Annotated in this window: 116 protein-coding genes, 7 pseudogenes and 1 other annotated feature (1 of these 124 cut by a window edge); of the genes and pseudogenes, 62 read left to right on the top strand and 61 right to left on the bottom strand. The window is 52.2% G+C overall.

Translation table 11 applies throughout. From position 1 onward, the window contains the following. The 8 genes from ACT9TW_RS18295 to ACT9TW_RS18260 all read left to right on the top strand — a co-directional run. On the top strand, positions 1–1,144 hold the 3' portion of the coding sequence (locus tag ACT9TW_RS18295) for a phage tail sheath protein (RefSeq protein WP_446493294.1). The gene continues 50 nt to the left of window position 1, outside the view; the window shows 1,144 of its 1,194 coding nt (coding positions 51–1,194); the start codon falls outside the window, past its left edge; its stop codon occupies positions 1,142–1,144. Between the two features lie 12 nt (positions 1,145–1,156). Next, complete coding sequence (locus ACT9TW_RS18290) at positions 1,157–1,675, top strand: phage major tail tube protein (protein WP_166715563.1); 519 nt, start codon at positions 1,157–1,159, stop codon at positions 1,673–1,675. A gap of 55 nt (positions 1,676–1,730) precedes the next feature. Beyond that, positions 1,731–2,051 carry a phage tail assembly protein gene (locus tag ACT9TW_RS18285; protein WP_446493293.1) on the top strand — a complete coding sequence of 107 codons (321 nt, stop codon included), beginning with the start codon at positions 1,731–1,733 and terminating at the stop codon, positions 2,049–2,051. A gap of 32 nt (positions 2,052–2,083) precedes the next feature. Continuing rightward, positions 2,084–2,206, top strand: a complete 123-nt coding sequence (locus ACT9TW_RS18280; protein WP_006175769.1) for a GpE family phage tail protein — start codon at positions 2,084–2,086, stop codon at positions 2,204–2,206. Continuing rightward, positions 2,196–4,646 (top strand): phage tail tape measure protein, encoded by a 2,451-nt coding sequence (locus tag ACT9TW_RS18275; protein WP_446493292.1) that lies wholly within the window; start codon positions 2,196–2,198, stop codon positions 4,644–4,646. The genes ACT9TW_RS18280 and ACT9TW_RS18275 overlap by 11 nt, the downstream gene beginning before the upstream one ends. Positions 4,647–4,656: 10 nt before the next feature. Next, positions 4,657–5,121 carry a phage tail protein gene (locus tag ACT9TW_RS18270; RefSeq protein ID WP_446493291.1) on the top strand — a complete coding sequence of 155 codons (465 nt, stop codon included), beginning with the start codon at positions 4,657–4,659 and terminating at the stop codon, positions 5,119–5,121. Further along, positions 5,118–6,287 (top strand): phage late control D family protein, encoded by a 1,170-nt coding sequence (locus tag ACT9TW_RS18265; protein ID WP_446493290.1) that lies wholly within the window; start codon positions 5,118–5,120, stop codon positions 6,285–6,287. The genes ACT9TW_RS18270 and ACT9TW_RS18265 overlap by 4 nt, the downstream gene beginning before the upstream one ends. Before the next feature lie 76 nt (positions 6,288–6,363). After that, positions 6,364–6,585, top strand: a complete 222-nt coding sequence (locus tag ACT9TW_RS18260; protein WP_023323577.1) for a DNA-binding transcriptional regulator — start codon at positions 6,364–6,366, stop codon at positions 6,583–6,585. Between the two features lie 153 nt (positions 6,586–6,738). On the opposite strand, the pseudogene ACT9TW_RS18255 reads toward ACT9TW_RS18260, so the two are convergent. The 4 genes and pseudogenes from ACT9TW_RS18255 to ACT9TW_RS18240 all read right to left on the bottom strand — a co-directional run. After that, a pseudogene (locus ACT9TW_RS18255) lies at positions 6,739–6,872 on the bottom strand (IS3 family transposase); the annotation flags it as partial. Between the two features lie 138 nt (positions 6,873–7,010). Next, positions 7,011–7,589, bottom strand: coding sequence for a 2OG-Fe(II) oxygenase family protein (locus ACT9TW_RS18250; protein ID WP_446493289.1), 579 nt, complete (start codon positions 7,587–7,589; stop codon positions 7,011–7,013). Then, a complete protein-coding gene (locus ACT9TW_RS18245; RefSeq protein ID WP_063434837.1) occupies positions 7,576–7,806 on the bottom strand; it encodes a hypothetical protein in 231 nt (76 codons plus the stop codon). Before ACT9TW_RS18245 ends, ACT9TW_RS18250 begins: the two co-directional genes overlap by 14 nt. 983 nt (positions 7,807–8,789) lie before the next feature. Further along, positions 8,790–9,086: a YciI family protein gene (locus ACT9TW_RS18240; RefSeq protein ID WP_166715541.1), complete on the bottom strand. Its 297-nt coding sequence runs from the start codon at positions 9,084–9,086 to the stop codon at positions 8,790–8,792. 221 nt (positions 9,087–9,307) lie between these two features. On the opposite strand from ACT9TW_RS18240, the gene tonB reads away from it, so the two are divergent. Next, positions 9,308–10,030 (top strand): TonB system transport protein TonB, encoded by a 723-nt coding sequence (tonB, locus tag ACT9TW_RS18235; protein ID WP_446493288.1) that lies wholly within the window; start codon positions 9,308–9,310, stop codon positions 10,028–10,030. Positions 10,031–10,069: 39 nt separating this feature from the next. On the opposite strand, the gene yciA is transcribed toward tonB, so the two are convergent. From yciA to ACT9TW_RS18215, 4 genes and pseudogenes are all read right to left on the bottom strand, one after another. Further along, positions 10,070–10,465: an acyl-CoA thioester hydrolase YciA gene (gene yciA, locus ACT9TW_RS18230; protein ID WP_446493287.1), complete on the bottom strand. Its 396-nt coding sequence runs from the start codon at positions 10,463–10,465 to the stop codon at positions 10,070–10,072. 105 nt (positions 10,466–10,570) lie between these two features. Then, positions 10,571–11,110, bottom strand: coding sequence for a septation protein A (locus ACT9TW_RS18225; RefSeq protein ID WP_446493286.1), 540 nt, complete (start codon positions 11,108–11,110; stop codon positions 10,571–10,573). A gap of 57 nt (positions 11,111–11,167) precedes the next feature. Next, complete coding sequence (locus ACT9TW_RS18220; RefSeq protein WP_014070522.1) at positions 11,168–11,911, bottom strand: YciC family protein; 744 nt, start codon at positions 11,909–11,911, stop codon at positions 11,168–11,170. A 25-nt stretch (positions 11,912–11,936) separates the two neighbouring features. Next, a pseudogene (locus tag ACT9TW_RS18215) lies at positions 11,937–12,077 on the bottom strand (YkgJ family cysteine cluster protein); the annotation flags it as partial. A 289-nt stretch (positions 12,078–12,366) separates the two neighbouring features. On the opposite strand from ACT9TW_RS18215, the gene ompW reads away from it, so the two are divergent. After that, positions 12,367–13,002 (top strand): outer membrane protein OmpW, encoded by a 636-nt coding sequence (gene ompW, locus ACT9TW_RS18210; RefSeq protein ID WP_182061329.1) that lies wholly within the window; start codon positions 12,367–12,369, stop codon positions 13,000–13,002. A 54-nt stretch (positions 13,003–13,056) separates the two neighbouring features. Here the strand turns inward: ompW and uspF are convergent, their stop codons facing one another. From uspF to ACT9TW_RS18190, 4 genes are all read right to left on the bottom strand, one after another. Then, positions 13,057–13,491: a universal stress protein UspF gene (gene uspF, locus ACT9TW_RS18205; protein WP_446493285.1), complete on the bottom strand. Its 435-nt coding sequence runs from the start codon at positions 13,489–13,491 to the stop codon at positions 13,057–13,059. 147 nt (positions 13,492–13,638) lie between these two features. Then, positions 13,639–13,872, bottom strand: a complete 234-nt coding sequence (yedF, locus tag ACT9TW_RS18200) for a sulfurtransferase-like selenium metabolism protein YedF (protein ID WP_166715534.1) — start codon at positions 13,870–13,872, stop codon at positions 13,639–13,641. Further along, positions 13,869–15,080, bottom strand: a complete 1,212-nt coding sequence (yedE, locus tag ACT9TW_RS18195; RefSeq protein ID WP_446493284.1) for a selenium metabolism membrane protein YedE/FdhT — start codon at positions 15,078–15,080, stop codon at positions 13,869–13,871. The genes yedF and yedE overlap by 4 nt, the downstream gene beginning before the upstream one ends. Before the next feature lie 468 nt (positions 15,081–15,548). Next, complete coding sequence (locus ACT9TW_RS18190; RefSeq protein WP_446493283.1) at positions 15,549–15,788, bottom strand: DinI-like family protein; 240 nt, start codon at positions 15,786–15,788, stop codon at positions 15,549–15,551. A gap of 174 nt (positions 15,789–15,962) precedes the next feature. Between ACT9TW_RS18190 and ACT9TW_RS18185 the strand changes: the two are divergent. Together ACT9TW_RS18185 and ACT9TW_RS18180 are read left to right on the top strand one after the other, a co-directional pair. After that, a pseudogene (locus ACT9TW_RS18185) lies at positions 15,963–16,878 on the top strand (IS3 family transposase); the annotation flags it as partial. A gap of 233 nt (positions 16,879–17,111) precedes the next feature. Further along, positions 17,112–19,016 (top strand): methyl-accepting chemotaxis protein, encoded by a 1,905-nt coding sequence (locus ACT9TW_RS18180; protein WP_446493282.1) that lies wholly within the window; start codon positions 17,112–17,114, stop codon positions 19,014–19,016. Between the two features lie 208 nt (positions 19,017–19,224). On the opposite strand, the gene ACT9TW_RS18175 is transcribed toward ACT9TW_RS18180, so the two are convergent. Then, positions 19,225–19,560 carry a colicin E1 family microcin immunity protein gene (locus tag ACT9TW_RS18175; RefSeq protein ID WP_446493281.1) on the bottom strand — a complete coding sequence of 112 codons (336 nt, stop codon included), beginning with the start codon at positions 19,558–19,560 and terminating at the stop codon, positions 19,225–19,227. A 221-nt stretch (positions 19,561–19,781) separates the two neighbouring features. Here ACT9TW_RS18175 and ACT9TW_RS18170 point away from each other — a divergent pair, with 221 nt between their 5' ends. Further along, entirely contained in the window at positions 19,782–20,120 is a 339-nt protein-coding gene (locus ACT9TW_RS18170) for an SMR family transporter (protein ID WP_446493280.1), read from the top strand. 40 nt (positions 20,121–20,160) lie between these two features. Here the strand turns inward: ACT9TW_RS18170 and trpA are convergent, their stop codons facing one another. The 6 genes from trpA to trpL form a co-directional block, all read right to left on the bottom strand. Next, positions 20,161–20,970, bottom strand: a complete 810-nt coding sequence (trpA, locus tag ACT9TW_RS18165) for a tryptophan synthase subunit alpha (protein ID WP_182061318.1) — start codon at positions 20,968–20,970, stop codon at positions 20,161–20,163. Beyond that, positions 20,970–22,163: a tryptophan synthase subunit beta gene (gene trpB, locus ACT9TW_RS18160; protein WP_182061317.1), complete on the bottom strand. Its 1,194-nt coding sequence runs from the start codon at positions 22,161–22,163 to the stop codon at positions 20,970–20,972. The genes trpA and trpB overlap by 1 nt, the downstream gene beginning before the upstream one ends. Positions 22,164–22,173: 10 nt before the next feature. Then, positions 22,174–23,532 carry a bifunctional indole-3-glycerol-phosphate synthase TrpC/phosphoribosylanthranilate isomerase TrpF gene (trpCF, locus tag ACT9TW_RS18155; RefSeq protein ID WP_315685921.1) on the bottom strand — a complete coding sequence of 453 codons (1,359 nt, stop codon included), beginning with the start codon at positions 23,530–23,532 and terminating at the stop codon, positions 22,174–22,176. 3 nt (positions 23,533–23,535) lie between these two features. Then, positions 23,536–25,131 (bottom strand): bifunctional anthranilate synthase glutamate amidotransferase component TrpG/anthranilate phosphoribosyltransferase TrpD, encoded by a 1,596-nt coding sequence (trpD, locus tag ACT9TW_RS18150; RefSeq protein WP_182061315.1) that lies wholly within the window; start codon positions 25,129–25,131, stop codon positions 23,536–23,538. Next, positions 25,131–26,693 carry an anthranilate synthase component 1 gene (locus ACT9TW_RS18145; RefSeq protein ID WP_446493279.1) on the bottom strand — a complete coding sequence of 521 codons (1,563 nt, stop codon included), beginning with the start codon at positions 26,691–26,693 and terminating at the stop codon, positions 25,131–25,133. The genes trpD and ACT9TW_RS18145 overlap by 1 nt, the downstream gene beginning before the upstream one ends. A gap of 25 nt (positions 26,694–26,718) precedes the next feature. Next, positions 26,719–26,813: a sequence feature (Trp leader region), on the bottom strand. Then, positions 26,790–26,834, bottom strand: coding sequence for a trp operon leader peptide (gene trpL, locus ACT9TW_RS18140; RefSeq protein ID WP_106993556.1), 45 nt, complete (start codon positions 26,832–26,834; stop codon positions 26,790–26,792). It overlaps the preceding feature by 24 nt. A gap of 139 nt (positions 26,835–26,973) precedes the next feature. Between trpL and rnm the strand changes: the two genes are divergently transcribed. The 3 genes from rnm (at position 26,974) to rluB (ending at position 29,444) form a co-directional block, all read left to right on the top strand. Beyond that, the gene (gene rnm / locus ACT9TW_RS18135; protein WP_182061313.1) at positions 26,974–27,855 is read left to right on the top strand and encodes an RNase RNM; all 882 of its coding nucleotides are present in this window, start codon (positions 26,974–26,976) and stop codon (positions 27,853–27,855) included. Continuing rightward, the gene (locus ACT9TW_RS18130) at positions 27,852–28,472 is read left to right on the top strand and encodes an L-threonylcarbamoyladenylate synthase (RefSeq protein WP_182061312.1); all 621 of its coding nucleotides are present in this window, start codon (positions 27,852–27,854) and stop codon (positions 28,470–28,472) included. The genes rnm and ACT9TW_RS18130 overlap by 4 nt, the downstream gene beginning before the upstream one ends. A 96-nt stretch (positions 28,473–28,568) precedes the next feature. Continuing rightward, complete coding sequence (gene rluB, locus ACT9TW_RS18125; protein WP_446493278.1) at positions 28,569–29,444, top strand: 23S rRNA pseudouridine(2605) synthase RluB; 876 nt, start codon at positions 28,569–28,571, stop codon at positions 29,442–29,444. Between the two features lie 36 nt (positions 29,445–29,480). Here the strand turns inward: rluB and cobO are convergent, their stop codons facing one another. Next, entirely contained in the window at positions 29,481–30,071 is a 591-nt protein-coding gene (gene cobO, locus ACT9TW_RS18120) for a cob(I)yrinic acid a,c-diamide adenosyltransferase (RefSeq protein ID WP_166715519.1), read from the bottom strand. Continuing rightward, positions 30,068–30,829, bottom strand: coding sequence for a YciK family oxidoreductase (locus ACT9TW_RS18115; protein ID WP_446493277.1), 762 nt, complete (start codon positions 30,827–30,829; stop codon positions 30,068–30,070). The genes cobO and ACT9TW_RS18115 overlap by 4 nt, the downstream gene beginning before the upstream one ends. Before the next feature lie 251 nt (positions 30,830–31,080). Between ACT9TW_RS18115 and sohB the strand changes: the two genes are divergently transcribed. Then, positions 31,081–32,127: a protease SohB gene (gene sohB / locus ACT9TW_RS18110; protein WP_446493276.1), complete on the top strand. Its 1,047-nt coding sequence runs from the start codon at positions 31,081–31,083 to the stop codon at positions 32,125–32,127. Between the two features lie 34 nt (positions 32,128–32,161). On the opposite strand, the gene ACT9TW_RS18105 is transcribed toward sohB, so the two are convergent. After that, complete coding sequence (locus tag ACT9TW_RS18105; protein ID WP_014070502.1) at positions 32,162–32,413, bottom strand: YciN family protein; 252 nt, start codon at positions 32,411–32,413, stop codon at positions 32,162–32,164. A gap of 399 nt (positions 32,414–32,812) precedes the next feature. Between ACT9TW_RS18105 and topA the strand changes: the two genes are divergently transcribed. The 6 genes from topA to acnA all read left to right on the top strand — a co-directional run bounded on the left by topA (position 32,813) and on the right by acnA (position 40,302). After that, on the top strand, positions 32,813–35,410 hold the full coding sequence (gene topA, locus ACT9TW_RS18100; protein ID WP_446493275.1) for a type I DNA topoisomerase: 2,598 nt from the start codon (positions 32,813–32,815) through the stop codon (positions 35,408–35,410). Between the two features lie 187 nt (positions 35,411–35,597). Beyond that, the gene (gene cysB / locus ACT9TW_RS18095) at positions 35,598–36,572 is read left to right on the top strand and encodes an HTH-type transcriptional regulator CysB (protein ID WP_006175683.1); all 975 of its coding nucleotides are present in this window, start codon (positions 35,598–35,600) and stop codon (positions 36,570–36,572) included. 338 nt (positions 36,573–36,910) lie between these two features. Then, a complete protein-coding gene (locus ACT9TW_RS18090) occupies positions 36,911–37,051 on the top strand; it encodes a YmiA family putative membrane protein (protein ID WP_220458422.1) in 141 nt (46 codons plus the stop codon). A gap of 2 nt (positions 37,052–37,053) precedes the next feature. Continuing rightward, positions 37,054–37,224, top strand: a complete 171-nt coding sequence (locus ACT9TW_RS18085) for a hypothetical protein (RefSeq protein ID WP_446493274.1) — start codon at positions 37,054–37,056, stop codon at positions 37,222–37,224. A gap of 138 nt (positions 37,225–37,362) precedes the next feature. Then, positions 37,363–37,461, top strand: a complete 99-nt coding sequence (gene ymiC / locus ACT9TW_RS18080; protein WP_436352714.1) for a small membrane protein YmiC — start codon at positions 37,363–37,365, stop codon at positions 37,459–37,461. A gap of 165 nt (positions 37,462–37,626) precedes the next feature. Continuing rightward, positions 37,627–40,302 carry an aconitate hydratase AcnA gene (gene acnA, locus ACT9TW_RS18075; protein ID WP_446493273.1) on the top strand — a complete coding sequence of 892 codons (2,676 nt, stop codon included), beginning with the start codon at positions 37,627–37,629 and terminating at the stop codon, positions 40,300–40,302. Positions 40,303–40,345: 43 nt separating this feature from the next. Here acnA and ribA read toward each other — a convergent pair whose 3' ends face one another. Continuing rightward, on the bottom strand, positions 40,346–40,936 hold the full coding sequence (gene ribA / locus ACT9TW_RS18070) for a GTP cyclohydrolase II (RefSeq protein WP_182061306.1): 591 nt from the start codon (positions 40,934–40,936) through the stop codon (positions 40,346–40,348). 197 nt (positions 40,937–41,133) lie between these two features. Here ribA and pgpB point away from each other — a divergent pair, with 197 nt between their 5' ends. The 5 genes from pgpB (at position 41,134) to yciH (ending at position 44,784) form a co-directional block, all read left to right on the top strand. Then, positions 41,134–41,901: a phosphatidylglycerophosphatase B gene (gene pgpB, locus ACT9TW_RS18065; protein ID WP_446493272.1), complete on the top strand. Its 768-nt coding sequence runs from the start codon at positions 41,134–41,136 to the stop codon at positions 41,899–41,901. Positions 41,902–42,049: 148 nt separating this feature from the next. Then, the gene (locus ACT9TW_RS18060; protein WP_014070495.1) at positions 42,050–42,358 is read left to right on the top strand and encodes a LapA family protein; all 309 of its coding nucleotides are present in this window, start codon (positions 42,050–42,052) and stop codon (positions 42,356–42,358) included. Between the two features lie 6 nt (positions 42,359–42,364). Continuing rightward, positions 42,365–43,534 (top strand): lipopolysaccharide assembly protein LapB, encoded by a 1,170-nt coding sequence (gene lapB / locus ACT9TW_RS18055; RefSeq protein WP_182061304.1) that lies wholly within the window; start codon positions 42,365–42,367, stop codon positions 43,532–43,534. A 186-nt stretch (positions 43,535–43,720) separates the two neighbouring features. Then, the gene (pyrF, locus tag ACT9TW_RS18050; RefSeq protein ID WP_446493271.1) at positions 43,721–44,458 is read left to right on the top strand and encodes an orotidine-5'-phosphate decarboxylase; all 738 of its coding nucleotides are present in this window, start codon (positions 43,721–43,723) and stop codon (positions 44,456–44,458) included. Beyond that, positions 44,458–44,784 (top strand): stress response translation initiation inhibitor YciH, encoded by a 327-nt coding sequence (gene yciH, locus ACT9TW_RS18045; protein WP_182061302.1) that lies wholly within the window; start codon positions 44,458–44,460, stop codon positions 44,782–44,784. The genes pyrF and yciH overlap by 1 nt, the downstream gene beginning before the upstream one ends. A 105-nt stretch (positions 44,785–44,889) precedes the next feature. Here yciH and osmB read toward each other — a convergent pair whose 3' ends face one another. The 3 genes from osmB to ACT9TW_RS18030 all read right to left on the bottom strand — a co-directional run bounded on the left by osmB (position 44,890) and on the right by ACT9TW_RS18030 (position 46,351). Next, entirely contained in the window at positions 44,890–45,108 is a 219-nt protein-coding gene (osmB, locus tag ACT9TW_RS18040; protein WP_014070491.1) for an osmotically-inducible lipoprotein OsmB, read from the bottom strand. Between the two features lie 263 nt (positions 45,109–45,371). Next, the gene (gene yciT, locus ACT9TW_RS18035) at positions 45,372–46,124 is read right to left on the bottom strand and encodes a DNA-binding transcriptional regulator YciT (protein ID WP_315685913.1); all 753 of its coding nucleotides are present in this window, start codon (positions 46,122–46,124) and stop codon (positions 45,372–45,374) included. Between the two features lie 44 nt (positions 46,125–46,168). Beyond that, the gene (locus tag ACT9TW_RS18030; RefSeq protein WP_014070489.1) at positions 46,169–46,351 is read right to left on the bottom strand and encodes a YciZ family protein; all 183 of its coding nucleotides are present in this window, start codon (positions 46,349–46,351) and stop codon (positions 46,169–46,171) included. Between the two features lie 193 nt (positions 46,352–46,544). Between ACT9TW_RS18030 and ACT9TW_RS18025 the strand changes: the two genes are divergently transcribed. After that, complete coding sequence (locus ACT9TW_RS18025; RefSeq protein WP_446493270.1) at positions 46,545–47,414, top strand: crotonase/enoyl-CoA hydratase family protein; 870 nt, start codon at positions 46,545–46,547, stop codon at positions 47,412–47,414. On the opposite strand, the gene pdeR is transcribed toward ACT9TW_RS18025, so the two are convergent. The 10 genes from pdeR to pspF all read right to left on the bottom strand — a co-directional run bounded on the left by pdeR (position 47,411) and on the right by pspF (position 60,169). Then, positions 47,411–49,402: a cyclic di-GMP phosphodiesterase gene (gene pdeR / locus ACT9TW_RS18020; protein ID WP_446493269.1), complete on the bottom strand. Its 1,992-nt coding sequence runs from the start codon at positions 49,400–49,402 to the stop codon at positions 47,411–47,413. The two genes, ACT9TW_RS18025 and pdeR, sit on opposite strands and share 4 nt — an antisense overlap. A 325-nt stretch (positions 49,403–49,727) precedes the next feature. Then, the gene (locus tag ACT9TW_RS18015; RefSeq protein ID WP_446493268.1) at positions 49,728–51,662 is read right to left on the bottom strand and encodes an exoribonuclease II; all 1,935 of its coding nucleotides are present in this window, start codon (positions 51,660–51,662) and stop codon (positions 49,728–49,730) included. Positions 51,663–51,750: 88 nt separating this feature from the next. After that, entirely contained in the window at positions 51,751–52,755 is a 1,005-nt protein-coding gene (locus ACT9TW_RS18010) for a CMD domain-containing protein (RefSeq protein WP_446493267.1), read from the bottom strand. A gap of 155 nt (positions 52,756–52,910) precedes the next feature. After that, positions 52,911–53,699 carry an enoyl-ACP reductase FabI gene (gene fabI / locus ACT9TW_RS18005; protein ID WP_014070484.1) on the bottom strand — a complete coding sequence of 263 codons (789 nt, stop codon included), beginning with the start codon at positions 53,697–53,699 and terminating at the stop codon, positions 52,911–52,913. A gap of 124 nt (positions 53,700–53,823) precedes the next feature. Then, positions 53,824–54,630, bottom strand: coding sequence for a putrescine export ABC transporter ATP-binding protein SapF (gene sapF / locus ACT9TW_RS18000; protein WP_182061295.1), 807 nt, complete (start codon positions 54,628–54,630; stop codon positions 53,824–53,826). Between the two features lies 1 nt (position 54,631). Continuing rightward, positions 54,632–55,624, bottom strand: coding sequence for a putrescine export ABC transporter ATP-binding protein SapD (gene sapD / locus ACT9TW_RS17995; protein WP_182061294.1), 993 nt, complete (start codon positions 55,622–55,624; stop codon positions 54,632–54,634). After that, the gene (gene sapC / locus ACT9TW_RS17990; protein ID WP_182061293.1) at positions 55,624–56,514 is read right to left on the bottom strand and encodes a putrescine export ABC transporter permease SapC; all 891 of its coding nucleotides are present in this window, start codon (positions 56,512–56,514) and stop codon (positions 55,624–55,626) included. The genes sapD and sapC overlap by 1 nt, the downstream gene beginning before the upstream one ends. Beyond that, positions 56,501–57,466: a putrescine export ABC transporter permease SapB gene (sapB, locus tag ACT9TW_RS17985; RefSeq protein WP_182061292.1), complete on the bottom strand. Its 966-nt coding sequence runs from the start codon at positions 57,464–57,466 to the stop codon at positions 56,501–56,503. Before sapB ends, sapC begins: the two co-directional genes overlap by 14 nt. Further along, complete coding sequence (gene sapA, locus ACT9TW_RS17980) at positions 57,463–59,103, bottom strand: ABC transporter substrate-binding protein SapA (RefSeq protein ID WP_182061291.1); 1,641 nt, start codon at positions 59,101–59,103, stop codon at positions 57,463–57,465. Before sapA ends, sapB begins: the two co-directional genes overlap by 4 nt. 88 nt (positions 59,104–59,191) lie before the next feature. After that, entirely contained in the window at positions 59,192–60,169 is a 978-nt protein-coding gene (gene pspF / locus ACT9TW_RS17975; protein WP_446493266.1) for a phage shock protein operon transcriptional activator, read from the bottom strand. Positions 60,170–60,335: 166 nt separating this feature from the next. Between pspF and pspA the strand changes: the two genes are divergently transcribed. The 7 genes from pspA (at position 60,336) to tyrR (ending at position 66,091) form a co-directional block, all read left to right on the top strand. Beyond that, positions 60,336–61,004, top strand: coding sequence for a phage shock protein PspA (pspA, locus tag ACT9TW_RS17970; protein WP_182061289.1), 669 nt, complete (start codon positions 60,336–60,338; stop codon positions 61,002–61,004). A gap of 54 nt (positions 61,005–61,058) precedes the next feature. Beyond that, on the top strand, positions 61,059–61,283 hold the full coding sequence (gene pspB, locus ACT9TW_RS17965; RefSeq protein WP_014070476.1) for an envelope stress response membrane protein PspB: 225 nt from the start codon (positions 61,059–61,061) through the stop codon (positions 61,281–61,283). Continuing rightward, the gene (pspC, locus tag ACT9TW_RS17960) at positions 61,283–61,642 is read left to right on the top strand and encodes an envelope stress response membrane protein PspC (protein ID WP_166715505.1); all 360 of its coding nucleotides are present in this window, start codon (positions 61,283–61,285) and stop codon (positions 61,640–61,642) included. The genes pspB and pspC overlap by 1 nt, the downstream gene beginning before the upstream one ends. A gap of 12 nt (positions 61,643–61,654) precedes the next feature. Continuing rightward, positions 61,655–61,873: a phage shock protein PspD gene (gene pspD, locus ACT9TW_RS17955; RefSeq protein WP_014070474.1), complete on the top strand. Its 219-nt coding sequence runs from the start codon at positions 61,655–61,657 to the stop codon at positions 61,871–61,873. A 115-nt stretch (positions 61,874–61,988) separates the two neighbouring features. After that, the gene (locus ACT9TW_RS17950) at positions 61,989–63,386 is read left to right on the top strand and encodes a YcjX family protein (protein ID WP_446493265.1); all 1,398 of its coding nucleotides are present in this window, start codon (positions 61,989–61,991) and stop codon (positions 63,384–63,386) included. After that, positions 63,383–64,429, top strand: a complete 1,047-nt coding sequence (locus ACT9TW_RS17945) for a TIGR01620 family protein (protein WP_446493264.1) — start codon at positions 63,383–63,385, stop codon at positions 64,427–64,429. Before ACT9TW_RS17950 ends, ACT9TW_RS17945 begins: the two co-directional genes overlap by 4 nt. A gap of 120 nt (positions 64,430–64,549) precedes the next feature. After that, on the top strand, positions 64,550–66,091 hold the full coding sequence (gene tyrR / locus ACT9TW_RS17940) for a transcriptional regulator TyrR (protein ID WP_446493263.1): 1,542 nt from the start codon (positions 64,550–64,552) through the stop codon (positions 66,089–66,091). Between the two features lie 71 nt (positions 66,092–66,162). Here tyrR and ACT9TW_RS17935 read toward each other — a convergent pair whose 3' ends face one another. Then, a complete protein-coding gene (locus ACT9TW_RS17935; RefSeq protein WP_446493262.1) occupies positions 66,163–67,371 on the bottom strand; it encodes an aldose 1-epimerase family protein in 1,209 nt (402 codons plus the stop codon). Positions 67,372–67,646: 275 nt separating this feature from the next. After that, positions 67,647–68,153 carry a thiol peroxidase gene (gene tpx / locus ACT9TW_RS17930; RefSeq protein ID WP_182061284.1) on the bottom strand — a complete coding sequence of 169 codons (507 nt, stop codon included), beginning with the start codon at positions 68,151–68,153 and terminating at the stop codon, positions 67,647–67,649. A gap of 108 nt (positions 68,154–68,261) precedes the next feature. On the opposite strand from tpx, the gene ycjG reads away from it, so the two are divergent. Then, the gene (gene ycjG / locus ACT9TW_RS17925; RefSeq protein WP_182061283.1) at positions 68,262–69,227 is read left to right on the top strand and encodes an L-Ala-D/L-Glu epimerase; all 966 of its coding nucleotides are present in this window, start codon (positions 68,262–68,264) and stop codon (positions 69,225–69,227) included. On the opposite strand, the gene mpaA is transcribed toward ycjG, so the two are convergent. Beyond that, complete coding sequence (mpaA, locus tag ACT9TW_RS17920; protein WP_182061282.1) at positions 69,218–69,931, bottom strand: murein tripeptide amidase MpaA; 714 nt, start codon at positions 69,929–69,931, stop codon at positions 69,218–69,220. The genes ycjG and mpaA overlap by 10 nt on opposite strands. A 181-nt stretch (positions 69,932–70,112) precedes the next feature. Between mpaA and ACT9TW_RS17915 the strand changes: the two genes are divergently transcribed. Further along, on the top strand, positions 70,113–71,729 hold the full coding sequence (locus ACT9TW_RS17915) for a peptide ABC transporter substrate-binding protein (RefSeq protein ID WP_446493261.1): 1,617 nt from the start codon (positions 70,113–70,115) through the stop codon (positions 71,727–71,729). A 206-nt stretch (positions 71,730–71,935) separates the two neighbouring features. Here the strand turns inward: ACT9TW_RS17915 and ACT9TW_RS17910 are convergent, their stop codons facing one another. The 3 genes from ACT9TW_RS17910 to ACT9TW_RS17900 all read right to left on the bottom strand — a co-directional run bounded on the left by ACT9TW_RS17910 (position 71,936) and on the right by ACT9TW_RS17900 (position 75,606). Beyond that, positions 71,936–72,076: an Ecr family regulatory small membrane protein gene (locus tag ACT9TW_RS17910; RefSeq protein WP_166715499.1), complete on the bottom strand. Its 141-nt coding sequence runs from the start codon at positions 72,074–72,076 to the stop codon at positions 71,936–71,938. Positions 72,077–72,151: 75 nt separating this feature from the next. Next, the gene (locus ACT9TW_RS17905; RefSeq protein ID WP_446493260.1) at positions 72,152–73,384 is read right to left on the bottom strand and encodes a diguanylate cyclase domain-containing protein; all 1,233 of its coding nucleotides are present in this window, start codon (positions 73,382–73,384) and stop codon (positions 72,152–72,154) included. A gap of 92 nt (positions 73,385–73,476) precedes the next feature. Continuing rightward, a complete protein-coding gene (locus ACT9TW_RS17900; protein WP_446493259.1) occupies positions 73,477–75,606 on the bottom strand; it encodes a putative bifunctional diguanylate cyclase/phosphodiesterase in 2,130 nt (709 codons plus the stop codon). Between the two features lie 613 nt (positions 75,607–76,219). On the opposite strand from ACT9TW_RS17900, the gene ACT9TW_RS17895 reads away from it, so the two are divergent. Beyond that, on the top strand, positions 76,220–77,215 hold the full coding sequence (locus ACT9TW_RS17895; protein WP_446493258.1) for a methyl-accepting chemotaxis protein: 996 nt from the start codon (positions 76,220–76,222) through the stop codon (positions 77,213–77,215). A 33-nt stretch (positions 77,216–77,248) separates the two neighbouring features. Here the strand turns inward: ACT9TW_RS17895 and ACT9TW_RS17890 are convergent, their stop codons facing one another. Continuing rightward, complete coding sequence (locus ACT9TW_RS17890) at positions 77,249–78,376, bottom strand: GGDEF domain-containing protein (RefSeq protein ID WP_446493257.1); 1,128 nt, start codon at positions 78,374–78,376, stop codon at positions 77,249–77,251. 197 nt (positions 78,377–78,573) lie between these two features. Between ACT9TW_RS17890 and zntB the strand changes: the two genes are divergently transcribed. The 3 genes from zntB to dbpA all read left to right on the top strand — a co-directional run bounded on the left by zntB (position 78,574) and on the right by dbpA (position 81,415). Beyond that, positions 78,574–79,557 (top strand): zinc transporter ZntB, encoded by a 984-nt coding sequence (gene zntB / locus ACT9TW_RS17885; RefSeq protein ID WP_182061276.1) that lies wholly within the window; start codon positions 78,574–78,576, stop codon positions 79,555–79,557. A gap of 274 nt (positions 79,558–79,831) precedes the next feature. Beyond that, a complete protein-coding gene (ynaL, locus tag ACT9TW_RS17880; protein ID WP_435581009.1) occupies positions 79,832–80,014 on the top strand; it encodes a proline-rich small protein YnaL in 183 nt (60 codons plus the stop codon). A gap of 27 nt (positions 80,015–80,041) precedes the next feature. Beyond that, the gene (dbpA, locus tag ACT9TW_RS17875; protein ID WP_446493256.1) at positions 80,042–81,415 is read left to right on the top strand and encodes an ATP-dependent RNA helicase DbpA; all 1,374 of its coding nucleotides are present in this window, start codon (positions 80,042–80,044) and stop codon (positions 81,413–81,415) included. A 46-nt stretch (positions 81,416–81,461) separates the two neighbouring features. Here dbpA and ttcA read toward each other — a convergent pair whose 3' ends face one another. From ttcA to ACT9TW_RS17830, 9 genes and pseudogenes are all read right to left on the bottom strand, one after another. Then, positions 81,462–82,397: a tRNA 2-thiocytidine(32) synthetase TtcA gene (ttcA, locus tag ACT9TW_RS17870; RefSeq protein ID WP_446493255.1), complete on the bottom strand. Its 936-nt coding sequence runs from the start codon at positions 82,395–82,397 to the stop codon at positions 81,462–81,464. 6 nt (positions 82,398–82,403) lie between these two features. Continuing rightward, a pseudogene (locus ACT9TW_RS17865) lies at positions 82,404–82,646 on the bottom strand (tyrosine-type recombinase/integrase); the annotation flags it as partial. A gap of 77 nt (positions 82,647–82,723) precedes the next feature. Continuing rightward, positions 82,724–84,337, bottom strand: a complete 1,614-nt coding sequence (locus tag ACT9TW_RS17860; RefSeq protein WP_446493254.1) for a mechanosensitive ion channel family protein — start codon at positions 84,335–84,337, stop codon at positions 82,724–82,726. Between the two features lie 198 nt (positions 84,338–84,535). Next, positions 84,536–84,661 carry a hypothetical protein gene (locus ACT9TW_RS17855; protein WP_259349660.1) on the bottom strand — a complete coding sequence of 42 codons (126 nt, stop codon included), beginning with the start codon at positions 84,659–84,661 and terminating at the stop codon, positions 84,536–84,538. A 34-nt stretch (positions 84,662–84,695) separates the two neighbouring features. Beyond that, entirely contained in the window at positions 84,696–84,908 is a 213-nt protein-coding gene (locus tag ACT9TW_RS17850; protein WP_446493253.1) for a KTSC domain-containing protein, read from the bottom strand. A 205-nt stretch (positions 84,909–85,113) separates the two neighbouring features. After that, positions 85,114–86,223, bottom strand: a complete 1,110-nt coding sequence (gene ompC / locus ACT9TW_RS17845; RefSeq protein WP_182061271.1) for a porin OmpC — start codon at positions 86,221–86,223, stop codon at positions 85,114–85,116. A gap of 410 nt (positions 86,224–86,633) precedes the next feature. Continuing rightward, positions 86,634–87,997, bottom strand: a protein-coding gene (locus ACT9TW_RS17840; protein ID WP_446493252.1) for an IS3 family transposase whose coding sequence is annotated in 2 segments (ribosomal slippage) — positions 86,634–87,520 and positions 87,520–87,997 — 1,365 coding nt in all. Because the reading frame shifts where the segments join, the coding sequence is not laid out codon by codon here. 69 nt (positions 87,998–88,066) lie between these two features. Continuing rightward, a pseudogene (gene nifJ / locus ACT9TW_RS17835) lies at positions 88,067–91,590 on the bottom strand (pyruvate:ferredoxin (flavodoxin) oxidoreductase). A 101-nt stretch (positions 91,591–91,691) separates the two neighbouring features. Continuing rightward, positions 91,692–91,961, bottom strand: a pseudogene (locus ACT9TW_RS17830) (site-specific integrase); the annotation flags it as partial. Positions 91,962–91,986: 25 nt separating this feature from the next. On the opposite strand from ACT9TW_RS17830, the gene ACT9TW_RS17825 reads away from it, so the two are divergent. The 3 genes and pseudogenes from ACT9TW_RS17825 to ACT9TW_RS17815 form a co-directional block, all read left to right on the top strand. After that, on the top strand, positions 91,987–92,112 hold the full coding sequence (locus ACT9TW_RS17825) for a hypothetical protein (protein WP_446493251.1): 126 nt from the start codon (positions 91,987–91,989) through the stop codon (positions 92,110–92,112). 132 nt (positions 92,113–92,244) lie between these two features. Beyond that, a complete protein-coding gene (locus ACT9TW_RS17820) occupies positions 92,245–92,586 on the top strand; it encodes a hypothetical protein (RefSeq protein WP_446493250.1) in 342 nt (113 codons plus the stop codon). A gap of 104 nt (positions 92,587–92,690) precedes the next feature. Further along, a pseudogene (locus ACT9TW_RS17815) lies at positions 92,691–92,819 on the top strand (type VI secretion system tube protein Hcp); the annotation flags it as partial. Positions 92,820–92,826: 7 nt separating this feature from the next. On the opposite strand, the gene ACT9TW_RS17810 reads toward ACT9TW_RS17815, so the two are convergent. Further along, positions 92,827–94,001, bottom strand: a protein-coding gene (locus ACT9TW_RS17810) for an IS3 family transposase (protein ID WP_446492749.1) whose coding sequence is annotated in 2 segments (ribosomal slippage) — positions 92,827–93,743 and positions 93,743–94,001 — 1,176 coding nt in all. Because the reading frame shifts where the segments join, the coding sequence is not laid out codon by codon here. Between the two features lies 1 nt (position 94,002). On the opposite strand from ACT9TW_RS17810, the gene ACT9TW_RS17805 reads away from it, so the two are divergent. The 6 genes from ACT9TW_RS17805 (at position 94,003) to ACT9TW_RS17780 (ending at position 96,439) form a co-directional block, all read left to right on the top strand. After that, positions 94,003–94,434, top strand: a complete 432-nt coding sequence (locus ACT9TW_RS17805; protein ID WP_446493249.1) for an Hcp family type VI secretion system effector — start codon at positions 94,003–94,005, stop codon at positions 94,432–94,434. Beyond that, on the top strand, positions 94,431–94,907 hold the full coding sequence (locus ACT9TW_RS17800) for a DUF2778 domain-containing protein (RefSeq protein ID WP_446493248.1): 477 nt from the start codon (positions 94,431–94,433) through the stop codon (positions 94,905–94,907). Before ACT9TW_RS17805 ends, ACT9TW_RS17800 begins: the two co-directional genes overlap by 4 nt. Further along, on the top strand, positions 94,908–95,300 hold the full coding sequence (locus ACT9TW_RS17795) for a hypothetical protein (RefSeq protein WP_446493247.1): 393 nt from the start codon (positions 94,908–94,910) through the stop codon (positions 95,298–95,300). It abuts the gene before it with no gap. 121 nt (positions 95,301–95,421) lie between these two features. After that, a complete protein-coding gene (locus ACT9TW_RS17790; protein ID WP_446493246.1) occupies positions 95,422–95,913 on the top strand; it encodes an Hcp family type VI secretion system effector in 492 nt (163 codons plus the stop codon). Beyond that, positions 95,910–96,188 carry a hypothetical protein gene (locus ACT9TW_RS17785; protein ID WP_446493245.1) on the top strand — a complete coding sequence of 93 codons (279 nt, stop codon included), beginning with the start codon at positions 95,910–95,912 and terminating at the stop codon, positions 96,186–96,188. The genes ACT9TW_RS17790 and ACT9TW_RS17785 overlap by 4 nt, the downstream gene beginning before the upstream one ends. Next, positions 96,185–96,439: a hypothetical protein gene (locus ACT9TW_RS17780; RefSeq protein WP_446493244.1), complete on the top strand. Its 255-nt coding sequence runs from the start codon at positions 96,185–96,187 to the stop codon at positions 96,437–96,439. Before ACT9TW_RS17785 ends, ACT9TW_RS17780 begins: the two co-directional genes overlap by 4 nt. A gap of 235 nt (positions 96,440–96,674) precedes the next feature. Here ACT9TW_RS17780 and ACT9TW_RS17775 read toward each other — a convergent pair whose 3' ends face one another. Next, on the bottom strand, positions 96,675–96,980 hold the full coding sequence (locus tag ACT9TW_RS17775) for a hypothetical protein (RefSeq protein WP_446493243.1): 306 nt from the start codon (positions 96,978–96,980) through the stop codon (positions 96,675–96,677). 373 nt (positions 96,981–97,353) lie between these two features. On the opposite strand from ACT9TW_RS17775, the gene ACT9TW_RS17770 reads away from it, so the two are divergent. Continuing rightward, positions 97,354–97,620 (top strand): putative hemolysin, encoded by a 267-nt coding sequence (locus tag ACT9TW_RS17770; RefSeq protein WP_446493242.1) that lies wholly within the window; start codon positions 97,354–97,356, stop codon positions 97,618–97,620. On the opposite strand, the gene hslJ is transcribed toward ACT9TW_RS17770, so the two are convergent. From hslJ to ACT9TW_RS17750, 4 genes are all read right to left on the bottom strand, one after another. After that, a complete protein-coding gene (hslJ, locus tag ACT9TW_RS17765) occupies positions 97,621–98,061 on the bottom strand; it encodes a heat shock protein HslJ (protein ID WP_446493241.1) in 441 nt (146 codons plus the stop codon). A 125-nt stretch (positions 98,062–98,186) separates the two neighbouring features. Next, entirely contained in the window at positions 98,187–98,315 is a 129-nt protein-coding gene (locus ACT9TW_RS17760) for a DUF2474 domain-containing protein (RefSeq protein WP_217186634.1), read from the bottom strand. Beyond that, positions 98,315–99,325 (bottom strand): cytochrome d ubiquinol oxidase subunit II, encoded by a 1,011-nt coding sequence (gene cydB, locus ACT9TW_RS17755; protein WP_446493240.1) that lies wholly within the window; start codon positions 99,323–99,325, stop codon positions 98,315–98,317. Before cydB ends, ACT9TW_RS17760 begins: the two co-directional genes overlap by 1 nt. After that, positions 99,325–100,722 carry a cytochrome ubiquinol oxidase subunit I gene (locus tag ACT9TW_RS17750; RefSeq protein WP_446493239.1) on the bottom strand — a complete coding sequence of 466 codons (1,398 nt, stop codon included), beginning with the start codon at positions 100,720–100,722 and terminating at the stop codon, positions 99,325–99,327. Before ACT9TW_RS17750 ends, cydB begins: the two co-directional genes overlap by 1 nt. Before the next feature lie 433 nt (positions 100,723–101,155). On the opposite strand from ACT9TW_RS17750, the gene ymcF reads away from it, so the two are divergent. The 8 genes from ymcF (at position 101,156) to ACT9TW_RS17710 (ending at position 109,592) form a co-directional block, all read left to right on the top strand. Next, positions 101,156–101,344 (top strand): cold shock small protein YmcF, encoded by a 189-nt coding sequence (gene ymcF, locus ACT9TW_RS17745; protein WP_182061264.1) that lies wholly within the window; start codon positions 101,156–101,158, stop codon positions 101,342–101,344. A gap of 83 nt (positions 101,345–101,427) precedes the next feature. Beyond that, positions 101,428–102,837, top strand: a complete 1,410-nt coding sequence (locus ACT9TW_RS17740; RefSeq protein ID WP_446493238.1) for an aminotransferase-like domain-containing protein — start codon at positions 101,428–101,430, stop codon at positions 102,835–102,837. Positions 102,838–103,140: 303 nt separating this feature from the next. After that, positions 103,141–104,286: a putative ABC transporter substrate-binding protein YdcS gene (gene ydcS, locus ACT9TW_RS17735; protein ID WP_446493237.1), complete on the top strand. Its 1,146-nt coding sequence runs from the start codon at positions 103,141–103,143 to the stop codon at positions 104,284–104,286. A gap of 17 nt (positions 104,287–104,303) precedes the next feature. Further along, complete coding sequence (locus ACT9TW_RS17730; protein WP_446493236.1) at positions 104,304–105,317, top strand: ABC transporter ATP-binding protein; 1,014 nt, start codon at positions 104,304–104,306, stop codon at positions 105,315–105,317. A 1-nt stretch (position 105,318) separates the two neighbouring features. Then, a complete protein-coding gene (locus ACT9TW_RS17725; protein WP_259829507.1) occupies positions 105,319–106,263 on the top strand; it encodes an ABC transporter permease in 945 nt (314 codons plus the stop codon). After that, the gene (locus ACT9TW_RS17720; RefSeq protein ID WP_182061259.1) at positions 106,253–107,059 is read left to right on the top strand and encodes an ABC transporter permease; all 807 of its coding nucleotides are present in this window, start codon (positions 106,253–106,255) and stop codon (positions 107,057–107,059) included. The genes ACT9TW_RS17725 and ACT9TW_RS17720 overlap by 11 nt, the downstream gene beginning before the upstream one ends. Before the next feature lie 24 nt (positions 107,060–107,083). Further along, on the top strand, positions 107,084–108,508 hold the full coding sequence (gene patD / locus ACT9TW_RS17715) for an aminobutyraldehyde dehydrogenase (RefSeq protein ID WP_182061258.1): 1,425 nt from the start codon (positions 107,084–107,086) through the stop codon (positions 108,506–108,508). A 103-nt stretch (positions 108,509–108,611) separates the two neighbouring features. Continuing rightward, on the top strand, positions 108,612–109,592 hold the full coding sequence (locus tag ACT9TW_RS17710) for an acyltransferase (RefSeq protein ID WP_446493235.1): 981 nt from the start codon (positions 108,612–108,614) through the stop codon (positions 109,590–109,592). Positions 109,593–109,633: 41 nt separating this feature from the next. Here ACT9TW_RS17710 and ACT9TW_RS17705 read toward each other — a convergent pair whose 3' ends face one another. The 3 genes from ACT9TW_RS17705 to ACT9TW_RS17695 are packed head-to-tail and all read right to left on the bottom strand — an operon-like array spanning position 109,634 to position 110,528. Beyond that, the gene (locus ACT9TW_RS17705; protein WP_368541945.1) at positions 109,634–109,816 is read right to left on the bottom strand and encodes a DUF1869 domain-containing protein; all 183 of its coding nucleotides are present in this window, start codon (positions 109,814–109,816) and stop codon (positions 109,634–109,636) included. Positions 109,817–109,820: 4 nt separating this feature from the next. After that, positions 109,821–110,174, bottom strand: a complete 354-nt coding sequence (locus tag ACT9TW_RS17700) for a DUF1971 domain-containing protein (protein ID WP_446493234.1) — start codon at positions 110,172–110,174, stop codon at positions 109,821–109,823. Between the two features lie 27 nt (positions 110,175–110,201). Further along, positions 110,202–110,528: a DUF1971 domain-containing protein gene (locus tag ACT9TW_RS17695; RefSeq protein ID WP_446493233.1), complete on the bottom strand. Its 327-nt coding sequence runs from the start codon at positions 110,526–110,528 to the stop codon at positions 110,202–110,204. A gap of 245 nt (positions 110,529–110,773) precedes the next feature. Here ACT9TW_RS17695 and ACT9TW_RS17690 point away from each other — a divergent pair, with 245 nt between their 5' ends. Then, on the top strand, positions 110,774–110,947 hold the full coding sequence (locus tag ACT9TW_RS17690; RefSeq protein ID WP_014070436.1) for a GhoT/OrtT family toxin: 174 nt from the start codon (positions 110,774–110,776) through the stop codon (positions 110,945–110,947). Between the two features lie 86 nt (positions 110,948–111,033). After that, entirely contained in the window at positions 111,034–111,792 is a 759-nt protein-coding gene (locus ACT9TW_RS17685) for an alpha/beta fold hydrolase (RefSeq protein ID WP_446493232.1), read from the top strand. Positions 111,793–111,810 lie beyond the last annotated feature (18 nt).

Here is a 111,810-nt window from a genome sequence, read left to right as displayed (position 1 = left end):
GCGCACCATTTCCACTGTCTCGACGGCCATCATCGGCATGGTCTGCACGGCCAGCGATGCTGACGAAAAGACATTCCCGCTTAATGAGCCGGTTCTGATTACCAGTGTACAAACTGCGATCGGGAAAGCTGGTACAAAAGGCACGCTGGCAAAATCCCTTCAGGCCATCGCTGACCAGTGCAAACCGGTCATTGTGGCGGTGCGCGTTCCCGAAGGTGTCGAAGACCCGGAAGACCCGGAGGCGGCGCAAAAACAAACCATTTCCAACATCATCGGCACGACCGACGAAAACGGCAAATATACCGGGCTGAAAGCGCTGCTGACCGCGAAAACCGTCACCGGCGTTAAGCCGCGCATTCTCGGTGTGCCGGGGCTGGATTCTCAGGAAGTGGCGACCGCGCTCGCGTCGACCTGCCAGAGCCTGCGCGCATTTGGCTATGTCAGCGCGTGGGGCTGCAAGACCATTTCAGAAGCGATGGCCTATCGCGAGAATTTCAGTCAGCGCGAGCTGATGGTCATTCACCCTGATTTTCTGGCGTGGGACACCACGGCGAATGAAACCGATATTGCATGGGCAACCGCCCGCGCGCTCGGCCTGCGCGCCAAAATCGACCAGACAATCGGCTGGCACAAAACGCTGTCCAACGTCGGCGTGAATGGCGTCACCGGTGTCAGTGCCTCAGTCTCATGGGATTTGCAGGAACAGGCCACCGACGCCAACCTGCTCAATCAGGCCGGTGTGACAACACTTATCCGCAACGACGGCTTTAAATTCTGGGGCAACCGCACCTGCTCAGACGATCCGTTATTCGTGTTTGAGAACTACACCCGCACGGCACAGGTGCTGGCCGACACGATGGCGGAAGCGCACGCGTGGGCGATGGATAAACCTGTCACCGCAACGCTTATCCGCGACATTGTCGCCGGTATCAATGCCAAATTCCGCGAGCTGAAAAACAACGGCTATATCGTTGACGGCACGTGCTGGTACGACCCGGAGTCAAACAGCGTGGAAACGCTCAAAGTGGGGAAACTGTATATCGATTACGACTACACCCCCGTCCCGCCGCTGGAAAATCTGACCCTGCGCCAGCGCATCACTGATACCTATCTGGCGAACCTGTCAGAGTCGGTTAACAGCTAAGGAGCCCGGAGCATGGCACTACCACGCAAACTGAAATACCTGAATATGTTTAACGACGGCCTGAGCTATATGGGCGTTGTTGAATCCGTCACCCTGCCAAAGCTGACCCGTAAGCTCGAAAAATACCGGGGCGGCGGGATGCCGGGCTCGGTGTCCATTGACCTCGGTCTCGATGACGATGCGCTGTCGCTGGAATGGACGCTCGGCGGTCTGCCTGATGTCGAGCTGTGGGCGCAGTATGCATCCCCGGGCGCGGATAGTGTGCCGCTGCGTTTCACCGGCTCTTATCAGCGCGATGACACCGGCGCGATTTCCGCCGTTGAGGTGGTCATGCGTGGCCGTCACAAAGAGTACGACGGCGGCGAAAATAAACAGGGGGAAAGCGGCTCGACCAAAATGTCGACCGAGTGCGCTTACTACCAACTCACAATTGACGGCAAAGAAGTCATCGAGATTGACGTCATCAACATGGTGCTGAAAGTCGACGGCGTCGACCGTCTGGCAGAACACCGTAAGGCCATCGGCCTGTAACCCCTTAACCGGTCAGCCAGGCTGGCCGGTCATCTGACTTTAAGAGAGCAATATCATGAAAAAAAACACCGAAACCGCCATCACAGAAACCACTACCGAAACCAAAACACCTAACGTTGTGATCCTCGATAATCCCCTCATGCGAGGTGAGCAGAAAATTGAAAAGGTGACCGTTTCAAAACCCAATGCGGGAACCCTGCGTGGGGTGTCGCTGGCATCGCTAGCAACCTCTGATGTTGATGCGCTGATTAAAGTGCTGCCGCGCATGACTTACCCGGCACTCACTGAGCCTGAAATCGCCCGTCTTGATGCATCCGACCTGATGCAGTTCGCTGCTGAGGTGATTGGTTTTTTGTCACCATCTTCGGCTCGCTGAAATTTCCCGACAATCTGTCGGTCGATGACCTGATGGCGGATATCGCAGTGATTTTTCACTGGCCGCCATCAGAGCTGTATTCCCTGAGCGTGACCGAGCTCATCACATGGCGCGATAAGGCGCTACAGCGAAGCGGAAACCACCATGAGCAATAACGTCAGACTTGAGGTGCTGCTTAACGCAGTAGACCGGGCAAGCCGACCGCTTAAAGCTATCCAGACCGCCAGCAAATCCCTTGCTGGCGACATCCGCACTTCACAAACCAGCCTGCGCGACCTCAATGCGCAGGCGTCCCGAATTGACGGATTCAGGAAAGCGAGCGCACAGCTTGCCGTCACCGGTCAGTCGCTTACCAAAGCGAAACAGGAGGCCGCTGCGCTGGCCGTCCAGTTTAAGAGCACGGAAAACCCCACGAATGCGCAGGCGCGCGCAATGGAGGCGGCAAAGAAATCCGCTGCTGACCTGCAGCTCAAATATAACGGGCTCAGGCAGTCGGTACAGCGCCAGCGCACCGAGCTCGCGCAGGCCGGGATAAACACGCGCACGCTGTCGGCGGATGAGCGCCGTCTGAAATCCAGTATCAGCGAGACGACCGCGCAGCTTAACCGGCAACGTGATGCGCTGGCGCGCGTCGGTCAGCAACAGGCCAGACTCAGCGCGGTTAAAAGTCGCTATGAATCTGGGCAACAGCTCGCCGCCGGTGCGCGTAATGCCGGGATGGTGGGCGTCGGGGTGGCGACTGCCAGGCTGTATGGCGCATCGCGTTTTATTGCACCGGGTATCGGTTTTGATAAACAGATGTCAGGCACACAGGCGATCCTCGGTCTCGATAAGGGCGATGACAAGCTCGCGGCCATTCGTCAGCAGGCGCGCGATATCGGTGCGACAACGGCCTTTTCGCCGGGTGATGTGGCGCGCACGCAGACCACGCTCGCACGCTCAGGCTATAACGCCGATGACGTGCTGGCCGCGACCGGGTCAACCGTAAACCTGAGCCTCGCGGCTGACGTGGATATCGCCGAAGCCGCCGACATTATCACCAATATGCAGTCGGCCTTTAACCTGCCGACCACGGAGATTGAGCGCGTCGCGGATGTGATGACAAAAGGTTTTACGTCATCCAATACCGGCCTTGTCGAGCTGGGCGAGGCGATGAAGTATGTCGCGCCTATCGCGGAGGCCGCAGGGGCGAGCATTGAAGACACGACCGCCATGCTCGGCATTCTGGCTGATAACGGGATAAAGGGCTCGATGGCTGGTACGGGGGCTAGTGCCATTTTCAACCGCCTGCAGGCACCGATGGGTAAAGCCGTGGACGCCATTGCAGAGCTGGGCGTGAAAACCCGCGACAGCAAAGGGAACATGCTGCCGGTCGAAAAAATCCTCAAAGATATTAATAAGTCCTTCGTGAAAAATAAGCTCGGAACGGCTGAGCAGGGCGAATATCTGAAAGTGATTTTCGGCGAGGAAGCCATGAAGGGGGCGATTAAGCTGGTCGCCGCAGCCGGTGATGGCTCGCTCGATAATAAGCGCCAGCAAATACGTGACTCGAAAGGCACGACTGAGCTTATCGCGAAAATCCAGACCGATAACCTCGACGGCGACCTGAAAAACCTGCAGTCAGCGTGGGAAGATTTGCAGATTGAGGTATTCGATAAAGAAAACTCAGCGCTGCGCCGCCTGACGGTTTCCGCGACCGATATGCTCGGGAAGGTTGCCGCCTGGGCGAAAGCGAACCCTGAACTGACGCAAACGCTGTTTACTGTGACCGCCGGTGCACTGGCGCTGGTCGGCGTGCTGGGCGGGATTGGTCTGATTGCATGGCCGGTCATCGCCGGGATTAACGGGATTATTGCTGCAGCCGGTGTGCTGGGTGTCGTTTTCAGTACCGCAGGGACTGCGATTGTCGCCGCCGTAGGGGCTATCAGTTTGCCGGTGGTGGCCGTGGTCGCTGCCGTGGTGGCCGGTGCGCTCCTGATACGTCAATACTGGGAGCCACTGAGCGCATATTTCTCGGGGGTCGCTGAGGGGCTTAAGGCTGTAATCGGGCCGTTAAGTGAAATGTTTTCGCCACTTATCCCGGTATTCGACGCCGTGTCGGGCAAGCTGAAAGACGTCTGGCAGTGGTTTACTAACCTGATTGCGCCGGTTAAGGCAACGCAGGAATCCCTCGACGGTTTCAAAAATGCCGGTGTGGAGTTTGGTCGAGACCTCGCTAATGCGCTGATGGCTCCCGTCAAACTCTTTAACTTTCTCGGTGGAAAGGTTGACTGGCTGCTGGAAAAGCTCGGGGTTATCAAAAAAGAGTCGGGCGACATCGACCAGACTGCAGCGAAATCCGGTGCTGCAGCCGGTGCGCAAAACGAGTCTTATATCCCGGCAACGTCAGCATATGGAGGTTATCAGGCTTATCAGCCAGTAACTGCGCCTGCTGGCCGGTCTTATGTTGACCAGAGTAAAAGCGAGTATCACATCACCCTGCAGGGTGGCGTTGCGCCGGGTAGCGACCTTGAGCGACAGCTAAATGACGCCGTCGAGAAATTCGACCGAAAAGAAAGGGCGCGCCAGCGTTCAAGTATGCGCCATGACGGATGAGGGCTAAAGCATGTTAATGGTGTTGGGTTTATTTGTTTTTGAGCGACGCACGCTGCCGCATCAGTCGATGCAGTATTCGAAGGATTACCGCTGGGCATCAAACGACCGCGTCGGCAAACCCCCGGCTTATCAGTATCTCGGGGAGGGCGAAACCTCGCGCACGCTGTCGGGTGTGCTTTACCCTGAAATCACCGGCGGTCGCCTGTCGCTGACGGCTATCGAACTGATGGCCGACGAGGGCAGGGCGTGGCCGATGATTGACGGAACGGGCATGATCCACGGCATGTATGTCATCGATAAAGTGACCCACACGCACAGCGAATTATTCAGCGACGGCGCGGCCAGAAAAATCGAGTTTAGCCTGTCGCTAAAGCGGGTCGATGATTCACTCGCAGCTATCTACGGCGACCTGAAAACGCAGGCCGACAATCTGGTGACGTCTGCCGGTAACTGGCTGGGAGGGCTGGCAGGATGATAACCGGAATGAAAGTACAGGCCGGGGCGCTCATTGCCCCGGCGTTTATGCTCACGTTAGATGGCGATGATATCACGCAGAATTTCAGCGACCGGCTTATCGGTCTGACGATGACGGACAATCGCGGATTCGAGGCTGACCAGCTCGACATCGAGCTCGATGATGCCGACGGGCTGGTCGAGCTGCCGCCACGCGGTGCAAAGCTGACGTTGTGGTTAGGCTGGCAGGGCTCAGCCTTGCTGAATAAGGGGAGTTTCACTGTCGATGAAATCGAGCACCGGGGCGCACCTGATACGCTGACCATCCGGGGGCGCAGTGCTGATTTTCGCGGGACGCTGAACTCACGCCGGGAGCAGTCATGGCATGACACCACACTCGGGGTCATTGTGGAGACCATCGCGGCACGCAACAAACTGACGGCCAGTGTGGCCGACACGCTGAAAGCGATCCCCGTCCCTCACATCGACCAGACGCAGGAATCCGACGCGGTGTTTCTGTCCCGTCTGGCCGACCGCAATGGTGCAACGGTCTCGGTAAAAGCGGGAAAACTGCTATTCATCAAAGCAGGTAGCGCGATGACGGCCAGTGGGAAACCTATCCCGCAAATGACTGTCGAAAGAGGCGACGGCGACCGGCATCAGTTTGCCATCGCCGACCGGGAGGCATACACCGGAGTTACGGCTAAATGGCTGCACACCAAAGACCCGAAACCGCAAAAGCAAAAAGTGAAGCTACAGCGTAAACCGAAGGTGCAGCACCTGCGCGCACTGGAGCACCCGAAAGCGGCCAAAACCACGACCAAGGCCAAAGCCAAAAAAGAGCAGGAAGCCCGCGAGGGCGAATACATGGCCGGTGAGTCAGATAACGTGCTGGAGCTCACGACCATCTACGCAACAAAGGCGCAGGCCATGCGCGCCGCTCAGGCGAAGTGGGACAAGCTGCAGCGCGGTGTCGCGGAGTTTTCAATTTCGCTGGCGTTTGGCCGTGCTGATTTATTTCCCGAAACGCCGGTTACGGTGAAAGGCTTTAAGCGCGTCATAGACGAGCAGGCATGGATTATCAGCCGGGTGGTGCATAGTCTTAACGGGAACGGCTACACGACAGGCTTAGAGCTTGAGGTTAAGGTTTCGGATGTGGAGTACGAGAGCGAGGAATTAAATCAATAAAATTGACTTAAGTGTTTGTTATGTAAGGTGTTAATGGTTAAAATTAATGCATCTGAAATTTAAAGAGGTGCTCGCTATGTTTCACTGCCCAAAATGCCATTACGCCGCCCACGCTCGCACAAGTCGCTATTTTTCTGACACGACCAAAGAGCGCTATCATCAGTGCACAAACATCAATTGCAGTTGCACGTTTGTCACCACTGAGACTGTCGAGCGCTTTATCGTTTCGCCTGGTGAAGTAGTACCAGCGCCGCCGCACCCGACACAATCAGGACAACAACAAATTCACTGGATGTGACCAAAAGAAAGCCCCTCAAATGCGGAGCTTTCTTATCGTTTAAATTTGTGAAGGTCGGCAAAGTGCCAGAAGCAGTCGTTGCTAACTATGACCAATATTCATCAATGGGCGCAGGTCAACGGTGCTAAGCGAGGTTCTGTTTTTCAAATTGTTCCGGGCTGAGTACAGGCTGAGTTCACGGCTGCGGCGGCTACGCCAATGCGTTCAGCAAGCTTCAAGGCTTCCTGACGGAACTCGGGCGTGTGCTGTTTGCGGGGCTTGTTGCCGGTTATGGCTGATTTGGTCATGAGTCACCTCTGGTTGAGAGTCTACTCACTTAGTCCCGTGTCAACTATTCGTAGGTAGGATCAGTTAACCGACTAAAATCATTCAAAATAATGTTGGCAGACGGTTGCCTAGGACATTAGGCGTTACCAGCGCCAGATTCAAAAGATTGGTTTTGGACCACACATAAACGATAGGAATACGTATTTTTCTCCTTCAATTACTGGCTCTCCTGAATGGAGGTAATCTGAGGGGAAAGCAATGCACTCACCTGTTGTTGGTTTGTGCCGAACATCCAGTAACGGAAACTCTAAGCAACCTCCTTCATACTCATCATTCAAATACAATGCGAGGCTTATGCAACGTTGCGGATGGCTTCTTCCCCAATCGGTATGTTTTTTAAAAAAACCTCCCGGGCTATATCGTACGAGTTGTGTGTCTTCAAGAGTTAATGGTGGTAGTGACCACTTTGTCCTAAGTACTTGAGAGAATAAGTCATTGGCAATCAGTTCAAACTTTGCACATAGGCTAGGAAGTTGCTGGTGCGATTTCACCAAACCATTTCGCGAAAACGTATCCAATATTTCCTTCTTTCCCTTTACATCATCAAATTCAGATACCGTTGCCTTCATCCACTGGTCAGCCTGCTGGTTTGCAGAAAAGATAATATCTGCACACTCTTTTGGAGAGTACATGTTCGCTGACACGATACCAGGGGCTATTTCCTTAAGCCACTCCACAAGGAGTTCCTACTGGAAGTACTACTTCATGCAATGTGCCGATTTCACCGCTCGTAGTTAGCTGTAAGTCTCGCAAAGCTTCAGTGGAGATATTAATATTATTTTCTCGTAAGATCGTTGAGATTGCTGCCAACAGCTCCAACTGAGCTCGCGGATTTGCCCGCAGCTGCGCACGGATTGAAGCTACTTCCTCGATAAGTACTTTATTATTACTCATTCTGATTCTCCTTTGGGTTGCGTCTAGTCGAAGCAGCCCTGACAGTGCCACCATTTATTTCATTTGTGTCCCTGAGAGTGAGCGAACACAATCATCTATTTGGCAGCGATTAGATAGAAAGCATCACCATATTGAAAATGTAGACTTCTGCATGGTGCTTTTCCACTGGGAAAAGCAAACTAATACCAACTTCCGCTCTTCGCTCAAAACTGCCTTTCAGGAAAGCTTAACGCGAGATTTTACCTGGCCCCAAGAGCGCTACTTTACAAAATGAAGTAAAACAAAGCCTTCATCTTTTGTTAACATCTGTTTTCCTGCGGTTATCAATCATCCTGACATACATCTCCCTAAATTCCTTATTCTGCTTGATTACCATTTCCTTGGGCAAGGATGCACGCTCATTATTCCATTCATTAACGATGTCCTCGCACTCCTTATAAGCATCATTAACAATATTCTCAGCAGGAATCGTAGTGTTGATATAGGGAATAGTATGTTTGTTCAAGCATCTAGAGATGGGAGGCCCATAATCATGGTCTTCGGCATGGAGGGGAAGAGCGAAAAGCAATGTAAACAGTGTTATAAATCTCATTTTCAGTTTTTCCTTGTAGAGACAATGTGGCCAGAAACTCCTGTCCTCTACGATAATATCGATTTTATGATGAATAGTTAGTCGCTGAAGAAAGTTATTATGCATATTCTATGACGGCATTACACAATGCCAGCCAAGTGAAAGCCATCCTATCTCAAAATCAGCTTGCGAAAGTTACAATGTCCGCACCTCGCTCATAGCTGACGGTCAACAGCATTCTAGTTGCTTTCTTAAGTTGTTCTTGCATATCTGTGGCAGTCAAAAGAAAAGCCCCGCATTTGCAGGGCTTCTTCTATCGATGTGGTCAATATGTGGACATGACCTGAAACAAATCCTTTTATTTCATTGTGTTAATGTGTTTTTAAAGGCTCCATCCGGAGCCTTTAGTGCATCAGAACACTTTCTTGAACGGACGCACGGTGACTTTTGCGTAAACGCCAGCCGCCACATACGGGTCAGCGTCAGCCCAGGCTTTGGCCGCCTCCAGGGATTCGAACTCTGCAATAACGGTTGAACCGGTAAAACCTGCCGCGCCAGGATCGTTGCTGTCTACCGCGGGCATTGGGCCTGCGGTTAACAAACGGCCTTCATCGTGTAACAGCTGTAAACGCGCCAGATGGGCAGGGCGCACAGAAAGGCGTTTTTCCAGGGAATCAGCTACATCTTCTGCATAAATCACATAAAGCACGGCGGAGCTCCTTAACCAGTAAAAGTGGCAATTACGTTATGTGAAAGCACAATTGACTGCAATGTAAAGATAACGACAATGTTACAACCCTGATCTGAATGCGCCTTTTTTGGCCTCTTATGCGCTTAAATCGCGTGAAGATAAAGTGTCTTATTGAATATGATTGCTATTTGCATTTAAAATCAACGTCTGGTTTTTTAACTCTGATGATTATGACTTCGATGACCCTAGATTTACCTCGCCGCTTTCCCTGGCCGACGTTGCTTTCCGTCGTTATTCACGGTGCTGTTGTGGCGGGTCTGCTCTACACCTCGGTTCATCAGGTTATTGAAATGCCAGCGCCCGCGCAGCCTATTTCTGTGACCATGGTAACGCCAGCGGAGCTTGAGCCGCCGCAGGCTGTCACACCACCGCCACAACCGGTTGCTGAGCCGGAACCCGAGCCTGAGGTTGTCCCGGAGCCGCCAAAAGAAGCGCCGGTGGTGATCCACAAGCCTGAGCCAAAACCTAAGCCCAAACCGAAGCCAAAACCGGTGAAAAAGGTTGAAGAGCGTCCAAAACGTGAAGAGCGCCCTGTTGAGACGCGTACCACTCAGCCGGTTGAAAACGCTGCGCCTGCGCGCGCAATGGCCAACAATACGCCAGCGGTGGCAAAACCGACACCAGCCGCGCCAGCAGGCCCGCGCGCATTGAGCCGCAACCAGCCACAGTATCCCCAGCGTGCTCTGGCTCTGCGTATTGAAGGGCGTGTTCGCGTGAAATTTGACGTTACGCCAGATGGCCGCCTTGATAACATCGAAATCCTATCTGCGCAGCCTTCTAACATGTTCGAACGCGATGTGAAAGACGCCATGCGTAAGTGGCGTTACGAAGCAGGCAAGCCCGGCAGTGGATTGGTTGTGAATATCGTGTTCCGCATGAATGGCGGGGCACAAATGGAATAAAAAAAAGCCTCCAGATTGGAGGCTTTTTTTTGTCTGGCATTAAATTGCAGGTAGCTGGCGGGGTTTGCCCTGGCTATCGACTGCCACATAAATAAACAGCGCTTCGGTAGCTTTATAACGCTGACCGATAGGCTCGGAAGAGACTTTTTTCACCCACACTTCAATGTTGATCGAAATTGAGCTGTTACCGCGTTTCACGCAGCGCGCATAACAGCAGACGACATCACCCACGGCAACCGGGCGAAGGAACGTCATGCCATCTACCCGAACGGTCACCACGCGTCCGTGTGCAATCTCTTTCGCAAGGATCGCGCCGCCCATATCCATTTGCGCCATCAACCATCCACCAAAAATATCGCCATTGGCGTTGGTGTCCGCAGGCATTGCCAGTGTGCGTAATACCAATTCGCCCTGAGGGGCGTCATTTGTTGTCATTGTTTTAACTCGTAACTGAAGACTTCAGGCGGGATGCTACTATGATTTTCGGCTGGTGAGAATAGACCAGAACGCCCGTAGGGCGAGCGTTCTGGTAAAAAACTGTCAGTGCTTATCGTCCTGAGGAATGTGGCGGTAAATATAAACGCCGCTTAAGAGCGTAAAAATAAGCGTCAGGGCGGTCAAGCCGAAGACTTTGAAGTTGACCCAAATATTCTGCGGCAGCCAGAAGGCGATGTAGATATTGGCCAGGCCACAAAGAATGAAGAACACCGCCCAGGCGATATTCAGTCGCGACCACACTTCCTGCGGGAGCGTCAACTCTTTACCCAACATACGCTGGATTAAAGGCTTTTTCATGACCCACTGGCTGATCAGCAGTGCACCAGCAAACAGGGCATAAATGACCGTAACCTTCCATTTAATAAACTCATCGTTATGGAAGAACAGGGTTAACCCGCCAAACACGGCGACCAGAACGAACGTGATCAACGCCATTTTCTCAACTTTGCGATATCGCACCCAGCTGTAGATAAGCACGATAGCGGTCGCAACGATCAGCGCCGTGGTGGCGGCATAAATGTCGTAGAGCTTATAAAACGCGAAAAATACGACAAGGGGTAAAAAATCAAGAAACTGCTTCATTCTGTGATTCCATCTTCTTCGTTGAGCCGGGTACAGCGACATACCCGGCCATCAGGATTACTGACGAATTAACATATACAGGCGGAACAAGTAAACCAGCAATACCGCTGAAATCAGATTGCTCAGCGTATTGGCCACTACCGCGCCAACGTTTGGCGTGAGTACGGCAAAGTTTGGTGCAAACAGCAGCAAAAGCGTTTTGGCCAGCAACCAGCCGATTACCGCTGGAGCAACCAGGCGCATATTAGACCATGCCAGTTTTATGCTGCTGCGCATAGCGACGAATATTCCCATTTTATCCTGCACAACCATCACGGGTGCGAAGGAAAGAACAATCGCCAGAAGAACGCCAGGTACAACGACCAGCATAATGCCAATCTGAACCAGCATCGTGGTTAAAAAGATAAGGATGAACAGCTTCGGTAAAACCGGTGCGCTGGCACCGATAGCACGTAAGGCGCTAACACGCTGTCCCGCAGACACCAATTGGATCATCAGCAGAACCCCGCCTGCCAGAACGGCGTTGCCAATCAGGCCGGAGAAGGTTGATGCAGCAGATGCCCGCAGCAGGATTTGCTGCTGTTCGGGAGTCATGTTTTGCACCAGTTCAAATAGGCCCACGCTGCCTGCAAGATTGTCGCCCTGACTCAGGCTGGCAATCTGGTCATCACTGGGTGAAAACGCATGGCCAAGCACCACCGTGATAAACGCACATAGCAACGCTATCAGTAAAAAGGTAATGAACTGATTGCGGAAAAAATTCCCCGTGTCACGGTAGACAGACTTCGCCGTGATAGACATGCACTCTCCTTGAGTATTGCAGGTGTTAATTAGCCGGCAATTGTACACCGGATAAGACTGCGGTGGCAGCATCAAGCCTTGTATGGAAAAGCATATCTTTGTAAAGCGGAGGTAATCCGTAGCGTACCTTAGCCGGATTACAGGACTCTTTGCCCCCCGAAATTGAACATCCCCAGCCGGATGTCGGCACACCTGCAATCAGGAACGCATCAAATCAAATTGTCAGACAGCTAAATTATCCAGCCGCTGGAAAGAGGGCAAGAGGATTGTTTGGTCGCTGAGAAATGGCAAAAATTGACTTAGAGACGCGTTACTCCTTTCTGATTAGTTATGAAAAATTAACTCAGATCAATGAATGTTAACTTACTGGTTTTTATGTGATCTGTGTTAGATCACTTATTACTCATTTGTGAGTATATTCTGCCCCGAAATAAAACCACAACGATGGAGCGGATATGAAAAAATTAGCGGTGGCAGCCCTTATCTTAAGCAGTATCTCTGGCGGCGCGTACGCGCATGAAGCAGGCGAATTCTTTATTCGCGCAGGTTCGGCAACGGTTCGACCAACGGAAGGTTCCGATAATGTGTTGGGTAAACTTGGTGGCTTTAACGTCAGTAACAACACCCAGTTGGGCCTGACGTTTACCTATATGGCAACCGAAAATATCGGGGTGGAACTGTTAGCCGCAACACCATTCCGTCATCACGTTGGTACCGGGCCTACTGGTAATATCGCGACGGTTAACCTGTTGCCGCCAACCTTAATGGCGCAATGGTATTTTGGTGATGCCAGCAGCAAGGCGCGTCCTTATATTGGTGCGGGCGTAAACTACACAACGTTCTTTAATGAGAAGTTTAACGATACCGGTAAAGATGCGGGCCTTTCAGATCTCAGCCTGAAAGATTCCTGGGGTGTGGCGGGACAGGTCGGGCTGGATTACCTGATTAATCGCGACTGGCTGATTAATATGTCCGTCTGGTATATGGATATCGACACGGATGTGCGCTTTAAAGCAGGTGGCGAACAACAGAGCGTTAGCACCCGTCTGGATCCGTGGGTATTTATGTTCTCGGCGGGTTATCGTTTCTGAGTATCACAACCACCTGCCTGGCAGGTGGTTGATTTACGCTTTGTAGCACACACCTCATCGAACAACCAGCACTGAACAGGTGGCATGACGAACAACAACCGCCGCATTTGACCCTAAAAGGTAGGTCGAAATATCAGGTCGATGAGAGGCAATAATAATCAAATCGGCACTGATGGAATCCGCCAGCTTCAGTATCTGATCTTTAGGTGAGCCTGAAATGGCATGGGTATGCACTTTGTCTGCGGGCAAGTTGAACTGTTTAACCACCTCATCCAGCTTAGCAAGCGCTTGTTGCTGTATCTCCGCCAGTTTCGGCGTTTCAATCGAATAAGCCAGCCCCAGTGACGAGTAATAAGGCATAGACGGAATAACCGTCAGAAAATGCACACTTGCGTTGCCGATTGCTGCGTTCGCCTGAACATAGGGGATCACCTGATCGGTCAGGCGATTTTCGGAAATATCGAGAGGAACCAAAATGGAATGAAACATGCCGCACCTCCTGTTTGTTTTTTGTCCGCTTTAAGTCTAGCCCGCCGAAACATCGCCGGTGAGATTAGCGTGCAAAATGGGAGCCAGGGCATTTTTCAGGTGTTTTCAGGCAAAATTCAGTGCGCCCCGGAACGGGACGCGAAGGGATTATTTCTGAATCAAATATCGAATGGTAGGTCCATCCTGTTGAATATCCAGCACTGTATAGCCGTGGTTTCTGGCATCCAGAGGAATGTTGTTTATGGATTGCGGACAATCGCTCACCACTTCCAGAATTTCCCCTTTCTTAAGCTGAGGCAGGGCTTCAAGCGTTGCGACAGCCGGGTAAGGGCAAGGCTCGCCGACCATATCCAGGCGATAGTCAGGTACAATCTCTTTCATGCGATATTCTCCTGGGGGTGCGTCTTATTGGCCGTGCGGCGAAAAAAACGTTTTTCCTGGGCGACAACCAGCAGAAATGCAATCAGCAGTAGGGCGTAGGTCACAAGTAAACCGCCCAGCGGACCAAAGGTGTTCAGCAGGTTAACCTTGTCCCAGTTGGTTGCCAGAACCGGGGATAAATCATCCCAGAAGTACGCCAGCACCGTAGAGCCAATCACATTGCCCAGTCCAACCCACCAGTAATGCACCTGGCCTTCTACCGCACGATACATCCAGCCCGTTTCACATCCACCGGCCAGCACAATTCCGAAACCAAACAGTAAACCGCCGATCACCGCATTGGGACCAGCCCACATGATTTTCGGTTCAACGCCGAGCTGCACGTAACTGAAAATACCGATAGCGCTGACCGCCATCCCGGCAATAATGGCTTTTGCCATCATTGTACGGCCGGTTATCCACATATCGCGAAATGCTGAAGTGAAGCAGATCTGCGCACGTTCTATCAGTAAGCCAAACCCAACGCCGAACAGCATTGCCAGGCCCAGTTTCGGCTGGTTAAGGGCGGTGCATAATGCCCAGGCCAGCATGGCGAAAAAGACCAGCATCCCGAGTCGAAATCGACGGCGCGCCTGAGCGGGTTTTTGAGTCAGTGGCGAGGCGGCGCTGACTTTGGTCATTTTCACTGGAATGCGGAAGAAGGGCAGTAGCGTAAAGCGCGCGCCAAAGTAAGAGCCAATGGCCGTTGCCACGGCAAAGAACCAGGCATGAAGTGAAAACTGAGGAATACCGGTAAAGAAGGCTGCCAGGTTGCAGCCCATCGCCAGGCGGGCGCCAAAGCCTGCGATAATACCGCCCGCGACGGCCTGCATAATGCGGATCCGGCTTTTTGGCATTCGTAGCTTCACGTTGTTTGCCCACAGCGCGGCAGCAAAACAGCCCCCAAACATGCCGATAATCATCATCCCGTCGATACGGGTCAGGGGCGTACCGTCCAGATGAATCAGTTTAAAATAGCCCCACTCTTCGGTATGCACGCCCGCAAGCTGTAATAATTGCCCACCCCAACGGGTAAACTCACCCGTTACCGCCCAGAAGGTGCCGGTGATCCCGAAATAGTAGGTAGAAAGAATGCCCGCGGCGATAACCGCCGGAACCGGAGACCAGAACTTAACCAGGTAAGTCTGTTTGAAATGATGCCATGTCATGACTATGCCTCTGAACTCAGAAGGTGTATGTGGATTTAACGGGCTGGAATATAGAGCTTTTGCTCTTTCTCAAAAACCTCTCCAGACCTTTTATCCAAAATACCTGCCTTTTTAATGACCTCAATCATCAAAAATTCATGCTCTGATACGAAAGCGACATTCAAAAATTAAATGGCAAGCCTGGTACACTCTTTCCCTCGCTCAAGACGCTCTGATAATGAATGCTGTTCGTGAAACTATGCAGGTAACCGTCTTTGATATCTGAGGATTTCATTTTTGCAATATTATTTCGGCGCTGGCCGGTAGGCTGATTGCCAACGGATTGGACAGAAAACAGAGGACACTCATTTACGATGTTGCCGTTTTGCACTTTATACAAGAAATTTCCGGCGGGCGGAAAGTAACAGTTTACAGGCAGGCATATTATCAATTGACTGCCTGCTGGTATTGAAGACCATCAAGTGAAGACTAAGCTTCAAGCCACATATCAGCTTCTTCAAACATCTCCTGCACGACCCTGCTTATCTGTTCCTTTTCATGCTTGCTCGCATCAGTGTTGATCGCTGGCAGCGTCATCATTGGTTTAACGCGAACTTCTGCATCCGGGAAAACGCGGCAAATCCTCTTTGTTAACTCATCCAGAATGATGTTTTTTGCATCTGGCAGGCCTTCGAAATTGCGTTTGTCGTAAACGAGTTCTACGAACATAACCTTTCCTTAGAATGTGAAATAGTCTTGGCTTGATCTGTGGCCCTAAAAATACTACTGTGCATGCATACAGTCAATAAGTGATTGAGGATACAACTCATGCCACGTCCATACGAGATAAGGGCTGCATTCGTTGAGGCCATACAACTAAATCCAAAGGCTATCGCTGTCTCATACGGCGGGATTTCCCCATCTGAACTGAAGCACATGCGACAGCTTGAGGAAGAGAATCTCAGGCTGAAGAAGCTGGTTGCCGATCTGAGCCTCGACAAGGCCATGCTGCAGGATGTGCTGGCAAAAAAGAACTGACGCTGGCGCGACTGCGCGAATGGGTCCGGGATCTGCAGGCACGCTACGGAGCCAGCGAAAGACAAATATGCTTTATCCTGCGGGTCAGCAACAGCTCGTTCAGGTATCTTTCTGTGGCGTAAGACGACAGTGCGCTACGCCTGCGTATCAGGAGATCAGCGAAACCCGGGTCCACCATGGCTACCGCAGAGTTCACGTCATGCTCAGGTGTGAAGGCTGGCGGGATAACCATAAACGTATCTATCGACTCTACAGCGAGCAGGGTCTGTCCCTGCGTCTCAAACGTCCACGTCGTAACAAATCGGCACAGCGCCGACAACCCAAGCCTCAGGGGTTGTATCCGAATCATATCTGGGGCATGGACTTTGTCTCCGACGCATTATTTGACGGGCGTCGGTTACGCCTGCTGACGGTAATTGATCTCTACACGCGTGAATGTCTGGGGATCTGCGTGGGCCAGAATCTGCGCTCAACGGAAGTTGCGGAGATGCTGAACAGTATTGCGTTCAGACGTCCTTTACCACAGTTGCTGAAAACCGATAACGGCTCTGAATTTGCAGGAAAAATGCTGGACAAGTGGGTGTATGAACGAGGGATCCGTATAGACTTCTCACGCCCGGGAACCCCAACGGACAATGCGACGGTGGAGTCGTTCAACGGCAGGCTGCGGCAGGGATGCCTGAATGAAAACTGGTTCATGTCGCTGGAAGATGCCCGGTGCAAAATCGAGGCCTGGCGCATAAACTATAACCAGAGACGCCCCCATTCTGCACTGGGCTGGTCTTAAAGGAATGTGGCCTGCCTACATAATTATCATTTGTTCGACAGTGCCTTTATTATTGCTGATAATTCAAACGGTTAGCCAGAATTGAATAATCAGAATCAATCTATGATTGAAAATCACTCTAATAATCTACGTTCTCGAATTAAGAAACCACTCACTAATAGGTATAAAGTTTTTATGGATATTTGCCGATAGCTCTTTTAGTAGATATACATAAGGAAAATAATTGCATGTTATGGATTTGCCGTATTTCAATGAAAGTGAAGTTGTTTATAGCATTAATGCCGCTTCTGTTGGCTATGTTCTGGCTTGCAGGTTCAGGTATGATCAGTCGCATCAATATTGAACAGCAGATGAATACCATTGGTGAACTCACCATACTGGCACGCAGCGCTGGCGACGTTGTCCATCAACTCCAGCGAGAGCGTGGAATGAGTGCTGGCTTTATTGGTTCCCGCGGGCAAAGTTTTCGTGAAGAGTTAGCAGCACAGCAGAAATTAACCGATGATGCGCTGTATAAGTTAAATCAGACGCTCGCCTCTACGAATAAAGATTTACTCAAAAATGAAATTTTCGCGACGCTGAATGTTTTCAAGGACAATATTCAGCATCTTAAATCAACCCGTAATTCAATTAACAAATTAAATATTGATTCCCCGCAATCCAGCAAATTCTATACTCAGACTATTTCTGGAATGCTGAACTTTGTTGGTGGAATGATCCATTTGAGCACATCTGGATCGATGGCTAATGAACTTGCAGCATATTATAGTCTTCTGAATTTAAAGGAACAGGCGGGAGTGGAGAGAGCCCTGCTGTCTAATATCTTCTCCACCAATAGCTTTGGCGACGGTCAGTTTCGCATGTTCAGTGACGTAGTGGGCAAGCAGGACGCATGGTTAACTGCGGCGCGGCGCTTTAGCAGCCCGTCGCAGGCTTCAGAGTTAGACAACGCGCTGAAGTCAGTTGATGCCGTTCGTGCACTTGAACTGCGGGAAGTGGCTTTTGATAAAGCAGACCGGGGAGGATTTAGTGTCAACCCTGGGGACTGGTTTAAAGCTCAGACCCAGCGTATTGAGATACTACGCACATTAGAGAATCACGCAGCGGACGCTCTGCAGAGCCATGCTGAATCCCTGGCACACGACGCCCGCGTTGACTGGCAATCCTTTATTGCAATAAGCCTGATTGCAATGCTTATTGCAATCATGTTTGCGGTGACGGTGGCGCGCAGCATCCAGCAGCAACTGACCGGGACGTTAAAATCCATCGCCGAAATGGATGGCGACCTGACCCGTCGTCTGGAAGTGCCGGGCAGTGATGAACTGTCTGCATTGAACTTCGCGTATAATCAGTCGATTGAGAACATCCAACGCATCGTGCAGGAAATCAAATCTGGTGCAGTGATACTCCGAGGCGCGAGTAGCGATATTGCCGCCGGGAACCAGGATCTTGCTCAACGTACGGATGAACAGGCTGCTTCGATTGTTGAAACGGCTGCCAGCATGGAGCAGATTTCAAGTAATATCACTCAGACTGCTGGTAACGCACGTGAAGCTGAGCGCCTGACGCAGGAGATGGAACGGGATGTTCAGGAAGCAAATCGTGTCTCAAACGAGGCCAGTCAGAGTATGGTTGCGATTCGCTCCTCAAGCGAGCAGATTGCTCAGATCGTGACGTCGATTGACGAGATTGCATTTCAGACGAACCTTCTGGCGCTGAATGCCGCCGTCGAAGCAGCACGTGCAGGTGAACTGGGCAAGGGTTTTGCGGTGGTAGCGATGGAAGTGCGTAATTTATCACAGCGCTGCGCCAGAGAGGCTAATCTAATCCGCGAGCTGGTCAATCAGAATATGGATAAGATCGGTGAAGGTGTTACATGGGTAACTGCTTCAGCAACTGCTCTCAAAGCCGCGGCGGATAATACCGGGCGTATGAGGCAATACGTCGGTGATATCGCGCATGCTGCTATGGAACAATCACTGGGGGTCTCTCAGGTACACCAGGCACTTAACCAGTTAGAGCAGGTCACCCAGCAAAATGCAGCCCTGGTGTCCCAGGCTGCCGCCGCAAGTCAGATGCTGGATGGTCAATCGGAAGTCATGTCCAGACTGGTTGACCGATTTATTGCCTGACAGTGATTTTACTGTGGTGGACTAACCCAACCCCGGTAGACGATCCTGCCCTATAGTTTGAGCATAGGAGGAGCGTATGGGCACACCACGATTTACTGGAAGCCAGAAGTGACCACATGTTTCGACTGCAAAACGGCATTGATGAGAAGTTGCCGGGCAACGTAATGAATTACATTACTAGCGGCCAATAAAAACCACAAAGGCCACGTCATGTGGCCTTTTTTGATACGGCAAGGTACAGCAGATAGATTACGCCTACTGGTATGGCCACGACGAAAATCAGCATGAAGTAGACTGCGTACAACCCGCTCTTCATCGGCGTTTCAGTATAGAAACCTGTAGTCCACTGTTCGCGTGTTGAATATTTCAGGACAATCCGTTCAATCGCTTTTTTTGCAAAGGGGAAAATCAACCCACTTAGCAAACCCAGTCCCATCAATGTCCTCATTGTGGTTGTTTGAGGTTCATCATGCCAGACAAAGGCGATAATCCCGAATACGACCAAACCCAAACATAAGTTACCCAGATAGTATTTAAGTGTCATGCTTACCTTATAAATCTAAACAGCCCTGTCGAAGTTTCGTCTGTTTTTCGCCTTCCTGCTTCTCACAATTACAGCTTGAATGCAAAAGTGACCCTGACCCAAAATCCTGCTCCATTCAGAAACAGAATTCCGGCATGATTAATACTCCCCCAAAGACTTCTCTGAACCGTCATAAAAGCGCTTTACAATGTCGGGTTTGCTGGCTTTTTACTGAGGACTCTATGAACCAACAGGCTGTTCTTTTTCTGGCGATTGCCATTGTGATGGAAGTCATTGCCACCACGGCGCTCAAGCTCTCTGACAGCTTTACGCGTCTGTTACCGAGCGTGGTGGCCATTCTGGGGTACTGTATTGCTTTCTGGTGCCTGACTATCCCGATGAAAAGCATTCCTACGGGGATTATATATGCTATCTGGTCCGGGGTGGGTATCGTCATGATCGGCGCGGTTGGCTGGCTGTTTTTGGGGCAAAAACTGGATTTCCCGGCCATGCTGGGGATGTTGATGATTATCGATGGGGTGGTGGTCATTAATCTCTTTTCGAAAAGCGTGGTCCACTAAGGGATACCCGTCTGGCAGTGGGCCAGACGGGTGACACCGATTACGCTTTACGTGTAGCGGCTTTCATCGCAATCACGAAGGCTTTCAGCTCGGCCAGCATCTGCTCTGGCTTATCAACGTTCTTCTCGATGATTTTCACAATTGCGGAGCCTGAAATAGCCCCGGCAGCCTGGGCGTCAATCGCCGCAGTCACCTGCTCTGGTGAGGAGATACCAAAGCCTTGCAGCGGAGGCGCTGCATTGTATTGCGCCAGTTTTTCCACCAGATGATGCAGCGGCAGCGCCGCCTTGTTCTCGGCTCCGGTTACGCCTGCACGGGAAAGCAGATAAGTGTAACCACGGCCATAAGAGGCAATCTGGCGCAGCAGTTCGTCATCGGCGTTTGGCGGGCAGATGAAAATCGGCGCAACGTTATGACGCATTGCTGCCTGGCGGAACGGGGCAGATTCTTCAATCGGCACATCCGCAACCAGCACGGAATCAACACCCACGCGGGCGCATTCGGCATAGAACTCATCAATACCACGGTTAAACACCAGGTTGGCATACATCAGCAGGCCAATCGGGATTGTCGGGTGTTTCTGACGAATAGCAGCCAGCATCTCAAAGCACTGAGTTGGCGTTACGCCCGCAGCAAAGGCGCGCAGGGTCGCATTCTGAATGGTTGGGCCATCTGCCAGCGGGTCTGAGAACGGGATCCCCAGTTCCAGCGCATCGGCACCGGCTTCCACCAGGGTGTCGATGATTTTCAGCGACTGTTCCGGGCCAGGATCGCCAAGGGTAACGAAGGGAACGAACGCGCCTTCCTTGCGGGCTTTCAGTTGTGCAAATGCGTTATCGTAGCGTTCCATCAGATTTCCCCTCGTGCTTTCAGAATATCGTGAACGGTGAAGATATCTTTGTCACCGCGACCGGAAAGGTTAACCACCAACAGCTGCTCTTTTTCCGGGTTTTCTTTCATCATTTTCAGCGCGTGTGCCAGCGCATGAGAGGACTCCAGCGCCGGGATGATCCCTTCGTGGCGACACAATGTTTTAAATGCTTCCAGCGCTTCGTCATCGGTGATTGAGACATAATCCGCACGACCGATGCTGTTCAGATACGCGTGCTGCGGCCCAACGGACGGGAAATCAAGGCCCGCTGAGATAGAGTAAGACTCTTCAATCTGGCCCTCATCCGTTTGCATCATCGGGGACTTCATACCGAAGTAGATCCCAACGCGGCCATGCTTGAGCGGCGCACCGTGTTCACCGGTCTCGATACCATGACCGGCAGGTTCAACGCCAATCAGCCCTACGCTGGTGTCATCGATGAAATCTGCAAACATCCCAATGGCGTTAGAACCGCCGCCCACGCAGGCGATCACCGCATCAGGCAGGCGCCCCTCTTTGTCGAGGATCTGAGCTTTGGTCTCTTCGCCAATCATGCGCTGGAATTCACGTACGATAGTCGGGAACGGATGCGGACCCGCCGCGGTACCCAGCATATAGTGCGCGGTGTCATAGCTGCCAGACCAGTCGCGCAGCGCTTCGTTACAGGCATCTTTCAGCGTGGCCGAGCCGCTGTGTACAGGGATCACTTCAGCACCCATCAGACGCATACGGAACACGTTCGGCGACTGACGTTCAACGTCTTTCGCACCCATGTAAATACGGCATTTCAGGCCGAGCAGGGCGCTGGCAAGTGCCGACGCCACACCGTGTTGACCCGCACCGGTTTCAGCGATGATTTCGGTTTTGCCCATGCGTTTGGCGAGCAGCGCCTGACCCAACACCTGGTTGGTTTTGTGCGCGCCGCCGTGCAGTAAATCTTCACGCTTAAGGTACAGCGTGGTTTTTGTGCCTTCGGTCAGGTTACGGCACTTGGTCAGTGCCGTCGGGCGGCCTGCGTAGTTTTTCAGCAGGTCGGTAAATTCAGCCTGAAATGCCGGATCCTTTTGCGCACTGACGAACGCGTCTTCCAGCTGGCGCAGCGCAGGCATCAGAATTTGCGGTACATACATACCACCGAACTCACCAAAATAAGGGTTTAGTAATGTCGTCATCTTCTCTTCCTTAATATGCACGCAGAGTTTTAAACACCGAGGCCAGCTTGCTGGCATCTTTGATACCCGGTTGGGACTCTACGCCTGAATTGAAATCGAGGCCGGCACAGCCGGTTTTCGCCGCTTCTACACAGTTATCCGGGCTCAGCCCGCCTGCCAGCAGCACGTTGTCCAGTACTTCACCATTCAGCAATGACCAGTCAAAACGCTGGCCTGTACCGCCCTGGCCGTTGTCGAGTACGTATTTATCAACATGATTAAGATTACGCGCTGGCAGAGTGTCGCCTACGCTCTGGGCTTTCCAGATTTGCACCTGTGGCGCAAGAACTTCCCGCAGGGCATCGATATACGCCTGGTCTTCGCTACCGTGCAGCTGGACTGCGCTCAGCGATAAGGTTTCGGCTTTAGCGGCTACATCAGCAATATTCGCGTTGCGGAAAACGCCCACGTAGCTGAGTGGCGCCGCCGCGATAATCGCACGAGCCTGCTCGACGGTGACGGCCCGAGGGGAGGTTTCGACGAAGATTAGCCCGCCGTAAATCGCTCCGGCTTCGCAGGCTGCCTGCGCATCCTGTTCACGGGTCAATCCACAAACTTTGTTTTCCCCAAGCAGTACCCGGCGCACGGCGGCGTTGAGATCGTCATACGCCATCATGGCGGAGCCAATCAGGAAGCCGTTGGCAAAATGGCTCAGTTCGCGCACCTGCGCATAACTATTGATACCGGATTCGCTGATAACTGTCACACCAGAACCGAGGCGCGGCGCAAGCTGGCGCGTGCGGTTGAGGTCAATGGACAGGTCACGCAGGTCGCGGTTGTTAATGCCAACCACTTTGGCTTCCAGCGCAATGGCGCGTTCCAGCTCTTCTTCGTTGCTCACTTCGGTCAGCACGCCCATGTTCAGGCTGTGTGCCACGGCAGAGAGCTGGCGATACTGTTCGTCATCAAGCACGGAGAGCATCAGCAGGCAGGCATCGGCCTGATAAAACCGCGCCAGCCAGATTTGGTACGGGTCGATAATAAAGTCTTTGCACAGGATCGGCTGCGGCGCGATGCCGCTGACAATCGGCAGAAAATCAAAACTGCCCTGGAAATATTTCTCATCCGTCAGCACGGAGATGGCTGACGCATGATGTTTGTAGACGCCTGCAATGCGTGCAGGATCAAAATCATCACGGATAACGCCTTTTGACGGAGAAGCTTTTTTGCACTCCAGGATAAACGCGGTGCGCGCACCCTGAAGGGCATCGTAAAAACGACGGCTGCTTGGTACGACATCATTCTGAAAACTGGCAAGCGGCTGCTGCTGTTTGCGTGCTTCTACCCAAATGGCTTTATCGGCAACAATTTTCGCTAAAACGGTCTGCATTCTTTACCCTCTCGCCGCAAGTGCGGTAACGCGATCGTATGCTGCACCAGAGCGCAGTACGTCCAGAACTTTTTGTGCGTTGACCTTCAGGTCTTCCTCACCGTGTAAACGCATCAGCATGGCAACGTTGGCGGCAACGGCAGCCTCATGAGCGGACTCACCTTTACCTTGTAGTAAGCGCGTCAGAATGTCACGGTTTTCTTCCGGTGTGCCGCCTGCCAGCGCTTCCTGACGATAGGGCACTAATCCAAAGTCTTCAGCTTCAAGCTGGTAGCTCTGGATTTCTCCCTCGCGCAGCTCTGCAACCAGCGTTGGTGCATGAAGAGACACTTCGTCCATGCCGCCGCTGTGTACGACTGCGGCACGCTGATAACCCAACATACGCAAGGTTTCGGCAATCGGCAGTACCAGTTCCGGGCTGTAAACGCCAATCAGCGCCAGGGGCGGATGCGCCGGGTTGATCAGTGGACCCAGCACGTTAAACAGGGTGCGGGTTTTCAACTGCTGGCGAACTGGCATCGCATGGCGGAAACCAGTGTGGTATTTCGGGGCAAACAGGAAACAGACACCCAAATCATCCAGCGCTTCACGGGAGCGTTCGGCTTTCATGTCCAGGTTGATGCCAAAGGCCGCCAGTAAATCAGACGACCCCGAGCGGCTGGATACGCTGCGGTTACCGTGTTTCGCTACTTTCATTCCACAGGCTGCCGCCACAAATGCACTGGCCGTGGAGATATTAATGCTGTTGCTGCCGTCACCGCCGGTGCCGACGATATCGGCAAACGGATAATCCGGGCGCGGGAACGGTGCGGCGTTTTCCAGCAGTGCGGTTGCTGCACCGGCGATCTCCTGTGGGCTTTCGCCGCGGACTTTCATGCTGACAAGCGCGGCCGCCAGCTGTTCAGGCTTCAGCTCACCGCGAACCACAGCGGAGAAGAGCTGGTGGCTTTCCTGCTGGCTCAGCGTCTGCGCCTGGTACAGTTTTTCCAGAATCGGCTGGAGCGTATTGGTTTGCTCCAGTTTCTGTAACGCCCAGTCGAGGGTCTGCTCCAGCAAACGCGCACCGTTGGAGGTCAGGATTGATTCAGGGTGGAACTGCAAACCGCAGACGCGATCGGCATCGTGGCGCACCGCCATCACCATGCCTTCAAAAGAGGCGTTAATCGTCAGCCCTGCCGGGATATTGCTGCCAACCAGCGAGTGATAACGCGCAACCGGCAGCGGGTTTGGCAACCCGGCAAACATCGCCTGGCCGTCATGTTCAATGCTGGAAGCTTTACCGTGCAGAATTTCACCGGCCTGGCCGACGTAGCCGCCGTAAGCCTCAACAATCGCCTGATGACCAAGACAGATGCCGATGATAGGCAGCTTGCCGCGCATCCGGGTCAGCAGCTCTGGCATACAGCCCGCTTCGCTTGGTGCGCCAGGCCCAGGGGAGAGCATCAGCACCGGGTTTTGCATGGTGCCCAGACGCTCAATCAGGGTCTGCGCCGGAACATGGTTACGGTAAATAACGACGTTGTGGCCATTCGCACGCAGCTGATCTGCCAGGTTGTAAGTAAAGGAGTCGATATTATCGAGCAGCAGAATGTCAGCCATCAGAAAATCTCCTGTGCATGGTGTGCGGTAGCGATGGCGCGCAATACCGCGCGAGCTTTACTGCGAGTTTCGTCAGCTTCAGACTGCGGAACAGAATCCAGAACGATACCTGCGCCTGCCTGGACGGTGGCAATGCCATCTTCCACATACGCAGAGCGGATAACGATGCAGGTATCGAGATCACCGTGAGCGGTGAAGTAACCCACCGCACCGCCGTAGCTACCTCGACGACGGCCTTCGGCTTCGGCGATAAGCTGCATAGCCCGAACTTTTGGCGCACCGCTCAGGGTGCCCATGTTCATGCAGGCGCGGTAGGCGTGAAGCACGTCCAGGTCGCAGCGCAGTTCACCGACCACGCGGGACACCAGGTGCATCACAAATGAATAACGGTCAACTTTGGTCAGGTCTGCGACGTAGCGGCTGCCTGGGGTACAAATTCGCGCCAGGTCGTTACGCGCCAGGTCAACCAGCATCAGGTGTTCGGACAGCTCTTTATGGTCGGTACGCATTTCCAGCTCAATACGGCTGTCGAGATCGCGGTCAAGCGAGCCATCGGCACGGCGGCCACGTGGGCGCGTCCCGGCAATCGGGTAGATCTCAATCTGGCGGCTGGTGGCATCGTACTTCAGGGAGCTTTCCGGGGAGGCACCAAACAGGGTGAAATCATTGTCCTGCATAAAGAACATGTACGGGCTCGGGTTGCTCTTTTTCAGTACATCGTAGGCTGCCAGCGGCGACGGGCAAGGCAGCGAGAAACGACGGGACGGAACAACCTGGAAAATTTCACCGACACGAATCGCTTTTTGCATCTGGCGAACGACGGCACCGTACTGATCGTCAGTCTGATTAACATCGCATTGCATTTTTTCCACGCGCTGAACTGGCAGCACGGGTGGCTCTTCGGTCAATTGCTGCTGGAGTTGCGCGATGCGGTGATCAAGGCGTTTCTTTTCAGATGCTGACGGCGTGAACAGGCTTGCCTGGATGCGGGTGTATTTTTTCTGATGGTCGATCACCAGCAATGTTTCGGCAAGATAGAAGCAGTAGTCCGGACAGCGATTGCCTTGTTCGGTTTCCGGTAAATCTTCAAAACCCGCGACCAGGTCATACGCAAACAGCCCGCCAAAGAACATGGCTTCACGTTCATCTTCAGGTACTGAAACCAGATTTTGCAGCAGACGGAAGGCATCGAAAACGGACAGAGAGCACAGGCGGGCGTCTTCATCCAGCAGCTGACTGACCGGTGGGAAATGCAGCACACGCATCTCCGGGTGATGTTCATTTTCGATGCCGGCAGGCAGCGCGGCATCCAGCAGCGGCAGCAGGGATGCACCGTTGTCAGATAAGGCTTTAATCGTGACGGTGTCACCTAATGCGGTAATACGCAGCGCGCTGTCGACCAGCAACAGGCTCTTGAGGTCGTCTTTGCTGTCGATATCCGCTGATTCCAGCAGCAGGGTGGCCGGACGCGCACCGCACACCTGATGAAACAGCGCGGTAGGGTTATGGCGATAGGCCGCCTCGCAGGTCAGCAATTCGAGGTGTGGTTTGGCTGTTTGCATGATGTTCTTCTCATTTATTCTGTTCAAAAAAAAGCCCGCTTTAGCGCGGGCCTGGTATCTGTTTGCATTTCGCAGACGAGTGACACTGCCCGATAATCAGGAAGTGCGCCACCAACCATGCAGAGTGAAATGTGCTGTCATTTTCAGATACCTTTCTCGTGTGAACTTGCGTACTAGTTAACTAGTTCGATGGCGTATTGTCAACCCTTGATTTCAGAATTTCGCGGCAAGCCGTTATCATAGGTCTCTAAGATGTTATTAACCTGTGATGGGAAGTGCTTTGAGCGACAACACCTACGCCGTAATTTACGATTTACACAGCCACACTCAGGCTTCTGATGGCCTGCTGACGCCCGAAGATCTCGTCCACCGTGCCGTTGAAATGCGCGTTGGCACGCTGGCGATAACCGATCACGACACAACAGACGCCATTCCTGCGGCGCGGGCCGAAATTGCCCGCAGCGGTTTACCGCTAAACCTGGTCGCAGGGGTGGAGATCTCAACTCTCTGGGAAAACCATGAGATTCATATCGTTGGCCTGAACATCGATACAGAACATCCTGCAATGTGCGCATTTTTGCAAGAACAAAAAACGCGCCGTAACCTGCGCGCAGAGATGATTGGCGAGCGCCTGGAAAAGGCGCATATCCCGGGGGCGCTGGAAGGGGCTCAGAAGCTGGCGAACGGCGGTGCCGTTACGCGCGGTCATTTTGCCCGTTTTCTGGTTGAGGCCGGTAAAGCCACCACCATGGCCGACGTGTTTAAAAGATACCTGGCGCGCGGGAAAACCGGTTACGTTCCGCCACAGTGGTGTACAATAGAACAAGCTATTGATGTGATTCATCATTCTGGTGGCAAGGCAGTGCTGGCCCATCCTGGTCGGTATAATCTTTCTGCTAAATGGCTGAAAAGACTGTTGGCTCACTTCGCCGAGCGCGGAGGAGACGCGATGGAAGTCGCACAATGCCAGCAGGCTCCTAATGAGCGTTCGCAGCTTGCGACCTATGCGCGCCAGTTTGGGCTTCTTGCGTCACAGGGCTCTGATTTCCATCAGCCTTGTGCATGGATAGAGCTGGGTCGCAAGCTCTGGCTACCCGCAGGCGTAGAGCCTGTCTGGCAGCTCTGGGAACAGCCAAAGCAACTTGAAGAGAGGGAAGTATGAGTCAGTTTTTCTATATTCATCCAGATAACCCGCAACCTCGTCTGATTAATCAGGCTGTGGAGATTGTCCGCAAGGGGGGCGTTATCGTTTACCCGACCGATTCTGGTTACGCGCTTGGCTGCAAAATTGAAGACAAAGGGGCGATGGAGCGTATCTGTCGCATTCGCCAGCTGCCAGACGGCCATAACTTTACGCTGATGTGCCGCGATCTCTCTGAGCTGTCGACCTATGCTTATGTTGATAACGTGGCGTTTCGTCTGATCAAAAACAACACGCCGGGTAACTACACTTTTATCCTTAAAGGGACAAAAGAGGTTCCGCGCCGTCTGTTGCAGGAAAAACGAAAAACCATCGGGATGCGCGTTCCTTCTAATCCGATTGCGCAGTCGTTGCTGGAGACGCTCGGCGAGCCGATGCTGTCAACGTCACTCATGCTGCCTGGCAGCGAATTTACCGAGTCCGACCCGGATGAAATCAAGGATCGGCTGGAGAAGGTGGTTGACCTGGTGATTCACGGCGGATACCTCGGACAGCAGCCGACTACTGTTGTTGATCTGACTGACGATGCGCCGGAAGTGATTCGCGAAGGCGTGGGTGATGTTAAACCTTTCTTGTAAAGGTGTAAGCAGCTATACTACGCGGCCATCAAAACGGGGCGCAGCCGTGTTTTGACCTGATTCGACGCCTGTGAAGGCGACACCTGAGGAAGCTCAATGAGCGAGAAGTTACAGAAAGTGCTGGCGCGCGCCGGCCACGGTTCACGCCGTGAAATCGAAGCCATTATTGAAGCCGGTCGCGTGAGTGTGGACGGTAAAGTCTCCACGCTGGGCGACCGCGTAGAAATCGTATCGGGACTGAAGATCCGTATTGACGGTCATCTTATCTCGGTAAAAGAGTCCGCTGAACAGATCTGCCGCGTGCTGGCCTATTACAAGCCAGAAGGCGAGCTGTGTACCCGCAATGACCCGGAAGGTCGCCCGACAGTATTCGACCGCCTGCCTAAACTGCGCGGCGCTCGCTGGATTGCCGTGGGTCGTCTGGACGTGAACACCTGCGGTCTGCTGCTGTTTACCACTGACGGTGAACTGGCAAACCGCCTTATGCACCCAAGCCGTGAAGTTGAACGTGAATATGCGGTGCGTGTTTTTGGCCAGGTTGATGAGAACAAACTGCGCGACCTGTCGCGTGGCGTGCAACTGGAAGACGGCCCGGCGGCGTTCAAGACCATCAAATTTACCGGTGGTGAAGGGATTAACCAGTGGTACAACGTCACCCTGACTGAAGGCCGTAACCGCGAGGTTCGTCGTCTGTGGGAAGCGGTAGGTGTGCAGGTGAGCCGCCTGATCCGCGTACGTTATGGCGACATCCTGCTGCCAAAAGGTCTGCCGCGTGGTGGTTATACTGAGCTGGATTTAACCCAGACTAACTACCTGCGTGAACTGGTCGGCCTGACGCCGGAAACCACCTCTAAAGTGGCGGTTGAAAAAGATCGTCGTCGCATGAAGGCGAACCAGATCCGCCGTGCGGTAAAACGTCACAGCCAGGTGAGCAATAATCGCCGTTCTGGCAGCCGTAATAACAACGGTTAACATCTAAAGCCCGGTCTTATCAACCGGGCTTTTTTCTTAGTAATCAATCCCGATCTGGGCTTTGATACCTGCATCGAAAGCGTGTTTTACCGGGCGTAATTCGCTGACGGTATCGGCTATTTCCAGAATGTCCCGGTGGCAACCGCGCCCCGTTATAATCACCGTCTGGTGCGCAGGGCGAGCCTGTAATGCAGCCAGTACGGCATCCAGTGGCAGGTAGTCGTAGGCCACCATATAGGTGATTTCATCCAGCAACACCATGTTCAGCGTGGGGTCTGCCAGCATTCTTTTCGCGTGTTCCCAGACGGCCAGACACGCGGCTGTATCTGTTTCACGGTTTTGCGTGTCCCAGGTAAACCCGGTCGCCATAACCTGAAATTCGACGCCGTGCGGCTCCAGCAGGTTACGCTCTCCGTTAGGCCATTCACCTTTAATAAACTGAATAACACCCACTTTCTGACCATGGCCCACTGCACGGGTTGCTGTACCAAACGCGGCGGTGGTTTTACCTTTCCCGTTGCCCGTGAAGACAATAATAATCCCGCGCTCGTCCTGGGCTGCGGCGACACGTGCATCGACCTGTTCTTTCAGACGTTGCTGGCGTTGCTGATGGCGTTCTTCACTCATTGCGAAATCCCCGGTTTACGGCCTGGCTGTGCGTCAAACGTCATACCTGTTTTACGGCGGCTGTCATCGCCCATGAGCCAAAGATAGAGCGGCATAATTTCTGCCGGTGTTTTCAGTTTTTGCGGATCTTCACCCGGGAATGCGCTTGCGCGCATTTTGGTGCGTGTTCCGCCCGGGTTAATGCAATTTACGCGCAGATGGCGGCTCTGATACTCCTCGGCCAGCACCTGCATCATGCCTTCTGTGGCGAATTTTGATACCGCGTACGCTCCCCAGTTTGCGCGTCCCTGACGGCCAACGCTTGAAGATGTGAACACCAGCGATCCTGAATCAGACTTGAGTAATAAAGGAAGCAATGCCTGTGTCAGGAAAAATGTCCCGTTGACGTTAACCTGCATCACCTGCTGCCAGATCTCAGGTTCTTGTTCATCCATAGGACGAACGTCCCCGAGAAGCCCGGCGTTGTGTAACACACCGTCGAGGCGTGAGTGGTGTGTTGCTATCCGCTGTGCAAGCTCCTGGCACGAATCAGGCGTGCAGGTCAGTAAATCGAGCGTATACCAGGGGGCTGGCGCGCCGCCTTCGTCTTCTATTTCTTGCGCCACGCCGCGCAGTTTGTCTTCGTTTCGACCCACCAGGATGACATGTGCCCCGTAACGGGAGTAAGTCAGCGCAGCTTCACGACCAATCCCGTCGCTGGCACCGGTGACAAGAATGATGCGGTTTTGTAGTAAATCTTTTTGTGGTTGATAGTGCACGGTGACTCCTCTGGGCGCTGCACGTAGATCGCGCCTGCTTTTTATCACTTTTCGGCTTTATGCCCGAAATAGCATGAGAATTCAATCAGTCTACAGGACGCTTCTCTGTGAAATTAACAATTTGCAAATATTTCATCCAGTAACGGGGATTCCTGAAGGCGGCTCGCACAGGTATTGTCACGAGCAAGACGCCTGACAACGGCTGTTGTACACTGGCGGGGAAGAATCGTGGTTAAATCAAGGTGGAACACGTGGAATTACTTTCTGAATATGGGTTGTTTTTAGCCAAAATCGCGACGGTGGTGATTGCCATTGCGGTAATCGCGGTCTTGCTCGTTAACCTGACCCAGCGTAAACGTCAACGCGGCGAATTGCGGATCACCCGTTTAAGCGAACAGTATAAGGAGATGCAAGAAGATATGTCTCTGGCGTTGCTGGATAGCCATCAGCAAAAACAGTGGGCAAAAGTGCAAAAGAAAAAGCACAAGCAGGAAGCTAAAGCGGCAAAAGCGAAAGCAAAATCACATCTCCCGCAGGATGATGTTAAACCACGTGTCTATGTTCTCGATTTTAAAGGCAGTATGGATGCACATGAAGTGTCTTCCTTACGCGAAGAGGTAACGGCAGTACTTGCTGTTGCGAAGCCAAAAGACCAGGTGGTATTGCGTCTTGAAAGCCCGGGTGGCGTTGTGCATGGCTACGGCCTGGCGGCGTCTCAGCTCCAGCGTCTGCGGGATAAACAGATTCCGTTAACTGTTGCCGTGGATAAAGTGGCTGCGAGCGGTGGCTACATGATGGCATGTGTGGCCGACAAAATTGTTGCTGCGCCGTTTTCAATCATTGGCTCCATTGGCGTTGTGGCGCAAATTCCGAATTTTAACCGCTTCCTGAAAAACAAAGAGATCGACATTGAGCTGCATACCGCCGGACAGTACAAACGCACGCTAACGCTGCTGGGTGAAAATACCGAAGAGGGGCGTCAGAAGTTTCGTGAAGACCTTAATGAAACTCATCATCTTTTTAAAGACTTTGTGCAGCGTATGCGCCCAACCCTGGATATTGATCAGGTTGCAACCGGGGAGCACTGGTACGGTACGCAGGCTCAGGAAAAAGGGCTGGTGGATGATGTCGGCACCAGCGACGATCTGTTGTTAGGGCTGATGGAAGGGCGTGAGCTGGTCGGCGTGCGCTTCGCGCAGCGTAAACGCCTGCTCGACCGGTTTACCAACAGCGCAGCGGAGAGCGCAGACCGCCTGCTGTTACGCTGGTTACAACGCGGGCAAAAGCCGCTGCTGTAAACGAAAACGCGAGGCATCTGCCTCGCGTTTTGCGTTAATCGACCAGGTGATACTTCTCGGAAAGCGTATGCGCCAGGTATTTAAACATGTTAAACACCGCGGTGCTTTTCGGGGTGGGTAACCCTTGCTCATCAAGGAAATATTCGCCGCTAAACACCAGTACGCCATTTCGTTGCTCTACGCCGGTCGCTTCGATGCCAGCGAGGGTGTCTTCATGGTTGCGAATCAGCTTGTTCGCTTCAATAAGCAGAGATGCTCGGTCAATTGGTTGGGTTGTATTCTGCATAATCCACTCCTTAAACAGTGACAATAGTCTACGCCGGAGGGGCTTTGGGGGCAAATTTTCCCTGTTATCTGAGGGGGTAAGCACGGTTGCGGTGGCTGGCGGGAATCGCTATTACATGCTAATAAAGTTGCGTAACGAATTTTATCAGGTACAGTGTGCGCTTTCGTCATTCTGGCAACAGAATTGCTTGACATTCGAGCGGGAATTCGTCACGAATTAACGTCTATCTGAGAAAAATACCCGATAACTCAATCACCTGGACGTCATCTTTCTGACGCAGGGTAAGACAAAGGGGTTGATATCCCCTGACGCAGTCTCAATATCAAGAGCTCGTCGTCAGCGGAAGGGAAATCAACGTGCGGCGTATTCCTGGAAGAATTAAATTAGGTAAAGGTGAATATGGGTAAAGCTCTCGTCATCGTTGAGTCCCCGGCAAAAGCCAAAACGATCAATAAGTATCTGGGTAATGACTACGTGGTTAAATCCAGCGTTGGTCACATCCGCGATTTGCCGACCAGTGGCTCAGCCAGCAAAAAGAGCGCAGACTCTACCTCCACCAAAGGGGCTAAAAAGCCTAAAAAGGATGAACGTAGCGCGCTTGTCAACCGCATGGGTGTTAACCCGTGGCACAACTGGGATGCACAATATGAAGTGCTGCCAGGGAAAGAAAAGGTCGTCAATGAGCTGAAGCAGCTTGCTGAAAAAGCCGACCACATCTATCTCGCAACCGACCTTGACCGCGAAGGGGAAGCCATTGCATGGCACCTGCGGGAAGTCATCGGTGGCGACGAAAAACGCTACAGCCGTGTAGTGTTTAACGAAATTACGAAAAATGCGATTCGCCAGGCGTTTGAAAAACCAGGTGAGCTGAATATCGACCGCGTAAATGCTCAGCAAGCACGCCGCTTTATGGACCGTGTTGTGGGCTATATGGTTTCTCCGCTTCTGTGGAAAAAGATTGCCCGTGGTCTGTCAGCAGGGCGCGTTCAGTCCGTTGCAGTGCGTCTGGTTGTTGAACGCGAGCGCGAAATCAAAGCGTTTGTACCAGAAGAGTTCTGGGAAGTTGACGCCAACGTCACCACACCAGGCGGTGACGCGCTGCCGTTGCAGGTAAGCCATCACAACGACAAACCGTTCCGCCCTGAAAATCGCGAGCAGACAATGGCTGCCGTCGCGTTGCTGGAAAAAGCACGCTATCAGGTTCTGGAGCGCGAAGATAAACCGACCAGCAGTAAGCCTGGTGCTCCTTTTATTACGTCTACATTGCAACAGGCGGCGAGCACGCGTCTGGGCTATGGCGTGAAGAAAACCATGATGATGGCGCAGCGCTTGTATGAAGCGGGCTACATCACCTATATGCGTACTGACTCTACCAACCTGAGCCAGGATGCAGTCAACATGGTGCGTGGTTATATCAGCGACAACTTCGGCAAAAAATATCTGCCGGAAGGTCAAAATCATTACGCCAGCAAGGAAAACTCCCAGGAAGCGCACGAAGCGATTCGTCCTTCTGACGTGTCCGTACTGGCTGAATCGCTGAAAGATATGGAAGCCGATGCGCAGAAGCTGTATCAGCTGATCTGGCGTCAGTTTGTGGCGTGCCAGATGACGCCAGCCCAGTACGACTCCACCACTCTGACTGTGGGTGCAGGTGATTTCCGCCTGAAAGCGCGTGGGCGTATCCTGCGCTTTGACGGCTGGACGAAAGTGATGCCTGCGCTACGTAAAGGCGATGAAGACAGAACCTTGCCTGCGGTGAACAAGGGCGATGAACTGTCTCTGGTCGACCTGGTACCGGCGCAACACTTCACCAAACCGCCTGCGCGTTTCAGTGAAGCGTCACTGGTTAAAGAGCTGGAAAAACGTGGCATTGGCCGTCCATCAACGTATGCGTCAATTATTTCGACAATCCAGGATCGTGGTTACGTCCGCGTTGAAAGCCGTCGTTTCTATGCAGAAAAGATGGGTGAGATTGTTACTGACCGCCTGGAAGCTAACTTCCGCGAGCTGATGAACTACGATTTCACCGCGCAGATGGAAGACAGCCTTGACCAGGTTGCCAGCCATCAGGCTGAGTGGAAAAAGGTACTCGACAGCTTCTTTAGCGACTTTACCCATCAACTGGATAAAGCCGAGAAAGATCCGGAAGAAGGTGGGATGCTGCCGAATCAGATGGTGCTGACCAGTATCGACTGCCCAACCTGCGGTCGTAAAATGGGTATCCGTACTGCCACGACCGGCGTCTTCCTGGGCTGTTCGGGCTACGCGCTTTCACCGAAAGAGCGTTGCAAAACCACCATTAACCTGGTGCCAGAGAACGAAGTGCTCAACATTCTTGAAGGCGACGATGCTGAAACAAACGCCTTGCGTGCGAAGCGTCGTTGTAAGAAATGTGGCACCGCGATGGATAGCTACCTGATCGATCCAAAACGCAAACTGCACGTCTGCGGTAATAACCCAACCTGTGATGGGTATGAGATCGAAGAGGGCGAGTTCCGCATTAAGGGCTACGACGGCCCAATCGTTGAGTGTGAAAAATGTGGCTCCGAAATGCACCTGAAAATGGGACGTTTTGGTAAATACATGGCCTGTACCAACGACGAGTGTAAGAACACCCGTAAGATCCTGCGTAACGGTGAAGTTGCACCGCCGAAGGAAGATCCGGTTCCGCTGCCGGAGTTGCCGTGTGAGAAATCAGACGCCTACTTCGTGCTGCGCGACGGTGCTGCCGGGGTCTTCCTGGCCGCCAATACCTTCCCGAAATCGCGTGAAACCCGTGCGCCGCTGGTGGAAGAGTTGTATCGCTTCCGCGATCGTCTGCCGGAGAAACTGCGTTATCTGGCCGAAGCACCACAGCAGGATCCAGAAGGTAATAAGACAGTTGTGCGTTTTAGCCGTAAAACCAAACAGCAGTATGTTGCCGCCGAGAAAGAGGGTAAAGCGACCGGCTGGTCAGCCTTCTTTGTTGACGGTAAATGGGCTGAAGGCAAAAAATAATCTGCACTTACCGTAACTTACCTGTAAAAGGGCCGGTCTTCCGGCCCTTTTTTATTACGTCATTATTATTTTTTGTTCCGTACTATACAGTCAGGCTATAAATGATATAGTGGTTATAGTTAACCCGTTTCTTATTATCAAATCGTCTTAAACGATTGACCGCGTGCGCTAAATCGGATGGTCCGGCATGAAACTACAGCAGCTTCGCTATATCGTTGAGGTGGTAAATCACAACCTTAACGTCTCTTCTACCGCTGAAGGTCTATATACCTCTCAACCCGGCATCAGTAAGCAAGTTCGAATGCTGGAGGATGAACTCGGTATTCAGATTTTTGCCCGTAGCGGTAAACACCTCACTCAGGTTACGCCGGCGGGGCAGGAGATAATCCGTATCGCCCGGGAAGTGCTTTCTAAAGTCGATGCGATTAAATCGGTGGCAGGAGAGCACACCTGGCCAGACAAAGGCTCGTTGTATATTGCCACCACCCATACTCAGGCGCGTTATGCCCTGCCAGGGGTGATTAAGGGCTTTATCGAGCGTTACCCGCGCGTATCGTTGCATATGCATCAGGGCTCACCGACGCAAATCGCTGAAGCGGTATCCAAGGGCAACGCCGATTTCGCCATTGCCACAGAAGCGCTGCATCTGTACGACGATCTGGTGATGCTGCCGTGCTATCACTGGAATCGCTCGATTGTGGTTACGCCCGACCACCCGCTGGCCGGTAAGGGCTCGGTAACTATTGAAGAGCTGGCGCAATATCCGCTGGTGACCTATACCTTCGGGTTCACCGGCCGTTCTGAGCTGGACACCGCATTTAACCGTGCTGGTTTAACGCCGCGGATTGTCTTTACTGCAACAGACGCAGACGTGATTAAAACCTATGTCCGGCTGGGGCTTGGGGTAGGGGTCATTGCCAGCATGGCGGTTGATCCGGTATCCGACCCGGATTTAGTCCGTCTTGATGCGCATGATATTTTCAGCCATAGCACAACCAAAATTGGTTTCCGCCGCAGCACCTTCCTGCGCAGCTATATGTATGATTTTATTCAGCGCTTTGCGCCGCATTTAACGCGCGATGTCGTAGATACCGCCGTAGCTCTGCGTTCCAATGAAGACATCGAAGAGATGTTTAAAGACATTAAGCTCCCTGCCAAATAATCACTCCCGGTATCTTTCCATTACGGAAAGATACCGATATATCCGCTTAAACCTAAATCAGAATTATCATCATCTGCACTTCGCTGACATATAATGTCATAACCCATTTTATTTATAAGGCTTTACTGTCGCGAATTTGCGACAAAAGTAGAAAGTAAATTCCGACTGCGCAAATAATTCTTTTCAATTATTTATTTCTGGTCAAAAGATTGAATATTTAACCTGTGCCTCAGCGTAAATTCACTGGATTTTCAGCTAAAGTTTCTTTAGGATTTATCTCAACTGATAATTACTTGTACCAATTGTTTGGTATCAAAATGATAAGCGATGTCGATTGTATGAGGTTAGCAATGCCGTCAGGAAGTGAAGAACCGCAAAGGGACCCTGCGCTTAAACGCAAAGCCTGGCTGACGGTCTTTGTTGTCTCTGCCCTGTTTTGGGTGGTGGTTGCTCTCCTGGCCTGGAAATATTGGGGTTAACTATGACTGCGACGGTACGTACAGAATCGGTCAAACAGATGTGTCAGCATCGTGACAGTAGCCACAAAGCGCGTAAAGAGCCGGCTACCAGTGTTCCAGTCTCATGGAAACTCACACCGCAGCAGAAGGCCTTTATTGATGTCTTCGCTGAAGACGAACCTAAAAAACAATAATTTAGTTTTGAGCGTTATTACGCGAATAGTCTGAAGAATGTCTCTGCGCTTTTGTACTCTTTTATAAATACACATCAGCAATATTGAACTGAGAAACTGACTCAGGATCGCTAATTAATAAAGTCTGGTGTTGCTATGATGAATAACGTGACAACTCTCAAATACTGGTCGTGGATAGGTGTTTTTTCGCTGTCGATTCTCTTCTGGTGTCAGCTTGTCTGGCTGACCTTCTTCTAATTGATAAAACCTCGCTACGGCGGGGTTTTTTGTTTTATACCCGCCGTCTTCGCCCGCAAGAATTTATCAATTTGGGTTGTTATCAAAACGTTACATCCACCATGTGTTATCTTTAATTACAGCCCTGGAGTTAATCAGGGTATCCCTGTAATTATGGAGGAGCTTATGTCGTTAACCCTACGCGAAGCCAGTAAGGACACGTTACAGGCAGAAAACAAAACCTGGCATTACTACAGTTTGCCGCTGGCTGCCAAAAGCCTTGGGGACATTTCGCGGTTACCCAAGTCGCTGAAAGTTTTACTGGAAAACCTCTTACGCTGGCAGGATGGCGATTCTGTCACTGCTGATGACATTCATGCGCTGGCCGGATGGTTAAAACATGCCCACGCTGATCGGGAAATTGCCTATCGCCCCGCGAGGGTACTGATGCAGGACTTCACGGGTGTACCTGCCGTTGTTGATTTAGCCGCCATGCGGGAAGCCGTAAAACGTCTCGGTGGTGACACAGCGAAAGTAAACCCGCTATCCCCGGTTGATCTGGTTATTGACCACTCCGTCACCGTCGACCGCTTTGGTGACGAAGACGCGTTCGATGAGAACGTGCGTCTGGAGATGGAGCGCAATCACGAACGCTATGTCTTTCTGAAGTGGGGACAACAGGCGTTCAGCCGCTTCAGCGTCGTGCCACCCGGCACCGGTATTTGCCACCAGGTTAACCTCGAATATCTGGGTAAAGCCGTCTGGAGCGAATTACAGGGTAAAGAGTGGGTCGCTTATCCTGACACGCTGGTGGGCACTGATTCCCATACCACTATGATCAATGGCCTTGGCGTGCTGGGCTGGGGCGTGGGGGGGATTGAAGCTGAAGCCGCGATGCTCGGGCAGCCGGTTTCAATGCTAATACCCGACGTAGTGGGTTTTAAACTCAACGGCAAGCTCCCTGAGGGTATTACTGCCACAGACCTGGTGCTGACCGTCACTCAGATGCTGCGCCAGCATGGTGTGGTCGGCAAATTTGTTGAGTTCTACGGTGACGGCCTTGATTCACTGCCGCTTGCCGACCGTGCCACTATTGCCAATATGTCGCCAGAGTATGGTGCAACCTGCGGCTTTTTCCCGGTTGATAATGTCACGCTGGAATATTTACGCCTGAGTGGGCGCACAGAAGAGCAGGTGGCGCTTGTAGAGGCTTACACTAAAGCGCAGGGGATGTGGCGCAACCCGGGCGATGAGCCGGTCTTTACCAGCACGCTGGAGCTTGATATGGGCTCCGTAGAGGCAAGCCTGGCAGGGCCAAAACGTCCGCAGGATAGGGTGGCGCTACAAAACGTACCAAAAGCGTTTGCGGCCAGTAACGAGCTGGAGCTTAACGCAGCGCAAAAAGATCATCGCCCGGTAGATTATGTGCTGAACGGGCAAACCTGGCAGCTGCCGGAAGGCGCGGTTGTCATTGCGGCAATTACCTCCTGTACCAATACCTCTAATCCGAGCGTGCTGATGGCGGCGGGCCTGCTGGCGAAAAAAGCCGTAGAGCTGGGGTTAAAACCGCAGCCGTGGGTGAAAGCATCGCTGGCTCCGGGGTCGAAAGTGGTATCCGATTATCTGGCAAAGGCAAAACTCACACCGTATCTGGACGAACTTGGGTTTAATCTTGTGGGATACGGATGTACCACCTGCATCGGGAACTCAGGGCCCCTGCCTGAGCCTATTGAGCTGGCGATAAAACAGGGTGATCTGACGGTTGGGGCTGTTTTGTCCGGTAACCGCAATTTCGAAGGCCGTATTCACCCGCTGGTGAAAACGAACTGGCTGGCATCACCTCCGTTGGTTGTGGCTTATGCGCTGGCCGGCAACATGAACATCAATCTGGTTTCCGATCCGCTTGGCCAGGACAGGAACAACCAGCCGGTTTACCTCAAAGATATCTGGCCGACATCGCAGGAAATTGCGCGCGCGGTTGAGCAGGTTTCTACCGAAATGTTCCATAAAGAGTACTCGGAAGTGTTTGAAGGCACGCCTGAGTGGAAAGCCATTGCGGTAGAGGGGTCTGACACCTACGCCTGGCAGGATGATTCGACTTATATCCGCCTGTCGCCTTTCTTTGATGAGATGCAGGCTCAGCCTGCGCCGCTGAAAGATATCCAGGGGGCGCGCGTGCTGGCAATGCTGGGCGATTCCGTTACCACAGACCATATCTCTCCGGCAGGCAGTATAAAAGCCGACAGCCCTGCAGGGCGCTATCTGCAAGGACGTGGTGTGGAGCGCAGGGACTTTAACTCGTACGGTTCGCGTCGTGGTAACCATGAGGTCATGATGCGCGGTACGTTTGCCAATATTCGTATCCGCAATGAAATGGTACCGGGCGTGGAAGGGGGCATGACTCGCTATCTGCCAGGAACGGAAGTTATATCGATTTATGATGCGGCGGTCAGTTATCAGCAGGCGGGTGTTCCACTCGCGGTTATCGCCGGTAAAGAGTACGGTTCCGGCTCAAGCCGTGACTGGGCGGCAAAAGGACCGCGTTTGCTGGGTGTACGGGTGGTTATTGCCGAGTCATTTGAACGTATTCACCGCTCGAATCTGATTGGTATGGGGATTTTGCCGCTTGAGTTCCCGCAGGGCATGACGCGCAAAACGCTGGGATTGACCGGGGAGGAGCAGATAGACATCAGTGGATTGCAAAATCTGCAACCGGGTAAAACGGTGCCGGTGAAGCTTACGCGTGCTGACGGTAAAAATGAAATGCTTGATTGCCGGTGTCGTATTGATACCGCAACAGAGCTGACGTATTACCAGAACGACGGCATCCTGCACTATGTGATTCGGAAGATGCTGGATTGATTGAACGTGCCCGGCGCGAATTATCGCGCCGGGCTTACCGCAATTATTCGCTTAACAGATGGCCCATTTTCGCGGCTTTGGTGTCGAGATAGTGGGCATTTTTCGGGTTACGCCCCACAATCAGCGGTACACGTTCAACAATATTGATGCCGGCTTCCGTCAGGATCTCAACTTTACGCGGGTTGTTCGTCAGCAGACGCACTGCATCCACACCCAGCAGCTTGAACATATCTGCACACAGGGTGAAATCACGCTCATCGGCGGCAAAACCGAGTTGATGGTTAGCTTCGACCGTATCGTAACCCTGATCCTGAAGGGCGTAAGCACGGATTTTATTCAGCAGACCGATATTACGGCCTTCCTGGCGGTGATAGAGCAGAACCCCACGACCTTCCTCCGCGATGTGCGTCAGGGCCGCTTCCAACTGGAAACCGCAGTCGCAGCGCAGGCTGAACAAGGCATCGCCAGTCAGACACTCCGAATGGACGCGAGACAACACCGGCGTCTGCCCTGAAATGTCGCCAAACACTAAGGCGACGTGATCCTGTCCGGTTGCCAGTTCTTCAAATCCCACCATCAGGAAATCGCCCCATGGGGTTGGCAGTTTGGCTTCTGCCACACGTTTAAGCTGCATGTGATTCTCCAGAGTATGCTGACACGTTTCGTGTCTTTCGCCTGTTTGGCTTTCTGTATCTGTTCATTTTGCCACAAGCTCAGCAACTTCGCCTAATCGCCACCATGCTATACGAACGTTAAACGCACGATCCGACATATCCACCTGCCGGGCTAAATTCAGTTATGATTGTGACGCTTAGCGAACAAGGAGAAGACATGCTTTCAATTGCCCGACGAACGGCAGCAGGTGCGGCCATCTTACTTTTCATGCCTCTGGCCGTGTGGATTTCCGGCTGGACATGGCAGCCCGGACAACATACTGCCTGGCTTAAAGTTCTGTACTGGATAACAGAAACGGTTTCTCAACCCTGGGGGATCATTACCCATGTACTGTTGTGTGCATGGTTCCTGTGGTGCCTGCGTTTTCGTCTTCGCCCTGCGGTAATGTTATTTGCCATTCTTGCGGCGGCAATTGTCGTCGGGCAAGGGGTGAAGTCCTGGGTGAAAGACCATGTGCAGGAGCCGCGTCCGTTCGTTATTTGGCTGGAAAAAACGCACCATGTCCCGGTGGATGAGTTCTACAATTTAAAGCGTAAAGACCGTGGCGCGCTGGTCAAAGAGCAGCTTTCGGAACAACAGGATATTCCCAAATTTTTGCGTAAGCACTGGCAAAAAGAAGCTGGCTTCGCGTTTCCTTCCGGTCATACGATGTTTGCTGCCAGCTGGGCGTTACTTGGTGTGGGGTTACTCTGGCCACGTCGCCGGACGGTGACGATAGCAGTGTTGCTGGTGTGGGCAACGGCTGTGATGGGAAGCCGTCTGCTGCTGGGTATGCACTGGCCACGTGATTTGATTGTTGCCACGCTGATCTCCTGGGTGCTGGTGACCTTTGCTACCTGGCTTGCCCAGAGAGTGTGTGGGCCGCTGACGCCGCCACCGGAAGAGAAGAAAGAAATCGCGGAAAGAGAGCAAAGCAGGGTCTGACGGTTGATATTCTGCATTTAGCCCATAAATCCCATGCTGGCGCGTTACTTTTTCCGTATCGCGCCCGTCACTAAAATGATAGTTTATAAGGCTGATTGCGGTAAGTTGAACACACTTTATTCGCTTGAACCACATAACGGGAAGTAATGTGAAATATTTACTCATTTTCTTACTGGTATTGGCAATTTTTGTCATTTCGGTCACATTGGGTGCGCAGAACGACCAACAGGTGACGTTTAACTATCTGCTGGCACAAGGTGAGTACCGGGTATCAAGCCTGCTCGCGGTGTTGTTCGCTGCGGGGTTTATCATCGGCTGGCTGGTTTGCGGTCTGTTCTGGCTTAAAGTTCGTGTTTCTCTTGCGCGCGCTGAACGTAAAATCAAACGCCTTGAACTTCAAATTGCGCCCGCGACTGACATTCCAGAGCGTTCTGGTGTGCCGGTAGCCAAGGAATAATCGAATATGCTGGAGTTGTTGTTTCTGCTTTTGCCTGTAGCCGCAGCCTATGGCTGGTATATGGGCCGCAGAAGTGCGCAACAAACAAAGCAGGATGAAGCAAACCGACTCTCCCGTGACTATGTTGCGGGGGTGAACTTCCTGCTTAGCAACCAACAGGATAAAGCGGTAGACCTGTTCCTCGACATGCTTAAAGAGGACACCGGTACCGTTGAAGCCCATCTTACCCTCGGAAACCTGTTCCGCTCGCGTGGCGAAGTTGACCGCGCGATCCGCATTCACCAGACCCTCATGGAAAGCGCATCGCTGACCTACGATCAGCGCTTACTCGCAGTTCAGCAACTGGGCCGTGACTACATGGCCGCCGGTCTGTACGACCGTGCCGAAGACATGTTTACGCAACTGGTCGATGAAACCGATTTTCGAATCAGCGCGTTGCAGCAGCTGTTGCAGATCTACCAGGCGACAAGCGACTGGCAGAAGGCCATTGATACTGCTGAACGTCTGGTGAAGTTGGGTAAAGACAAACAGCGTGTTGAGATAGCCCATTTCTACTGTGAACTTGCATTGCAACAGATGGGCAGTGATGACATGGATAAAGCCATGACATTGCTGAAAAAAGGTGCCGCGGCTGACCGTAACAGTGCGCGTATTTCCATCATGATGGGTCGCGTTTTTATGGCAAACGGTGAGTTTGCCAAAGCGGTGGAATGCCTGCTGCGGGTGATTGATCAGGATAAAGAGCTGGTCAGTGAAACGCTGGAAATGCTGCAAACCTGCTACCAGCAGTTGAATAAACAAGATGAGTGGGTCACCTTCCTGCGTCGCTGTGTCGAGGAAAACACCGGAGCTACCGCCGAGCTGATGCTGTCTGACGTTGTTGAACAGCACGAAGGCAGTGACACGGCACAGGTGTATATCACGCGTCAGCTTCAGCGCCATCCAACTATGCGGGTCTTCCATAAGCTGATGGACTATCACCTGAATGATGCGGAAGAAGGGCGCGCTAAAGAGAGCCTGATGGTGCTGCGCGACATGGTGGGTGAACAGGTGCGCAGTAAGCCGCGCTATCGCTGCCAGAAATGCGGTTTCACCGCTTATACGCTTTACTGGCACTGTCCTTCGTGCCGTGCGTGGTCCACGATTAAGCCTATTCGCGGCCTTGACGGGCAGTAATTTTTTAAAACGCATTATTTTAGTTACAACATGCTAATATGTGTTTTATACATTGTCAGCACCGTGCAGTCATTAGCCTGGCAGGAAAATAAATCGATTCTGTTCATTTGTGGCGCCGACAGGTAGAATGCTGGCCGTTTATCTGTTCCGCGCCGCTGCGCGCCCATAGACGAAAAAGGGCTGGTCATGACGTCTGTTACTTCCTCCGCTTCCCGCGTAGTTACTGATTCTCCTGTTGTTGTTGCACTCGATTACAATAACCGCGATGCTGCACTTGCCTTCGTCGATGGCATTGATCCGCGTGACTGCCGCCTTAAAGTCGGCAAAGAAATGTTCACGCTGTTTGGGCCGCAAATCGTGCGTGATCTCCAACAGCGTGGCTTTGAAATCTTCCTCGATCTGAAATTTCACGATATCCCCAACACCACGGCACATGCGGTTGCCGCGGCTGCCGAACTGGGTGTATGGATGGTAAACGTCCACGCATCGGGCGGGGCGCGTATGATGACTGCCGCGCGTGAAGCGCTTGTATCTTTTGGCAAAGACGCGCCATTACTGATTGCCGTAACAGTTCTGACCAGCATGGACGAAAGTGACCTGCGCGATCTTGGCGTGACGTTGTCACCTGCTGAGCATGCTGAACGCCTTGCGCGCCTGACACAAAACTGTGGTCTGGACGGAGTGGTCTGTTCCGCGCAGGAAGCTGTACGTTTCAAATCTGAACTGGGTCAAGCGTTCAAGCTGGTCACACCGGGTATTCGTCCGGCAGGAAGTGACGTGGGCGATCAGCGCCGCATCATGACGCCTGAGCAGGCACTGGCGGCGGGTGTTGACTATATGGTTATCGGTCGCCCGGTAACGCAATCGGCTAACCCGGCTCAAACGCTGAAGGCCATCAATGCCTCACTGAAGAAGGGCGCGTAATGAGCGATTCTAACAGCCGCCTGGTGTACTCCACTGAAACCGGGCGCATCGATGAACCCAAAGCCGCGGCAGAGCGTCCGAAAGGCGACGGCGTAGTGCGCATCCAGCGTCAGACCAGTGGCAGAAAGGGTAAAGGTGTTTGCCTGATTACCGGTATTGATGCAGACGATGCTGAACTGGCGAAACTTGCAGCTGAGCTTAAAAAGAAATGCGGATGTGGCGGCGCTGTGAAAGACGGTATTATTGAAATTCAGGGCGACAAACGAGATTTAATTAAATCACTGCTCGAAGCCAAAGGTATGAAAGTAAAACTGGCGGGCGGTTAAAATAAGTGAGCCACGGTAAATACCGTGGCTCTATTTTTACGTGCGTAAGTCAGACCTGAAATATATTCAAAATTATCTTTATATCGGTGGCTGCCGTTATGGAGATTATTTGCCCACCTGGTGACCGATAATACCGCCAACAGCAGCACCACCTAACGTACCCAGCGTACTACCGTCAGTTAAGACCGCACCACCGAGTGCACCGGCGCCGGCACCAATGGCAGTGTTACGGTCGCGTTTTGACCAGTTGGAACATGCGCTCAGGGACATTGCCAAAGCAACAGCCAGAACAGCTGCGGTTAATTTTTTGCTGGTTAAAGACATAATACTTTCTCCTGAATTATCGATTCACGGAAAGAAATACACGTTAAGTATAGACCAATGGCATACTTAAATTCCGTTTCCCGTGAAAGCTTGTCGCGCAGGCGTTACGTAATCACGCAGGTGATAGTCACTTCCTGTTATATCGCTAATATTAATTTTACGATTTTAACGCCGGTTAAACAGGTAAAAAGTCTTAAAGGCAGTCCAGGAATTCTCTCAGAGATGAAATTGCCTGCGCCCGGGAGCCGGGCGCAGAAAAGATATTATGCGGGGTTTTTGACAATATCGACCGTCAGGCCAGTATGTTCGAGTTGCTGGCGATGTTCGTTACTTAACCTATCATCGGTAATTACGCGACTGAAACGGGAAATCGGCCCCATCATATAAGGGTGAACCGCGCCAAATTTTGAACTGTCGGTGAGAACAATGGCTTCACATTCTTTTTCAAGTACCGCGTTAACCACATCTGAACGCATCATGTCCCGGCCGGTAAAACCTGTCTCTGCCTGCCAGCCGTCGATCCCGATAAAGGCTTTACTGAAGTGCACCTGCTGAACATATTGCCGGGTCAGAGGCCCAACCATACTCTCGCTTTTTTTCTGATAAATACCCCCCAGCAGAATCACTTCGCAGCGGGTTTCTTTAAGCAGATGAGCGATATAACTGCTGACGGTGATGATTGTGATGTCTTTCTGGTCGGCAAGCGTACGCGCCAGTAGCGCATTGCTGCTGCCGTTTTCGATAAATACCGTCTCACCATTATTCACCAGAGAAGCGGCAAACTCTGCGAGTTCACGCTTCAGCGCATAGTTGTTCATCATGCGCGTTTCGACGTCTTCGCTATCAAGAGGAACGGCATACCCGTGCGCACGACGCAGATAACTCTGTTTTTCCAGCAGATTAAGATCCTGACGGATTGTGACTTCAGATACGCCGGTGGTTTTAGCGAGGTCGACCACGCTCACGCGTCCCTGATCGATGACCATCTGTAAAATGAGTTGTTGTCGGGAATTCATAGCATCCATTTAAAAAAAGCTGAACGAGGTCGGAAACGTGGTGGTTACACTTCCCACGGGGCTTTAGGTTGCGCGCTTTCTGGTGCGGTGTCGGCGCCATTCTGAGCCAGCAATTCGGATTTTAAGATCTCAAGATTACGGATAGCAGAGTGATAATCGCCCGCAACCAGGATATCCAGCACGGTATCAATACGTTGTGCCACGGTCAGTGCATCAATGTTGGACATAATTTCACCCCTGGAGCGAAAAGTTAATATTTTCAATGATGCAGAAAATAGGATCAAAAGAGAAGGGAAAAAATGCAATAAGGAAATTACATAAATGAAAGTGATAAATTTATCCCTCCTCATGCAGTGAGTTGAATGTGTGGATTAGGCTAATTCTGCGCGCAAGGCGCTTTTTTATATGAGGAATTAGACTATGACAGTTATCAATCAAGCTACTTGCACACTGTTCACTGATGCTGAACGTTTTACCCAACTCGCTGCGTATTATGAGGAGGAACGTCACACCGTCTGGATGATGTTGCGGTCCCAGCCACGACCTTGCTTCAACCACGCGTTGATTGAGGAGATCATGAACTTGTCCTGGCTGGTGCGGCAGTCTGGTTTTGTTGTCGACTTCTGGGTCACCGGTTCGCTTGTCCCTGATATGTACAACACGGGGGGAGATTTGAAGTTCTTTGTCGATTGCATCCAGAACGGGCGTCGCGAGGCATTACGTGCCTATGCCCGAGCCTGTGTCGATTGCGTACACGCCGCATCACGCGGTTTTGATACTGGCGCTATCACACTGGCGATGGTTGAAGGCAGCGCCTTAGGAGGTGGATTTGAGGCGGCCCTGGCGCACCATTTTGTTCTTGGCCAGCGCGATGCACGTTTAGGATTTCCTGAAATTGCCTTCAACTTATTCCCCGGTATGGGTGGGTATTCGCTGGTTGCCCGCCGTTCAGGTATGAAGCTGGCGGAGGAACTTATCTACAAAGGGGAATCTCATACTGCGGAGTGGTACGAACAGCATGGGCTAGTGGATGTCCTTTTCGAGCCAGGACAAAGCTATATGGCGGTGCGCACGTTTATCGACACATTACAGCCGAAGATGAACGGGGTAAGGGCAATGCTGCGCGCCCGTACTCGCGTTCTGCAACTTCCGCGTAGCGAGTTGATGGACATAACTGAAGATTGGGTCGACGCTGCGTTTTGCCTCGAACCCAAAGATATTGCCTATATGGAACGTCTGGTTATGCTGCAGGATCGCCACCACGCTGCGGGTTTACGCAAAGCCAGTTAACGCATTTTTCGCGCCTGATAACGCTTTAGCCATCGCTCGAATGCGGCAGCGGGCATAGGCTTAGCAAACAGATAACCCTGCCGTTCGTTGACGCCGTTCTTAGTCAGAAAGGCGTCTTCTTTTGCGCTCTCTACACCTTCGGCAATAACTTGTAAATTCAGCGCCTGCGCCACAGCAACGATCGCGCGCACCAGCGATTGTGATATCGACTGCTTATGAATATCCCGAACGAATGACTGATCGAGCTTAATCGCATCGATTGGGAAACGAGCTAATTGCGAAAGTGACGAGTACCCCGTACCAAAGTCATCCAGGTGGATTTGCGCCCCGAGTTGGCTGAACTGCTGGATAACCGAAAGCGCCAGCTCTTCGTTTTCAATCAGGCAGCTTTCGGTTAATTCCACATCGATAGGGCAGTACTCAAAGTTTAAATCCTTCAGCGCCTGTTTTAAATCGCTGAAAATGGTCTGATCGGCAAGCTGACGCGCCGAGACATTAACCGCGACGCGCAAGTTAATACCCTTATCACGCCATTTGGCAACCTGACGTACCACATCGAGCATAACCCAGCGGCCAAGCGGCACGATCAACCCCGATTCTTCGGCATAGGAGATAAACTCCAGCGGCGGGATCAGACCGCGCTCCGGTGACTGCCAGCGGACCAGCGCTTCCAGGCTTCTGATTTCGCCACGCCAGGTCATTTTCGGCTGATAGTGAATCAGCAACTGATCGTTATCCAGCGCTTTACGCAGGTTGGTATCAAGCCAAAGGTACTCGAAAACGCGCTGGTTCATCTCTGGCGAGAAGACGCAGAACTTACCGCGGCCGCTCTCTTTGGCGGTATACATTGCTGTATCTGCGTTACGAATGACGCTTTCGCGATCGATGCCGTGCTGAGGCGCAAGGGCGATACCGAGCGAGCAGCCGGTATAAATCTCAATCAGTCCGATGCGGAATGGCTGGCGTAAGCGGGTGAGGATCCGCGAGGCCATCGCCTCCAGCGTACCTTGCGAAGTGTCCGTTGCCAGCACGATAAACTCATCGCCACCGAGACGGGCGAGGATTTGCCCATCATCCAGACAACTCAGGATCGCCAGGGCAACCGCCTGTAATAACTGATCGCCGAACATATGCCCGTAGGCATCATTTACCTTTTTGAAGTTATCCAGGTCGAGATACACCACGCCGACCTGGGTTTCTCCGCGCGCCTCTATGGCGTCGGATATCAGTTCGTGGATAGCATTCCGGTTAGGCAACCCAGTGATGGTATCGGTATTCGCCAGCACGCGCAGGCGCTCCTGGGCGCGGCGTTCCTCGGTGATATCGGTGCCTGAACAGATAAGGTATATTTCATTCTTACCGCTACCGCTGTGAACAAATTTGTTTCGGAACAGAAACAATCTTTGTCCCTTGCGCGTTTTGATCCAGCGTTCGACTTCGTAGGAACTGCCGTTACGAAAAAAACCGGTAATGTTGCGTTTGGATGCGACCGCTTCACTGCGGCTCATGAACAGCTTAAAGACGTTCTGGCCGATCACTTCCTGTTCTTTCAGGCCGGTATACTCCTCACTAAGACGGTTAAAGCGCTGAATGTTCCCGTTTTGATCGAGGATGACAATCACGGAGTTGGCTTCGGAGACAACCTGCTCTGCAAATGAGAGTCCCTGGACCAGGTCGCGGGCAACAGAAGGGGTATCGTTCCAGGCCGATGCTGTGCCAGCCCACTCTTTTTTATTGATTTTACGGCCGACCAAATGAACAGGGACATCAGTACCATACAGTGACAACGTCATTGTAATACTGGAAGTAATAACGGTAAGTTGACGAATAAGATCGGCCTGCTCATCACTCAGCGCAACGACCTGAATAACATCGGCACTTTCGCTGGTGGCCAGATGCAGAGCATTGCTATCGGCTGTCAGTCGCCACCAGGGGCTGTGCGTACCCATGTAACGAAACAGCAAATTCTGCTCCAGATCATCCATCATGTTTTCTCCTGCGGCTGCTCATTAGCGCAAACATTATTCAATTGCAGTCGACTTTTCCGTAGTGAGACAGCGGCAAAACCGAAGTGAACTTATTGTTTTTTCCCAGTTTTATTATATTAAAACGAGTCGCGTCAAAAAGGATACGTGCGGTATAAAAATTCACGTAACCAGATATGACGGCTCTCTTTTAATGTAGATAATTCTGGCAAGTTTTGGCGGGTAGAAGAGGAAAATAATAAGAAAAAATGATGATTTGGCGAAATAAGACGGGTTGAAGATATGTCGGCCTTTCCAAAAAGGAAATGACCGACATTTTAATAAGTTATCAGGCAGCAGGGCGCGCGATAATGCTACGGGTTTCCATGCGAACTTCAGCGATGGTTACGTCAATCACGTCTGTGACTTTATAAACCGTTTCGCCTTTGATTTGCACGGTACCGTTTTCCTGGCTACAAACCAGTTCATCGCGAACAGCGTGCAGGAATGGAGCAGGGATAAAGGCAACCGCGCCATTATCAACCAGACGTACACGCATCCCACCACGGCTGATATCGATGATCTCTGCCGGGAAACGGGTGTCAGTACCCGCTTTGTCGTTCAGGAAACGCGCATACAGCCAGTCACCGACATCGCGCTCAGCCATGCGGTTCAGGCGGCGACGTTCAGCCATCTGTACCGTGGTATCGTCCTGCGGACGCGCAATGGACTCGCCTTTGATAATCGCTTTCAGCAGGCGGTGGTTAACCATATCGCCATACTTACGGATTGGAGAAGTCCAGGTTGCGTAGGCTTCAAGGCCCAGACCAAAGTGCGGCCCTGGCTCAGTGCTGATTTCAGCGAAGGACTGGAAGCGACGAATGCGGCTGTCCAGGAAACCGGATGGTTGTGCATCCAGCTCGCGGCGCAGTTTGCAGAAGCCGTTCAGCGTCAGCACTTCTTCTGGATCAACGTGAACATCATGGTTTTTCAGCAGGGCAGCCAGCGCTTCGGTGTTTGCCGGATCAAAACCGGTATGCACGTTGTAAATGCCAAAACCTAATTTGTCGCGCAGCACGCGCGCGGCACAAATATTGGCGGAAATCATGGCTTCTTCAACAATGCGGTTAGCGATGCGACGCGGCTCTGCGACGATATTCAGCACTTCGCCTTTGTCACCGAGAACAAAGCGGTAATCAGGACGGTCTTTAAATACCAGCGCGTGAGTGGTACGCCATTCGCTACGGCTCAGGCAGATGCGATGCAGCAGACGGATCTGTGCGGCAATGGCCTCGCTTTCTGGTTTCCAGCTGCCGGTATTTTCCAGCCAGTCAGAAACGTCGTCATAGGCCAGTTTGGCTTTAGACTCGATGGTGGCGGCAAAGAATTCGATATCGTCTTCAATGGTACCGTCAGCAGCAATGATCATGCGGCAAGCGAGCACAGGACGGATTTCGTTCGCACGCAGCGAGCAGAGATCGTCAGACAGTTCGCGTGGCAGCATCGGGATGTTGAAGCCCGGCAGGTAGTTGGTGAATGCGCGAATTTTCGCGGCATCGTCCAGCTTACTGCCTTCAACGATCCATGCCGTTGGATCGGCAATCGCTACGGTCAGATGCATTTTGCCGTCAGCTGACTCTTCAGCAAACAGGGCATCATCCATATCTTCAGTGCTGGCACTGTCGATAGTGACAAAATTCAGAGCAGTCAGGTCACGACGTGCCAGACCTTCGTCCTGCATTTCGGTTGCTACGCCATCTGGCGCTTCTTTTTCAAGATTATGGCGTGCCAGTGTCACCCACCATGGGACGAAATGATCGTCGCCAAAGGTAATGAACTGGGTTAGTTCCGCATAGAAACCGCGATCGCCTTTCAGAGGATGACGGCGCATTTCAGCAACGGCCCAGTCACCTTCTTTAAAATCATGCTCAACACCACGCGCAGCGCGGCACGGAATGGCATCTTTCAGCAGGGGATGATCCGGAACGATAGACAGACGGTCGTCTTTTTTATGTACCTTACCCACGAAACGGGTCAGGAAAGGTTCGATCAATTCTTCCGGCTCGGCGGACTCACGTTCTTTCTCGGTGTGAATGACGGCAGTGACGCGATCGCCGTGCATCACTTTTTTCATCTGCGGAGGCGGAATGAAGTAGCTTTTCTGCGCATCGACTTCAAGGAAGCCAAAGCCCTTTTCCGTGGCTTTTACGACCCCTTCTGCACGCGGCGTCTGGGAATGCAGTTGCTGTTTTAGCTGCGCTAGCAGCGGGTTGTCCTGAAACATAATGTTCTATTTTCGTAGCCATTGAGCGGCTGACAGTTTTACGCGATTCTCACTGCTACAGCAAGCGCTCTTTAGGTAATTAGTATGGTTATTCCCCTTTACCGAAGGCGATGCCAAGACGGTCAAGCCAGCCGTTAAATGCACTCCAGGTAAGAAGATTAATTGCCTGAACTTCGCTCAGGCCACTTTGGGTCAGAGGGGTAAATTGTGCGGCGCTGAACCGGTCTGGGGAGCAGTTTAGCAGCACAGTTGCACTAGCCAGTGCCGCAGAGGATGCATCATCGACAGACGAATGAATACCGCCGGTCAGGATCTCCCCGGTCAGGGCAAGCAGGGCCGGCTCATGACACAGAACGGGCGTCAGCGCCTGAAGTTCAGGTTGCGCCTGCCAGCGGGCGAGCAGTTCAAGCTGCTGGGCACTGGCATAGCGCAATTCGACAACGGGCAGGCTGGACTCCCATTCACCCGGAAGCCTGTTCGTGCCACTGATTAGCGCATGAGGCTGGATATGATGCCCCGGCAGCCAGCGCACAGGATGCCCCAGTAAGGCCTGAAACGCCGCCACCACGCGTGCCTGGAATCCAGTAAAGCCGATTATTTGGTTGATCAGCACAATGTCGTAGGTTGTCAGACCGACTTCATCGAGTTGTTGCTGCGCTTTATCGTCGATAACGTCAGGAGAGCTGGCAAGCTGGCGGGCATACTGGGTAATTTGGGCAAGGCGGCGATTGCTTTCTCGTGAGGAATCCGGGCCGGGAAGCGGGGCGAGCAGGGCAGCGTAGTGGTTACAGAGCCGTTGAACGCCGCACACCTGAGCAACGGTCAATGCAGTGCTCAGCCTGTCGTACGCGCTGAGTGTCCGCAGACGGCTTACGGCGACGTTGAGCGGAAACAACTGGTGACAGAGCGCTCTGGCAGGGGCAAGCCAGCTTTCGCATCCGGTGACAATCTCTTCGGGAAGGGCTAAATCGAGCAAAAAACGATCGTCAACGTAAGCGGCTTCGGGTACCAGAGGCAGAACATCCGTCTGCGAATGATTTGACTGGGTTTCATGATACCAGTGGCCTTTGCCAGAAAAACGGCGTTGTTCCATGGGCGTTCCTTGATCTCAAAATGGCGATCAATATCCTGGCGTAAGGCGGATGAGGGGAAAAATATTGTTAGGTGATAATAAATAGCAGAACGGAATAACGAAAGGTCTTGCAGGAGAGGAAAAACTCTCTTCCCGGGCGGGAAGAGAGTGACAACTTATTTGATTTCCAGCTCGTTCATTGCAGCGATGTTGAAGCCGCCATCAACGTGAACCACTTCGCCGGAGATACCCGCGGAAAGGTCAGAGCACAGGAATGCTGCGGAGTTACCCACATCTTCAATGGTAACGGTGCGGCGAATCGGAGTAACCGCTTCGCAGTGTGCCAGCATTTTACGGAAGTCTTTGATGCCAGACGCCGCCAGGGTGCGGATTGGGCCAGCAGAGATACCGTTAACACGCACACCTTCTGGACCCATCGCGTTCGCCATGTAGCGCACGTTTGCTTCCAGGGATGCTTTAGCCAGACCCATAACGTTGTAGTTAGGGATTGCACGCTCTGCGCCCAGATAGGACAGGGTCAGCAGTGCAGCGCCCGGGTTCAGCATGGTGCGGCAAGATTTAGCCATTGCCACGAAGCTGTAAGAGCTGATGTCGTGAGCGATTTTGAAGCCTTCACGGGTTACCGCGTTCACGTAGTCACCGTCCAGCTGGTCGCCAGGCGCGAAGCCGATGGAGTGAACGAAACCGTCGAATTTTTCCCACGTTTTTGCCAGTTCAGCGAACATGCCATCGATGCTTTCATCTTGTGCAACGTCACATTCCAGAACAATGCTGGAACCCAGCTGCGCGGCAAACTCTTCAACACGGCCTTTCAGCTTGTCGTTCTGGTAGGTGAACGCCAGCTCAGCGCCTTCGCGATGCATAGCCTGTGCGATGCCGTATGCGATGGACAGTTTGCTGGCAACGCCGGTCACCAGAATGCGCTTACCGGAAAGAAAACCCATAGCTTTAATCCTTATATTCATTGTTGTGGCGATCGTCATCTTCTTGGGACAATCGTCGTTAAAACGCGGCGATAATATCACGTGTCGCGTGCTTAGTTAATCCGACCACTCTTTTGACGCGCGGTTAACGGTCTTTTCGCCATGCATCGGCGGTTAAGGCTTCACCAAAATGCCCGGCAATCAGTCTTTTCGTCAGCTCATGAAGTGGGGAGGCCATCACATCTGCGGTGCTTCCGCGTTCAACTACTTCGCCCTGATGCATCACCAGCACCTGATCGCTAATGTGCTTCATCATGCCAAGATGCTGGGTTACATAGATATAAGAGATACCCTGTTTTTCCTGCAATTCTAGCATCAGGTTAATTAACTGCGAACGCATCGACATATCCAGCGAAGCCAGCGCTTCGTCGGCGATAATCACTTTCGGGCGTAAAATTAACGCGCGCGCCAGGCCCAGACGCTGCTTCTGCCCCGGAGCAAGCATATGCGGATAATAACTCTCGTGGTCAGGCAGCAAGCCGACCATGCGCAGGGTTTCGATAATCCGCTTGCGGCGCTCTTCCGGCTCCAGTTCCGTGTTTAATCTCAGCGGGAAGTCCAGAATTTGCGAAATGCGCTGGCGCGGGTTGAGGGATGTCGACGGATCCTGAAAAATCATACGGATGCGCTGGCTGCGAAACGAGTAATCACCAAATTCCAGCGGATGATCGTCAATCAGCACTTCCCCTGCAGTGGGCTCAACCATTCCGGCGAGCATTTTCGCGAGCGTGGATTTTCCGGAGCCGTTCTCGCCGATAATGGCCAGCGTCTGTTTTTCGCGCAGCGTAAAGCTCAGGGGTTTAACCGCCTCGACGGTCTGGCGATGAAATAACCCTGTCCGGTAGCGAAAGGTCTTACTCAGGTTGCGAACTTCCAGCAAAGTTTCGACCATTTCACTCTCTCTCCATGTTCAACGGGAAATGACAGGCATAAAGATGGTTTTTGGCCCCTGATAACCGTGGCGTCTCAATACATTTACGCTGGGCATAAGGGCAGCGCGGGCCAAGACGACAGCCGATGGGCAGTGATTCCAGCAACGGAATTGCCCCAGGCAGGGTATTCAGGCGGCTTTTGTGTGGCATGGCGCTGCCAAAATCAGGAATAGCGCGGATCAGTGCCTGGGTATAAGGATGATGCGGGGTGTTCACCAGCTCTTCGCTGATGGCCGTTTCTACCGTCTGACCACAGTACATCACATCAATCTTATCGGCCCATTTGCTCAGCATTTGCAGGTCATGGCTGATCAGCAAAATGGTGGTGTTGTTGTTCTGATTAAGACGCGTCAGCAGGCGGAAAATCTGTGCCTGGGTGGTGGGTTCCATGGCGTTTGTGGGTTCATCGGCAATCAGCAGACGCGGCTGGTTCGCCAGGGCGATGGCAATCATCACTTTCTGGCATTCGCCGTCGGTCAGTTCGTAAGGGAAGCTGCGCATCGCATCTTTATGATCTTTGATGCCGACCCTGTGCAGCAGTTCGATGGCACGGCGCTTGCGCCAGCCAACGCGTTGCCACCAGCGGCCCTTGTACGTCCAGCCGGGGATATTTTGCATCAGCTGTTTACCCACACGCTCGGAGGGATCAAGACAGGATTGCGGCTCCTGAAAAATCATCGACACGTTATGTCCCACCAGCTTGCGGCGTTCACGCGGAGAAAGACGTAGCAGGTCAATATCATCAAAACGCATACGGTCAGCGGTAACGCGCCAGTTGTCTTTCGCAACACCACAGATGGCCTTCGCAATCAGGCTTTTACCGGAACCGGATTCACCCACCAGCCCCCGGATTTCACCTTCCGCAAGCGTGATGCTGATGCGGTCAACGGCTTTCACCCAACCTTCACCGGTCTTGAATTCAATCGTCAGGTTGCGGATATCGAGTAACGGCATTATTGCACTCCCGCATTAATTGCCCGGCGAATACCATCCCCAAGCAGGTTGACCAGTAACACACTGACCATAATCGCGGCCCCGGGTAACATCACGGTCCAGGGGGCGACGTAGATAAGTTCCAGCGCGTCGCCCAGCATTGCTCCCCATTCGGGAGATGGAAGCTGAGCACCAAGATCGAGGAAGCCCAGCGCGGCGATATCGAGAATTGCCATCGACAGGGCGCGGGTGATCTCCGTGACCAGCCCGGACGCAATATTTGGCAGCACGGCAAACCACAAGATATTGAATGTGGTTGCACCATCCAGACGCGCGGCAACCACATACTCTTTTTCCAGCTCGTCATGCACCATGCTATAGACCGAACGCACCAGACGCGGAAGGATAGCCAGCCAGACGGCGAACATGGCATGAGTCAGATGCGGGCCAGCAAAGGCCACGACGATAATGGCCAGCAGCAGGGAAGGAATAGAGAGCAGCGTATCCAGAATGTGATTCATCACGGCGGAGCGCAAACCGTGGGTTGAACCGGCAAAAATCCCCAGCGCCAGGCCGCAAATGGTTGCAGCCAGCGTAACCACAAACGCACCACCCACCGTTGGTGCTGCGCCGCTCAGCAGGCGGCTTAATACATCGCGGCCCAGATCGTCAGTGCCTAAAAAGAAGGACACTTCACCATAACGCGACCAGGAAGGCGGTAAAAGCTGATAACCGAGAAACTGCTGGTCGATTCCATAAGGCGCAAACCACGAACCAAAAATGCACAACAACACCAGAGCGCCACAGCCATACAGGCCAATCATAGCTGTGGTGTCACCATAGAATTTACGCCACACGGTACGCAGCACACCGGGTGTGCGCTTTTCGCTGTATACGTTATCGTAAGGCATACCATTCCTTATGCTTCAGTGGGTTAGCCATTGCACCCAAAATATCGGAAATAACGTTAACGATGATGACCAGCGAGCCAATCACCATGACGCCTGCGGAAATAGCCGCATAGTCTTGCTGACGAATGGCGTTAATCAGCCAGCGGCCAAGTCCTGGCCAGCTAAAGACCATCTCAGTGATCATCGCCAGGGTCAGCATGGTCGAAAATTGCAGCCCAAGACGCGGGATGACCGGCGGCAGGGCGTTATGCAGTACGTGACGGCGCAGGATCGTCAGACGAGACAGCCCGCGAGTGGCCGCCGCTTTAACGTAGTTTTGATCAAACACGTCGATAGTGCTGATACGCATAAGGCGGATCACTTCGGTTGTGGGTGCAACGGCCAGCGTCAACACCGGCAGCACCATATGGCGCAGAGCACTGATGATCATTTCATGGCGCCAGACCGAATCTGAAAGCCAGGCGTCAATAATCGCGAACCCGGTCACCGTTTTTACCGTATAGAGCAGGTCGAAACGACCCGACACCGGCAGCCAGCCCAGAGTCAGCGAAAAGAACAGGGTCAGCAGCAGCGCCAGCCAGAAGATAGGGATCGAGAAGCCAAGCAGGGCGAGGGCGCTGATAAATTTGTCCTGCCATTTATTGCGATAAATCCCCGCCAGCATCCCCACCGGAATACCGACCAGCAGGGCAAATCCGAAGGCCAGAATACACAGCTCCATGGTGGCCGGGAAAACCTCTTTCAGCTGTTCGGAGATCAACTGCCCGTTGATGCTGGATACACCAAAGTCCCAGTGCAGCACGCCGTTAAACCAGAACGACCAGGCATCCCACAGTGAGGAACCCTGAAGCGGCGCGTGCGGCGTGAAATAACTCAGGCTGAAGCCCACAAAGGTCAGGAAGAAGAGGGTTACCAGCAACAGTAACAGGCGACGCAAGGTAAAAATAATCACGGTTTTTTCACCTCTTGTTCTTTTTCACGCGAGACGCCCGCGAAGGAGGCGTTACCAAACGGACTCAGCACCAGCCCTTTGATGTCATAGCGATAAGCCTGAAGGCGCAGGGACGAGGCGAGCGGCAACACGGGAAGTTCATTCGCCAGAATGTTTTGCGCTTCATCGTAGGCGTCGATACGGGAGGCCAATTGTTGTGACGCGAGGGCTTTTTGCAGCACGGCATCAAATTCGCGGTTACACCAGTGGGCATAGTTGGTTTGCGAGTTGATCGCCGCACAGCTCAGGAGCGGGCGGAAGAAGCTGTCCGGGTCATTACTGTCGGTCGCCCAGCCTGCCAGCGTTAAATCATGGTTCATGTCCATCAGTCGCGCCTCCTGGAAACGCCCCTCGACCGGCACGATCACTACTTTGACGCCCACCTGAGCCATATCGGCCTGGAGCAGTTCAGCGGTTTTCAGCGGGCTTGGGTTCCATGCCTGTGAACTGGTTGGCACCCAGAGCTGGAGCGTCAGGTTTTCTACCCCCAGAGCTTTTAGCTGCTCACGCGATTTTGCCGGATTGTATTCCGTAATTTTAGCTTCACCGTCATAGGCCCAGGAAGCTCGCGGTAAAATAGAAGCCGCAGTCTCTGCTGTACCGTAGTAAATCGACTGCATCAGGCGCTGGTTGTTAATCGCTAAGGCCAGCGCATGACGCACGGCCGGGTTATTGAGCGGTGGTTTATCCGTATTAAAGGCCAGATAGGCGATATTCATGCCCGGACGCAGTGTTAAACGCAAACGCGGGTCGTCACGCAGAATGGTTAACTGGCTGGCGGCAGGCCAGGCGAGCACGTCGCATTCGCCCGTAAGCAGTTTAGAGAGTCGGCCCGTACCGCCGGAACCGAGGTCCACCACCACCTGAGGCATCAGAGGTGTGCCGCGCCAGAAGTGTTCGTGGCGTTGCAGGCGAATGTACTGACCCGAACGATACTCCGCCATCTGGAATGGCCCTGTACCGACGGGCTGCCTGTCGAGCAGCTCCTGACGATCCTGACTGGTGAGTTTCGCCGCGTATTCTGCCGACATCACTGAGGCATAGTGGGTTGCCAGGTGCCATAAGAAAGAGGCATCCGGGCGCGCCAGGCTAAATTCAACCGTTCTGTTGTCGAGCTTACGTACGCTTTTGACGGTATCGGCAAACTGCAAACTGTCGAAATAGGGGAAGCTCCCGCCATTAACGTTATGCCACGGATGATTGCGGTTAAAGATGCGCTGGAAGGTAAAGACCACATCATCCGCGTTCAGTTTGCGTGTTGGCGTAAACCAGGGCGTGCGCTGGAAAGAGACATCGTCGCGCAGATGGAAGCGGTAGGTCGCGCCGTTATCAAGCACTTCCCAGCTTTCGGCCAGTTCCGGCACCAGGCGGTAAGTATAAGGGTCGACATCCAGCAGGCGGTCGTAAAGCTGTGCGGCAAGGGTGTCGACAATCAGGCCGCTGCCCGCTTTTTGAGGGTTAAAGGTGTCAACTTGCCCGCTGACACAATAGACAAAGCCGCTATCGCGAATATCAGGGAGCGTAGCACGCTCAGGCGCAGCAAAGACCGTATTGCTGAACAGGCCGAGCGCAAACAGGGACGATAAAACCAGACGCATAATATTTAAGGTTTTTAGGTTCGATCTGCAAAGTGTATCGCACTTACGCCTGCTTCGTAAAAATGTCTGCGGGTAAGTGCTGATATTGTCAGCGCATTTGATGCTTTTTGAGCAATGCCCTTAATTGATGGTAGGTCAGACCCAGCAGTTCAGCCGCTCGTTTCTGGTTATATTTTGCCTGTTTCAGGCTCTGTTCCAGCAACTGTTGTTCCTGATGATGCTGGAACTGACGCAGATCCAGCGGCAGCGTCGGTGAATTGTTGCTGATGGCAGGCGTTATGTGTACCGGTTCCGCGCGCTGGAAAGGGTCGAGAATAATGTTATCCAGCTCCATTTCACTGCTTCCATGGCGATAAACAGACCGTTCCACCACGTTTTTCAGCTCACGGATATTCCCCGGCCAGTGGTATCCCAGCAGCGTTTCCCGGGCGTAATCGCTAAAACCGGGGAACAGTGGCAACCCAAGTTCACGACACATCTGTATGGCGAATTGTTCAGCCAACAACATGATGTCGCTTTGGCGCTCACGCAGTGGCGGCAATTGCACAACATCAAACGCCAGCCTGTCCAGCAGGTCGGCGCGAAATTTGTCCTGCGCAACCATCTGCGGCAGGTCGGCATTGGTGGCACAGACCAGACGCACGTTGACCTGCAATGGCTGGCTCCCGCCAACACGCTCCAGTTCACCATATTCAATAACGCGCAGCAGTTTTTCCTGTACCAGCATTGGCGCGGTTGCCAGCTCATCCAGAAACAGTGTGCCACCATCCGCACGCTCAAAACGGCCGGGGTGGCGCTTTTGTGCGCCGGTAAATGCCCCGGCTTCGTGGCCGAACAGCTCTGAATCCAGCAGGTTTTCATTCAGCGCTGCGCAGTTCAGGGAGATAAAAGGGCCATCCCAGCGTCCGGATAAAAAATGCAATCGGTTGGCGATAAGCTCTTTACCCGTTCCGCGCTCCCCAATGATGAGCACCGGTTTATTGAGTGGTGCCAGGCGCGATACCTGCTCCAGGACCTCAAGAAAGCTGTTTGCTTCACCAAGGAGGTTATCTTTAAATTCGGCCATAGTTAAATTCACCACTCGTTAGCGATATTCACCAGGTGAGAGTAGAGTGTTGTTGGTTTAAAATCAAACAGAATCAGTTAAATCAACAAGATAAAAAGTTGGCATGGGATTTGTATTATCTGTTCAGCAGGGCATTGCCCGATAACAGAACTATGAGGATCGAATTATGGGTATTTTTTCTCGTTTTGCCGACATCGTGAACGCCAACATCAACACTCTGCTGGAGAAAGCAGAAGATCCGCAGAAGCTGGTGCGCCTGATGATTCAGGAAATGGAAGACACGCTGGTGGAAGTCCGTTCAACGTCTGCACGCGCGCTGGCTGAGAAAAAACAGCTGACACGTCGTATTGAACAGGCTACCGCGCAGCTCAATGAATGGCAGGAAAAAGCCGAGCTGGCACTGCGTAAAGATAAAGAAGACCTGGCTCGCGCCGCGCTGATTGAAAAGCAGAAACTTGCGGATCTCATCACCGCGCTTGAGCATGAAGCTACGCTTGTCGACGACACGCTTACGCGTATGAAGAAAGAGATTGGCGAGCTTGAAAACAAGCTCAGCGAAACCCGTGCCCGCCAGCAGGCGCTGACGTTACGCCATCAGGCGGCCAGTTCATCACGCGATGTGCGCCGTCAGCTGGACAGCGGCAAGCTGGATGAAGCAATGGCTCGTTTTGAATCCTTCGAACGTCGTATCGATCAGATGGAAGCGGAAGCCGAGAGCCACGGCATTGGCAAACAAAAGACGCTGGACCAGCAGTTTGCAGATTTGAAAGCGGATGACGAAATCAGCGAGCAACTGGCGGCGCTTAAAGCCAAAATGAAGCAAGACAACCAATAATAAATTGTGCGGCACATGAGTGTGCCGCCACGCATCATAAAAAAAGGAGTACCTATGAGCGCGCTTTTTCTGGCCATTCCCCTGACTATTTTCGTGCTGTTCGTTCTGCCGATTTGGTTATGGCTGCACTACAGCAACCGTTCTTCTCGTGGTGAGCTTTCCCAGAGTGAACAACAGCGTCTGGTGCAGCTTTCGGCAGACGCAAACAAAATGGGCGAACGCATTCAGGCGCTGGAAGCGATCCTCGATGCGGAACATCCAAACTGGAGGGATCGTTAATGTCCGGGCTGAACCTGAATAAAAAATTGTGGCGAATCCCCCAGCAGGGCATGGTTCGCGGTGTATGTGCCGGGCTGGCTCATTATCTCGATGTACCAGTGAAACTGGTGCGTGTGGTAACGGTACTGTCGATTTTCTTTGGCCTGGCGTTTATTACGCTGGTGGCGTACATCATTTTATCGTTTGTGCTCGACCCGATGCCGGAAGGTGAACTGGCCAGCGAAAATGCGCCAACCACCAACGATTTGCTCAATGCGGTAGATGCCCAGTTGGCCGCCGGTGAGACGCGCTTGCGCGAGATGGAGCGCTATGTCACGTCTGATACCTTTACGTTGCGAAGCCGTTTTCGTCAGCTTTAAGAGAGAATACGAATGAATCACTCCTGGCAACAGGCGGGGCAAAAGGTGAAACCCGGCCTGAAATTAGCAGGGAAGCTGGTTTTGTTTACTGCCTTACGTTACGGCCCGGCAGGTGTGGCTGGCTGGGCGGTGAAATCCGTGGCCCGCAGGCCGGTCAAAATGTTACTGGCTGTAGCGCTGGAGCCGTTGCTGAGAAAATTAGCCGGGCGGCTCTCGGGAAAACTGAAATAATCTCCAGACGGCACGCTGACTGGCGTGTCGTTTTGCTCTAAGGTTTTATTCCTTTCATTTTGTCCCCATGTCATATTTTTAAGAATATAAACGCCTTCAGGCAAAAAGGACGGCGATGAAGCGACTTAAAAACGAACTCAACTCACTGGTGAACCGTGGCGTCGATCGCCATTTGCGACTTGCTGTGACAGGACTCAGCCGCAGCGGCAAGACGGCTTTTATCACGGCGATGGTAAACCAACTGCTTAACCTGCACGCGGGTGCACGGCTACCGCTGCTCAGTGCGGTACGGGAAGAGCGGTTGCTTGGCGTGAAGCGTGTTCCGCAGCGAGATTTTGGCATCCCGCGTTTTACCTACGACGAGGGGCTGGCGCAGCTGTACGGCGACCCTCCCGCCTGGCCGACGCCCACGCGCGGGGTCAGTGAAATTCGTCTCGCGCTGCGTTTTCGTTCGAATGATTCCCTGATGCGCCACTTTAAGGATACCTCCACGCTGTATCTCGAAATTGTGGATTATCCGGGCGAGTGGCTGCTGGATTTACCCATGCTGGCTCAGGATTATCTGAGCTGGTCACGGCAAATGACCGGTTTGTTACAGGGTCACCGCGCGGAATGGTCGGCAAAATGGCGGCAGCTTTGCGAAGGGCTCGATCCACTGGCGCCTGCGGATGAAAACCGCCTGGCGGTAATTGCTGAAGCCTGGACCGACTATCTGCACCAATGTAAGCAGGAAGGGCTGCATTTTATTCAGCCAGGGCGTTTTGTCCTGCCGGGCGATCTGGCGGGTGCGCCGGCGTTGCAGTTTTTCCCATGGCCGGACGTCGACGCAAGCGGGGAGTCGAAACTGGCGCAGGCCGATAAACACACCAATGCCGGGATGCTGCGCGAACGTTACAACTACTACTGCGAAAAAGTGGTGAAAGGTTTTTATAAAAATCACTTTTTACGTTTCGACCGCCAGATTGTGCTGGTGGATTGTCTTCAGCCGCTCAACAGCGGGCCGCAGGCATTTAATGATATGCGCCTGGCGCTGACGCAGTTGATGCAAAGTTTCCATTACGGACAACGCACGCTGTTTCGTCGGCTGTTTTCACCGGTTATCGACAAGCTGCTGTTTGCCGCCACCAAGGCCGATCATGTCACTGTCGACCAGCACGCCAATATGGTCTCGTTGTTGCAGCAACTGGTACAGGATGCGTGGCAAAACGCAGCGTTTGAAGGAATTAGCATGGACTGCCTGGGGCTTGCGTCGGTTCAGGCGACCCAGAGTGGATTAATTGACGTGAATGGCGAGAAGATCCCGGCGCTGCGCGGCAACCGCTTAAGCGATGGCGAGCCGCTGACGGTCTATCCCGGCGAAGTGCCTGCGCGTCTGCCCGGGCAGGCGTTCTGGCAAAACCAGGGATTCCAGTTTGAAGCGTTTCGCCCGCAGGCAATGAACGTTGACCAGCCACTACCGCATATTCGTATTGATGCGGCGCTGGAATTTTTGATTGGAGATAAATTGCGATGACGGAACCGTTAAAACCGCGCATTGATTTTACGGGCCAGCTTGAGAAAGAGCCGCTCGACGCATTCAGGACCGCGCAAACATTCAGCGGGACTCAGGCCGATAATTTTGCGCCTGTTCTGTCAGAGGAGCCGCTTGCTGATGAAGGGCAAGCAGAAGCTGTCGTTGAATCCGCGCTGCGCCCTAAACGTAGCCTGTGGCGAAAAATGGTGACCGCCGGGCTGGCACTGTTTGGTGCCAGCGTGGTTGGGCAGGGTGTCCAGTGGGCCGTAAATGCCTGGCAAACCCAGGACTGGGTGGCGATGGGCGGCTGCGCTGCGGGAGCGCTGATCATCGGTGCGGGCGTCGGCTCGCTGGTCACAGAGTGGCGTCGTCTGTGGCGCTTACGCCAGCGCGCACATGAGCGCGATGAGGCACGGGATCTGCTGCACAGCCACGCCACCGGTAAAGGGCGTGCATTTTGTGAAAAACTGGCAAGCCAGGCGGGTATCGATCAGTCACATCCGGCGCTTCAGCGCTGGTACGCCGCTATCCATGAAACCCAAAACGATCGGGAAGTGGTCACACTCTATTCCCATATGGTGCAACCGGTACTGGATGCGCAGGCCCGTCGGGAAATCAGTCGGTCGGCGGCGGAATCCACACTGATGATTGCCGTCAGCCCGCTGGCGCTGGTGGATATGGCGTTTATTGCGTGGCGCAATTTGCGCCTGATTAACCGTATCGCCACGCTGTATGGCATTGAGCTAGGGTATTACAGCCGCCTGCGTTTATTCCGCCTGGTCTTGCTGAATATTGCCTTTGCCGGTGCCAGCGAACTGGTGCGGGAAGTCGGTATGGACTGGATGTCTCAGGATCTGGCCGCGCGTTTGTCGGCACGAGCCGCGCAGGGGCTGGGGGCCGGTTTACTGACGGCACGTCTGGGGATCAAAGCGATGGAAATTTGCCGTCCGCTGCCGTGGATAGACGGCGACAAACCCCGGTTGGGTGATTTCCGCCGCGAGTTAATTGGCCAGCTTAAAGATACGCTGAGCAAAAAAGCGTAATTGGCTCACATCATCGGCTAATTAACCATCAGGCTGTCAATATTTGTTGACAGCCATCTTCCCGATCACCGCTTTCTGACATATTATTTTAATGTTATTGGCTTAAACGGTGAATTTCCCATGCGTCTGGAAGTCTTTTGTGAAGACCGACTCGGTCTGACCCGCGAATTACTCGATCTGCTTGTTTTACGTAGTATTGATCTGCGTGGCATTGAGATCGATCCTATCGGGCGAATTTACCTCAACTTTGCCGAAATTGAATTCAATACATTCAGTAGCCTTATGGCTGAGATCCGCCGTATCGCTGGCGTTACGGATGTACGAACCATTCCGTGGATGCCATCAGAGCGTGAACACCTGGCGCTGAGCGCCTTGCTTGAAGCGATGCCAGAGCCATTCTTATCCCTGGACCTGAAAAGTAAGGTCGAACGTGTAAACCAGGCCAGCTGTCAGTTGTTTGCACAGGGCCAGGAGAAGCTGAGCACTCATCATGCAACGCAGCTTATCCCCGGCTTTAACTTCCAGCGCTGGCTGGAAAGCAACCCGCAAAACACCCACAGCGAACACGTGGTGATCAACGGGCAGAATTTCCTGATGGAAATCACTCCCGTGTACCTGAAAGGGGAAAACGATGCCCGCGTGCTGACCGGGGCGGTGATCATGCTGCGTTCTACCGTACGGATGGGCCGTCAGCTGCAAAATCTCTCAAGTCAGGATGTTAGCGCGTTTAGCCAGATAATCGCTGTCAGCCCGAAAATGCGCCATGTGGTCGATCAGGCGCGCAAGCTTGCGAATCTGACGGCTCCGCTGCTGATCACCGGGGATACCGGAACCGGGAAAGACCTGCTGGCTCATGCCGTGCATCTGTCCAGCCCGCGGGCAGCAAAACCATATCTGGCACTGAACTGCGCCTCAATTCCTGAAGATGCGGTTGAGAGCGAGCTTTTCGGCCATGCGCCTGAAGGTAAAAAAGGTTTCTTCGAGCAGGCAAATGGTGGCTCGGTTCTGCTGGATGAGATCGGCGAAATGTCGCCACGGATGCAGGCTAAACTGCTGCGTTTCCTCAATGACGGAACCTTCCGTCGCGTAGGGGAAGATCATGAAGTCCATGTGGATGTGCGCGTGATTTGCGCCACGCAGAAAAACCTGGTGGAGCTGGTGCAGAAAGGGGTATTCCGCGAGGATCTCTACTATCGCCTGAACGTGCTGACTCTCAATATTCCGCCACTGCGGGATTGTCCTCAGGATATTATGCCGCTGACCGAGCTGTTTGTGGCACGCTTCGCCGACGAACAAGGCGTTCCGCGCCCGAAACTGTCCGCCGACCTGGGGACAGTGCTCACGCGTTACGGCTGGCCGGGTAACATTCGCCAGCTTAAGAACGCCGTTTATCGCGCGCTGACTCAGCTGGAAGGCTACGAGCTGCGTCCACAGGATATCTTATTACCGGATTATGATGCCGGGACGGTGTCGGTAGGTGAAGAGGCGATGGAAGGCTCTCTGGATGATATTACCAGCCGTTTCGAGCGTTCGGTGCTGACGCAGCTTTATCGCAGTTACCCGAGTACACGTAAACTGGCGAAACGTCTTGGCGTCTCGCACACCGCGATTGCGAATAAGCTCCGTGAGTACGGTTTGAACCATAAGAAGGGTGACGAATAACAAAAAGCCTCTGTAATGGACTGTCCAACTTTATGGGGGTCAGTCCATAAAGAGGCTTTTTTACTTTACGCTTATTCCTTCGCCAGAGGCGTGGTCACGATTTCTGTTTTTGTCTCTCCCTGAATCGACGCAATCCTGTTTTCGACGTCTTTTACCTGCTGCGGGCTGTGAAGCAGGGTATACGTCAGGTCAAACTGCGCGCTGGCACCAGGCTGTAGCTGCTTAACGCGCTTCTGCTCGCGTTCAATCGTGACGGGGTAGGCGTAGCTTGTACCTGGCTCAATACCCGTGACATACCCCTGCTTCAGCGTGTCGGTATTTTTCCATAATGTCAGCACGGGCAGCTGGCGGGTATCAAACTGGATTGACGCGCCTTTATCTCCGGCTTTATTGACCACTGCCGCGAGCGTTTCATGGTTATTGTCCGCAAGCGGTTTGATGTTAAAGACCATCTCATCAAAGCCTTTTGTCGGCCCGGCATAGGTTTGCCAGTCGTTAACGCCTGCTTTGGCGTAGTCATTGAACGGGCTAACGCTCACCGCCGGCGCAAGGAAACGAGCGCCTTCTTCGAGGATCGGCGTTCCGAAGTTGCTGTGATAGATTATCTGGTAATCATGAGGGTAATCTGCATGGTTTGTCAGCACATCGTGCAGGCTGAACTGGTTGGTTCCAGGAACGTAGCGCAGTTCGGTCATGGTTTGCAGATCCGCTTTTTTAAACGTGCTCTCTTTGATTAAACCCCGAACGCGGATTTCATAAGGGGCGGTATCTGCGACCTCGACCTCTACCTGCGATACAGGGGTATTACCGGCCTTGCCGTGAAGGGTGTAAATTTGCCCGTCCGCAGTGACCGGGTGTCCTGTCCACTCGTAGCCGCAGCGCACCATCATCTCGTTGAAACCATCCAGCCAGCCAAGACCGTTTCGACTTTCCAGATTAATATAAGCCGGGTTCACAACTTCTTTGACGGGAGAATTCCACCCCAGTCGGGTGCCAAATCCTTCAACGTGCAGAAGGTTCATTCCGCGCGTCGGGCTCAGGGTTATGGTCAGGCCATCTTTGCTGCTAATAACGATGATTTTACTGCCTTCCTGTTTACCACCGTGCAAGACCTTTTGCTCAATGCTGAACGGGTGAGTCTTAACGTTCAGCTCATCACTGGAAATCTTCCAGTTTCCTTTTTCTACGCTGCTTTCAGCGTTTGTCAGCACCCAGGTTTTAGCCACTGCATTGCCAGAAATCAGTACCGCAAGGAGCGTGAAAGCGAATTTAATCTTCATATTTTATCCTTTTTGCTGAAACGATTATTGTCTTTCACAAGAAAATTTAATGTTTAGGGAAAAAGGGAAATGTGATGTGCTTCACTTGGGACAAAAATAGGGATTTTTAACGATTATAATGTGCTAAATATCACGTTAATGTTGCGCATTACATTTTTTATTGCATCATTAATGTGATTTATGACTATTGTTGCTTTAACGATTCAGCTTTTGATTAATAAAAAACCCCGCTGTGGCGAGGTTGATAAATAATTGTATAGAATGCTCAGTACTTATTATGCTTTCAGCACATCAAGCGCAGCGGTGTAATCTGGTTCGGTGGTGATTTCGTTAACCAGTTCGCTGAAGACGATGTTGTCATTCTCATCGATAACCAGCACCGCGCGTGCTGCCAGGCCTTTCAGAGCGCCTTCAGAAATACCCACGCCGTATTTCTCGAGGAAGTCCGGGCTACGCAGGGTTGAAAGGGTGATCACGTTGCTCAGGCCTTCTGCACCGCAGAAGCGAGACTGGGCAAACGGCAGGTCCGCAGAAATGCACAGCACAACGGTGTTGTCCATTTCGGTTGCCAGTTGGTTGAATTTGCGCACAGACGCGGCACAAACACCGGTATCAATGCTTGGGAAAATGTTCAGGACTTTACGTTTGCCAGCAAACTGGGCCAGCGTGACGTCAGACAGATCTTTAGCCACCAGAGTGAATGCCTGTGCTTTGCTACCAGCCTGCGGAATGGAACCTGCAACAGCAACCGGGTTGCCCTGGAAATGAACGAGTTGTGACATAGATATCTTCCTGTTTACATATAGTTAACGTCAGGGCTAGTGTATGCCAACTGCGGACAGCACGGCAAACCAAATTTAGCGCCTCACCGGGCCGAAAGGAGACAGTCAATGAGAAGCGTGAAAGTCTATGAAGAAGCCTGGCCATTGCATTCCCCATTTGTCATTTCACGTGGCAGTCGCAGCGAAGCCTGCGTTGTGGTGGTTGAAATAGAAGAAGACGGGGTGAAAGGCGTGGGGGAATGTACCCCGTATCCGCGTTATGGAGAGAGCCTTGCATCTGTGATGGCTCAGGTGATGGCGCTGGTTCCTGAGCTGCAAAAAGGACTAACCCGAGCGGCATTGCAACAGCATCTGGCGGCGGGGGCTGCGCGTAACGCGATTGATTGTGCACTCTGGAATCTGGAGGCTGCGCAACAGCACCGCTCTTTGCCATCGCTTCTGGATATCACGTTACCGGCATCAGTTGTTACGGCACAAACGGTAGTGATTGGTGAGCCAGAACAGATGGCCGCCAGCGCAAAAGCACTGTTTGCCTCCGGGGCAACCTTATTAAAGGTGAAGCTTGATGACCGGCTAATCAGCGAGCGAATGGTTGCAATTCGCGCTGCCGTGCCGGACGCCACGCTGATTGTCGATGCGAACGAATCCTGGCATAGCGAAGGGCTGGCAGCCCGCTGTCAGCTGCTGGCAGATCTGGGCGTGGCCATGCTGGAACAACCGCTTCCGGCAAAGGATGACGCCGTGCTGGAAAACTTTATCCATCCGCTGCCCGTATGTGCCGATGAAAGCTGCCATACGCGCGAAAGCCTCGCAGGCTTAAAAGGCCGCTATGAGATGGTGAATGTTAAACTCGATAAGACGGGTGGGCTGACCGAAGCGCTGGCTCTGGCGAAAGAGGCGCGTGCGCAAGGGTTCTCGTTGATGCTGGGCTGTATGCTGTGCACATCACGGGCGATTAGTGCCGCGTTACCTTTGGTTCAACAGGTGAGTTTTGCCGATCTGGATGGCCCGACATGGCTGGCGGTGGACGTCTCGCCAGCCCTGCATTTCACCACCGGCACGCTTCATCTCTGAGGCTGCCAGCGGAGAAGACCGACCATCGCTTTGAGGTACTTTTCGCTCGCTTCGTCGGATGAGATTGGGGGGAATTCTGCAGTGATGCAGTGTAACCCCAGATCGGCACACCAGCTCCCAAACGAGCCGGGCGTCTCATAACCCACGCTCGTGACCAGCGGAAGGGCAAAAGCATCGGCCAGCCACTGCCCAAGCGCGGTGTGGCGGGGATCTTCGATGCAGGCAAGCGGATCGTGAAACGAAACGACCCAGGCCGGATGTAATCGATGGATCAACTGACACAGGGCGTGCGTTTCCGGCTCTGAACCCGGTTTTTCCCCCGTCAGTAACACCACGTCACGCTCTTCTGCTGAGCTGTTCCAGCGATAGACCGTCTCACCCGCGCGCCAGTTTGCCGCCGGGAAATTACGATTTAAGTCGATGCCTCGCGCATTTGCCCGAAGTCCAAGCTGACAACCGTCCGGGTTGACGGTCAAAATGACGTGATGACGGCGTAATTCAGGCGCCAGGGTACGTAGCGCACAGGATAACGTCACAATCGAGGAGTTCTCGTCACCATGCGTGCCTGCGATGATTAACCCGCTATTGCGGTCGGCCTCCGGGGCGGGAAACCAGATTAACGGCGCGCCTAAAAATGAATGGCCATAGTGTTCGGTTCCTGGCGGGAAAGCGCCACGTTCCGTTCTTGGTCGGGTGAGTGACATAGGAAATCCTGATAAAGAAGTCTCTACTGGCAGTGTTGTGCAAAACTCGCGGTTAATCAAATAGTTTCCGTCGCTGTGGAAAATTGCCAGATATCAACTTTCCGATTTAAGGTATTTGCATTTCTCCGTTTCGAAACAAATAATTACGCATCCGTGTTACCTGACATCTTAAGGGGATCTCATGAAGCATCCTGTTTCGCTGCTTTGTTCTGCACTTTGGCTGTGCGGACTTTCTTCACTTGCTTATGCTGCTGACATCCCAAAGGGAACCGTTCTGGCACAAAAGCAGGAACTTGTACGTCATATAAAAGATGAACCTGCCTCGCTTGATCCCGCAAAAGCCGTGGGTTTGCCCGAAATCCAGGTAATTCGCGATCTCTTTGAGGGGCTGGTCAATCAAAATGAAAAGGGGGAGTTAGCGCCGGGTGTCGCGACGCGCTGGCAGAGTAACGACAACCGCGTCTGGACGTTCAGCTTGCGTGATAATGCAAAATGGTCGGATGGTTCCCCCGTTACCGCACAGGATTTTGTTTATAGCTGGCAGCGTCTGGTTGATCCGAAAACCACATCGCCTTTCGCCTGGTTTGCGGCCCTGGCGGGAATTAACAATGCCCAGGCCATTATTGATGGTAAAGCGGCACCCGATACGCTTGGCGTAACGGCCGTCGATGATAAAACCCTGCGCGTACAGCTGGATAAACCGCTGCCGTGGTTTGCCAGCCTGACGGCGAGCTTTGCGTTTTATCCGGTGCAAAAAGCAAATGTTGAAAGCGGGAAAGAGTGGACTCGCCCGGGTGCCCTGGTGGGTAACGGTGCCTACGTCCTGAAAGACCGCGTAGTGAATGAAAAGCTGGTTGTCGAACCTAATACGCACTACTGGGATAACGCCAAAACGGTACTGAAAAAAGTCACCTTTGTCCCTATTAATCAGGAGTCTTCCGCGACCAAGCGCTACCTGGCCGGTGATATTGATATCACTGAATCTTTCCCGAAAAACATGTACCAGAAACTGCTGAAAGATATTCCTGGTCAGGTTTACACACCGCCTCAGCTCGGGACTTACTATTACGCCTTTAATACCCAAAAAGGGCCAACCGCAGATGCACGCGTGCGTCTGGCGCTGAGTATGACCATCGATCGCCGCATCATGGCGGAAAAAGTGCTAGGCACGGGTGAGAAACCGGCATGGCATTTCACACCTGACGTGACCGCCGGGTTTACCCCGGAAGCGTCCGTGTTTGAACAGATGTCGCAGCAGGAGCTGAATGCGCAGGCGAAGATGTTGTTGCAGGCGGCAGGTTATGGTCCTCAGCGCCCTCTGACCCTGAATCTGCTGTACAACACCTCAGAGAACCATCAGAAGATAGCGATCGCCGTGGCGTCGATGTGGAAGAAAAATCTGGGTGTTGACGTCAAACTGCAAAACCAGGAGTGGAAGACGTACATTGATAGCCGTAATACCGGGAATTTCGACGTGATCCGTGCGTCCTGGGTTGGGGACTACAATGAGCCGTCCACTTTCCTGTCGCTACTGACCTCTACACACAGCGGCAATATCTCCCGGTTTAACGATCCGGCGTACGATAAGATAATCAATCAGGCGACGCTTGAGACAACCGAGAAAGCGCGTAATGCGGATTACAATAAGGCCGAGAAGATCCTCGCCGAAAAAGCCCCTATTGCGCCGATTTACCAGTACACCAATGGCCGTCTGATTAAACCGTGGGTCAAGGGCTATCCTGTTAATAACCCGGAAGATGTTGCTTACAGCCGTACGATGTATATCGAGAAACATTAATTAATGTCGGGCGGGACATAACCTAAATTGATGTTCCGTTCATCAAAAAAATAAAAAAAAGCCCGTCAGAGAACGGGCGAAATAAGCAAATGATTTATTGATTCGTTATCCGCCATCACGGTGGCTAACAGCGCGTATATTACGCGTCAGTTATGTTTGCGTGTAGCTGACAAATTCGGTAGGTGAAACAAAGGATTAAACATGCGTTACGGGGCTTCGATGGACGGGTACACGCTGTTTTCAAGATATTCTACAAGCTGCCAAATCTCACCGCTGAAGATAAACCAATAGCCAAAAATAATAAGGCTTAAAATAATTAAGATGAGTATTAATTCTGTCTTTCCCATTGCTGGATACTACCCACCTGAAGTCTGTTTCTTCGAGGTGGGCATTGTAGCGAGGCTTGATTAAATACTCCAGTTTCACGCAGCCAGCACCTTATTGCGCCCGTTGTTCTTGGCGCGGTACAGCGCATCATCAACCCGTTTAAACAGGTCATCGATACTCTCTCCCTGATTATGCCGTGCGACGCCAATGCTGACCGTAAAACGCGGAAGACCAGGGATAGTAATGCGCGCAACGGCGGCGCGGATCGTTTCGGCGACCTGCATGGCGGCATCAAGCGAGGTTCTGGGTAGCAAAATCACAAACTCCTCGCCCCCCCAGCGAAAAACAAAGTCGTCTTTACGGCTACAGGCCTCCAGCGTACGGGAGAGCGAGATCAGGACTTCGTCACCTTTGAGGTGGCCAAAAACGTCGTTGATATTTTTAAAATGGTCGGTATCCACCAGCAACAGGCTGAACTGCTCCTGAGCGGGCAGATGAGAAGGATTTGTTTGCTCGGTGATAATGTAAAACTGACGACGATTAAGCAGGCCTGTCATGGAATCTCGCAGTGCCGCATGTTCCAGTTCCTGTTCTAACCGCTTTTGCTCAGTAATATCGTGAATGATGCACAGCATCAGCTTATCGCCGTAAATTTCAATTGGCCCGGCATATGTCTGCACATGGCGGGTTGAGCCATCGGCAAGTCGGTGGACAAAGTTAAGCGGTTTATGTCCACCAGGCAGGCTCGCTATCTCTGTCATTACCGGTATGATGTCACGACCGAGGGTATTAATTTCCCAGGTATGTTTGCTGCACAATTCATCGTGCTGATAACCGTAAAAATTCAAGGCGGCCAGGTTAGCATCCACAATTTGACCATCCCGCGCCGGATCGATAAGCAGCATTGGCGCACTGTTCGTCAGGAAAAATCGTGCGTAAAAACCCTGTTTTTTTCGTTGATAGGTTGCCGAGCGGCTGGCTTTAAGGCCCGCTGTGGTTTGCTGGGCGATCCCCTCAAAAATGATGACATCACCGTAAGGCTCATACTGGGTGAGTGACAGGCGGCAGGTTAACGTTGATTCTTGCTCATTACGCCAGACCGTCCAGATCTCGATTATTTCCTGGTCGGTTTTGAGGTCCGGAACATACATTGAAAGTGCGGATTGCGCATTAGCGGAGTAGACCCCCGTACGCATTTCATTGACTGTTTTAGTCCGCATGACATCGGTAGCTGCGGCGTTTGCATATATAATTTGTTCTGAGACGGGTGAAATCAGCCACACTGGCGTTTTTATGTAATTCAGTGCATCGAAGCAATTTAGCGACATAGGGAATTCCTATCCATCGACACTGTGTGCCTGACGATCACGACGGAATTGACTCGCGTGGGCTCCTTTGAAACATACTCTAGTTCACCACATCAGGCATGATTTTTTTGTGAAACAAATGGGGATTCCGTATGAATTTTACCGATTGGTATAATCTGTTTGGCGGATTTTTTTTGTAACAACAACCAGGGGACTTGTTCCGCAGGTAACGGGCGAGAGAAAAGAAAACCCTGAAGGAAATCACAGCCTAAATCGGTAAGCGCTGCCTGTTGTTCTTCTGTTTCAATTCCTTCCGCCACGACATTCATCTCCATCGTGCGCGCGATATTTATGATGGTTTCCACCAGTTTCCGGCTTTTCTCATTTTCCAGCATTGAGCTCACAAAACTTTTATCGATTTTAAGTTCTTTCGCAGGAAGCACGCTGAGCATCAGCAGGTTTGAATAGCCTGTGCCAAAGTCATCGATAGAAACCGTTATTCCGGCATGGTTAAAGGCGGTGAGTAACTCAATACTGCGATCGAGATTTTTGAGCGCGGTGCTTTCGGTCACCTCAAGAATCAATCTTGACGGTGCCAGATTGTATTTTTCCAGCATGGACGAAATAACATGGAATATATCCTGTTGCTCAAACTGGATTGGCGACAAGTTAAAGGATAACGTCCACTGACTGAAGCCTTGTTCCGTCCAGAAATTGAGCTGACGGCACGCCGCTTCAATCGCCCAGTTGCCCACCGGAATAATTAAACCGGTTTGCTCAAGAGAAGGTAAAAACACATTAGGCAGTAAAACGCCTTGCTCCGGGTGGCGCCAGCGGATCAGCGCCTCAAAACCGTGAATGGTATTTTCTTCGGCAATATAGGTTGGCTGATACCAAAGCTCAAACTGATCGCGTTCGAGTGCCTGGGACAACTCCTGCAAGAAACCCGGCTCCGCCGGCGCGGTGGTGGACATCTCCGGGCGGTAAACAGCCCAGTCGTTGCGTCCTTCCTGCTTAACGTACTGCATGGCGGCATCGGCCTTAAGCTTGAGCTCATGCAGGGTTTCACCGTGTTGGGGATAGAGACTAACACCTGCGCTGAGGGTGGTACTCAGCGCGTGCCCACAGATGGGCTGGCGACGGCGCATATCTTCAATCAGCGTCGAAAGCAGGGTGTTTAATTTATCATCATCGCATTCCGGGACCAGCAACATAAACGAATCGCCACCCAGTCTCGCCAGTGTCATTTCGCGTGTCAGCCTGGCCGTAATACGCTGGGCAACGTTAATCAGCAGTTCATCACCAACCTGATGTCCCCAGGTGTCATTCACCCGCCTGAAGTGGTCGACATCGAAGAAAATCAGCGCAAATTGCTTCTTGTTCAGTAATGAACTGCGCAAACAATCCTGTAACCGAATATCCATCTGATGCCGGTTAGCAAGCCCGGTGAGGGTATCAAAACGCGCCTGCAACTCTAGCTGGCGGTTAAGCTGGCGCAGATTGTCCGTCAGCCGCGTTGTACGCCAGTGGGAATCAACCAGGGAGATAATAAGCATCAGACCAAGCAGGCACAGGGTCGTGACCGACACCCAAATCGACAGCCCCAGCTCGCTGACCCCGCCTGACCGGGTCTGTTCCATTTCATGAATATGAGCGGCGCTCATCCCGGTGTAGTGCATGGAACAAATAGCGACAGCCATCACCAGAGCGGCCATTACGCGATTAATAAAGATACCTTTGCGATTTTCCCGCAGGTGGAATGCTAACCACAGGGCAATGCCGGAGGCGATAACGGCAATCACCACCGACAACAGCACAATACGATGATCCCAGATAATACCCTCTTCAAGCATCAATGCGGCCATGCCGATATAGTGCATGGAAGCTACGCCTGCACTCAGGATGAGCGTGGCAAGGATCAACCGGAAAGGGGAAAGGGTTTTAGCGGTGACGGCAATATAGATGGCTACGGTAGAAGCCAGGACGGCAGCGCCCATTGAGGCGAGTGTGAGCCACAAGTCATAGCTCATGGTCATCGGCATTTCCATCGACAACATGCCAATGAAATGCATTGACCAGACTCCGATACCCAGCGTTACGCCTCCGGCAATCCGCCAGAATAACGCGGCTTTGCGGCTGGAAAAGGGGATTTTACCCGCACTGTCCAGTGCAACAAATGAGGCGATAAACGCCACCAGAAAGGAGATGGCAATTAACACTGGGTCCCAAGATACATTGAGCATTATGCAATCCCAAGCCAAAAAAGGTTACTGAGGTCGCCTGCGGACGCCCTGCATCAGCTAGCTGCGAACTCGTTCAAACAATATTAGTTATTAATCGCGAAAAAAGACCAGGTGCATTGCTTTTTTCACTCATATCAAAGAACAGAATATATTCTTTTATTAATTAGTTAAGTTTTGCTAAACACTGATTCGGTAGAGCAATACTGTTCCTTAAAATATGAGTGCGATCATATTAGTTCACAAAAAAAGATGCTATCGCTTTAGTGTCATAAAAACCAGTGTTCCGGGATGAAGTGCATAACATTTATCATAATATGGGTTTTTATATTAACTTAAGTGAAATTATGAGTTGCAAGATGCAAAACAAAAGGAGTTGCGGGATAGTGATGAAAAAGTGCTAAGGCAATGCTATATATTTTAATGCCGACCAAAATATCAAGTAGTAGGAAAAATCATGCTAAAGAATATTAGTGTCAGAACTTTTATTATCTATTTTCTGGTAAGCGCTTTTTTGTTAATTGATGGTTTGATTGCGTTGTTATCTCATAACACTACTCTTTTTGTTTCTGTAATTATTGTTAATTTACTTGCTTTGTTTTTACTTTGGACCTACATGACAAAATATCTTGTGACGCCCATCAACACTGTGAAAAAAAGTATTGAAGAAGTGATGTCAGGCAATCTTGCCGTCTCTATTCCTGTGTTTGGTAATAACTGTGCCGGGCGTCTGATCCCGGGTATTAATACGTTGTCGAGTAACATCGCAACGCTGGTGCGGGAGATTAGGGCATCATCCGAATCAGCTATGACGTTGTCCGGGCAGCTTTCTGAGCGTAGCGCACAACTTTCTGTGAAAACAGAACAGCAGTCAGCCTCGCTGGTGCAAACCGCGGCCAGTATGGAACAGATGGCCGCAAGCACGAAAAACAACGCCGATAACACCCGTTTAGCCAGTGAGCAGGCTAATGCCGCAACGTTGCAGGCGCGTAAGGGTGGCGAGCTGATGGGGCAGGTTGCCCACAACATGCAATCCATCACCGAATGCGCCCAACAAATGAAAGAAATTATCACGCTGATTGACGGTATTGCGTTCCAGACCAATATCCTGGCCCTGAATGCAGCCGTTGAAGCGGCACGCGCAGGTGAACACGGTAAAGGTTTTGCCGTGGTTGCCGGTGAGGTCAGAAATCTGGCGCATCGCAGTGCAGAAGCGGCGAAAAACATAAAATCCCTGATCGATGAAACCAGCTCTAACGTCATTCAGGGCGTTACTGTGGTTGCTCAGGCGGAAAAAAACATGCACGAAATTGTGGCGGGTTCGGGCCAGGTGAGCAGACTGATGGACGATATCTCTTCATCGACATCAGAGCAGGAGAAAGGGATCTCGCAAATTACGCTGGCACTTTCTGAGCTTGAAAGAGTTACCCAGAGTAACGTTGCGATGGTGGAGGAGCTGAGTGGTTCATCAGATGTGCTGAAAAATCAGGTCATTGAATTACAGGCCCGGACACGCAATTTCAGGCTCGAAGAGGGATTCCAGAAACCGCTGTACTCGCCGCAACTTCACCATTCCCCGATGTTTGCACCGCATGCTAAGCACTCCCTCTAACCGTAAAAAAGAGCCTGGATCCCAGGCTCTTTTTTATTGCGCCTGCACCCAGCGATTTCGTCCCTGCTGCTTAGCGCTGTAAAGCGCCTTGTCAGCCCTTGCAATTACCGACTGTGCCGTTTGCCCAACTTTCCATGTCGCTAACCCCTGACTTACTGTAACAAGTGAGCTGACCGGGGAAAGGGCATGGGCCTGTGCCTGAGATTGCAGGGTACTGGCTATCGCTGCTGCTGTGCTCTGCAACTGACCGGGATCGGGCAATAGCACTATAAACTCCTCGCCGCCAAAACGCCCGACAACGCCGTGGTTATCCTGCGTGGCGCTTTCAAGTACGCGGGCAATCATCATCAGGCAGCGGTCACCGCCCTGGTGACCGTAATAGTCGTTGTAAAACTTGAAATGATCGACATCGAGCATAATCAGCCCGAATTCGGTGCCGTCACGCTGGTGGCGGATAATTTCCTGATCCATGAGTGTTTCAAATGTGCGGCGGTTTGCGATACCGGTTAACGGGTCCTTGCTGGCAAGCTGCCCTAGCTGTTGAATAAGGTCCGCATTTTCCTGCTCGCGGCGTAGCGCGAGGATAAACCAGCTGTTGAGGATCCGGCGGCCGGATTCAATCATCCCTGCCAACAGTATCCACAACAGCGCGTTCAGGACGGTAAGGTTGGAGGGATGAAAAAGGCTGGTGATCAGGATGGTAAGCCACACTGGCGCGATAAAGCTCAATAACACTTTCGGGTCGAAATAGAGCGAAATAAGCGCAGTAAAAAGCAGCAGGGCAGCAAACGGGAAAATTAAACGCATATCTCCGCTGGCAATCAGAACGTAAAAACAGACCGACCAACAGAGGCTTATCCCAACGACGACGCCTTTTGCCAGATTTCGTAGCCAGGACGCGTTCTGCAGTGGCGCCATTCTCAGGATAAAAAGGACCCCTGCTGAAAGCGTAAGATCAATAACCATCATGGTTTCCAATAATCCGGCTGGATTCAGGGGCGTGGTTAAGGTATCGAAAGTAGAAAAATAGCGCCGTCCCAGCAGGAACAACGAGAATAAAATGTTCACCCACAGGAACCAGGTCATGCTGGTTTTGATCGCAATTGCACGCATTTCAGCCAGGCGTACATCGAATGCAGCACAGGTCTTTTTTGTTGTCACCAGCTCACTCCGGGATACATTTAGATCAAAACGGCAGCATTTCATTAACTCTAACGATTTACATGTACCTGTCTACTGAAACCTGAATGATAATGAGCAATTCCTGAGCTAATTCAGCGCGATGCTGGACATATTTATTGCTTAACGTTAGGCGAAAGCTAGACTGACAACCAAAGAGTCAAAAAGGTGGAGGTGCTGTGGATAGCATTAAAGGGTCTGAGGTTAACGTTCCTGATGCGGTTTTTGCGTGGCTGCTCGATGGTCGCGGCGGCGCGAGGCCGCTGGAAAACGGTGATGACATCGACAATGAGCATCCTTGCTGGCTGCACCTGAACTACACCCACCCGGATAGCGCTCAGTGGCTGGCGACGACCCCGTTGTTGCCGAACAATGTGCGGGATGCTCTGTCGGGAGAGAGTCTGCGTCCACGAGTTAGCAGGATGGGCGAAGGTACGCTGATTACACTGCGCTGTATTAACGGCAGTACCGATGAACGCCCCGACCAGTTGGTGGCGATGCGCGTGTATATGGATGAACGAATGATTGTCTCTACGCGCCAGCGCAAAGTGCTGGCGCTGGATGATGTGGTTAACGATCTTAAAGAGGGCACTGGTCCGGCGGATTGTGGTGGATGGCTGGTGGATGTCTGTGATGCCCTGACCGATCACGCCAGTGAGTTTATCGAGGAACTGCACGATAAAATTATCGACCTGGAAGATAATTTGCTCGATCAACAGATACCCCCGCGCGGTTTTCTCGCGCTGCTGCGAAAGCAGCTGATTGTGATGCGCCGCTACATGACGCCCCAGCGCGATGTCTACGCGCGTCTGGCCAGCGAGCGCCTCAACTGGATGAACGATGATCAGCGCCGCAGGATGCAGGATATCGCAGACAGGTTAGGGCGAGGTCTGGACGAAATTGACTCCTGTATCGCCAGAACGGCGGTGATGGCCGATGAAATCGCACAGGTGATGCAAGAATCCCTGGCAAGAAGAACCTATACGATGTCGCTGATGGCGATGGTCTTTTTGCCGAGTACCTTCCTGACCGGGCTATTTGGTGTGAACCTGGGCGGGATCCCCGGCGGCGCCTACCCGTACGGATTTATTACGTTTTGCATCATGTTAGTCGTTTTGATAGGCGGTGTTGCGTGGTGGTTGCATCGTAGTAAATGGTTGTAAAATTACGTTTTTTCGCTTCGTTGAGCGCCTCAAAACGCTATTTTATTTGAGCGAAGTCAATAAACACATACCCCGTAAGGTGCAATATTACTCCCGCAGGTGAATGCAACGTCAAGCGATGGGCGTTGCGCTCCATATTGTCTTACTTCCTTTTTTGAATTACTGCATAGCACAATTGATTCGTACGACGCCGACTTAATAGTCGGCTTTTTTTTGCCTCCTGTTCTTCAGCGTCTACCCTAAAAAGGGAGAACGCCCAAACCTGGAGGGAAAGATGAGCATCCTACCCACACTTCAACGATTAAATTCCATTCCGATTGGCCCTGAACCTAACGATCCTATACCGATGCCGGACCCCATCCCACGTCCGCAGCCGATGCCTGACCCGCCACCCGATGAAGAACCGATTAAAATGTCGCATCAAACCCCGAGATCTGCGAGGATACGCGCCATCTGACTGCAAAGATGACCGCGAGAGTATATTGTGACCGCATTTTCTACCCTGAATGTTCTGCCCGCTGCCCAACTCGATAACCTTAACGAGTTGGGTTACCTCACTATGACCCCTGTTCAGGCGGCTGCGCTGCCCGCCATTCTTGAAGGCCGTGATGTACGCGTACAGGCAAAAACGGGCAGTGGAAAAACGGCTGCATTTGGTCTTGGGCTGTTACAGCATATTGATGTCGCACTGTTTAAGACCCAGTCTTTAGTGCTGTGCCCGACCCGTGAACTGGCGGATCAAGTCGCCGGTGAACTGCGTCGACTGGCGCGTTTTCTGCCGAACACTAAAATTCTGACGCTGTGCGGTGGACAACCTTTCGGTGCCCAGCGCGATTCGCTCCAGCACGCTCCGCACATTATCGTGGCAACCCCGGGGCGTTTACTGGATCACCTGCAAAAAGGCACCGTATCCCTTGATGCGCTGCAAACGCTGGTTATGGATGAAGCCGATCGTATGCTGGATATGGGCTTTAGCGACGCCATCGATGAGGTTATTCGCTTTGCGCCTGCCGATCGTCAGACGCTTCTGTTTTCAGCGACCTGGCCTGAAGCTATTGCGGCTATCAGCGGCCGGGTACAGAAAAACCCATTAACCATTGAAATTGATAGCGTCGATGCGTTGCCCGCTATTGAGCAACAGTTTTTCGAAACCTCGCAGCAGGGCAAAATTTCGCTACTGCAAAAGCTGCTGAGCCAGCATAAGCCTGCGTCCTGCGTGGTGTTCTGTAATACCAAAAAAGATTGTCAGTCTGTGTGCGATGCACTGAATGCTGCCGGGCAGAGTGCGTTATCGCTGCATGGCGATCTTGAGCAACGCGACCGCGATCAAACGCTGGTGCGTTTTGCCAATGGCAGTGCGCGCGTGCTGGTGGCGACAGATGTTGCGGCTCGTGGCCTGGACATCAAATCACTGGAGCTGGTTGTTAACTTTGAGCTGGCCTGGGACCCTGAAGTGCATGTACATCGTATCGGACGTACTGCCCGCGCCGGGAACAGTGGCCTGGCAATCAGCTTCTGCGCACCTGAAGAGGCGCAGCGCGCAAACATTCTGTCTGAAATGCTGCAGCTGAAGCTGAACTGGGTCAGTGCGCCAGGCAATGTCAGCATTGTGCCGCTGGATGCTGAAATGGCTACGCTGTGCATTGATGGCGGTAAAAAAGCCAAAATGCGTCCGGGTGATGTGTTGGGCGCGCTGACCGGGGATATTGGTCTGGACGGGGCGGATATCGGGAAGATTGCCGTGCATCCGGCACATGTCTATGTTGCTGTTCGCCAGTCAGTGGCGCATAAAGCCTGGAAGCAGTTGCAGAACGGCAAAATTAAAGGCAAAGCCTGTCGGGTTCGCCTGCTTAAGTAAGCGGCAGAAAGATAGCGTCCCGAAGCCTGTTCGGGACGCTAACGGATTACTTCACTTCGACGACGTTCAGACGCAGTTCATCAAGCTGGGCGTCATCTTCTTCCGGTTGCCAGCCAGCAGGCTGCATTGGGATCTCTTCACGATCAAACGCCAGATCGCCGCCGTTCACCACTTCTGACTCGTGGTTAATCCCTTTAAAGTCAAACAGCTCTATGTCCGCCAGATGCGAAGGCACAACGTTCTGCATGGCGCTGAACATGGTTTCGATACGGCCAGGATAGCGTTTGTCCCAGTCACGCAGCATATCGCCAATCACCTGACGTTGCAGGTTTGGCTGTGAACCACACAGATTACAAGGGATTATCGGGAACGCTTTCGCTTGTGAGAAACGCTCGATGTCCTTCTCGCGGCAGTATGCCAGAGGGCGGATAACGATGTGTTTCCCGTCATCGCTCATCAGTTTTGGTGGCATCCCTTTCATTTTGCCGCCGTAGAACATGTTCAGGAACAGTGTTTGCAGGATGTCATCGCGATGATGGCCCAGCGCAATTTTGGTTGCGCCCAGTTCGGTTGCCGTACGGTAGAGGATCCCGCGGCGCAGACGAGAGCACAGCGAGCAGGTGGTTTTGCCCTCAGGGATCTTCTCTTTCACGATGCCATAGGTATTCTCTTCGACAATTTTATACTCGACGCCCAGCTTCTCCAGATACTCAGGAAGAATATGCTCCGGGAAACCCGGCTGTTTCTGGTCGAGGTTTACCGCCACCAGTGAGAAATTCACCGGCGCGCTTTGCTGAAGATTGCGCAGGATCTCCAGCATGGTGTAACTGTCTTTCCCCCCGGAGAGGCAGACCATGATGCGATCGCCTTCTTCAATCATATTGAAGTCAGCAATAGCTTCGCCCACGTTACGGCGCAGACGCTTTTGTAATTTGTTCAGGTTGTATTGTTCTTTCTTGTTAATGTCTTGATTTTGTTGCATTTATTACTACCTATGGAACCAGAAAGGGCATTTATTCAATTCTTTAAACCACGCATCGCAGACGTCATAAACCATTTGCGCGTTTTCATGCCCTATCTGGCTCACTATGAAAGAAGGGTTAGCGCCAGCGGATAAAAGCCAGCAGGCAAAAGTATGTCGCGTATGGTACGGATTCCGGCGACGAATTCCAGCACGTTTTACAGCGGCGTTTGATCTGGCATCAGTACTTGATAAAGCGTAGTCGGCTTTTTAGGTGCCTTACGCAGTACATGCACGGAAACAGAAGGCATTATTTGATACACCAATGCAGTGCTGACTACGCCGTTTTACCCTTCACGCTTTGGTGGTGCTGCGGGGGCTGCATACCAGTTTTCTTGCGCGACCATGATGTTCCCTTCAGGCTGCATGACGAAATTCGGCGACATGATCTGAACGTTGAATTCATTGAATACATCCTGAATGTTGCTGTACAACTCGTTGCGCGCGATGGCCAGGGACTGCCCGGGAAACAGTCTCACCTGTAGCTCATAGGCTATGTACCAGTCCATCAGTTCCAGCTGGCGTACAAGCGGTGGATGCGTCAGATCGACACACCGTGCTCGCTTGGCTGCCAGCTCAAGCATTGCGTGAACCTGCCGCCACGGGGTGTCATACCCTATGGTCACGCCGACGGTTAAGTTGATGCTGCCATCTTTATTTTGCGCACTGAGATTAACAATCTTGCCGCTCACCACAACCGCATTGGGTACCGTCACCACGTAGTTTTCGCGTGTGATAATTTTGGTGGCGAGCATCCCGATTTCGCTGACCTGGCCTTCGTTATCCGCTACCCGAATAACATCCCCTTTTCGCAGCGCTCGCGAATAAATAAGCACCAGGCCACTCATGGCATGATTCATCACCCCAGCCGAACCCAGCGTTAACATCAGGCCAAAAAAGACGCTAATGCCTTTAAAGGCCAGCGAATTTGCGCCAGGAAGGAAAGGGTATGCGGCGGAAAGAGCAAATAACCACACCATCACGGAGATAAGCTTGCGGGTCGCCCCGACAGTCTCAGGGTGAAGCCCCGGAAACTGTAAACGGCCAGCTTCAACCTGGCGGAGCACCATTTTGAGCAACTTCAGAATAAAGGCGGTGATGATGAAAATAATCAAAACAATCATCAGGCCAGGTAACGCAGAGACGATAGACAGGGCTATCTGACGTACGACACGCAGTGACCAGTCACCCAGCGACGTAGCCCAGACTCGCGTCCAGGGGAACAAACTTAATGCCCAGCTTAACCAGACGTAAAATGCTAAAATCCCCAGTAATATCATTAGTAAGCCATACAGGCGTGCTTCAATTGCCCCCGTATAACGGCGCCAGCTTTTGGGGAACCAACCCCGGTTTTCAGCAATCTGGCGGCGATAATATTGCCGCACCCGGCGCCATGAGCGCCACGCAACATAGCCAAAGAGCAAAAAGACCGCCAGACCTGCAACCGTCTTCACCGAAGAGAGGACAAGCCAGCCGGTATTGAATTGATCGCGAAGTGCGGTGCGCTGTGCTTCAAGGCGTACCAGCACACGTTGCGCAGCCTGATCCAGGGTAAGATCATCCCCCTCATCCAGATCCGCCTGCGCCAGAAGCATGACAGGTTTGCCATTCATAACGAACAGTCTTCCCGGCTGGTTATAGCGGGTGACAGGGACGATTTTCAGGGGTTCGAGCAGATCCGCATGTTCGAAATGACGCAGCGTGTTGCGGATGCGTAGCACGCGCTCTTCTGGCGTAGTGAGCCCGAATTTCGCCTGAAGCATAACAATGGGATGATGGAAGATATAAACCGTGCGGGCTTGCTCCTGGTCAGTTGGCTCCTGACGCGGTTCCGCCGCAAAAGAACCAAAGGTGAAAAGCGATATCACACACGCCAGAAAAACGAGCACTCTCTTATTCATACTCATCACCCGATAACGCGAAATTATCATTATTTTTCAGGCAACCAGCTAACCGGCAGACATGAACTTTCTGAGCATAGACCAGTTGCCCGGTTGTGCAACATTCACCTCAAGCGATGCTATGACCGCCCGGATGTACATCGACAATGATGCAGGAGGGTAAGAGTGCGTCAGGCAGGTAAAGGCAGAGGGAGAGGGTTAATAGCTGTCTAAATGGTTCAGAAGGTTGCCAAGATGGCTAACGATATCGCCAATATCGAAAATTAACGCCATCCACAGGAAGGCGAGGAGGGCGAGCACAACAACAGATATACGACTAAACAATGTGAATGTCCTTATTCATGCTGAAAGGTCCGGCTCAATATACTTTGACCTCTTTAAACTTACCTTTAACGACGCCGTCGTAAAAGCGACCTTTAGACACTACGTTCAGGAAATCCCGAAAAATGCGAGCGGGGACACGCTGATACTGGAAAGCGGAACGATCATGGAACCGTATTTCGAGGGTGGCACTGCCTTCATCATAAGCAATCGACGAGATGCGTGATGATCTTACTGGGTGATGGGTCATGATGGGCTCTCCCTGACGGCGTAACGGGGAGAGACATCATCCTCCATTAGAGGTGCAGGGTGCAATAAGTAAATTCAAATCAGTGATGCAAAGAATCAGATATCAGGTGGAATAAGAAAAGGTAATGAGGAAGGGATGTGTAATTTCAGTTAAACAGTTTGCGATAATAAATTAATAGCCCGCGCTTGCACGCGGGCCAGAAGAATTAGAACTGGTAAACCAGGCCTAACGCTACGATATCATCCGTACCGATACCGTTGTTTTTGTAGAATGCGTCATCTTCGTCCAGCAGGTTGATTTTATAATCAACATAGGTGGACATGTTTTTGTTGAAATAATAGGTTGCGCCTACGTCAGCATATTTAACCAGATCTTTATCGCCTTCACCGTTACCCAGGTCTTTACCTTTGGATTGCAGGTAAGAAATGGCCGGGCGCAGGCCGAAATCAAACTGATATTGTGCAGTGATTTCGAAGTTCTGCGTTTTGTTAGCAACCGCGTTTTCGTTGTCACCGTATGGCGTCATATTACGGGTTTCGGAATACATGGTTGCCAGGTAGATATTGTTGGCATCATATTTCAGGCCAGCAGTCCAGGCATCGGCTTTATCGCCGCCCGCCGTTGTGTAACGCACCTGATCGTTGGAACGGTCAGAAGAGGCGTAAGCTGCACCGGCGCTAAAGCCCATGCCGAAGTCATAGGTAGTGGAGATACCGAAACCGTCGCCGTTCTCATGACGCGTGTCGCGACCGTTGTTCGTCCCTTCCTGGTTGTTGCTGGCGCTCTCATTTTTGCCCTGGTACTGCAAGGCAAAGTTCAGACCCTGTACCAGACCGTAGAAGTCAGTATTACGGTAGGTTGCAACACCATTCGCACGGCCGGTCATGAAGTTGTCTGCTTTGGTATAAGAGTCGCCACCGAACTCTGGCAGCATATCGGTCCAGCCTTCCACGTCGTACAGCACGCCATAGTTACGGCCGTAGTCGAATGAACCGTAATCACCAACTTTGACCCCTGCGAACGCCAGACGCGTCCAGGACTGGTTGTCAGAGCTTTCAGTGTTGTTAGCCTGAACGTTGTATTCCCACTGCGCGTAGCCGGTCATCATGTTGTTGATCTGGGTTTCACCCTTGAAGCCCAGACGCATGTACGTCTGATCGCCATCCGCACCTTTATCGTCAGAGAAGTAATGCAGGCCATCTACTTTTCCGTACAGATCTAATTTGTTGCCATCTTTGTTGTAAATTTCAGCTGCATTCGCTGCGCCAGCCATTAAAAGGGCCGGAATCATAAGAGCCAGTACTTTTCTTTGCATTGTGATATTCCTTTGCAGTTGTTTTTATTTAATTACTGATTGAACTTTCCTGACTGGAAAGATGTCCCATGCTAAATCACTCTGAGTTGAGAGTAATAAAATATAATTGTTACTGATTAAGTAAAATATCAACAGAATAATGCTGCTGAAATGACGATAATCTTCATGAATATATGAGCGTAAAAAATACAAAATTAAAATTATTAATGTAATGGGAAAGAGGGTAGGCTCTACGCCGTTATATGCCTTTAAGATGTTTTATTCATTATTTCGGTGAATCTTTTTTACTTAAATAAAGAGTTTTCGGAAATAAACTGGATACGCCCGATGTGAATGCATCGGGCATTTTTTTGCGCAGAATAAAAAAAGCCCGAACATTGGACTGACCCCATAAAGTTGGACAGTTCATGTTAAGCGGCTATCAGGGCCTGGGTTCGGTATTCTACCGGACTCAGGCCTTTTAATTTCAGGCTGATCCGCTCGTTGTTATAGTAATGGATATAGTCCACTATCGCCTTCCTCAGTTCATTCAGATCGCTGAACCTGTTCAGGTAAAAACACTCCGATTTCAGTGTGCCGAAGAAGTTCTCCATCACCGCGTTATCCAGGCAGTTTCCCTTGTGCGACATGCTTTGTGTTATACCCTGCGCCTTTAACTTTGCCTGATAGCCTGCCATTCGGTATTGCCAGCCCTGATCCGTGTGCAGCAACGGTGCATCCTCCGGTCCGAGCACTGAGAACGCATCGTGCAGCATCGTATTAACCATCTCCATCACCGGCCTTTCCGACAGGCTGTAGGAGATAATCTCCCGGTTAAACAGATCGAGAACCGGCGACAGGTACAGCTTTTTACCCTGCACCGAGAACTCTGTAACATCCGTGACCCATTTTTCGTTGGCTTTCGATGCACCGAAGTTCCGGTTCAGGATATTGGGCGCAGCCTTGCCCACTTCCCCTTTCCAGGCACGATATTTCTTCACCCTTATCAGAGAGCGGAGTGACAGCGCTGCCATCAGTCGCTGCACTGTTTTATGGTTTACCAACAACCCCTGTTTTCTCAGTGAGAGCGTGATCCTGCGGTAGCCATAACGCCCTTTGTGATAGTGGTAAATCTCTCTGATTTTGTCTTTCAGACTGGCATGACTGTCCACTCGTTTCAGCGCATTCATATTGTGATACCACGTACTGCGGGACATACCTGCTGCACGCAGAAGATCACCGAGCGCATACTCCTGCCTTAGCTCACTGATTATTCCGGCTTTCTGCCGCTTTTCTCGCTTTGAACTAAGGCCTTCAGCTTTTTTAGATAGGCATTCTCTGCGCGCAGATAACGGAGTTCAGCCCGCAGTTCTTCGGGAGATAACTTTTCCAGTGCAGCATCGGTAAGTGGCGGTGTTTTTTTGGGTTTTGTCATGTCCTTGCTCCGACCTGGTTTTATGCTCAGAAGTCCTTTCTCACCTGCGTCTTTGTAAACATTCACCCAGTGCCTGACAACGGTTTCAGTTGAGATATTAAACCGTGCGGCAGCTTCACGCATCGAAAGTTCTTCACTGAGAACAGCCTGGACAACAGTTATCCGGAACGCCGGAGAATGGCGGTCATTTTTCCAGGTAATGCCATCAATACCGTGGAGTTGCCAGGCTCTTACCCAGCGTCGCACTGATGTTCTCTCAACACCAAAGCGTTCAGCTGTTCGATGTGTTCCATCTTTTCCGGCAAGGTAGTGATTAACTACAGCTAATCTGGTTTCGAGGGAAAATTTTGGCTTTGCCATAAAAAACTGCACCTTACTCAGTTGGGTGTCCAACTTTTGGGGTGCAGTCCACATGCCGGGCTTGAGTGGTTATTCGTTGGTGGATTTTTCCGCTTTACCTGCCATCTGGGCCAGGAAGTCATAGCGTTTTTGCAGGTCGATGGCCGCATCTTTCCAGAGCTGCTCAGCTACCTCAGGCTGCTGCGCATTCAGGCGACGGAAACGCTGCTCCTGCATTAGTGTCTCGGCCAGCGCATCTGACGGCGGACGCGAATCCAGCGCCAGAGGCAATTTGCCTTCATCAGCACGACGCGGATCGAAGCGATACAGCGGCCAGAACCCGGTGGCTGTGAGCTGGCGCATCTGATCGTGGCTGAGCGCCAGATCGTAACCATGCTCTTCACAAGGGCTGTAGGCGATAATCAACGACGGGCCTGGATAGGCCTCCGCTTCCTGAATGGCTTTCACCGTCTGGTTAAGCTGTGCCCCCAGTGAAATCTGGGCGACATAGACATGACCATACATCATCATGCTGACGCCCAAATCTTTACGCGCTTTGCGTTTCCCGTGTTCGCCAAACTTCGTGACCGCACCCAGTGGAGTGGCTTTAGAGGCCTGGCCACCGGTGTTGGAATAGCACTGTGTATCCAGCACCAGAATATTGACGTTTTCAGTCAGACTCAGCACATGATCCAGGCCGCCAAATCCAATATCGTAAGCCCAGCCGTCACCACCAATCAGCCAGATAGATTTCTCAACCAGCGCATCGGCATCAGTCAGTAACTGTTCTGCACCGTCAACGCCCTGGAGTGCACTGCGCAGCGCTGCAACCTGCTCGCGGCGCACGTCTGGCGTCGCGTCAGCATGCAGGGCATCGTTCAGCTCAGCCGGGATCTTATCGGCAAACTGTTCCAGAAGGCGCATCACGCGGGCACGATGCTGATCGACCGTCAGACGGAAGCCCAGGCCGAACTCGGCGTTGTCTTCAAACAGGGAGTTCGCCCATGCCGGGCCGCGCCCGTTGGCATCCGTGGTGTACGGCGTTGATGGCAGGTTGCCCCCGTAAATAGATGAACAGCCGGTGGCATTGGCAATCAACATGCGATCACCATACAACTGGGTCAGCAGTTTGATGTACGGGGTTTCACCGCAGCCAGAGCAGGCGCCGGAGTACTCGAACAGCGGGGTAATCAGCTGCGAAGTACGGATGTCGATACGTTCCAGTGTGCTGCGATCGATTTCTGGAAGGTCCAGGAAGAAATCATAATTCACTTTCTCTTCTTCCACGTGCTCCAGACGCGACATCATATTGATGGCTTTTATTTCCGGGTTCTGACGATCTTTCGCCGGGCAAACTTCCACGCACAGGTTACAGCCGGTGCAATCTTCCGGTGCCACCTGGAGAACATATTTCTGTCCGCGCATATCGCGGGATTTTACATCCAGAGAATGCAGGCTGGCTGGTGCATTTTCCATCGCTTCCGGAGGCACCACTTTGGCGCGAATGGCAGAATGCGGGCAGGCAGCAACGCAGTGGTTACACTGAGTACACAGCTCTTCTTTCCAGATGGGGATCTCTTCGGCGATGTTGCGTTTTTCCCAGCGCGTGGTGCCCATCGGCCAGGTTCCGTCTGGCGGCAGCGCCGAAACTGGAAGGGCATCACCCAGACCTGCCAGCATTGCAGCGGTAACGGTTTTAACAAAGTCAGGGGCAGCGTCAGACACTACTGGCGGCCGGTTCGGGCTGGCGGCGTTCACCTGCTGTAACGGTACTTCGAACAATGATTCGCGTGCCAGCGCCAGCGCCTGCCAGTTACGTTCAACCAGCTCCTGGCCTTTGCTGCTGTAGCTTTTGGCAATCGCACCCTGCAACTCCGCCAGCGCGCTGTCGCCCGGCAGGATGTTGGTCAGGTGGAAGAAGGCCATCTGCATGACGGTATTAATACGCGCTGCAAGCCCGCACTCACGCGCAATTTTTGCCGCATTAACCACAAAGAAGCGGGCTTTTTTCTGATTAAGAACCGCCTGCACTTCCTGCGGCAGGCGCGACCAGACATCATCTGCGCTGTACGGCGTATTGAGCAGGAAAATACCGCCAGGTTTGAGGCGTTCGGCCATCTGGTATTTATCGATAAACTGCAACTGATGGCAGCCGACAAAATCTGCCTGCGACACCAGGTACGCCGAACGGATCGGGTGTTCGCTGACGCGCAGGTGAGAAACGGTCAGCCCACCGGCTTTTTTCGAGTCATACACGAAATAACCCTGCGCGTACCACGGCGTCGAGTTACCGATGATGCAATATTGTTCTTGGTTGCCGAGACGCTACCGTCACTGCCTAAGCCATAGAACAGCGCTTCAAGCTTCGCTTTTGATGGCAGCGTGTTTTCCGGTAACACCAGCGAAAGGTTAGTAACGTCATCATAAATGCCGACCGTAAAGCGCGGTTTTGGCTTCGCTTCAGCCAGTTCATTGAACACCGCAAACACGCAGTCAGGGCCAAATTCTTTAGAGGAAAGACCGTACCGGCCGCCAATGACACGCGGTAAGGTTTCACGTTCACCGCTGTTGAAGGCTTCCGCCAGGGCGGTCATCACGTCCAGATACAGCGGCTCGGCATGTGCGCCTGGCTCTTTGGTACGGTCGAGCACGGCAACGCTACGGGTGCTTTCCGGCAGGGCAGAGAGCAGGTGTTTTGCCGAGAACGGGCGATAAAGGCGCACTTTCAGCACACCGACTTTTTCGCCACGTGTCAGGAGTTCGTCCACCACTTCTTCACAGGTACCGATTGCAGACCCCATCAGCACGATGACGCGTTCTGCCTGCGGGTGACCGTAGTATTCAAACGGTTTGTATTCACGCCCGGTAGCGGTGGCAAAGTCGTTCATCGCCTGCTCAACGTGGTCGTAAACGGCGTTGTACCATGGGTTTGTCGCTTCACGTGACTGGAAGTAGGTGTCCGGGTTGGCGGACGTGCCGCGAATAACCGGGTGTTCCGGGTTCAGGGCGCGGGCGCGATGGGCGTCAATTTCTGCCTGCGGCAGCAGGTTCAGGATAGTGTCATCCGCCAGGGGAACGATTTTGTTGATTTCATGCGAGGTGCGGAAACCATCAAAGAAATGAATAAACGGTACGCGGCTCTTGAGGGTGGCAATATGGGAAATCAGCGCGAAGTCCTGGGCTTCCTGAACACTGCTGGCACATAGCATGGCGCAGCCGGTCTGGCGTACGGCCATGACGTCAGAGTGATCGCCAAAAATCGAGAGCGCGTGCGTGGCAACGGTGCGCGCCGCCACGTGCAATACAAAGGGAGTCAGTTGTCCTGCCAGCTTGTACAGCGTCGGGATCATCAACAGCAATCCCTGGGAGGAGGTGAACGACGTAGACAGGGCACCGGTCTGCAGTGCGCCATGCACGGCAGCAATGGCCCCGGCTTCTGACTGCATTTCTACCACTCTGGGAACATCGCCCCAGACGTTTTTTAACCCGTTTCCCGCCCAGGCATCTGCCTGTTCAGCCATCGTAGAACTTGGCGTAATTGGGTAGATGGCGATAACTTCGCTGGTACGGAACGCGACTGACGCGACAGCACCATTACCGTCAATAGTTTGCATAAGACGACACCCTTACATTGCGCAAAAAAGGGGACCCGTGAAACCGCTACGGGTCTGATAATTATTCCCTTATTATAGGTCGCTCACCTATTCCATTGAAGTTATAAGGCTTTCGAGTGCACAAATTGATCCAGGGGGCACACCGGGGGCAAGGCATCAGGTAAGTTTTGATTAATGATATCCACCTGATTTTTACTCATTTCTCCAATCCACTTCCCGTAAACCTCATAAACCATTTTTGCGTTTTCATGACCCATCTGGCTGGCGATAAAGGACGGATTGGCGCCCGCTGACAGTGACCAGCAAGCATAAGTATGGCGCGACTGGTATGGATCACGAGCGCGAACACCCGCTTTTTTCAGCCCGGTCTCTCACGTGTACTAAAGGAGAGTGAGTATGGCTACTTTGACGAAGCAGGAAAAAGTCTGGGTTAAGAGGCTCAATAAGCTTCTGGCTGAGTGCCCATCTAAACGACTGGCGTTTGCCACTACCGGCGATTGTGATGTGTCTATTTTCAACTAGCCACAGTATGACGCTATCTGTGATGAGCAGGAAAATAACGGTGGAGAGTTTATTTCTGCTGTGGCGCGTATAGGAGCACTTTTTGAAGAGGTGCTGAACTTCCTGAACCAAGTCGAAAGCACCGACTAACCCATGAGCACTATTACCAGAGAATTCACAAAAGAGCAGTTAATCGAAGAGGCGATGTATGCTGTGAACGGCTGCAATGCAGCGATCCGCGTATCGACTGGTGTTGAGGCGCGCAGAATTAGTCTCCGCTTGGGTGAAATCGCGCTGGCGGCATTAACTCCCAAACCGCTTGACGGCGCAGAGCGCCAGGAGCTTCAAGAATACCGGAAAGCTGCTACTGAGCGAGGCGCGTTTTCAGAGCTAACTGTAGAAATGTTGCCTGAGAGAATTAAACGGCTGCCAGCCGCAACCGCCCTGGTCTGGCTTGATGGTTATAACAGCGCTGCCCGCACCGACATCGAATAATTTAGAGCATCAATGGGTTCTTTTTGGGACATTCCTTAAGCACAAAATGATTTAAAGTCATAAAGTTAATGTGGATATACTCAATTTTTTATCAGGAGATACACATGGCTATACCCGCATACTTATGGCTTAAAGATGATGGTGGCGCAGATATCAGGGGAACCGTTGATGTTCAGGACAGGGAGGGGAGTGTAGAAGTTTTATCTTTCGGGCATGGCTTGCACATCCCCACTGTAGTGGTCAACAAAAACTGGCCACGGCTTTGGAGTTTTTCCAGAACAATCGTTCTGATTCATTCGGCGTCAAGCCACCATTATATTGATGGGGTCTGAGCTGGCTGTAATATCCCGTGATGTAGTTCGTTATCGCTGCGCTGGCTTCGCTAACATTAGCGTATCCATTATCCGGCACCCATTCTGTTTTCAGACTTCTAAAAAAACGTTCCATCGGACTGTTATCCCAGCAATTTCCCCGGCGACTCAGGCTTTGCTTTATCTGATATCTCCACAGTAACTGCCTGAAATTCCTGCTGGTATAGTGGCTACCTTGATCCGAGTGATACAGCAAATTAGCTGGCTTTCCTCGCGCTTCCCAGGCCATGGACAGCGCTTTCGCTGTCAGTGCTGAGTCCGGGAAAAATGACATCGCCCAGCCAACCGGTTTACGTGAAAACAGATCAAGCACTACGGCCAAATAAGCCCAGCGTTTACCCGTCCAGATATAAGTCACATCACCACACCAGACCTGATTAGGCTCTGTTACAGCAAACTGGCGTTCCAGATAATTAGGGATCTCAACGTGTTCTTTAGACACCTTTTTATATCGATGACCTGGCTGCTGACAGCTGATGAGACGAAGCTCTTTCATCAGTTTTGTTGCCCGCCAGCGGCTAAGTTTTACACCTTTGTTCGTGACCATCGCGGCAATATTACGAGCACCTGCGGAACCATTACTTTCGCGATAGCTTTCACGGACAAGACTGAGTAATACCACGCGTGTGGCATCAGGCTTCTTTGGCTGCCGCCAGTATTTATAGCTGCTGCGGTGAACCCCAAACACGTTGCACACGACGGCAACGGGAAACCGCGCCCTGAGTTTCTCAACTAATGAGAACTGTTCAGGGAGCCTGACATCAAGAGCGCGGTAGCCTTTTTTAATATATCTCTTTCCATTTCAACGCGTTGAAGTCTTTTCTTTAGCTCGCGTATTTCAATCTGCTCAGGTGTCATGGGTGAAGCTATGGGTGATTTTCCCGATCGTTCTTCTTTCAACTGGCGGACCCACTTATCCATCGTGGATTTGCCGACATTCATTGCCGTGGCAGCGGCGGCAACGGTGTAATGCTGATCGAGTACAAGCTGGGCAGCTTCAAGGCGAAACTCGGGGCTAAAATTGCGTCTGTTACGTCCGGTCATAATGTCACCTGTTTTTGACTATGAGGCGATGATATCACCTCTATTCAGGTGGCCAAATTTAGTGTGCCACTACACCACCGACGGCAATACCGGAAAGCTTACAGGCACCCGCATCCATTCCCCGCTTACTATAGAAAAAGAGTTCGATTCATCCTCACCATATCTCTACCGGGCAGTTGCGAGCGGGCAAACCCTAAAATCAGCCGAAATTAAATGGTACCGCATCAATGATGCCGGGCAGGAGGTTGAGTATTTCAACATGCTGCTTGAGGGAGTCAAAGTCGTTTCTGTATGTCCGCTGATGCATAACTGCAAAAACGCCGGCACGGAAAAACACAATCATCTCGAGGCGGTTTCCCTGCGCTATGAAAAAATCACCTGGAAGCACTGCGACGGCAATATCATGTTCACTGATGCGTGGAACGAGCGATGATCCATTGCACCTTCAGGCTGAACGGTAATGCGTTGTCTAACCTGAGCTGCCCCGGGATAGGTTTTTTTCCTGCATACTCCGGCAATGCGGGAATTCACCGCAATAACCCGGATTCAGTTGCTGTGAAGAACATAGGGCCACTCCCGCCAGGGAAATATTATATTGTCGAACGACCGCGAAGCATGAGTACGTACGTTAAAGATGTGTTTGCTACTAAGTATACCGGGTCTGATCACTCAATCTGGTTTGCTTTGTATCGCGAGGATGGCAGCATAGATGACACTACATTTATCAATGCAGTAAGCAGGGGGAGTTTTAGGCTCCATCCTGCAGGATATGAGGGCATAAGTAATGGTTGCATTACTCTTCCTTCACCTTCTCATTTTGCGGTGCTTCGGGAAGCCCTACTGAGGACCCCGAAGATCCTTGTATCTGGTTCGCTTTATGCGTATGGCACAGTTCAGGTGTATTAAATGACTCCAGCTGAGAAGATGGGCGCATGGTGGTTGAGATTTTTTGGTTTTTTCATTGTATTTGCTGGTTGCCTACTGATTGATTTTGATAATGACTTTTTACTGCGTGAGAGATTAGCGTTTGGCGATATGTCGGAAAACCGCTGGAATGATCTTGTTGTTGGTGGGAGTTCGCTTATTTCAGCGCTGGTGATTTTCCTGATTGTGTGCGTGGTGTCAGGTAAAAAAGAAGCATTTTTTTGGCTGGGCCAAATCTGCATATTTCTTGCGATTTTTGCGGGGATATATGCCTCGCTTCCTGAGCAACTGGTGTCGTTTTTCTTCATTCTGTGCGGTGCTTTTGCCTTGACCTCCCTGGTAGTGTTCATGCTTGCGAAACGAAGAAATATTTAAAGCAGCTCAGACCCGCTTCGGCGGGTTTTTTGTGAATTGCTTCTTATGGCAGTAAGCACGAATTGAATTAAACCACAACGAAGGCATGGTTATACTCCGCATTTTTATAAGGAGATAAATCATGGCTATACCAGCATATTTGTGGTTGAAGGATGACGGCGGCGCAGACATCACAGGCTCTGTTGATGTACAAGATCGTGATGGCAGCATAGAGATTCACAGTTTCGCCCACGGTCTGCACCTGCCGACTGACAACATGACCGGCAAGATCACAGGCACACGCATACATAGCACGCTGACGTTTGAGAAAGAATTCGACTCATCCAGCCCCTATCTGTACAAAGCGGTGGCAAAAGGCCAGACCCTAAAGAGCGCTGAGTTTAAATGGTACCGCATCAATGATGCCGGGCAGGAGGTTGAGTATTTCAACATGCTGCTTGAGGGAGTCAAAGTCGTGGGTATCACCCCTGTGATGCATAACGTTAAAACCCCGTCGATGGAGAAACACAACCATCTGGAATCCATCGAACTTCGGTATGAAAAAATCACCTGGAAATATTGCGACGGCAACATCAAGTTTACTGATGGCTGGAACATGAGGGTTACTGCGTGATTATCGCCCGGTTTGCCCTGAATGGCTTGCCAACCTCTATCCTGAGTGTGCCCGGGGTCGGGAACTTCCCGGCATTCTCCGGCCAGCAGTATGGGCGTAACAACTCAACGATGCAAAGCCGCAAAGAGATCGGCCCACGGGGCTTAAGTGAGGGATGCATAACGCTGAGCCAGCAAGCTGATTTTGATTACCTAAGAAATGCGCTGCTGAACACGACTATGATGCCAGTGCCATGCACCAGCATGAGAGCCTATGGAACAATCACCGTAACATGAGAAAGATCCCGGCAGCTTTCCTCAGTGCGATCGCCTGTGTTGTGACATTCGCCAGCATTTCCGGTGCATGGTTCAATGGCGTGCCTATAGAGTGGATTTACGCCATTTCTGATGTACTGGGAACCTTCGGTGACGAAAGCACCCTCGAAATAGTGCTTATGTCGAGCTGGGTTGTGGCGCTTCTACCTTCGATCCTCGCTGCACTCCTTGTTTATCGAATACTGATGAGGAAAAGAAGAGCCACCAACTAACACGCTTCGGCGGGTTTCTTGTTTTCTAAGCTTTGAATGCTATTCTACTCTCGGACGCTATTTCTACATTGTTCGTCTGAAATACAGTTACGAGACATTTACGAAGTAAATTACCGAGCGAAAGTTATTTTTATTCTTCCAAAGCCGCAGATCTGGAGCCAGAAAAACGCGCCAGCATGAATAGCCAACCGCTAGTAAATATCTCAGAGCGCCACACTTTGGCGCTCGATGATTTTTATTCTTCTTCAGATTCGGGGGCAGGGAAAAAGATGCTAAAAGAATACTGGTTACCTTTATTGTTAGAAATCGTCAGGATTCCTTCTTCTTCGTCCCACTCCATGTGTTGAAAATCTGTGGTGAAGTAAGTGTAACTTTCGATTTTGAAATCCACAAAATCAAACTCCACTGTATTGGTATCGATTTTGACGACTATATCGTATTGATTGCCGTCAACAAATCCCTTTACAACGGCATGGCTTTCACGACCAATGCCCAAATAACTACGACAAGCTTGAGCTGCCATTACGGATTCTAAAGACATGATTGATCTCCTATCAGTTTAAATTCCGTTAAGAACAGGCATTCTTATCAAAACTTTTACCACTTTATATGAGTTATCCATGAAAAAACAGAAGTTGCCCGGATGCCCGACGATGGAAATACCTCTATTCCTGGATTATTTTTTGGCACATCTACTGAAAGGGGGAGCCTATGCCCGCGCGAAGTGGCTGTGCGTAATGACACTCCGCACTGCTATGACCTGGTTCCCTGCATCAATGAGTAGATCAACTTTTTGGCAAAAAAAGCGTGAGCATTTGTTTCCTGAGTGCATAAATACGCATTCTGGCTCTCGACGCAACGCGGTGGGATGCCTATTATGCTTAGGTTTCGTTACCGTTGATGGGGAAAAAAGTATGCGTTCATCGTTATGGGTAGGATGTGCCGCATTATTGTTGTCGGCGTGTAGCAGTGAACCTGTGCAGCAAGCTACTGCCGCGCACGTGACGCCAGGGATGAAAGCGGCAATGTCCAGCTCAGGACAGGCTAATTGTGCGATGATCGGCGGATCGCTATCCGTTGCCCGTCAGCTTGACGGCTCCGCGATAGGGATGTGCGCACTGCCTAACGGCAAACGTTGCAGTGAACAGTCGCTTGCCGTTGGAACATGCGGAAACTACTGATTATTCTGCCCGCTTAAAGGTCAGCGTTTTATCAGCCGTTGCCAGCGTTAACTGGTCTTCAGTCAGGTCGACCTGCGCCCCTTTGCGTAGCATGTTGCTGATCGCCTGATCCAACTCGTTAAGCTGCGGCTCTGAACATAATTTGCGGGTCATAGCCAGCGTCTTAACCTTAAGCTCGCCTTCGGACAATTTCCCCTCGCCGCTAAAGCGATTACACATCACGCCGGAAACAGTCATGTTTTTGGTAAGACTAATATCTGACTGCGAACCACTGAAGCTAATTTCAGGCCGCGTTGCTGTGGTTGTCACGGCTTTACCGTCCACATTTTCCAGAATAAAGCGATGGTTTTGGAGTTGATCTGCCTGAACGGAGGCTTTGCCGGGATTAACACAGCCGGCGAGGACCAGGCTGAACAGACTTAACGCAACGAGCTTTTTCATATTTATTCTCAAACTATCAATGCTGTGAATCAATTACAGTGTAACGATACTCCTGCGCGAGTTAATGGGGTTTATCTGAAAGTGCGAGAAGAAACCGGGCCGCAGGATGCAACCCGGTTTGCCGGTTAGTGTGACTTAAACCCAGCGGCGGCCATCAGCAGGCGAAAGACCATACTCACACCCGCCAGAGCCAGGACGCTGCCGCCCCAGATGAGGGCCAGCCACATCAGGCGTTTCCAGACCGGTTGTTGCATCAGTGATAACCCTCCCCATGCTGAACTTTTCCACGAAAGACGTAGTAGCTCCAGAATGTGTAGACCAAAATAACCGGAATAATCAGCAGCGCGCCCACCAGCATAAAGCCCTGACTTTGCGCTGGCGCTGCGGCCTGCCACAGGGTAATCGACGGCGGAATAATGTGCGGCCAGATGCTGATCCCAAGCCCGCTAAAGCCAAGGAAAATCAGCCCCAGCGTCAAAACAAACGGCAGATTATGGCTCGCCGGGTTATTCAGGCTGCGCCACTGGAACAGACTAAACACCACGACCAGCACCGGTACAGGCAGCAGGAAAAACAGGTTCGGCAGTGTAAACCAGCGCGCGGCAATGTCGGAGTGCGTCAGTGGAGTCCAGGCGCTAATCACAGCGATAATCACCAGCAGCGCCAGCAGCAGGCGTTTCGACACCTGTCGCATCCGCTGCTGAAGCGCGTTCTCACTTTTCATCACCAGCCACGTTGACCCTAGCAGGGCGTACGCCACCACCAGACCCACGCCACAGAACAGATTAAACGCCGTGAACCAGTCGAATGGCCCGCCGGTGTATGTGCGCCCGGTTACCGTAAACCCATTGATCACCGCACCCACCGTCACGCCCTGGGTGAAGGTTGCCAGAATCGACCCGCCAATAAAGGCTTTATCCCAGAAAGGACGGTGCGCGGGCGTCGCTTTAAAACGAAACTCAAAGGCAACGCCGCGGAATATAAGTCCGATCAGCATTAATGTCAGCGGGATGGTCAGAGCATCAATAATCACCGCATAGGCCAGCGGGAAAGCACCAAACAACGCCGCGCCGCCAAGCACCAGCCAGGTTTCGTTGCCATCCCAGACGGGCGCAACGCTGTTGACCATCACATCGCGATCGTCGGCGTTTTGCGTTGCCGGGAACAGAATGCCAATCCCCAGATCAAAACCGTCCATCACGATATACATCAGCGTGGCGAAAACGATGATGACAAACCAGATAACGGAAAGATCGATACCCATTATGGTTTCTCCTTCAGTTCAGTAACCGCAGAAAGCGGGCGCGCAGGGCGGCCATCGGATTCTGTGGCAAAGGTTTCGTGCGCCTGAGGGCCTTTCTTAATCAGCCGCACCATATAGCTGTATCCCACGCCAAAGACGGAGGTATAGACCACAAAGAACGTCAGCAAACTGACGCTCATATGCAAATCGCCGTGCGCGGAGACTGCATCTTTTGTGCGTTGAAGCCCGTACACCACCCACGGCTGGCGGCCCACTTCAGTCGTCACCCAGCCCGCCAGAATGGCAATCAGCCCGGACGGCCCCATCAGCAGGGCAAACCACAGGAAGGGGCGTGAGGAATAAACGCGTTTCTTGTAACGCAACCAGACGGCCACCACTCCGAGCAACAGCATCAACATGCCCAGCCCGGCCATAATGCGGAAAGACCAGAACACGATGGTGGCGTTAGGGCGATCTTCTTTCGGGAACTCTTTCAGCGCCGGAACTTGTTTACCCAGGCTGTGCGTGAGGATCAGGCTGCCCAGCGCCGGGATCTCAAGCCCAAAGCGTGTACGTTCCTGCTCCATATCTGGCAGGCCAAACAGTAACAACGGTGTTGGCTCGCCGGGTAGATTTTCCCAGTGGCCTTCAATGGCCGCGATTTTCGCTGGCTGATGCTTAAGGGTATTCAGACCGTGCATATCGCCAATCATCGCCTGGATGGGGGCAACAATCAGGGTCATCCACAGCGCCATCGAGAACATGGCGCGGATAGCCGGCGTATTGTTGCCGCGCAGTAAATGCCAGGCCGCAGACGCGCCGACAAAAAGCGCGCTACTCAGAAATGCCGCTATCGACATGTGCAGCAGGCGATACGGGAAGGAGGGATTAAATACCACCGCAAACCAGTCGACGGGTACAACCTGCCCATTAACGATTTCATAGCCCTGCGGGGTTTGCATCCAGCTGTTCGAGGCCAGGATCCAGAAGGTTGAGATGATAGTGCCGAGCGCCACCATACAGGTTGAAAAGAAGTGCAGCCCTGACCCGACTTTGTTCCAGCCGAACAGCATCACCCCGAGGAAACCCGCTTCAAGGAAGAAGGCAGTCAATACTTCGTAGGTGAGCAGGGGGCCGGTAATGCTCCCGGCAAACTGGGAAAATCCACTCCAGTTGGTGCCAAACTGGTACGCCATCACCAGGCCTGAAACCACCCCCATGCCAAAGTTAACGGCGAAGATTTTTGACCAGAAATGGTAAAGCGAACGCCAGACCGGGTTTTTCGTTTTCAGCCATAGCCCTTCCAGCACGGCGAGGTAGCTCGCCAGGCCAATGGTGATCGCCGGGAAAATAATGTGAAAGGATACGGTAAATGCGAATTGTATCCTCGCAAGATGAAAAGCATCTAAACCAAACATGCACAGCCTCAATGTCAAACGGTGTGCTGTTATGGTATGGGGTTGCGAAGAAGAGTATCAGACGCAGAAAAATGAAATTTATGTATAACAGTTTGCTAAAGGCATGTTTTTTTCGGCATCTGATATAACCGGTGTGTTCAGAGGGGCATCCCACGAAGAGAAGACATAATTCGATGGATTATAAAAAGATTATTCTTATGCATTTTATTTATTAATTAGCTTGCTTTATGGTCATCGTCGTGCGTTAATGTCCCTCTGGTTTTGATTTCAAATAAATATCTGACGTAGTTTTATAAAGCAGTTCTCATCACGTTGTGCCTCTCCGCAGCCTCTCTTGGGTCTTTTTCTACACTCCGATAAGTTTTGTTTCATACCACTATCGCCTGAATGGCCCATTAGTAATTTACGTTTTTTACGTTTACAGGAGAATCTTATGACTTCTTATATCCATTTCCGCTGCCCATGCTGTCATGGCTCGCAGTACCGCACCTCAGTCTTTGACGTGTCGGAAAAAAATCCACACGGCGCGAAATGCATTTTCTGCAAATCGTCCATGATTACGCTCGATCATTTAGCGGCTGCTCGCTTTACCCAAAGCGCAGTCACTGAGTACCGCAAGTAATTACACCGTTAAACCATAACAGTTAGCAAAATCTTCTCTTTTTCTTCTTCTGATATACACTGTTGTTCAGCAAGGAGAATCTGATGAAAAAATACCAGCGTCTGGCGCAACAAATTATCTCGCAAATAGAGCTTGGCGCATGGCTGCCGGGCGATAAATTGCCTTCCCTGCGTGAGCAGGTTGCGAGCAGCGGCATGAGTTTTATGACCGTTGGCCATGCCTATCAGATGCTGGAAAGCCAGGGAAGGATTGTCGCAAGACCGCAGTCGGGCTATTACGTTGCCTCGCGCCCGACGCCATCACAGCCTTCGCCGCCCGCTCAGGTGATGCGCGATGAAGTGGTGGACATCAACACCTATATTTTCGACGTGTTGCAGGCCAGCCGCGATCCTTCTGTGGTGCCATTTGCTTCAGCGTTCCCTGATCCCCGGCTCTTCCCGCTCCAGCAACTCAACCGTTCGCTTGCTAACGTCAGTAAAACAGCCACCGCCATGAGTGTGATTGAAAACCTGCCGCCGGGAAACGTCGATTTACGTCATGCCATTGCCCGTCGCTACGCTCAGCAGGGGATGAACATCTCACCGGAAGAAATTGTCATCACCGCCGGGGCGCTTGAGGCGCTCAACCTCAGTTTGCAGGCGGTGACCGAGCCTGGCGACTGGGTGATTGTCGAAAACCCCTGTTTTTACGGTGCGCTTCAGGCGCTCGAACGCCTGAAATTAAAAGCGCTCTCCATTGCCACTGACGTCCGCGAAGGGATCGATCTGAACGCGCTTGAACATGCGCTGAACGAGTATCCGGTCAAAGCCTGCTGGCTGATGACCAACAGCCAGAACCCGCTTGGGTTTACGCTAAGCGCGGAGAAAAAAGCGCATTTAGTGGCGCTGTTGACCCGTTACAACGTCACTCTGATTGAAGATGACGTCTATAGCGAGCTCTATTTTGGCCGTGAAAAACCGCTTCCGGCCAAAGCGTGGGACACCCAGGACATGACGCTGCACTGTTCCTCATTTTCAAAATGCCTGGTGGCTGGCTTTCGTATCGGCTGGGTAGCCGCCGGAAAACATGCCCGACGCATTCAACAGTTGCAGCTGATGAGTACGTTATCCACCAGTTCACCCGTGCAGCTGGCGCTGGTGGATTATCTGGCGACAAAACGCTATGACGCCCATCTTCGCCGCCTGCGGCGCACGCTGGCCGAACGTAAACAGCTGGCATGGCAATCGCTTTTGCGCCATATGCCTGCGGGGGTGAAAATCCACCACAACGACAGCGGCTACTTCTTATGGCTGGAACTACCTGCGCCGCTGGATGCTGGGATACTGAGCGAGAGAGCGCTGGAGAACCATATCAGCATTGCGCCGGGCAAAATGTTTTCAACCTCTGACGCCTGGACACCGTTTTTCCGTTTTAATACCTCATGGGCGTGGGGTGAGCGAGAGGAGCAGGCGGTAAGTCAGTTGGGGAAATTAATAAGCACGATGATGAAATAATAATTATCGCCAGATTTCCGGGGGAATAATGACCCCTCAAAAATAAACAATCCTTATCTCACGTAAAGCACTGCGAATATCCCGCGGTGCTTTTTCTTTTGCATCATAGGAAATCTGCATACCGCCTCTCACTGCTAACCCCTTGTCTATAATCCAGTTAACGGGGAATGCGCCCTCGGTCACAACCTGATGAAATTTCCTTAAGCCGCAGGGTGAGGCCCATTTGCGCGGTCTACGTTTAATTAGGGAGATATTTTTACGGCACGGCTGCCGCTAAATTTCATTGCGACAGGAGTAAATCTAATGAGCAAAAAATTTGCCCGCAGCAGCCTGTGCGCGCTCGGTATGACTATCATGACAGCGCAAGCCGCTGAGCCACCCAAGGCGATCGGCGAAGGGGAAGGTCGACTGGATATTATTGCCTGGCCGGGATACATCGAACGCGGTCAGACCGATAAAAATTACGACTGGGTAACACAGTTCGAAAAAGACACCGGCTGCGCGGTGAACGTCAAAACTGCTGCCACTTCTGATGAAATGGTCAGCCTGATGGCGAAGGGCGGCTATGACCTGGTTACCGCATCCGGTGACGCCTCGTTACGTCTGATTATGGGTAAACGCGTACAGCCGATTAATCCTGATTTGATCCCGAACTGGAAAACCATCGACCCGCGAATTGTAAAGGGCGAATGGTTTAACGTGGGCGGCAAAGTGTATGGCACACCGTATCAGTGGGGGCCGAACCTGCTGATGTACAACACCAAAACCTTCCCGACGCCGCCGGATAGCTGGAATGTGGTCTTCGTGAAACAAGACCTGCCGGACGGTAAAACCAACCAGGGCCGCGTACAAGCCTATGACGGTCCGATTTACATCGCTGATGCCGCGCTGTTTGTGAAAGCTACCCAGCCGGCATTGGGGATCTCTGATCCGTACCAGTTGACGGAAAAACAGTATGCTGCGGTCCTGAAAGTGCTGCGCGATCAACATGCGCTTATCCACCGCTACTGGCATGACACCACGGTTCAGATGAGTGACTTCAAAAACGAAGGTGTGGTGGCATCGAGCGCCTGGCCGTATCAGGCGAATGCCCTGAAAGGTGAAAACCAGCCTATTGCCACCGTCTTCCCGAAAGAAGGCGTGACCGGGTGGGCGGACACCACCATGCTTCACGCGCAGGCGAAACACCCGATGTGCGCTTATAAATGGATGAACTGGTCTTTGACGCCGAAATTGCAGGGGGATTTGGCGGCATGGTTTGGCTCGTTACCGGTTGTTGCTGAAGGCTGTAAGGCCAGCACATTGTTGGGTGATAAAGGCTGCGAAACCAACGGCTATAACTATTTCGATAAAATTATGTTCTGGAAAACGCCGATTGCAGAAGGGGGCAAGTATGTTCCGTACAGCCGCTGGACGCAGGATTACATCGCCATCATGGGCGGCCGTTAATCGACCGGGAGCAGAACATGACGTACGCAGTAGAGTTCAATGATGTTTCCCGTCTGTACGGTGACGTGCGGGCGGTGGATGGTGTCACCATTGGTATTCGTGACGGGGAATTTTTCTCCATGCTGGGGCCTTCGGGCTCCGGCAAAACTACCTGCCTGCGCCTGATTGCGGGGTTCGAGCAGTTAAGCGGTGGCGCGATAAAAATCTTCGGTAAAGAGGCCAGCGAACTGCCCCCGTGGGAGCGCGATGTGAACACGGTGTTCCAGGATTACGCGCTGTTCCCGCATATGTCTATTCTCGATAACGTCGCCTACGGGCTTATGGTCAAAGGTGTCGATAAGAAAAAACGTCATGCTCAGGCGCGCGAAGCGCTGGACAAGGTCGGGTTGAGTTTTGCCGTCGCCCGTAAACCTTCGCAACTGTCCGGTGGGCAGCGTCAGCGCGTGGCGATTGCGCGTGCACTGGTCAATGAACCGCGGGTGCTGCTACTGGATGAACCCTTAGGCGCGCTCGATCTCAAATTGCGCGAGCAGATGCAGTTTGAGCTTAAAAAGCTCCAGCAGGAGCTGGGTATTACCTTTATTTTTGTCACCCACGATCAGGGTGAAGCCCTGTCGATGTCTGACCGGGTGGCGGTCTTCAATAATGGCCGTATCGAGCAGGTCGACACACCGCGTGAGCTGTACATGCGCCCACGTACACCGTTCGTGGCGAGTTTTGTCGGCACCTCAAACGTATTTGATGCCGGTATCGCGCACCGCGTTTGCGGTATGGAAGGCATGTATTCGCTACGCCCGGAACATATTCGCCTTAATGAAAGCGGTGAAGTGCAGGTGAAGGGGGTGGTACAGGCGATACAGTATCAGGGGGCGGCAACGCGTTTTGAACTTAAACTGGCCGACGGTGAAAAACTGCTGGTGAGCCAGGCAAATCTTAGTGGTGCAACGGTGCCCGCGGGCGTGGAGCCGGGGCAGCAGGTACTGGCATCGTGGTCACGCGAGGCTATGGTCCTGCTGCACGAGGAGAGGTGAAATGGATATGAGCGTTTCACACACTCCGTCACACCACGGCAGGTTAAGCCGCATTACCGCGCTGTTCTGGCGCAAACCGTCGCTCGGGCTGTTCCTGCTCCTGATTGCTCCGTTGATGTGGTTTGGTATCGTCTATCTGGGATCGCTCCTGACGTTGCTGTGGCAGGGGTTTTATACCTTTGACGACTTCACCATGTCGGTTACGCCGGATCTCACTTTTGCGAACATCCTGGCACTTTTCAACCCGGCCAACTACGACATCATTGTGCGCACGCTGGTCATGGCGATCGCGGTCACCCTTGCCAGCGCCGTGCTGGCGTTCCCGATGGCCTGGTATATGGCCCGTTATACCAGCGGTAAGTGGAAGGCGTTTTTCTATATTGCCGTGATGCTGCCGATGTGGGCGAGCTACATCGTGAAGGCCTACGCGTGGACGTTGCTGCTGGCGAAAGACGGGGTGGCGCAGTGGTTTCTCAGCCATATGGGGTTGGAGCCAATTTTAACCTCGATTCTCACGCTACCTGCGATTGGCGGCAATACGCTCTCGACCTCCGGACTTGGGCGTTTTCTGGTGTTCGTCTATATCTGGCTGCCGTTTATGATCCTGCCAGTGCAGGCGGCGCTGGAACGGTTACCTGCTTCTTTATTGCAGGCGTCTGCCGATCTCGGTGCCCGACCGCGCCAGACCTTCCGCTATGTGGTGCTGCCGCTGGCGATCCCTGGCATTGCCGCTGGGTCGATTTTCACCTTCTCGCTGACACTGGGTGACTTTATCGTTCCGCAGCTGGTGGGGCCTCCGGGCTACTTTATTGGCAATATGGTCTATTCCCAGCAAGGGGCGATTGGCAATATGCCAATGGCGGCCGCGTTCACGCTGGTTCCTATTGTTCTTATTTCACTCTATCTGGCGTTCGTGAAACGTCTGGGAGCGTTCGATGCACTCTGAACGCGCACCATTGTTCCTGAAAGTGGCAGCCTGGGGTGGGGTTATTTTCCTGCACTTCCCGCTGCTTATCATCGCAACCTATGCGTTTAATACCGAAGATGCTGCGTTTAGCTTTCCCCCGCAGGGGCTAACGCTGAAGTGGTTTAGCATCGCGGCCGCGCGTGGGGATATTATTGAATCCGTGACATTGTCACTTCAAATCGCGGCGTTATCGACGGGTATCGCGTTGATACTTGGCACGCTTGCTGCTGCGGCGTTATGGCGCAGTGAGTTTTTTGGCAAAAATGCCATCTCGCTGTTACTGCTGCTGCCAATAGCGCTGCCGGGGATCATAACCGGTCTGGCGCTGCTGACCGCATTTAAAACCATCAATCTTGAACCGGGCTTTTTCACCATTGTTGTCGGGCACGCCACTTTCTGTGTGGTGGTGGTCTTTAACAACGTGATTGCCCGCTTCCGGCGCACCTCGTGGAGCCTGGTGGAAGCGTCGATGGACTTAGGTGCGGATGGCTGGCAAACCTTCCGTTATGTGGTGCTGCCCAATCTTGGGTCGGCGCTGCTGGCGGGGGGAATGCTGGCGTTTGCGCTGTCGTTTGACGAAATCATCGTCACGACATTTACGGCGGGACACGAGCGCACGTTACCGCTGTGGTTGTTGAACCAGCTTGGTCGCCCGCGTGATGTACCGGTTACCAACGTGGTAGCCCTGCTGGTGATGCTGGTGACAACCATTCCTATTCTGGGAGCCTGGTGGCTAACCCGCGACGGTGAAACGATTGCCGGCAGCGGGAAATAACTCCGATTTCAACAGGACAACGCTATGCAAAATCAACTGCTCATTAATGGTGAACTGATTACGGGCGAAGGTGAGAAACAGCCCGTGTTTAATCCTGCCACCGGAGAGGTACTGCTGGAAATCGCCGAAGCCTCTGCCGCGCAGGTTGATGCTGCCGTGCAGGCAGCCGATCGTGCTTTTGCTGAATGGGGGCAAACCACGCCGAAAACCCGTTCAGAGTGTTTGCTGAAACTTGCAGACGTTATTGAAGAACATGCAGAAACCTTCGCCAGGCTGGAATCCCTTAACTGCGGGAAGCCGTTGCACTGTGTGGCGGGAGATGAAATCCCGGCGGTGGTTGACGTGTTCCGCTTCTTTGCCGGCGCGGCGCGCTGCCTGAACGGACTGGCCGCCGGAGAGTATCTTGATGGCCACACCTCAATGATCCGTCGTGACCCGGTCGGCGTCGTTGCGTCCATTGCGCCGTGGAACTACCCGCTGATGATGGCCGCGTGGAAACTGGCACCTGCCCTGGCGGCAGGGAACTGCGTGGTGATTAAACCCTCTGAAATCACCCCGCTGACGGCCTTAAAACTGGCAGAGCTGGCCAAAGATATCTTCCCGGCAGGCGTTCTGAACGTACTGTTCGGGCGGGGCAAAACCGTGGGTGATCCACTGACCGGGCATGAAAAGGTACGCATGGTGTCGCTGACCGGTTCGATTGCCACCGGGGAACACATTATCGGCCATACGGCATCGTCGATTAAGCGCACTCATATGGAACTGGGCGGCAAAGCACCGGTTATCGTTTTTGATGATGCCGACCTGGATGCGGTCGTGGAGGGCGTGCGTACCTTTGGTTTTTACAACGCCGGGCAGGACTGTACCGCTGCCTGCCGCATTTATGCGCAGAAGGGCATTTACGCCGCGCTGGTGGAAAAACTCGGTGCCGCAGTTGCCACCCTTAATATGGGCGCCCCGGAGGATGAATCCACAGAGCTTGGCCCGCTGAGCTCAGCTGCGCATCTGTCACGCGTCTGTAAGGCGGTGGACGAGGCAAAATCCCAAAGCCATATCCGCGTTGTCACTGGCGGCAGTAAAAAAGAGGGGGCAGGATATTACTTCCAGCCAACCCTGCTGGCGGGTGCAAAACAGGACGATGCCATCGTGCAGCGTGAAGTTTTTGGCCCGGTTGTCAGCGTGACCGAATTTGACGACGAAGCGCAGGTGCTGGGCTGGGCGAATGACTCTCAGTATGGCCTGGCGTCATCCGTGTGGACCAAAGACGTGGGGCGCGCCCACCGTCTCAGCGCGCGTTTGCAGTATGGCTGCACCTGGGTCAATACCCACTTTATGCTGGTCAGCGAAATGCCACATGGGGGGATGAAGCTGTCAGGCTACGGGAAAGATATGTCGGTGTATGGACTGGAGGATTACACGGTTGTGCGCCACGTGATGATTAAACACTAAAAATCTGATATTCGGGATTTTGCGTGGTGTGTGGTGGCCGTGCTGTAGATGGGTGCCAGCTTGAATGGTATGATTTTGGAAACTTTCAGGCTGGCGCTTTTTAATGAGAAACAACACCTTAGACTTCGCTAAGTTTTTTGCGAGCTTCTTTGTTATCGTCGTGCATTCCGGGTCTTACCCTGAAATGTCACCGGCAAATGCTGACTTATTCCGTGCGGCGTCGCGCTGGGCTGTCCCGTTTTTCTTTTTGGCCTCCGGGTATTTAATGGGGAGGGCGGGAAACATCGATGTTGGCAAAAAACTGAATAAATTATTCGGCATTTTATTTTATTCATCACTGCTGTACGTTCCGATTATCTACCTCAGTGTTAATAGCGATATTACGACGCTATTTATCCGTGTTTTTTCGTTTGACACCTTACGGTCAGGAACCTTTTTCCATCTGTGGTTTATCACCGCGCTTATGTCAGGTGTAATGCTCACCAATTACATGATTAAGAATGTAAAAACAGCAACGGGGCTGGTGATTGCGCTGTTACTTTTAGCCGGGTACTGGCTCAGTGATATTGGGCAGGCGTTTAACATCCCGGCTGAACGAAACTACATGTTCTATGTGTTCAGAAGCCTGTTGGGTATTCCGCTGGTGTACATGGGATACCTTCTCGCTAAAGAGGGTTTACTGAGTAAGATAAGCAACACAACGGCATGGACTCTGTTCATTGTGGGGATAATGCTGATGATGCTTGAGGTTCCCCTGTGCCAGTGGTTCATTGACGGGTATGCACGTGAAAGGCAATTTCCTCTGTTCAGCGTACCTGTAGCAGTGGCTCTGCTGGTGATTTGCGCGAATACCGCAACCAAAGAAAGCCTGATTTCCAGAGCAGGGCGAGATTTTTCATTGGGTATTTATCTCATCCATCCATTCCTGCTTTATTTCATCGTTCCCTGGTTTGAATCTAAGGGGGTGAAAGTATCAACGGTGAATCTGGTTTCAGCCTTTATTTTGTCATGGTTCATTTTTGCCATCATGAAAAAATGGGTACCGGCGCTGTACGGTAAATTTAACGGTGCGGGTATTAAATAACGCGACGAAAATCTGGCCGGGCTATTTACCCGGCCAACAAACTACCAGCCACACACCTCGTGCTCGTTTTCCGTATCGTAAGCACGTACGGTATTCACCAGGTCTTTAACCACTTCTGCGGCGACATCCGGAATCAACAGCTCCATCGGGGCTTGCGTTTCATAGTCCACCGAGACACCGTTGCTATTGTTGGTGACCGTGACGGTATAGGTTGCTTTGCCCATGATGTTACTCCTTATGCGTGTTAACCACTTTTCCGATGCCCGCGCCCTGGAGGGTGACATCCGGGTCGGCGAAAAAGTCGATATTAAACCAGGTATCGTCGGTCAACAGCTCAATGCGATGCCATTTTTCAGGCGGTGAAATACCAAATGAACCGGCTTCAATCACCAGCTCCAGATCCGGCTCGGTGGCGTTGCCATCCGCGAAGCCGAAATAGCGCACGGCGCCCTGCATCACAGACAAACGGCCGTATACACCCGCTTTCGTATTGTGATGAGTAAAGAGCGCTTTTGGTGCCGTCTCTTTGTTCCAGAATGGCGTTGCGCGGGTATGAACAAAATTATCAGGAATACGTAGCATAATGGTTTCCTTATCAGTGTCAGACACTTAAAGAGACTTCAGCACATCAGACTCGACAAAAAAGTCGATATTGAACAGGGTGTCGTCGCTCATTACCTCGATATGGTGCCAGCGTTCCGGGGGGAAGACACCGAAGTGGCCTGCGTGAATAATGAGTTCGCTATCCGGTTCTGGTGTGAATTCGTCAGCATAGCCTAAATAACGGACTGCACCCTGCGAAACGGACAGGCGAGGGTAGACGCCCGGGCGTGTGCCCTTATCAAGATGACGCTGAAAAATCCCTGCGGGGGCAGTCTCTTTGTTCCAGAAAGGGGTGGAACGGGTATGAATACAACTTTGCGGAATGCGTAGCATGTTTCCTCCCTCTAAAGCCTGGCTTTATTAGAGCGCTTTCTACGGTTTAGAATTTATCAAAAAGTGCATTTATAATGCATGTTATCAAAAAAGATGATTTCTCATCCTCATGAGATGTAACGCAAAATACCCAATTGTTATTATCCATTGTTTTTAAGTGGTTATTATGTAACGAAAAAACTTGATCTGTATCAACATATGACGCATATTGCGTGCGGTTATTTTTGACAGTTTGGGTAAGCAGGATGACGTTGTATCAAAAAATGTTGGTTTTTTACGCAATCATGGCAACCATCAGCGCGTTCATTACCTGGTTCCTGTCTAAAGACCGTAAACGCATCCGCCTGCTGAGCGCTTTTCTCGTGGGTTCTACCTGGCCGATGAGCTTCCCTGTTGCGCTGCTGATATCGCTTTTCTGAAGCACGCTTCCAGTTTTAAAAGATGAACATAGCATTCCGCTACTGGTGCCTGTATAAATAAACAGTGCATTGAAAAAGGAGTGCTCATGAACAGTTTCTACTCTCGGCGCGCGGGTTGCAGTGTGCGCTGGCAAGACCTCCCTGGTTCTGGTGATCCCGTCGTGTTTATCCACGGCCTGGGGTGCGCCTCGTCCTATGAATATCCGCGTGTTGTCTTTGACCCAAATTTTGGTGCGCGCAGAGCCATTCTTATCGATCTCCCCGGCAGTGGATACAGCGATAAACCCGAGCACTATCGCTATCAGACAGGCGATCAGGCCCGGGTGGTTACTGAATTACTGGACAATATTGGCATCAAGACCTTCTGGCTTTACGGGCACAGTATGGGCGGCAGCATTGCCATCGAAACCGCGGTTTTGATGCAGACGCGCCTCAACGGTTTAATGGTATCTGAACCTAATTTTCATGCTGGCGGCGGTATGTTCAGCCGTAGCATTGCCGCACAGTCGGAAACGCAATTTGTTGAACACGGTTATGATCAGTTACTTGCCGCCGAAACCTCTGCATGGGCCGGTAGTCTGCAAAGTAATGCGCCTTACGCTGTGTGGCGCGGTGCCACGAGTCTGGTTGAGGGCACTAGCCCTGACTGGGAAGCGCAGTTCCTGTCATTACGTTGCCCGGTTACGCTTATTTTTGGGGAACACTCATTGCCTGATAAGGATGTGGATTCGCTCAAAGGTAAAGGTGTTGCGGTGAAAATCATCCCTGCGGCGGGGCACTCGATGTCGTGGGAGAATCCTTCGGCGCTGGCTCTGGCGTTATCTGACTGCATGACGGGTAAATAGCAGCCCGCATGACTGCGG

The organism is Enterobacter sp. C4G1, from assembly GCF_052886895.1.
This window is presented reverse-complemented; position numbering and strand designations above follow the sequence as displayed.

Excerpts from the sequence above, each read along its gene's own strand:
- ACT9TW_RS18290 (WP_166715563.1), top strand. The coding sequence starts at position 1,157 with ATGGCACTACCACGCAAACTGAAATACCTGAATATGTTTAACGACGGC.
- ACT9TW_RS18285 (WP_446493293.1), top strand. The coding sequence starts at position 1,731 with ATGAAAAAAAACACCGAAACCGCCATCACAGAAACCACTACCGAAACC.
- ACT9TW_RS18280 (WP_006175769.1), top strand. The coding sequence starts at position 2,084 with ATGGCGGATATCGCAGTGATTTTTCACTGGCCGCCATCAGAGCTGTAT.
- ACT9TW_RS18275 (WP_446493292.1), top strand. The coding sequence starts at position 2,196 with ATGAGCAATAACGTCAGACTTGAGGTGCTGCTTAACGCAGTAGACCGG.
- ACT9TW_RS18270 (WP_446493291.1), top strand. The coding sequence starts at position 4,657 with ATGTTAATGGTGTTGGGTTTATTTGTTTTTGAGCGACGCACGCTGCCG.
- ACT9TW_RS18265 (WP_446493290.1), top strand. The coding sequence starts at position 5,118 with ATGATAACCGGAATGAAAGTACAGGCCGGGGCGCTCATTGCCCCGGCG.
- ACT9TW_RS18260 (WP_023323577.1), top strand. The coding sequence starts at position 6,364 with ATGTTTCACTGCCCAAAATGCCATTACGCCGCCCACGCTCGCACAAGT.
- ACT9TW_RS18245 (WP_063434837.1), bottom strand. The coding sequence starts at position 7,806 with ATGAGTAATAATAAAGTACTTATCGAGGAAGTAGCTTCAATCCGTGCG.
- tonB (WP_446493288.1), top strand. The coding sequence starts at position 9,308 with ATGACCCTAGATTTACCTCGCCGCTTTCCCTGGCCGACGTTGCTTTCC.
- yciA (WP_446493287.1), bottom strand. The coding sequence starts at position 10,465 with ATGACAACAAATGACGCCCCTCAGGGCGAATTGGTATTACGCACACTG.
- ACT9TW_RS18225 (WP_446493286.1), bottom strand. The coding sequence starts at position 11,110 with ATGAAGCAGTTTCTTGATTTTTTACCCCTTGTCGTATTTTTCGCGTTT.
- ACT9TW_RS18220 (WP_014070522.1), bottom strand. The coding sequence starts at position 11,911 with ATGTCTATCACGGCGAAGTCTGTCTACCGTGACACGGGGAATTTTTTC.
- ompW (WP_182061329.1), top strand. The coding sequence starts at position 12,367 with ATGAAAAAATTAGCGGTGGCAGCCCTTATCTTAAGCAGTATCTCTGGC.
- uspF (WP_446493285.1), bottom strand. The coding sequence starts at position 13,491 with ATGTTTCATTCCATTTTGGTTCCTCTCGATATTTCCGAAAATCGCCTG.
- yedF (WP_166715534.1), bottom strand. The coding sequence starts at position 13,872 with ATGAAAGAGATTGTACCTGACTATCGCCTGGATATGGTCGGCGAGCCT.
- yedE (WP_446493284.1), bottom strand. The coding sequence starts at position 15,080 with ATGACATGGCATCATTTCAAACAGACTTACCTGGTTAAGTTCTGGTCT.
- ACT9TW_RS18190 (WP_446493283.1), bottom strand. The coding sequence starts at position 15,788 with ATGTTCGTAGAACTCGTTTACGACAAACGCAATTTCGAAGGCCTGCCA.
- ACT9TW_RS18180 (WP_446493282.1), top strand. The coding sequence starts at position 17,112 with ATGTTATGGATTTGCCGTATTTCAATGAAAGTGAAGTTGTTTATAGCA.
- ACT9TW_RS18175 (WP_446493281.1), bottom strand. The coding sequence starts at position 19,560 with ATGACACTTAAATACTATCTGGGTAACTTATGTTTGGGTTTGGTCGTA.
- ACT9TW_RS18170 (WP_446493280.1), top strand. The coding sequence starts at position 19,782 with ATGAACCAACAGGCTGTTCTTTTTCTGGCGATTGCCATTGTGATGGAA.
- trpA (WP_182061318.1), bottom strand. The coding sequence starts at position 20,970 with ATGGAACGCTACGATAACGCATTTGCACAACTGAAAGCCCGCAAGGAA.
- trpB (WP_182061317.1), bottom strand. The coding sequence starts at position 22,163 with ATGACGACATTACTAAACCCTTATTTTGGTGAGTTCGGTGGTATGTAT.
- trpCF (WP_315685921.1), bottom strand. The coding sequence starts at position 23,532 with ATGCAGACCGTTTTAGCGAAAATTGTTGCCGATAAAGCCATTTGGGTA.
- trpD (WP_182061315.1), bottom strand. The coding sequence starts at position 25,131 with ATGGCTGACATTCTGCTGCTCGATAATATCGACTCCTTTACTTACAAC.
- ACT9TW_RS18145 (WP_446493279.1), bottom strand. The coding sequence starts at position 26,693 with ATGCAAACAGCCAAACCACACCTCGAATTGCTGACCTGCGAGGCGGCC.
- ACT9TW_RS18130 (WP_182061312.1), top strand. The coding sequence starts at position 27,852 with ATGAGTCAGTTTTTCTATATTCATCCAGATAACCCGCAACCTCGTCTG.
- rluB (WP_446493278.1), top strand. The coding sequence starts at position 28,569 with ATGAGCGAGAAGTTACAGAAAGTGCTGGCGCGCGCCGGCCACGGTTCA.
- cobO (WP_166715519.1), bottom strand. The coding sequence starts at position 30,071 with ATGAGTGAAGAACGCCATCAGCAACGCCAGCAACGTCTGAAAGAACAG.
- ACT9TW_RS18105 (WP_014070502.1), bottom strand. The coding sequence starts at position 32,413 with ATGCAGAATACAACCCAACCAATTGACCGAGCATCTCTGCTTATTGAA.
- topA (WP_446493275.1), top strand. The coding sequence starts at position 32,813 with ATGGGTAAAGCTCTCGTCATCGTTGAGTCCCCGGCAAAAGCCAAAACG.
- cysB (WP_006175683.1), top strand. The coding sequence starts at position 35,598 with ATGAAACTACAGCAGCTTCGCTATATCGTTGAGGTGGTAAATCACAAC.
- ACT9TW_RS18090 (WP_220458422.1), top strand. The coding sequence starts at position 36,911 with ATGAGGTTAGCAATGCCGTCAGGAAGTGAAGAACCGCAAAGGGACCCT.
- ACT9TW_RS18085 (WP_446493274.1), top strand. The coding sequence starts at position 37,054 with ATGACTGCGACGGTACGTACAGAATCGGTCAAACAGATGTGTCAGCAT.
- ymiC (WP_436352714.1), top strand. The coding sequence starts at position 37,363 with ATGAATAACGTGACAACTCTCAAATACTGGTCGTGGATAGGTGTTTTT.
- acnA (WP_446493273.1), top strand. The coding sequence starts at position 37,627 with ATGTCGTTAACCCTACGCGAAGCCAGTAAGGACACGTTACAGGCAGAA.
- ribA (WP_182061306.1), bottom strand. The coding sequence starts at position 40,936 with ATGCAGCTTAAACGTGTGGCAGAAGCCAAACTGCCAACCCCATGGGGC.
- pgpB (WP_446493272.1), top strand. The coding sequence starts at position 41,134 with ATGCTTTCAATTGCCCGACGAACGGCAGCAGGTGCGGCCATCTTACTT.
- lapB (WP_182061304.1), top strand. The coding sequence starts at position 42,365 with ATGCTGGAGTTGTTGTTTCTGCTTTTGCCTGTAGCCGCAGCCTATGGC.
- pyrF (WP_446493271.1), top strand. The coding sequence starts at position 43,721 with ATGACGTCTGTTACTTCCTCCGCTTCCCGCGTAGTTACTGATTCTCCT.
- yciH (WP_182061302.1), top strand. The coding sequence starts at position 44,458 with ATGAGCGATTCTAACAGCCGCCTGGTGTACTCCACTGAAACCGGGCGC.
- osmB (WP_014070491.1), bottom strand. The coding sequence starts at position 45,108 with ATGTCTTTAACCAGCAAAAAATTAACCGCAGCTGTTCTGGCTGTTGCT.
- yciT (WP_315685913.1), bottom strand. The coding sequence starts at position 46,124 with ATGAATTCCCGACAACAACTCATTTTACAGATGGTCATCGATCAGGGA.
- ACT9TW_RS18030 (WP_014070489.1), bottom strand. The coding sequence starts at position 46,351 with ATGTCCAACATTGATGCACTGACCGTGGCACAACGTATTGATACCGTG.
- ACT9TW_RS18025 (WP_446493270.1), top strand. The coding sequence starts at position 46,545 with ATGACAGTTATCAATCAAGCTACTTGCACACTGTTCACTGATGCTGAA.
- pdeR (WP_446493269.1), bottom strand. The coding sequence starts at position 49,402 with ATGATGGATGATCTGGAGCAGAATTTGCTGTTTCGTTACATGGGTACG.
- ACT9TW_RS18015 (WP_446493268.1), bottom strand. The coding sequence starts at position 51,662 with ATGTTTCAGGACAACCCGCTGCTAGCGCAGCTAAAACAGCAACTGCAT.
- ACT9TW_RS18010 (WP_446493267.1), bottom strand. The coding sequence starts at position 52,755 with ATGGAACAACGCCGTTTTTCTGGCAAAGGCCACTGGTATCATGAAACC.
- fabI (WP_014070484.1), bottom strand. The coding sequence starts at position 53,699 with ATGGGTTTTCTTTCCGGTAAGCGCATTCTGGTGACCGGCGTTGCCAGC.
- sapF (WP_182061295.1), bottom strand. The coding sequence starts at position 54,630 with ATGGTCGAAACTTTGCTGGAAGTTCGCAACCTGAGTAAGACCTTTCGC.
- sapD (WP_182061294.1), bottom strand. The coding sequence starts at position 55,624 with ATGCCGTTACTCGATATCCGCAACCTGACGATTGAATTCAAGACCGGT.
- sapC (WP_182061293.1), bottom strand. The coding sequence starts at position 56,514 with ATGCCTTACGATAACGTATACAGCGAAAAGCGCACACCCGGTGTGCTG.
- sapA (WP_182061291.1), bottom strand. The coding sequence starts at position 59,103 with ATGCGTCTGGTTTTATCGTCCCTGTTTGCGCTCGGCCTGTTCAGCAAT.
- pspF (WP_446493266.1), bottom strand. The coding sequence starts at position 60,169 with ATGGCCGAATTTAAAGATAACCTCCTTGGTGAAGCAAACAGCTTTCTT.
- pspA (WP_182061289.1), top strand. The coding sequence starts at position 60,336 with ATGGGTATTTTTTCTCGTTTTGCCGACATCGTGAACGCCAACATCAAC.
- pspB (WP_014070476.1), top strand. The coding sequence starts at position 61,059 with ATGAGCGCGCTTTTTCTGGCCATTCCCCTGACTATTTTCGTGCTGTTC.
- pspC (WP_166715505.1), top strand. The coding sequence starts at position 61,283 with ATGTCCGGGCTGAACCTGAATAAAAAATTGTGGCGAATCCCCCAGCAG.
- pspD (WP_014070474.1), top strand. The coding sequence starts at position 61,655 with ATGAATCACTCCTGGCAACAGGCGGGGCAAAAGGTGAAACCCGGCCTG.
- ACT9TW_RS17950 (WP_446493265.1), top strand. The coding sequence starts at position 61,989 with ATGAAGCGACTTAAAAACGAACTCAACTCACTGGTGAACCGTGGCGTC.
- ACT9TW_RS17945 (WP_446493264.1), top strand. The coding sequence starts at position 63,383 with ATGACGGAACCGTTAAAACCGCGCATTGATTTTACGGGCCAGCTTGAG.
- tyrR (WP_446493263.1), top strand. The coding sequence starts at position 64,550 with ATGCGTCTGGAAGTCTTTTGTGAAGACCGACTCGGTCTGACCCGCGAA.
- ACT9TW_RS17935 (WP_446493262.1), bottom strand. The coding sequence starts at position 67,371 with ATGAAGATTAAATTCGCTTTCACGCTCCTTGCGGTACTGATTTCTGGC.
- tpx (WP_182061284.1), bottom strand. The coding sequence starts at position 68,153 with ATGTCACAACTCGTTCATTTCCAGGGCAACCCGGTTGCTGTTGCAGGT.
- ycjG (WP_182061283.1), top strand. The coding sequence starts at position 68,262 with ATGAGAAGCGTGAAAGTCTATGAAGAAGCCTGGCCATTGCATTCCCCA.
- mpaA (WP_182061282.1), bottom strand. The coding sequence starts at position 69,931 with ATGTCACTCACCCGACCAAGAACGGAACGTGGCGCTTTCCCGCCAGGA.
- ACT9TW_RS17915 (WP_446493261.1), top strand. The coding sequence starts at position 70,113 with ATGAAGCATCCTGTTTCGCTGCTTTGTTCTGCACTTTGGCTGTGCGGA.
- ACT9TW_RS17910 (WP_166715499.1), bottom strand. The coding sequence starts at position 72,076 with ATGGGAAAGACAGAATTAATACTCATCTTAATTATTTTAAGCCTTATT.
- ACT9TW_RS17905 (WP_446493260.1), bottom strand. The coding sequence starts at position 73,384 with ATGTCGCTAAATTGCTTCGATGCACTGAATTACATAAAAACGCCAGTG.
- ACT9TW_RS17900 (WP_446493259.1), bottom strand. The coding sequence starts at position 75,606 with ATGCTCAATGTATCTTGGGACCCAGTGTTAATTGCCATCTCCTTTCTG.
- ACT9TW_RS17895 (WP_446493258.1), top strand. The coding sequence starts at position 76,220 with ATGACAAAATATCTTGTGACGCCCATCAACACTGTGAAAAAAAGTATT.
- ynaL (WP_435581009.1), top strand. The coding sequence starts at position 79,832 with ATGAGCATCCTACCCACACTTCAACGATTAAATTCCATTCCGATTGGC.
- ttcA (WP_446493255.1), bottom strand. The coding sequence starts at position 82,397 with ATGCAACAAAATCAAGACATTAACAAGAAAGAACAATACAACCTGAAC.
- ACT9TW_RS17860 (WP_446493254.1), bottom strand. The coding sequence starts at position 84,337 with ATGAATAAGAGAGTGCTCGTTTTTCTGGCGTGTGTGATATCGCTTTTC.
- ACT9TW_RS17850 (WP_446493253.1), bottom strand. The coding sequence starts at position 84,908 with ATGACCCATCACCCAGTAAGATCATCACGCATCTCGTCGATTGCTTAT.
- ompC (WP_182061271.1), bottom strand. The coding sequence starts at position 86,223 with ATGCAAAGAAAAGTACTGGCTCTTATGATTCCGGCCCTTTTAATGGCT.
- ACT9TW_RS17825 (WP_446493251.1), top strand. The coding sequence starts at position 91,987 with ATGGCTACTTTGACGAAGCAGGAAAAAGTCTGGGTTAAGAGGCTCAAT.
- ACT9TW_RS17820 (WP_446493250.1), top strand. The coding sequence starts at position 92,245 with ATGAGCACTATTACCAGAGAATTCACAAAAGAGCAGTTAATCGAAGAG.
- ACT9TW_RS17805 (WP_446493249.1), top strand. The coding sequence starts at position 94,003 with ATGTCACCTGTTTTTGACTATGAGGCGATGATATCACCTCTATTCAGG.
- ACT9TW_RS17800 (WP_446493248.1), top strand. The coding sequence starts at position 94,431 with ATGATCCATTGCACCTTCAGGCTGAACGGTAATGCGTTGTCTAACCTG.
- ACT9TW_RS17795 (WP_446493247.1), top strand. The coding sequence starts at position 94,908 with ATGACTCCAGCTGAGAAGATGGGCGCATGGTGGTTGAGATTTTTTGGT.
- ACT9TW_RS17790 (WP_446493246.1), top strand. The coding sequence starts at position 95,422 with ATGGCTATACCAGCATATTTGTGGTTGAAGGATGACGGCGGCGCAGAC.
- ACT9TW_RS17780 (WP_446493244.1), top strand. The coding sequence starts at position 96,185 with ATGAGAAAGATCCCGGCAGCTTTCCTCAGTGCGATCGCCTGTGTTGTG.
- ACT9TW_RS17775 (WP_446493243.1), bottom strand. The coding sequence starts at position 96,980 with ATGTCTTTAGAATCCGTAATGGCAGCTCAAGCTTGTCGTAGTTATTTG.
- ACT9TW_RS17770 (WP_446493242.1), top strand. The coding sequence starts at position 97,354 with ATGCGTTCATCGTTATGGGTAGGATGTGCCGCATTATTGTTGTCGGCG.
- hslJ (WP_446493241.1), bottom strand. The coding sequence starts at position 98,061 with ATGAAAAAGCTCGTTGCGTTAAGTCTGTTCAGCCTGGTCCTCGCCGGC.
- ACT9TW_RS17760 (WP_217186634.1), bottom strand. The coding sequence starts at position 98,315 with ATGCAACAACCGGTCTGGAAACGCCTGATGTGGCTGGCCCTCATCTGG.
- cydB (WP_446493240.1), bottom strand. The coding sequence starts at position 99,325 with ATGGGTATCGATCTTTCCGTTATCTGGTTTGTCATCATCGTTTTCGCC.
- ACT9TW_RS17750 (WP_446493239.1), bottom strand. The coding sequence starts at position 100,722 with ATGTTTGGTTTAGATGCTTTTCATCTTGCGAGGATACAATTCGCATTT.
- ymcF (WP_182061264.1), top strand. The coding sequence starts at position 101,156 with ATGACTTCTTATATCCATTTCCGCTGCCCATGCTGTCATGGCTCGCAG.
- ACT9TW_RS17740 (WP_446493238.1), top strand. The coding sequence starts at position 101,428 with ATGAAAAAATACCAGCGTCTGGCGCAACAAATTATCTCGCAAATAGAG.
- ydcS (WP_446493237.1), top strand. The coding sequence starts at position 103,141 with ATGAGCAAAAAATTTGCCCGCAGCAGCCTGTGCGCGCTCGGTATGACT.
- ACT9TW_RS17730 (WP_446493236.1), top strand. The coding sequence starts at position 104,304 with ATGACGTACGCAGTAGAGTTCAATGATGTTTCCCGTCTGTACGGTGAC.
- ACT9TW_RS17725 (WP_259829507.1), top strand. The coding sequence starts at position 105,319 with ATGGATATGAGCGTTTCACACACTCCGTCACACCACGGCAGGTTAAGC.
- ACT9TW_RS17720 (WP_182061259.1), top strand. The coding sequence starts at position 106,253 with ATGCACTCTGAACGCGCACCATTGTTCCTGAAAGTGGCAGCCTGGGGT.
- patD (WP_182061258.1), top strand. The coding sequence starts at position 107,084 with ATGCAAAATCAACTGCTCATTAATGGTGAACTGATTACGGGCGAAGGT.
- ACT9TW_RS17710 (WP_446493235.1), top strand. The coding sequence starts at position 108,612 with ATGAGAAACAACACCTTAGACTTCGCTAAGTTTTTTGCGAGCTTCTTT.
- ACT9TW_RS17705 (WP_368541945.1), bottom strand. The coding sequence starts at position 109,816 with ATGGGCAAAGCAACCTATACCGTCACGGTCACCAACAATAGCAACGGT.
- ACT9TW_RS17700 (WP_446493234.1), bottom strand. The coding sequence starts at position 110,174 with ATGCTACGTATTCCTGATAATTTTGTTCATACCCGCGCAACGCCATTC.
- ACT9TW_RS17695 (WP_446493233.1), bottom strand. The coding sequence starts at position 110,528 with ATGCTACGCATTCCGCAAAGTTGTATTCATACCCGTTCCACCCCTTTC.
- ACT9TW_RS17690 (WP_014070436.1), top strand. The coding sequence starts at position 110,774 with ATGACGTTGTATCAAAAAATGTTGGTTTTTTACGCAATCATGGCAACC.
- ACT9TW_RS17685 (WP_446493232.1), top strand. The coding sequence starts at position 111,034 with ATGAACAGTTTCTACTCTCGGCGCGCGGGTTGCAGTGTGCGCTGGCAA.